The 115343-nt window shown below is 35.6% G+C and carries 127 protein-coding genes and 6 tRNA genes; 64 read left to right on the top strand and 69 right to left on the bottom strand.

Annotated elements, in window-relative coordinates; translation table 11 throughout:
- Positions 1-22 precede the first annotated feature (22 nt).
- Genes C0Q33_RS03900 through C0Q33_RS03885 form a run of 4 tightly spaced genes read left to right on the top strand, consistent with a single transcriptional unit; the run spans position 23 to position 2022 of the window.
- Positions 23-370, top strand: coding sequence for a 50S ribosomal protein L18e (locus tag C0Q33_RS03900; RefSeq protein WP_101477283.1), 348 nt, complete (start codon positions 23-25; stop codon positions 368-370).
- A complete protein-coding gene (locus C0Q33_RS03895) occupies positions 363-842 on the top strand; it encodes a 50S ribosomal protein L13 (protein ID WP_245867309.1) in 480 nt (159 codons plus the stop codon). The genes C0Q33_RS03900 and C0Q33_RS03895 overlap by 8 nt, the downstream gene beginning before the upstream one ends.
- Positions 842-1285 carry a 30S ribosomal protein S9 gene (gene rpsI / locus C0Q33_RS03890; protein WP_101477282.1) on the top strand — a complete coding sequence of 148 codons (444 nt, stop codon included), beginning with the start codon at positions 842-844 and terminating at the stop codon, positions 1283-1285. Before C0Q33_RS03895 ends, rpsI begins: the two co-directional genes overlap by 1 nt.
- A 2-nt stretch (positions 1286-1287) precedes the next feature.
- Positions 1288-2022: a nucleotidyltransferase family protein gene (locus tag C0Q33_RS03885; protein ID WP_101477281.1), complete on the top strand. Its 735-nt coding sequence runs from the start codon at positions 1288-1290 to the stop codon at positions 2020-2022.
- Here C0Q33_RS03885 and leuD read toward each other — a convergent pair.
- The 4 genes from leuD to C0Q33_RS03865 are packed head-to-tail and all read right to left on the bottom strand — an operon-like array spanning position 2019 to position 5804.
- Entirely contained in the window at positions 2019-2591 is a 573-nt protein-coding gene (gene leuD, locus C0Q33_RS03880; RefSeq protein WP_101477280.1) for a 3-isopropylmalate dehydratase small subunit, read from the bottom strand. The two genes, C0Q33_RS03885 and leuD, sit on opposite strands and share 4 nt — an antisense overlap.
- Before the next feature lies 1 nt (position 2592).
- Positions 2593-4005 carry a 3-isopropylmalate dehydratase large subunit gene (gene leuC, locus C0Q33_RS03875; protein ID WP_101477279.1) on the bottom strand — a complete coding sequence of 471 codons (1413 nt, stop codon included), beginning with the start codon at positions 4003-4005 and terminating at the stop codon, positions 2593-2595.
- Between the two features lie 48 nt (positions 4006-4053).
- Complete coding sequence (locus C0Q33_RS03870; RefSeq protein WP_101477278.1) at positions 4054-4536, bottom strand: LeuD/DmdB family oxidoreductase small subunit; 483 nt, start codon at positions 4534-4536, stop codon at positions 4054-4056.
- The gene (locus tag C0Q33_RS03865) at positions 4533-5804 is read right to left on the bottom strand and encodes a 3-isopropylmalate dehydratase large subunit (protein ID WP_101477277.1); all 1272 of its coding nucleotides are present in this window, start codon (positions 5802-5804) and stop codon (positions 4533-4535) included. The genes C0Q33_RS03870 and C0Q33_RS03865 overlap by 4 nt, the downstream gene beginning before the upstream one ends.
- A 73-nt stretch (positions 5805-5877) precedes the next feature.
- Here C0Q33_RS03865 and C0Q33_RS03860 point away from each other — a divergent pair, with 73 nt between their 5' ends.
- The 3 genes from C0Q33_RS03860 to C0Q33_RS03850 are packed head-to-tail and all read left to right on the top strand — an operon-like array spanning position 5878 to position 7810.
- Positions 5878-6648, top strand: a complete 771-nt coding sequence (locus C0Q33_RS03860; RefSeq protein ID WP_101477276.1) for a coenzyme F420-0:L-glutamate ligase — start codon at positions 5878-5880, stop codon at positions 6646-6648.
- A gap of 41 nt (positions 6649-6689) precedes the next feature.
- The gene (locus C0Q33_RS03855; protein ID WP_101477275.1) at positions 6690-7241 is read left to right on the top strand and encodes a hypothetical protein; all 552 of its coding nucleotides are present in this window, start codon (positions 6690-6692) and stop codon (positions 7239-7241) included.
- Positions 7242-7276: 35 nt separating this feature from the next.
- Positions 7277-7810, top strand: coding sequence for a hypothetical protein (locus tag C0Q33_RS03850; protein WP_245867308.1), 534 nt, complete (start codon positions 7277-7279; stop codon positions 7808-7810).
- On the opposite strand, the gene C0Q33_RS03845 is transcribed toward C0Q33_RS03850, so the two are convergent.
- From C0Q33_RS03845 to C0Q33_RS03835, 3 genes are all read right to left on the bottom strand, one after another.
- A complete protein-coding gene (locus C0Q33_RS03845; RefSeq protein ID WP_101477274.1) occupies positions 7803-8237 on the bottom strand; it encodes a hypothetical protein in 435 nt (144 codons plus the stop codon). The genes C0Q33_RS03850 and C0Q33_RS03845 overlap by 8 nt on opposite strands.
- A gap of 91 nt (positions 8238-8328) precedes the next feature.
- Complete coding sequence (locus C0Q33_RS03840) at positions 8329-9294, bottom strand: 2-oxoacid:ferredoxin oxidoreductase subunit beta (RefSeq protein WP_101477273.1); 966 nt, start codon at positions 9292-9294, stop codon at positions 8329-8331.
- Complete coding sequence (locus tag C0Q33_RS03835) at positions 9284-11197, bottom strand: 2-oxoacid:ferredoxin oxidoreductase subunit alpha (RefSeq protein ID WP_101477272.1); 1914 nt, start codon at positions 11195-11197, stop codon at positions 9284-9286. Before C0Q33_RS03835 ends, C0Q33_RS03840 begins: the two co-directional genes overlap by 11 nt.
- Before the next feature lie 335 nt (positions 11198-11532).
- Here C0Q33_RS03835 and C0Q33_RS03830 point away from each other — a divergent pair, with 335 nt between their 5' ends.
- Positions 11533-12495, top strand: coding sequence for a 2-hydroxyacid dehydrogenase (locus C0Q33_RS03830; RefSeq protein ID WP_101477271.1), 963 nt, complete (start codon positions 11533-11535; stop codon positions 12493-12495).
- A gap of 20 nt (positions 12496-12515) precedes the next feature.
- Here C0Q33_RS03830 and C0Q33_RS03825 read toward each other — a convergent pair whose 3' ends face one another.
- From C0Q33_RS03825 to C0Q33_RS03795, 7 genes are all read right to left on the bottom strand, one after another.
- Positions 12516-12728: a hypothetical protein gene (locus tag C0Q33_RS03825; protein WP_245867307.1), complete on the bottom strand. Its 213-nt coding sequence runs from the start codon at positions 12726-12728 to the stop codon at positions 12516-12518.
- A 95-nt stretch (positions 12729-12823) separates the two neighbouring features.
- The gene (locus tag C0Q33_RS03820; protein ID WP_101477269.1) at positions 12824-14113 is read right to left on the bottom strand and encodes an NAD(P)/FAD-dependent oxidoreductase; all 1290 of its coding nucleotides are present in this window, start codon (positions 14111-14113) and stop codon (positions 12824-12826) included.
- Positions 14114-14156: 43 nt separating this feature from the next.
- A tRNA-Ser gene (locus C0Q33_RS03815) sits at positions 14157-14255 on the bottom strand.
- A gap of 59 nt (positions 14256-14314) precedes the next feature.
- Complete coding sequence (locus tag C0Q33_RS03810) at positions 14315-14998, bottom strand: MIP/aquaporin family protein (RefSeq protein ID WP_245867306.1); 684 nt, start codon at positions 14996-14998, stop codon at positions 14315-14317.
- Positions 14980-15402: an arsenate reductase ArsC gene (locus tag C0Q33_RS03805; protein ID WP_101477268.1), complete on the bottom strand. Its 423-nt coding sequence runs from the start codon at positions 15400-15402 to the stop codon at positions 14980-14982. Before C0Q33_RS03805 ends, C0Q33_RS03810 begins: the two co-directional genes overlap by 19 nt.
- 6 nt (positions 15403-15408) lie before the next feature.
- A complete protein-coding gene (gene arsM / locus C0Q33_RS03800) occupies positions 15409-16167 on the bottom strand; it encodes an arsenite methyltransferase (protein WP_101477267.1) in 759 nt (252 codons plus the stop codon).
- Positions 16164-16583: an arsenate reductase ArsC gene (locus C0Q33_RS03795; RefSeq protein WP_101477266.1), complete on the bottom strand. Its 420-nt coding sequence runs from the start codon at positions 16581-16583 to the stop codon at positions 16164-16166. Before C0Q33_RS03795 ends, arsM begins: the two co-directional genes overlap by 4 nt.
- Positions 16584-16655: 72 nt before the next feature.
- On the opposite strand from C0Q33_RS03795, the gene C0Q33_RS03790 reads away from it, so the two are divergent.
- Positions 16656-17036: a winged helix-turn-helix transcriptional regulator gene (locus C0Q33_RS03790; protein WP_101477265.1), complete on the top strand. Its 381-nt coding sequence runs from the start codon at positions 16656-16658 to the stop codon at positions 17034-17036.
- 38 nt (positions 17037-17074) lie between these two features.
- On the opposite strand, the gene C0Q33_RS03785 is transcribed toward C0Q33_RS03790, so the two are convergent.
- The 14 genes from C0Q33_RS03785 to C0Q33_RS03720 all read right to left on the bottom strand — a co-directional run bounded on the left by C0Q33_RS03785 (position 17075) and on the right by C0Q33_RS03720 (position 27198).
- A complete protein-coding gene (locus tag C0Q33_RS03785) occupies positions 17075-17524 on the bottom strand; it encodes a hypothetical protein (RefSeq protein ID WP_101477264.1) in 450 nt (149 codons plus the stop codon).
- A 25-nt stretch (positions 17525-17549) separates the two neighbouring features.
- The gene (locus C0Q33_RS03780; protein WP_101477263.1) at positions 17550-18548 is read right to left on the bottom strand and encodes an RNA-guided pseudouridylation complex pseudouridine synthase subunit Cbf5; all 999 of its coding nucleotides are present in this window, start codon (positions 18546-18548) and stop codon (positions 17550-17552) included.
- Positions 18520-19104 (bottom strand): cytidylate kinase-like family protein, encoded by a 585-nt coding sequence (locus C0Q33_RS03775; RefSeq protein ID WP_101477262.1) that lies wholly within the window; start codon positions 19102-19104, stop codon positions 18520-18522. Before C0Q33_RS03775 ends, C0Q33_RS03780 begins: the two co-directional genes overlap by 29 nt.
- 1 nt (position 19105) lies before the next feature.
- Positions 19106-19738, bottom strand: coding sequence for an EMC3/TMCO1 family protein (locus C0Q33_RS03770; RefSeq protein WP_101477261.1), 633 nt, complete (start codon positions 19736-19738; stop codon positions 19106-19108).
- Positions 19728-20327 (bottom strand): adenylate kinase, encoded by a 600-nt coding sequence (locus tag C0Q33_RS03765; RefSeq protein ID WP_320416816.1) that lies wholly within the window; start codon positions 20325-20327, stop codon positions 19728-19730. Before C0Q33_RS03765 ends, C0Q33_RS03770 begins: the two co-directional genes overlap by 11 nt.
- The gene (gene secY / locus C0Q33_RS03760) at positions 20305-21744 is read right to left on the bottom strand and encodes a preprotein translocase subunit SecY (RefSeq protein ID WP_101477259.1); all 1440 of its coding nucleotides are present in this window, start codon (positions 21742-21744) and stop codon (positions 20305-20307) included. Before secY ends, C0Q33_RS03765 begins: the two co-directional genes overlap by 23 nt.
- The gene (locus C0Q33_RS03755) at positions 21741-22163 is read right to left on the bottom strand and encodes an uL15 family ribosomal protein (RefSeq protein WP_101477258.1); all 423 of its coding nucleotides are present in this window, start codon (positions 22161-22163) and stop codon (positions 21741-21743) included. The genes secY and C0Q33_RS03755 overlap by 4 nt, the downstream gene beginning before the upstream one ends.
- Before the next feature lies 1 nt (position 22164).
- A complete protein-coding gene (locus C0Q33_RS03750; RefSeq protein WP_101477603.1) occupies positions 22165-22632 on the bottom strand; it encodes a 50S ribosomal protein L30 in 468 nt (155 codons plus the stop codon).
- 8 nt (positions 22633-22640) lie between these two features.
- Complete coding sequence (locus C0Q33_RS03745; protein ID WP_101477257.1) at positions 22641-23276, bottom strand: 30S ribosomal protein S5; 636 nt, start codon at positions 23274-23276, stop codon at positions 22641-22643.
- Positions 23273-23761, bottom strand: a complete 489-nt coding sequence (locus C0Q33_RS03740; protein ID WP_101477256.1) for a 50S ribosomal protein L18 — start codon at positions 23759-23761, stop codon at positions 23273-23275. The genes C0Q33_RS03745 and C0Q33_RS03740 overlap by 4 nt, the downstream gene beginning before the upstream one ends.
- Before the next feature lie 49 nt (positions 23762-23810).
- On the bottom strand, positions 23811-24725 hold the full coding sequence (gene argF / locus C0Q33_RS03735) for an ornithine carbamoyltransferase (RefSeq protein WP_101477602.1): 915 nt from the start codon (positions 24723-24725) through the stop codon (positions 23811-23813).
- A gap of 340 nt (positions 24726-25065) precedes the next feature.
- Positions 25066-26070 carry a signal recognition particle-docking protein FtsY gene (ftsY, locus tag C0Q33_RS03730; RefSeq protein ID WP_245867305.1) on the bottom strand — a complete coding sequence of 335 codons (1005 nt, stop codon included), beginning with the start codon at positions 26068-26070 and terminating at the stop codon, positions 25066-25068.
- 11 nt (positions 26071-26081) lie between these two features.
- Complete coding sequence (pfdA, locus tag C0Q33_RS03725) at positions 26082-26504, bottom strand: prefoldin subunit alpha (protein ID WP_101477255.1); 423 nt, start codon at positions 26502-26504, stop codon at positions 26082-26084.
- Between the two features lie 70 nt (positions 26505-26574).
- On the bottom strand, positions 26575-27198 hold the full coding sequence (locus C0Q33_RS03720) for a superoxide dismutase (RefSeq protein WP_101477254.1): 624 nt from the start codon (positions 27196-27198) through the stop codon (positions 26575-26577).
- 76 nt (positions 27199-27274) lie between these two features.
- Here C0Q33_RS03720 and C0Q33_RS03715 point away from each other — a divergent pair, with 76 nt between their 5' ends.
- Positions 27275-29305 carry a S8 family serine peptidase gene (locus C0Q33_RS03715; RefSeq protein ID WP_101477253.1) on the top strand — a complete coding sequence of 677 codons (2031 nt, stop codon included), beginning with the start codon at positions 27275-27277 and terminating at the stop codon, positions 29303-29305.
- A 2-nt stretch (positions 29306-29307) separates the two neighbouring features.
- Here the strand turns inward: C0Q33_RS03715 and pckA are convergent, their stop codons facing one another.
- A complete protein-coding gene (pckA, locus tag C0Q33_RS03710) occupies positions 29308-30912 on the bottom strand; it encodes a phosphoenolpyruvate carboxykinase (ATP) (RefSeq protein WP_101477252.1) in 1605 nt (534 codons plus the stop codon).
- A 101-nt stretch (positions 30913-31013) separates the two neighbouring features.
- Here pckA and C0Q33_RS03705 point away from each other — a divergent pair, with 101 nt between their 5' ends.
- Both C0Q33_RS03705 and C0Q33_RS03700 read left to right on the top strand, forming a co-directional pair.
- Positions 31014-31415: a 50S ribosomal protein L32e gene (locus tag C0Q33_RS03705; RefSeq protein ID WP_101477601.1), complete on the top strand. Its 402-nt coding sequence runs from the start codon at positions 31014-31016 to the stop codon at positions 31413-31415.
- Positions 31399-31848 carry a 50S ribosomal protein L19e gene (locus C0Q33_RS03700; RefSeq protein WP_101477251.1) on the top strand — a complete coding sequence of 150 codons (450 nt, stop codon included), beginning with the start codon at positions 31399-31401 and terminating at the stop codon, positions 31846-31848. The genes C0Q33_RS03705 and C0Q33_RS03700 overlap by 17 nt, the downstream gene beginning before the upstream one ends.
- Positions 31849-31850: 2 nt before the next feature.
- On the opposite strand, the gene C0Q33_RS03695 is transcribed toward C0Q33_RS03700, so the two are convergent.
- Together C0Q33_RS03695 and C0Q33_RS03690 are read right to left on the bottom strand one after the other, a co-directional pair.
- On the bottom strand, positions 31851-32147 hold the full coding sequence (locus C0Q33_RS03695; RefSeq protein ID WP_101477250.1) for an MGMT family protein: 297 nt from the start codon (positions 32145-32147) through the stop codon (positions 31851-31853).
- Positions 32144-32920 (bottom strand): D-aminoacyl-tRNA deacylase, encoded by a 777-nt coding sequence (locus tag C0Q33_RS03690; protein ID WP_101477249.1) that lies wholly within the window; start codon positions 32918-32920, stop codon positions 32144-32146. The genes C0Q33_RS03695 and C0Q33_RS03690 overlap by 4 nt, the downstream gene beginning before the upstream one ends.
- A 39-nt stretch (positions 32921-32959) precedes the next feature.
- Here C0Q33_RS03690 and C0Q33_RS03685 point away from each other — a divergent pair, with 39 nt between their 5' ends.
- The 3 genes from C0Q33_RS03685 to C0Q33_RS03675 are packed head-to-tail and all read left to right on the top strand — an operon-like array spanning position 32960 to position 34124.
- Positions 32960-33145 (top strand): SecE/sec61-gamma family protein translocase subunit, encoded by a 186-nt coding sequence (locus C0Q33_RS03685; RefSeq protein ID WP_245867304.1) that lies wholly within the window; start codon positions 32960-32962, stop codon positions 33143-33145.
- Position 33146: 1 nt separating this feature from the next.
- Complete coding sequence (locus tag C0Q33_RS03680; protein ID WP_101477248.1) at positions 33147-33602, top strand: transcription elongation factor Spt5; 456 nt, start codon at positions 33147-33149, stop codon at positions 33600-33602.
- Between the two features lie 39 nt (positions 33603-33641).
- Positions 33642-34124: a 50S ribosomal protein L11 gene (locus C0Q33_RS03675; RefSeq protein WP_101477247.1), complete on the top strand. Its 483-nt coding sequence runs from the start codon at positions 33642-33644 to the stop codon at positions 34122-34124.
- Between the two features lies 1 nt (position 34125).
- Here the strand turns inward: C0Q33_RS03675 and C0Q33_RS03670 are convergent, their stop codons facing one another.
- Complete coding sequence (locus C0Q33_RS03670) at positions 34126-34560, bottom strand: Lrp/AsnC family transcriptional regulator (protein WP_177996815.1); 435 nt, start codon at positions 34558-34560, stop codon at positions 34126-34128.
- A 190-nt stretch (positions 34561-34750) separates the two neighbouring features.
- On the opposite strand from C0Q33_RS03670, the gene C0Q33_RS03665 reads away from it, so the two are divergent.
- A complete protein-coding gene (locus C0Q33_RS03665) occupies positions 34751-35410 on the top strand; it encodes a 50S ribosomal protein L1 (RefSeq protein WP_101477245.1) in 660 nt (219 codons plus the stop codon).
- Between the two features lies 1 nt (position 35411).
- Positions 35412-36278 (top strand): 50S ribosomal protein L10, encoded by an 867-nt coding sequence (gene rplJ, locus C0Q33_RS03660; protein ID WP_101477244.1) that lies wholly within the window; start codon positions 35412-35414, stop codon positions 36276-36278.
- A 7-nt stretch (positions 36279-36285) separates the two neighbouring features.
- Here rplJ and C0Q33_RS03655 read toward each other — a convergent pair whose 3' ends face one another.
- From C0Q33_RS03655 to C0Q33_RS03645, 3 genes are all read right to left on the bottom strand, one after another.
- A complete protein-coding gene (locus C0Q33_RS03655) occupies positions 36286-36918 on the bottom strand; it encodes a TRIC cation channel family protein (protein ID WP_101477243.1) in 633 nt (210 codons plus the stop codon).
- 72 nt (positions 36919-36990) lie between these two features.
- Positions 36991-37287 carry a 50S ribosomal protein P1 gene (rpl12p, locus tag C0Q33_RS03650; RefSeq protein WP_101477242.1) on the bottom strand — a complete coding sequence of 99 codons (297 nt, stop codon included), beginning with the start codon at positions 37285-37287 and terminating at the stop codon, positions 36991-36993.
- A gap of 75 nt (positions 37288-37362) precedes the next feature.
- Positions 37363-37869 carry a hypothetical protein gene (locus C0Q33_RS03645; RefSeq protein WP_101477241.1) on the bottom strand — a complete coding sequence of 169 codons (507 nt, stop codon included), beginning with the start codon at positions 37867-37869 and terminating at the stop codon, positions 37363-37365.
- A 77-nt stretch (positions 37870-37946) separates the two neighbouring features.
- Between C0Q33_RS03645 and alaS the strand changes: the two genes are divergently transcribed.
- From alaS to C0Q33_RS03630, 3 genes are read left to right on the top strand one after another with little or no spacing between them, the layout of a single operon-like run.
- Positions 37947-40655, top strand: coding sequence for an alanine--tRNA ligase (gene alaS, locus C0Q33_RS03640; protein WP_101477240.1), 2709 nt, complete (start codon positions 37947-37949; stop codon positions 40653-40655).
- Positions 40656-40659: 4 nt separating this feature from the next.
- Positions 40660-43530, top strand: coding sequence for a leucine--tRNA ligase (gene leuS, locus C0Q33_RS03635; RefSeq protein WP_101477599.1), 2871 nt, complete (start codon positions 40660-40662; stop codon positions 43528-43530).
- A 45-nt stretch (positions 43531-43575) separates the two neighbouring features.
- Complete coding sequence (locus tag C0Q33_RS03630; protein WP_101477239.1) at positions 43576-44583, top strand: NAD(P)/FAD-dependent oxidoreductase; 1008 nt, start codon at positions 43576-43578, stop codon at positions 44581-44583.
- 2 nt (positions 44584-44585) lie between these two features.
- On the opposite strand, the gene C0Q33_RS03625 is transcribed toward C0Q33_RS03630, so the two are convergent.
- Positions 44586-45287 carry a YkgJ family cysteine cluster protein gene (locus C0Q33_RS03625; protein ID WP_101477238.1) on the bottom strand — a complete coding sequence of 234 codons (702 nt, stop codon included), beginning with the start codon at positions 45285-45287 and terminating at the stop codon, positions 44586-44588.
- A gap of 37 nt (positions 45288-45324) precedes the next feature.
- On the opposite strand from C0Q33_RS03625, the gene C0Q33_RS03620 reads away from it, so the two are divergent.
- On the top strand, positions 45325-45645 hold the full coding sequence (locus C0Q33_RS03620) for a hypothetical protein (protein WP_101477237.1): 321 nt from the start codon (positions 45325-45327) through the stop codon (positions 45643-45645).
- Positions 45646-45676: 31 nt separating this feature from the next.
- Positions 45677-45779 (top strand) — tRNA-Gln (locus C0Q33_RS03615).
- A 24-nt stretch (positions 45780-45803) separates the two neighbouring features.
- Here the strand turns inward: C0Q33_RS03615 and C0Q33_RS03610 are convergent.
- From C0Q33_RS03610 to C0Q33_RS03580, 7 genes are all read right to left on the bottom strand, one after another.
- Positions 45804-46403 (bottom strand): 30S ribosomal protein S7, encoded by a 600-nt coding sequence (locus tag C0Q33_RS03610; protein WP_101477236.1) that lies wholly within the window; start codon positions 46401-46403, stop codon positions 45804-45806.
- Between the two features lie 3 nt (positions 46404-46406).
- Positions 46407-46844, bottom strand: a complete 438-nt coding sequence (locus C0Q33_RS03605; RefSeq protein ID WP_101477235.1) for a 30S ribosomal protein S12 — start codon at positions 46842-46844, stop codon at positions 46407-46409.
- Between the two features lie 5 nt (positions 46845-46849).
- Positions 46850-47308: a NusA-like transcription termination signal-binding factor gene (locus C0Q33_RS03600; protein WP_101477598.1), complete on the bottom strand. Its 459-nt coding sequence runs from the start codon at positions 47306-47308 to the stop codon at positions 46850-46852.
- Positions 47309-47382: 74 nt separating this feature from the next.
- A complete protein-coding gene (locus tag C0Q33_RS03595; protein ID WP_101477234.1) occupies positions 47383-47700 on the bottom strand; it encodes a ribosomal L7Ae/L30e/S12e/Gadd45 family protein in 318 nt (105 codons plus the stop codon).
- A complete protein-coding gene (locus C0Q33_RS03590; protein ID WP_101477233.1) occupies positions 47693-51487 on the bottom strand; it encodes a DNA-directed RNA polymerase subunit A' in 3795 nt (1264 codons plus the stop codon). The genes C0Q33_RS03595 and C0Q33_RS03590 overlap by 8 nt, the downstream gene beginning before the upstream one ends.
- Positions 51487-54834: a DNA-directed RNA polymerase subunit B gene (locus C0Q33_RS03585; protein WP_101477232.1), complete on the bottom strand. Its 3348-nt coding sequence runs from the start codon at positions 54832-54834 to the stop codon at positions 51487-51489. The genes C0Q33_RS03590 and C0Q33_RS03585 overlap by 1 nt, the downstream gene beginning before the upstream one ends.
- The gene (locus tag C0Q33_RS03580; protein ID WP_101477231.1) at positions 54834-55085 is read right to left on the bottom strand and encodes a DNA-directed RNA polymerase subunit H; all 252 of its coding nucleotides are present in this window, start codon (positions 55083-55085) and stop codon (positions 54834-54836) included. The genes C0Q33_RS03585 and C0Q33_RS03580 overlap by 1 nt, the downstream gene beginning before the upstream one ends.
- A 171-nt stretch (positions 55086-55256) precedes the next feature.
- On the opposite strand from C0Q33_RS03580, the gene C0Q33_RS03575 reads away from it, so the two are divergent.
- The 6 genes from C0Q33_RS03575 (at position 55257) to C0Q33_RS03550 (ending at position 60525) form a co-directional block, all read left to right on the top strand.
- Complete coding sequence (locus tag C0Q33_RS03575) at positions 55257-56156, top strand: PEFG-CTERM sorting domain-containing protein (RefSeq protein ID WP_245867303.1); 900 nt, start codon at positions 55257-55259, stop codon at positions 56154-56156.
- A 63-nt stretch (positions 56157-56219) separates the two neighbouring features.
- Positions 56220-56783 carry a PEFG-CTERM sorting domain-containing protein gene (locus C0Q33_RS03570; protein WP_101477230.1) on the top strand — a complete coding sequence of 188 codons (564 nt, stop codon included), beginning with the start codon at positions 56220-56222 and terminating at the stop codon, positions 56781-56783.
- Between the two features lie 391 nt (positions 56784-57174).
- Positions 57175-58056 (top strand): PEFG-CTERM sorting domain-containing protein, encoded by an 882-nt coding sequence (locus C0Q33_RS03565; RefSeq protein ID WP_101477229.1) that lies wholly within the window; start codon positions 57175-57177, stop codon positions 58054-58056.
- Positions 58057-58126: 70 nt separating this feature from the next.
- Positions 58127-58960, top strand: a complete 834-nt coding sequence (locus C0Q33_RS03560) for a PEFG-CTERM sorting domain-containing protein (RefSeq protein WP_101477228.1) — start codon at positions 58127-58129, stop codon at positions 58958-58960.
- A gap of 48 nt (positions 58961-59008) precedes the next feature.
- A complete protein-coding gene (locus C0Q33_RS03555) occupies positions 59009-60049 on the top strand; it encodes a PEFG-CTERM sorting domain-containing protein (RefSeq protein WP_133121005.1) in 1041 nt (346 codons plus the stop codon).
- 137 nt (positions 60050-60186) lie between these two features.
- Entirely contained in the window at positions 60187-60525 is a 339-nt protein-coding gene (locus C0Q33_RS03550) for a hypothetical protein (RefSeq protein WP_101477226.1), read from the top strand.
- On the opposite strand, the gene C0Q33_RS03545 is transcribed toward C0Q33_RS03550, so the two are convergent.
- Positions 60518-62083, bottom strand: coding sequence for a B12-binding domain-containing radical SAM protein (locus tag C0Q33_RS03545; RefSeq protein WP_101477225.1), 1566 nt, complete (start codon positions 62081-62083; stop codon positions 60518-60520). The two genes, C0Q33_RS03550 and C0Q33_RS03545, sit on opposite strands and share 8 nt — an antisense overlap.
- A 103-nt stretch (positions 62084-62186) precedes the next feature.
- On the opposite strand from C0Q33_RS03545, the gene C0Q33_RS03540 reads away from it, so the two are divergent.
- Positions 62187-62906 (top strand): VIT1/CCC1 transporter family protein, encoded by a 720-nt coding sequence (locus C0Q33_RS03540; RefSeq protein WP_101477224.1) that lies wholly within the window; start codon positions 62187-62189, stop codon positions 62904-62906.
- Here C0Q33_RS03540 and larB read toward each other — a convergent pair.
- Positions 62877-63674: a nickel pincer cofactor biosynthesis protein LarB gene (gene larB, locus C0Q33_RS03535; RefSeq protein ID WP_101477596.1), complete on the bottom strand. Its 798-nt coding sequence runs from the start codon at positions 63672-63674 to the stop codon at positions 62877-62879. The genes C0Q33_RS03540 and larB overlap by 30 nt on opposite strands.
- 36 nt (positions 63675-63710) lie before the next feature.
- Entirely contained in the window at positions 63711-64625 is a 915-nt protein-coding gene (locus C0Q33_RS03530) for a malate dehydrogenase (protein WP_101477223.1), read from the bottom strand.
- Positions 64626-64751: 126 nt separating this feature from the next.
- Between C0Q33_RS03530 and larC the strand changes: the two genes are divergently transcribed.
- From larC to C0Q33_RS03515, 3 genes are read left to right on the top strand one after another with little or no spacing between them, the layout of a single operon-like run.
- Positions 64752-65984, top strand: a complete 1233-nt coding sequence (gene larC, locus C0Q33_RS03525; RefSeq protein WP_101477222.1) for a nickel pincer cofactor biosynthesis protein LarC — start codon at positions 64752-64754, stop codon at positions 65982-65984.
- A complete protein-coding gene (gene larE / locus C0Q33_RS03520; protein WP_101477221.1) occupies positions 65981-66781 on the top strand; it encodes an ATP-dependent sacrificial sulfur transferase LarE in 801 nt (266 codons plus the stop codon). Before larC ends, larE begins: the two co-directional genes overlap by 4 nt.
- Positions 66778-67935 carry a cysteine desulfurase family protein gene (locus C0Q33_RS03515; RefSeq protein WP_101477220.1) on the top strand — a complete coding sequence of 386 codons (1158 nt, stop codon included), beginning with the start codon at positions 66778-66780 and terminating at the stop codon, positions 67933-67935. The genes larE and C0Q33_RS03515 overlap by 4 nt, the downstream gene beginning before the upstream one ends.
- Before the next feature lie 15 nt (positions 67936-67950).
- On the opposite strand, the gene C0Q33_RS03510 is transcribed toward C0Q33_RS03515, so the two are convergent.
- Positions 67951-70980, bottom strand: a complete 3030-nt coding sequence (locus C0Q33_RS03510) for a peptidase (protein WP_133121004.1) — start codon at positions 70978-70980, stop codon at positions 67951-67953.
- A 71-nt stretch (positions 70981-71051) separates the two neighbouring features.
- Here C0Q33_RS03510 and C0Q33_RS03505 point away from each other — a divergent pair, with 71 nt between their 5' ends.
- Entirely contained in the window at positions 71052-71558 is a 507-nt protein-coding gene (locus C0Q33_RS03505; protein WP_101477218.1) for a hypothetical protein, read from the top strand.
- On the opposite strand, the gene C0Q33_RS03500 is transcribed toward C0Q33_RS03505, so the two are convergent.
- The 3 genes from C0Q33_RS03500 to C0Q33_RS03490 are packed head-to-tail and all read right to left on the bottom strand — an operon-like array spanning position 71555 to position 74833.
- The gene (locus tag C0Q33_RS03500) at positions 71555-71866 is read right to left on the bottom strand and encodes a hypothetical protein (protein WP_133121003.1); all 312 of its coding nucleotides are present in this window, start codon (positions 71864-71866) and stop codon (positions 71555-71557) included. The genes C0Q33_RS03505 and C0Q33_RS03500 overlap by 4 nt on opposite strands.
- 2 nt (positions 71867-71868) lie before the next feature.
- Entirely contained in the window at positions 71869-73206 is a 1338-nt protein-coding gene (locus tag C0Q33_RS03495) for a VWA domain-containing protein (RefSeq protein WP_101477216.1), read from the bottom strand.
- Complete coding sequence (locus tag C0Q33_RS03490) at positions 73196-74833, bottom strand: AAA family ATPase (RefSeq protein ID WP_101477215.1); 1638 nt, start codon at positions 74831-74833, stop codon at positions 73196-73198. The genes C0Q33_RS03495 and C0Q33_RS03490 overlap by 11 nt, the downstream gene beginning before the upstream one ends.
- Before the next feature lie 81 nt (positions 74834-74914).
- On the opposite strand from C0Q33_RS03490, the gene C0Q33_RS03485 reads away from it, so the two are divergent.
- The 3 genes from C0Q33_RS03485 to glmS are packed head-to-tail and all read left to right on the top strand — an operon-like array spanning position 74915 to position 77921.
- Positions 74915-75538: a 30S ribosomal protein S13 gene (locus tag C0Q33_RS03485; protein WP_101477214.1), complete on the top strand. Its 624-nt coding sequence runs from the start codon at positions 74915-74917 to the stop codon at positions 75536-75538.
- Between the two features lie 9 nt (positions 75539-75547).
- A complete protein-coding gene (locus C0Q33_RS03480) occupies positions 75548-76114 on the top strand; it encodes a 30S ribosomal protein S4 (protein WP_101477213.1) in 567 nt (188 codons plus the stop codon).
- 46 nt (positions 76115-76160) lie between these two features.
- A complete protein-coding gene (gene glmS / locus C0Q33_RS03475; protein WP_101477212.1) occupies positions 76161-77921 on the top strand; it encodes a glutamine--fructose-6-phosphate transaminase (isomerizing) in 1761 nt (586 codons plus the stop codon).
- Here glmS and cobT read toward each other — a convergent pair.
- The 4 genes from cobT to C0Q33_RS03455 all read right to left on the bottom strand — a co-directional run bounded on the left by cobT (position 77914) and on the right by C0Q33_RS03455 (position 80606).
- Complete coding sequence (gene cobT, locus C0Q33_RS03470) at positions 77914-78969, bottom strand: nicotinate mononucleotide-dependent phosphoribosyltransferase CobT (RefSeq protein ID WP_101477211.1); 1056 nt, start codon at positions 78967-78969, stop codon at positions 77914-77916. The genes glmS and cobT overlap by 8 nt on opposite strands.
- Before the next feature lie 3 nt (positions 78970-78972).
- Positions 78973-79587, bottom strand: a complete 615-nt coding sequence (locus C0Q33_RS03465; protein ID WP_101477210.1) for an MBL fold metallo-hydrolase — start codon at positions 79585-79587, stop codon at positions 78973-78975.
- Positions 79584-80234: an NAD(P)H-hydrate epimerase gene (locus C0Q33_RS03460; RefSeq protein WP_101477595.1), complete on the bottom strand. Its 651-nt coding sequence runs from the start codon at positions 80232-80234 to the stop codon at positions 79584-79586. The genes C0Q33_RS03465 and C0Q33_RS03460 overlap by 4 nt, the downstream gene beginning before the upstream one ends.
- 287 nt (positions 80235-80521) lie before the next feature.
- Positions 80522-80606 (bottom strand) — tRNA-Leu (locus C0Q33_RS03455).
- Positions 80607-80661: 55 nt separating this feature from the next.
- Between C0Q33_RS03455 and C0Q33_RS03450 the strand changes: the two genes are divergently transcribed.
- The 14 genes from C0Q33_RS03450 to C0Q33_RS03385 all read left to right on the top strand — a co-directional run bounded on the left by C0Q33_RS03450 (position 80662) and on the right by C0Q33_RS03385 (position 91591).
- On the top strand, positions 80662-80898 hold the full coding sequence (locus tag C0Q33_RS03450; RefSeq protein WP_101477594.1) for a DNA-directed RNA polymerase subunit N: 237 nt from the start codon (positions 80662-80664) through the stop codon (positions 80896-80898).
- 1 nt (position 80899) lies between these two features.
- Positions 80900-82138, top strand: a complete 1239-nt coding sequence (gene eno, locus C0Q33_RS03445; protein ID WP_101477209.1) for a phosphopyruvate hydratase — start codon at positions 80900-80902, stop codon at positions 82136-82138.
- Positions 82139-82147: 9 nt separating this feature from the next.
- The gene (gene rpsB, locus C0Q33_RS03440; protein ID WP_101477208.1) at positions 82148-82822 is read left to right on the top strand and encodes a 30S ribosomal protein S2; all 675 of its coding nucleotides are present in this window, start codon (positions 82148-82150) and stop codon (positions 82820-82822) included.
- Between the two features lie 4 nt (positions 82823-82826).
- Complete coding sequence (amrB, locus tag C0Q33_RS03435; protein WP_101477207.1) at positions 82827-83663, top strand: AmmeMemoRadiSam system protein B; 837 nt, start codon at positions 82827-82829, stop codon at positions 83661-83663.
- A complete protein-coding gene (mvk, locus tag C0Q33_RS03430) occupies positions 83660-84613 on the top strand; it encodes a mevalonate kinase (protein ID WP_101477206.1) in 954 nt (317 codons plus the stop codon). Before amrB ends, mvk begins: the two co-directional genes overlap by 4 nt.
- 160 nt (positions 84614-84773) lie before the next feature.
- Positions 84774-85514, top strand: coding sequence for an isopentenyl phosphate kinase (locus tag C0Q33_RS03425; RefSeq protein WP_101477593.1), 741 nt, complete (start codon positions 84774-84776; stop codon positions 85512-85514).
- Between the two features lie 3 nt (positions 85515-85517).
- Positions 85518-86156: an isopentenyl-diphosphate Delta-isomerase gene (gene idi / locus C0Q33_RS03420; protein WP_101477205.1), complete on the top strand. Its 639-nt coding sequence runs from the start codon at positions 85518-85520 to the stop codon at positions 86154-86156.
- On the top strand, positions 86153-87136 hold the full coding sequence (locus C0Q33_RS03415; RefSeq protein ID WP_101477592.1) for a polyprenyl synthetase family protein: 984 nt from the start codon (positions 86153-86155) through the stop codon (positions 87134-87136). Before idi ends, C0Q33_RS03415 begins: the two co-directional genes overlap by 4 nt.
- The gene (locus tag C0Q33_RS03410) at positions 87137-88843 is read left to right on the top strand and encodes a glutamate--tRNA ligase (RefSeq protein ID WP_101477204.1); all 1707 of its coding nucleotides are present in this window, start codon (positions 87137-87139) and stop codon (positions 88841-88843) included.
- Positions 88844-88848: 5 nt separating this feature from the next.
- Complete coding sequence (locus tag C0Q33_RS03405; protein WP_101477591.1) at positions 88849-89709, top strand: fumarylacetoacetate hydrolase family protein; 861 nt, start codon at positions 88849-88851, stop codon at positions 89707-89709.
- A 64-nt stretch (positions 89710-89773) separates the two neighbouring features.
- Positions 89774-90082, top strand: coding sequence for a Rieske (2Fe-2S) protein (locus C0Q33_RS03400; RefSeq protein WP_101477203.1), 309 nt, complete (start codon positions 89774-89776; stop codon positions 90080-90082).
- Between the two features lie 47 nt (positions 90083-90129).
- Positions 90130-90402: a UPF0147 family protein gene (locus C0Q33_RS03395; RefSeq protein ID WP_101477590.1), complete on the top strand. Its 273-nt coding sequence runs from the start codon at positions 90130-90132 to the stop codon at positions 90400-90402.
- A gap of 25 nt (positions 90403-90427) precedes the next feature.
- On the top strand, positions 90428-91192 hold the full coding sequence (locus C0Q33_RS03390; RefSeq protein WP_101477202.1) for a methyltransferase domain-containing protein: 765 nt from the start codon (positions 90428-90430) through the stop codon (positions 91190-91192).
- Between the two features lie 51 nt (positions 91193-91243).
- Positions 91244-91591, top strand: coding sequence for a hypothetical protein (locus tag C0Q33_RS03385; RefSeq protein WP_101477589.1), 348 nt, complete (start codon positions 91244-91246; stop codon positions 91589-91591).
- 40 nt (positions 91592-91631) lie between these two features.
- Here C0Q33_RS03385 and C0Q33_RS03380 read toward each other — a convergent pair.
- Positions 91632-91703, bottom strand: a tRNA-His gene (locus tag C0Q33_RS03380).
- Between the two features lie 104 nt (positions 91704-91807).
- Positions 91808-92860, bottom strand: coding sequence for an alcohol dehydrogenase (locus C0Q33_RS03375; protein ID WP_101477201.1), 1053 nt, complete (start codon positions 92858-92860; stop codon positions 91808-91810).
- A gap of 164 nt (positions 92861-93024) precedes the next feature.
- Here C0Q33_RS03375 and C0Q33_RS09565 point away from each other — a divergent pair, with 164 nt between their 5' ends.
- Complete coding sequence (locus C0Q33_RS09565; RefSeq protein WP_281258820.1) at positions 93025-93153, top strand: hypothetical protein; 129 nt, start codon at positions 93025-93027, stop codon at positions 93151-93153.
- Between the two features lie 42 nt (positions 93154-93195).
- On the top strand, positions 93196-94224 hold the full coding sequence (gene twy1 / locus C0Q33_RS03370; protein WP_101477588.1) for a 4-demethylwyosine synthase TYW1: 1029 nt from the start codon (positions 93196-93198) through the stop codon (positions 94222-94224).
- Here twy1 and rdgB read toward each other — a convergent pair.
- Together rdgB and C0Q33_RS03360 are read right to left on the bottom strand one after the other, a co-directional pair.
- The gene (rdgB, locus tag C0Q33_RS03365; RefSeq protein WP_320416815.1) at positions 94184-94747 is read right to left on the bottom strand and encodes an RdgB/HAM1 family non-canonical purine NTP pyrophosphatase; all 564 of its coding nucleotides are present in this window, start codon (positions 94745-94747) and stop codon (positions 94184-94186) included. The genes twy1 and rdgB overlap by 41 nt on opposite strands.
- A complete protein-coding gene (locus tag C0Q33_RS03360) occupies positions 94737-95357 on the bottom strand; it encodes a KEOPS complex kinase/ATPase Bud32 (RefSeq protein ID WP_101477199.1) in 621 nt (206 codons plus the stop codon). The genes rdgB and C0Q33_RS03360 overlap by 11 nt, the downstream gene beginning before the upstream one ends.
- 125 nt (positions 95358-95482) lie before the next feature.
- Between C0Q33_RS03360 and C0Q33_RS03355 the strand changes: the two genes are divergently transcribed.
- Positions 95483-95806, top strand: a complete 324-nt coding sequence (locus tag C0Q33_RS03355; RefSeq protein ID WP_101477198.1) for a hypothetical protein — start codon at positions 95483-95485, stop codon at positions 95804-95806.
- Here the strand turns inward: C0Q33_RS03355 and kae1 are convergent.
- Positions 95803-96786, bottom strand: a complete 984-nt coding sequence (gene kae1, locus C0Q33_RS03350; protein WP_101477197.1) for a KEOPS complex N(6)-L-threonylcarbamoyladenine synthase Kae1 — start codon at positions 96784-96786, stop codon at positions 95803-95805. The two genes, C0Q33_RS03355 and kae1, sit on opposite strands and share 4 nt — an antisense overlap.
- A 1-nt stretch (position 96787) precedes the next feature.
- Positions 96788-97981, bottom strand: coding sequence for a redox-regulated ATPase YchF (locus C0Q33_RS03345; protein WP_101477196.1), 1194 nt, complete (start codon positions 97979-97981; stop codon positions 96788-96790).
- Between the two features lie 72 nt (positions 97982-98053).
- Between C0Q33_RS03345 and C0Q33_RS03340 the strand changes: the two genes are divergently transcribed.
- Complete coding sequence (locus C0Q33_RS03340; protein WP_245867302.1) at positions 98054-98602, top strand: adenylate kinase family protein; 549 nt, start codon at positions 98054-98056, stop codon at positions 98600-98602.
- 34 nt (positions 98603-98636) lie between these two features.
- A complete protein-coding gene (gene tgtA, locus C0Q33_RS03335; protein ID WP_101477194.1) occupies positions 98637-100151 on the top strand; it encodes a tRNA guanosine(15) transglycosylase TgtA in 1515 nt (504 codons plus the stop codon).
- Positions 100152-100173: 22 nt separating this feature from the next.
- Here tgtA and C0Q33_RS03330 read toward each other — a convergent pair whose 3' ends face one another.
- Entirely contained in the window at positions 100174-100476 is a 303-nt protein-coding gene (locus C0Q33_RS03330) for an ATP-binding protein (RefSeq protein ID WP_101009005.1), read from the bottom strand.
- A gap of 121 nt (positions 100477-100597) precedes the next feature.
- On the bottom strand, positions 100598-100819 hold the full coding sequence (locus C0Q33_RS03325) for a hypothetical protein (RefSeq protein ID WP_101477193.1): 222 nt from the start codon (positions 100817-100819) through the stop codon (positions 100598-100600).
- Between the two features lie 117 nt (positions 100820-100936).
- Here C0Q33_RS03325 and C0Q33_RS03320 point away from each other — a divergent pair, with 117 nt between their 5' ends.
- The 4 genes from C0Q33_RS03320 to C0Q33_RS03305 all read left to right on the top strand — a co-directional run bounded on the left by C0Q33_RS03320 (position 100937) and on the right by C0Q33_RS03305 (position 103584).
- Positions 100937-102193: an MBL fold metallo-hydrolase gene (locus C0Q33_RS03320; RefSeq protein ID WP_101477192.1), complete on the top strand. Its 1257-nt coding sequence runs from the start codon at positions 100937-100939 to the stop codon at positions 102191-102193.
- 1 nt (position 102194) lies between these two features.
- Positions 102195-103043, top strand: a complete 849-nt coding sequence (locus C0Q33_RS03315) for a DNA-3-methyladenine glycosylase family protein (RefSeq protein ID WP_101477191.1) — start codon at positions 102195-102197, stop codon at positions 103041-103043.
- A 35-nt stretch (positions 103044-103078) separates the two neighbouring features.
- Positions 103079-103153: transfer RNA gene (locus tag C0Q33_RS03310), tRNA-Arg, on the top strand.
- Positions 103154-103233: 80 nt separating this feature from the next.
- A complete protein-coding gene (locus tag C0Q33_RS03305) occupies positions 103234-103584 on the top strand; it encodes a hypothetical protein (protein ID WP_101477190.1) in 351 nt (116 codons plus the stop codon).
- 27 nt (positions 103585-103611) lie between these two features.
- On the opposite strand, the gene C0Q33_RS03300 is transcribed toward C0Q33_RS03305, so the two are convergent.
- The 6 genes from C0Q33_RS03300 to C0Q33_RS03275 form a co-directional block, all read right to left on the bottom strand.
- The gene (locus C0Q33_RS03300; RefSeq protein ID WP_101477189.1) at positions 103612-104082 is read right to left on the bottom strand and encodes a cupredoxin domain-containing protein; all 471 of its coding nucleotides are present in this window, start codon (positions 104080-104082) and stop codon (positions 103612-103614) included.
- Positions 104083-104199: 117 nt separating this feature from the next.
- Positions 104200-105639 carry a cytochrome b gene (locus C0Q33_RS03295; RefSeq protein ID WP_101477188.1) on the bottom strand — a complete coding sequence of 480 codons (1440 nt, stop codon included), beginning with the start codon at positions 105637-105639 and terminating at the stop codon, positions 104200-104202.
- Positions 105617-106225: a twin-arginine translocation signal domain-containing protein gene (locus C0Q33_RS03290; protein ID WP_101477187.1), complete on the bottom strand. Its 609-nt coding sequence runs from the start codon at positions 106223-106225 to the stop codon at positions 105617-105619. The genes C0Q33_RS03295 and C0Q33_RS03290 overlap by 23 nt, the downstream gene beginning before the upstream one ends.
- A 39-nt stretch (positions 106226-106264) precedes the next feature.
- Positions 106265-110458, bottom strand: coding sequence for a S8 family serine peptidase (locus C0Q33_RS03285; RefSeq protein WP_165776421.1), 4194 nt, complete (start codon positions 110456-110458; stop codon positions 106265-106267).
- 62 nt (positions 110459-110520) lie between these two features.
- Positions 110521-111507 (bottom strand): envelope protein, encoded by a 987-nt coding sequence (locus C0Q33_RS03280; protein WP_101477185.1) that lies wholly within the window; start codon positions 111505-111507, stop codon positions 110521-110523.
- Positions 111508-111604: 97 nt separating this feature from the next.
- Positions 111605-112225, bottom strand: coding sequence for a histidine phosphatase family protein (locus C0Q33_RS03275; RefSeq protein ID WP_101477587.1), 621 nt, complete (start codon positions 112223-112225; stop codon positions 111605-111607).
- Positions 112226-112280: 55 nt separating this feature from the next.
- Here C0Q33_RS03275 and npdG point away from each other — a divergent pair, with 55 nt between their 5' ends.
- From npdG to C0Q33_RS03260, 3 genes are read left to right on the top strand one after another with little or no spacing between them, the layout of a single operon-like run.
- On the top strand, positions 112281-112952 hold the full coding sequence (npdG, locus tag C0Q33_RS03270; RefSeq protein ID WP_101477184.1) for an NADPH-dependent F420 reductase: 672 nt from the start codon (positions 112281-112283) through the stop codon (positions 112950-112952).
- 22 nt (positions 112953-112974) lie between these two features.
- Positions 112975-113199 carry a hypothetical protein gene (locus C0Q33_RS03265; protein ID WP_101477183.1) on the top strand — a complete coding sequence of 75 codons (225 nt, stop codon included), beginning with the start codon at positions 112975-112977 and terminating at the stop codon, positions 113197-113199.
- Entirely contained in the window at positions 113189-113587 is a 399-nt protein-coding gene (locus tag C0Q33_RS03260; protein WP_320416814.1) for a pyridoxamine 5'-phosphate oxidase family protein, read from the top strand. Before C0Q33_RS03265 ends, C0Q33_RS03260 begins: the two co-directional genes overlap by 11 nt.
- Here C0Q33_RS03260 and C0Q33_RS03255 read toward each other — a convergent pair.
- On the bottom strand, positions 113584-114756 hold the full coding sequence (locus C0Q33_RS03255; RefSeq protein WP_101477181.1) for an aminotransferase class I/II-fold pyridoxal phosphate-dependent enzyme: 1173 nt from the start codon (positions 114754-114756) through the stop codon (positions 113584-113586). The two genes, C0Q33_RS03260 and C0Q33_RS03255, sit on opposite strands and share 4 nt — an antisense overlap.
- 43 nt (positions 114757-114799) lie before the next feature.
- On the opposite strand from C0Q33_RS03255, the gene C0Q33_RS03250 reads away from it, so the two are divergent.
- Positions 114800-114874: transfer RNA gene (locus tag C0Q33_RS03250), tRNA-Arg, on the top strand.
- A 40-nt stretch (positions 114875-114914) separates the two neighbouring features.
- The coding region (locus tag C0Q33_RS03245) for a hypothetical protein (protein ID WP_133121002.1) at positions 114915-115343 on the top strand (429 nt) is incomplete at its 3' end.

Genomic DNA, 115343 nt, shown 5'->3' with positions numbered 1-115343 from the left:
GTAAAAGTGGGCATTATTACACATGACTAATCAAGTTGTTATTCAAATGGTAAAGACCTTACGTGGTGCATCAAAGAAGAACAATGCACCCATATGGGAAAAACTGGCAGAACTGGCTTTAAAACCAACCAGAGCCAAGAGAACACTCAACTTGGGTCAGATAGATAAATTTGCGTCAGATAATGACGTAATTATAGTTCCAGGAAAAGTATTAGGAACAGGAAATCTTTCACATAAAATATCATTATGTTCATTTTCCATATCAGCTACTGGCGCAAAGAAGATAATAGAATCAGGTGGAAAGATATTAGACATCTCTCAAATTATCAAGAATCATCCAACAGGAAAAGGAGTGAAAATCATTGGTTAAACAAGTTACTGAAGTAAAATCAGCAGAGAAGAATCCAGCTTCACAAACAATCATAGTAGACGGAACAAATTTGATTGCAGGTAGACTTTGTTCACATGTTGCCAAACTTCTCATAAAAGGAAATAGAGTATCAATTGTAAATTCTGAAAACATTATGATTTCAGGAGATAGAAAAGCAATCATAGAAGAATATAGAAAGTTTTTGGAAGTAGCTAGTATCAATAATCCTAAATTTGGTCCATTCCACCCTCGTAGACCAGACACTATCATAAGCAGAATGGTAAGAGGAATGTTACCAAAGAATAAACCATCAGGTAAGACATCTTTGAAAAGATTAAGAGCTTATCTCGGAGTACCAAATGAATTAAGATCAAAGAAAACAACACAGTTTGATGATGCAAAAATTAGAAGACCTTCTCCATATTATACAACTCTAGGAGAATTAGGTAAAATGGTTGGGTGGCACGAATAATGGTAAAATTAGAAAGCTATTACGCAACTAGAAAGACTGCACGAGCACATGCATTTATCACAAAAGGAGTAGGTCGTGTAAGAATCAACAATGTTCCAGTAGAAATGGTTCAACAAGAAGTAGCACGCGAAATTATGCTAGGACCTTTGGAAGTTGCAGGAGATCTTAGAAACAAAATAGATGTTTCAGTTAAAGTCAAAGGCGGTGGTTTTGTTGGACAATCATATGCAAGTGCAATTGCAATTTCAAGAGCCATGACAGGATGGACAAAGTCCAGAAAAGAACCAAAGGATCATCCACTTACAAGAACCGTGAGAGAGGATCTTAGAAAACGATTAACAGAATTTGATAAACATTTGCTAAGCGGTGACGATAGACGAAAGGAACCAAAGAAATTTGGCGGTCCTGGTGCTAGAAGAAGAAAACAGAAATCGTATAGATAGTCTTGAAAGCTGTAATTCTGGCAGGAGGCCGCGGAACTCGCGGAAGGCCATTTACAGATCATATCCCAAAAGCAATGATTCCGGTTCAGGGTAGACCGCTCATTTATCATGTTGTAAGATATCTTTCCAAGTTTGATATCATTGATAGTATAATCATACTAGGAGATTTTTCGGGAATTGGGAAACAGATAGAAAAATATTTTGAAAATCACATTTCAGTTAAAAAACCAATAAAGTTCATACAAGATTCACAGAGTGGAACGGGAGGGGACCTTATTCACCTAAGCTCAACAATTGGAAAGAATAAAGAATTCATCTTGTGGTTTGTTGATAACCTATGTCCAGTCGACATAAACAAGATGTATCGTTTTCACAAGGATTCCAAGACTATAGCTACAATAGCTGTGAGAAGATATAGAAAAGAAGAAACAGGATTTGCAATAGTAAATAACGGAATTATTGAAGAATTTAAAGAAAAACCCACTATTGAATTGCAGATGGCCGAATGCCTAGGGATATACATCATAAATTCTGAAATAATAAATAAAATAAAAATTAAAAAACAAAAAAAGAAAGACCTGAATCTATCGTATGATATTTTGCAGCCATTATCTAGAAAAAGAAAGATTGCGGCCTATGACATAGGAAAAACCCAGTGGTTAGACATAGATTCTCCAACACGTGTGGATAGAAACAAAGAATTGATTGATTCCATAATAAAGAAATTCGGCACTTAGATTTTGTGAGAACGTTCGTATTTCGTAATTTGGCTCTCATGTTGTAAAGTCATTGCAATATCATCTAGACCTTCAAGTAGAATCTTTTTCCAATGAGGCTCAATGTCAAATGAGACATGTGTATTATCCACCATGATTGTTTGATCTTCCAAATCTATTTCAATTTCAGATTTTGTTGAAAATAATTTCTGCAATATTTCATCTGAGACTCTAATTGGTAAAATTCCATTTTTGAAACAATTATTATAAAATATATCAGCAAAAGATGTAGAGATTATCACCTTAAACCCAAAATCATCAAGTGCCCATACTGCATGCTCTCTACTAGAACCACAACCAAAGTTATCTCTTGCAAGTAAGATTCTAGAATTTTTGTACGTTGGATCGTTTAAGATGAAATCTTTTCTCAGAATACCATCTTTTTCATACCTCCAGTCATAAAACAAGAATTGACCAAACCCAGTTCTCTGGATTAGTTTTAGGAATTGTTTTGGAACTATTTGATCAGTATCAACATTGACCTTGTCAAGTGGTGTAACTATGCTTTTTATCTTCTTGAATGATTCCATTCTATTTCAGATCCAATTCTCTTACATCTACAAAGTGGCCATTAATTGCAGCGGCAGCCGCCATTACAGGGCTTACAAGATGTGTCCTTCCACCAGTACCCTGCCTTCCTTCAAAGTTTCTGTTAGAAGTACTGGCACATCTCTCACCTGCTGCCAAGATATCAGGATTCATACCAAGACACATGCTACAGCCAGATTCCCTCCATTCAAATCCAGCATCTTTGAATATTTTATCAAGACCCATCTCTTCTGCATTTTTCTTTACAAGTTGTGATCCAGGTACCACCATTGCTCGCACTTTAGATGAAACCTTTTTTCCTTTTACGACTTTTGCTGCTTCCATCAAGTCTTCTAATCTTGCATTAGTACATGAACCAATGAATATTCTATCAATTACAATATCCACAATTGGAGTACCAGGTTTAAGATCCATATACTGGAGTGCTTTTGTTACACCCTTCACTTCTTCGGGATTTCCTTTACCATATTCATCTGGGAAAGGAACACTCTCAGTTACATCAGATGTCATGGCAGGATTAGTTCCCCAGCTAACCTGAGGTGCAATGTTTTCTACACTAAGGGTAAAGGATTTATCAAATTTTGCTCCGCTGTCTGTTTTTAGATTTTCACGCCAATCATTAACAAGTTCATCATAATTATCGGAAGTGTATTTTCGTCCACGAAGATACTGGAAAGTTTTTTCATCAGGTGCAATCAATCCAGCACGTGCTCCTGCCTCTATTGACATGTTACATATTGTCATTCTCTGCTCCATTGTCAATTCAGATATTGTGTCACCTCGATACTCAATTATGGTTCCAGTTCCTCCCGCAGTTCCAATTTTCCTAATAATTGACAGGATGATGTCTTTTGCAGTTACAGCATGAGGATTCTTTCTCTTTCCTTGAATTTTAATTTCAAAAGTTTTTGGTTTTTCCATCATAATACATTGTGTTGCCAAGACGTGTTCAACATCACTGGTACCAATTCCAAATGCAAGGGAGCCAAAAGCACCATGTGTTGATGTATGACTATCACCACAGACAATTGTTGTTCCTGGAAGTGTGATTCCCAATTCAGGGCCTATTACGTGTACAATACCTTGATTCGGACTATGAATGTCAAAGAGCGTAATTCCAAATTCTTTACAGTTTTTTTCAAGTGTTTTAATTTGTACAGATGATGTCTGATCTAAAATAGGTAATGATCTATCACTTGTAGGTACGTTATGATCCATTGTTGCAAATGTAAGATCAGGACGTCTTACTTTTCTTGCATTGAGGCGTAAACCATCGAAAGCTTGAGGAGATGTAACTTCATGAATAAGATGTCTATCTACATAAAGTAGTGAACGTCCATTTTCATCTACAACAATATGAGAATCCCATATTTTTTCAAATAATGTCTTTGACATTTAGATCATCTTAATCAGAACCGGAGATATAATGGTATAAGATTTGAGCTAAGGTTTGTAATTGAATAGCCCGCCAGCTTGTATTATTTTACCTATCAATTCTGGAAAAGGCTTCATTTTGTATACCTTGTTTTTGGTCAAGTTTTTAATTTCATTTTTAGAGATATCTATTTCAAGTGAATCGATATCTGAGATATCATGATATGCACTCTCATCTATTTCAATTGGGAGTAAGAAAGCTCCATCTACAGCATTTCTGTAAAATATTCTTGCAAAAGACAAAGCCAAAACTGCTTTTACTCCAGAATAAGATAGAGCTATTGGAGCATGTTCTCTAGAAGAGCCACAACCAAAATTTTTTCCTGCGACAATAAAATCACCAGGTTTAACACGTTTATGAAAATCCTTGTCGAGTCCTTCCATGGCATGTTTTGCCAACTCAGCATAATCATGAATCTTAAGATAAGGACCGGGCAAGATTACATCAGTATCTATGTTATCTCGTTCATATTTTATTACAGAGCCTTTCATTTCAAATCCCTCGGATCAGTAATCTTTCCTGTTATAGCAGATGCTGCTACAACAAGTGGTGACGCAAGATATGTTTGAGATTCAACATGTCCCATCCTTCCTGGAAAGTTTCTGTTTGTCGTACTGATACAAATTTCATCTTTTGCCAATACGCCCATATGAGCACCGCAACAGGCACCACATGTAGGAGGTCCTACAACTACTCCAGCATCCAAGAAAATTTTCAACAATCCTTCTTCCATGGCTTTTTTAAATATAGATATTGCGGCAGGTAATACCTCGGTTCTTATTTTTACAGTTCTTCCTTTGAGAATTTTTGCTGCAGCTTGTAAATCTTCTAGCTTTGCACCAGTGCATGATCCAATGTATGCTTTATCAAGTTCAATTGAAGACAAGTCACGTGCAATGGCAATATTTTCAGGAGAGAATGGTTTTGCGACAGTGGGTTCTATTTCTGAACCTTCATACTCGTAAATTTTTTCATATTGAGCATCTGCGTCACTATGAACTTCATCATATTTTGTAGCCCCTTTTGCTGTAAGATAATCTCGTAATTTTTGATCTGGTTCAACTATACCACTCTTGGCACCTGCTTCAGTTGTCATATTTGTTAGTGTCAATCTACTTTCAACTGACATTTCGGATATGCCTGTACCTCCAAACTGCATTGTCTTGTACGCTGCACCATCATTTCCAATGTCACCAATTATTTTTAGTATCAGATCTTTTGCCATTACATGATCTGGAAGTTTTCCATTTAGCTTAAAGTATAATGTTTCAGGCACCTTGAACCAAATTTTACCATTTAACAAAACATACGCAATATCAGTATGTCCAAGACCCGCAGCAAATGCTCCAAGAGCTCCGGTAGTATTGGTGTGAGAGTCTCCTCCAACATATACTTCTCCTGGAAGCACCATGGCTTCCTCATGAGACAAAGTATGACATATGCCATACTGGCCCATTCCATATTTGAAATGCTTCTTAATTCCAAATTGTTTTGTAAAGTTTGTCAGTGATACAATATTTTGTGCAGATATTTTATCTGCTGCAGGTACAAAGTGGTCTTCTGCAACCCATACTCTATCTGGATCCCATAATTTATCAATTTTCATTCCTATCTTTTTCAATTTTTCAAAAACTGCTATAACTCCAGGTCCAGATACATCATGAATCATCACCTTATCAACATTAACAAAAATCACATCTCCTGGGGAAACCTTTGATTTTCCAGAAGCACGGGCTAGTATCTTTTCAGTAATATTCAACATGAAAAATCAACTTTCAAGAAATTAAAATGTTTGCAGAACCCTAAATAGTAATTATTATTTAAAACCAGACATGCCTCTTACAGTTTTACCTATAAAGTCCACATTAAAAAAAGAACAATTTGATTTGTTTGAAAGCCTTGTAATAGATTTGGAGAATGCTAATATGATTCCTGTAAATGGCGATGTTTTAGTTATTTCAAGCAAGTATGTTGCTAATTCACAGGACAGAATTTTAGAGTACGATAAAGTTGTGCCTTCATTTGATGCAGAAAAAATTGGCAAGAGATTCCACATGAAATCCAAGATAGCAGAAATAATTCTTAGGGAATCAGATACAATATTTGGTGGAATTCCAGGATTTGTTATTACATCATCAGATAATATCATGGCTCCAAATGCAGGAATAGACAAATCCAATACACAAAGTGGAACCGTGGTTTTGTATCCAAACGAGCCATATCTTGTGGCAGAACATCTTAGAAGAAAATTTATGTTAAGGCATAATGCACATGTTGGAATAATCATCACGGATAGTAGACTAATGCCTGGAAGAGTAGGAACTGTTGGAGTTGCAATAGCTTGTTCAGGTATTGAGCCAACTTCTGATCTTCGAGGAGAAAAGGATTTGTATGATAATGTTCTCAAAGTTACTTTTCAAGCTATAGCAGATGATCTTGCATCCATTGCAAATCTAAAGATGGGTGAAGGGTCAGATGCAACTCCCTGTGTGCTAATTAGAGATTCTGATGCAAGACTCACTGATAGAAAGATAAGAGAAAGCGACATGGCCATCTCGTATGAACAATGTGTCTATGTTCGTGGACTAGGAATGAGAATTTAAGACAACTATAGTTTTAATATGACTAAAATAGACGCAGAGTTATGGTAGAGTTTCTTACTAGATATCCCAAAACCATGTATTTTGTAGACGGTAACAAGAGCAAGGTCAAGGTTGACACAAAGGGAGTAGAACAACTCACCATAGTAGTAAAGAAAAGCGTTGAGGAATTATTGAAGATATTTTCTCATGAAGGTTTCACACATGTAAAATTTGAACACAAACAGGAAGCACAGATTGGTAGCGGTTTATCTCTTAAGCTAAAAAAACCATGGGAGATGCATGTAAGACTATTAGAAATGAAAAAAGGCTTTGTTGCAATACAAGCAGAAGTAGAAGTGTCACGTGACTACCTACAGCATCTTTTTTGTCAGAGAACTCCAGTATTTTACGAGATAGAAACGCTATTAAAAAAACATCAGATAGAATACAAAATTTGGAATGAACGAATAAGAAAGTATGTCAATACGGTCATCGATAACTACAAAGTTAAACTTGCCACTCCAAGTTTTCCAGTATTAGCATGGAAGCCCATGGTGTATGTAATTTCAACAATAGGCATATTGTATCTGTTCAAGTACATCATGACGGTTTAGAACCTTTAATTAGAAATTTTTACCATTGTCTGTAAATGAGTACGACCAAACTTCCACTTTCCCTAAGATTTTATGGTATTTCTCCATGGGAGCTTGAGATTTTCTACACCCTATTACATAACATATTTAATGTAAATGAAGATCCCAACGCTAACCAAGATGAAGATTTTACAACGATGATGAACATTACGTTTCCACTAGAATTCAATGAAACATTTTTCAAATGGTTTGGAATTCCACGATGGGACAAAATCAAGGGCATCATAAAAGAAATGAAACGGAGAAGGGGAGGAGGGAATAGTTTACGCGTATACATAAAATTCTCAGGAAAGCCAGATATTATTTTTACAATAGATCTAGATGACAGACGTTCTTTTGATACCGCTGTCGATAAGATTGATTTTGTTCTTGAATTGCTACCATATCATCTTGATTCCAAAAAACTACCCAAAGAAATCACCGAAGTCTCATACCAATTTGATTATATCAGTGGAAAATGGAATGTCAGGGCAGGTCAAGTAGGAGAGCAAACATATCAGTTTTCAGAAAATGAATGGAAGATTACTTAATTTCTTTTTCAAGAGGTTCCAACATAGAATGTAGTTCACGGTATTTTTTTTCAATAAAATCTAGTGATTCTTCCAGTTTCTTTGATTTTCCATACTTGTATCTGATAAGTTCTCTGTGTCTCCAAAAATTTTTCCCCTCTCCTATTGATACAGTACTAAAATAATCAGGGCCTTTGAGTTTATCAGGAATCTTTATGCTATATGGAAAAAGAAATTCCGCCATAAACCATTCATCACCATCAGGATAATCAGAACCCGTATCAATATCAAAGAAGAGATGCAGTAAATTAGTTTGCATTAGTCCGTCATCTCTAATTGTAGGATGTTTTACGTTTGATTTTTTAAAATCAAGTTTTACAAGGTTAGGCTCAAAATATCCATCAATTATAGATTTACGAAATATCTTGTTTACTTCTTCCAGATTCAACGTAGAATTACCCTTTTTACGAAGATGCTAATAACTTATTTCATTATCGGAAGCGACCACCAATTTTTCTAAAGGATTATAGAATTTTTAGTTAGATTTCTAGCTTATCAAGCATTTTAGATATATCAGTTATTGACTTGCCACCAGAAGAAATTACTTGATATGCCGGAGGGTTTTCAAGATAGTTTGGAATTCGTTCTGACATTCTTTCATCATAGGATGCAGATATATCATTTTGGTAAAATATTCCGGTTGGGATCTTTGAATCCCATTCGTTAGACTTGATCAATGCCTGAGTTAGTTTCTCATTTTCTTCTGCTGGGGAGTCTATGTGTACAACTGGATCATATCCCACATCCTCAAGCTTGTAGATTCTTGGTCTTGGCCTATTTGTCATTTCATCAATGTTATCCATTCCTGAGAACCAATCTCTTGTATTGATATCATTGTAAGTTGGACATGGTTGCAATACATCAAGAAACGAAAGACCTCGGTGTTTTACTGCTGCAATTATCAAATCCTTAAGCTGTCGTACATCGTACGCATAACCTCTTGCAACAAATGTAAATCCACTTGCTATAGCTAATGCGATTGGATTTACTGATTGATTGACATTGGGTTCAGGAAGAGATTTGGTTTTCAATCCAAGCTTGAGTGTGGGAGATGCTTGTCCTTTGGTAAGACCATACACTCCATTGTTAAATATGAGATAAGTCATATCTACATTTCTTCTACCAGCTGCAACAAAATGTCCAGCCCCAATTCCCAATCCATCTCCATCTCCACCTACTGCTACAACAGTCATTTCAGGATTTGCAAGTTTTGCACCTTGTGAAAATGGAAGTACTCTACCATGCAAAGTGTGAACGCCATATACATTAAGATAATGAGATGTTTTTCCAGAACATCCTACTCCAGAAAATATTGCAGCTTTATGTCTTGGAATTTCCATTTCTGCAAGAGCCATTTGAATTGCACTAACTATTCCAAAATCCCCACATCCTGGACACCAATCATTGTGTACTTCAGTTTTGTAATCAGCTACATTAGACACCATATGTTAACACCTGTTTTTTCTCAGATTTATTGTCGATAATTTTTTTGATAGAATCAAAGAGTTCATTACAAGTCATTGGTCTTCCTGTGTATTTTAATATGTAATAGTCAACTTTCCTATCTAAATATTCATTAAGTAATGAACCCATTTGTCCAGATTGATTTGCTTCGATATCAATTATTTTTTTAACTCCTGAAAGTAAGGACTGGACATATTTGGTGGGAAATGGATGCAGCATTTTGATTTGGATAAATCCAACCTTATAGCCTGCTTTATTGAGCATTTCAATAGCATCCAAGATGGGTCCTTTTGTTGAACCCCAGCTAAGAATACAAAAATCTGATATTCCATAGTTTATCGCCTGGTCTTCTTTAGGAATTTGATCTAGTGCAAGTTCCATTTTATGCTCACGCTTGTCCATTTTATAAATACGATTTTCTGGATCTTCTGATATGTGACCGGATTCATCACTCTCATCTCCAGTATTCCAAAATATTCCATTTTCAAGTCCAAGTCTTGATCTTGGAGATATGCCATCTGGTGATGGTGTGAATCTTTTATATCCCGGCTCTTCAATTTTTTCAAGAAGTTTTCCACGTTCTATTGTTATCTTGGTTGGATCAAATCTTTTTACAGTGGAAACTGTACTTGCAATAAATTTGTCCATCATGTGTATTACAGGGATTTGATAAATGTCAGCAAAGTTGAAACATTTTGCAGTATCGTAAAATCCCTCTTCCGTATCACCTGACGCATATACAATTCTTGGAAAGTCACCATGTCCAGCATGAATTGCAAATTGTAAATCATCCTGTCCATGTCTTGTGGGGAGACCTGTCGAGGGACCACTTCTTTGATACAAAGTTACTACAATTGGAACTTCGTTTATTCCAGCCCAACCAAGAGCTTCTGCCATAAGAGAGAAACCTGGACCTGATGTACTTGTCGAAGATCTAGCTCCTGTCAAGGATGCACCAATAATCATCCCTATTGCAGATATCTCATCTTCTGTTTGTACAACTAGGGTAGATCCAGGTCTGTTGTTTTCAACCTCAAAAATTTCATTTGATTCTAAAAATACACTTTCATCTGATGCTGGCGTAATTGGATAGTAAGATTGAAACCTACAACCACATGCTATCTTTCCAAGACTAGTAGATTGAAAGCCTTGAGCTAGCATCGTATGTTCTTCTTTTGGAATTGGATATAATTGATATTTGAATTTAGAATACTTTACTGTAGAAAAATTATAAGCATAGTTTGCTGCAGTTTTATTCATCTCTGCAATCTCTGCTTTTCTTGAAAATACTGATCCTACAGATTTCAGCAATGTTTCAGGCGGCAGTCCTAGCAATCCAATAGATATAGAAACAGCAAGAACATTTTGCATACGAAACATTCCACGTAATTTTGGATTTTTGGTCTCATCAGATAAATTACCTAGGATTTCTTTGAATGAGACAGGATAGAGTGTAACTCCCCTCTCCTTTGCTGCATCAAGTGAACCTTGAATGGTCAATGGTTTATTTTTTGATAAAAGGTATTTTTTGAGGCGTTCCTTGAATTGCGCGTCAAGAGTATGAACTTCGTCTATTTTTATATCAGATAAATCAGATTCATACACTATTGCACCATCGTCAAACACCGCATCCGCATGTCGAAATAAGGTCTCAGCGTCAAAACCTACTAACATTGTAATTCCACTTACATTTGATCTGACTATCTTATCAGAAACACGGACTCCAAAGTAACTGTGTTCACCTTTGATATTAGAATAAAATTCTCTTTTACCAAATACTTTCAGACCATAACCTGCACATGCACCAGCAAAAATATTTGCAGCAGTTTCAACACCGCCTCCTTGAGGACCGCCAATAACCCAAGTTAGATCAATAGAAGACATGATGCATCTAAACACTCATCAAATATTAATAATTCTATGATTTTTTTGAAAAGACTGCATGCTAACCGCCAGTTGCTGCATCAAACAAGGCACATTCGCATTTATCACGTTCACCACAAAATGGGCAAACACATACACATTTTTCTAAAGGATTTCTACATTGCACACAAATGGCAAACTCATCTTTGTGTTTCAATTGCATATCATTACTTTGATTAATTATAAATGAGTTGTTGTAAAGGCACGAAATGAATTCTTTATGTCGATTTTTACTCAGGATTAGTTAATTTTTCATCATGATACGCTTAAAATTGTCATTTACACATTGAAAATAGTTGAAAATATTACTCACAAGAAGGCTGCATGATTTTGCTATAAAGGAGCTCAAAAAGAAATACGATGTAGAAATCTATACTGGAAATATTCCGATGCCAAAAAAGTTACTGATGTCAAAAATCAAGGATAAAGATGGGATAATTTGTTACCCGTATGATTCTATAGATGCTGACGTAATTAATGCTGGAACTAAACTTAAGGCAATTTCCGCGTATAGCGTAGGCTATGATCATATAGATATCAAGACTGCTATGAGTAAAGGCATTCCAGTAGGCCATACACCAGAAGTATTGACTCGAGCTACTGCTGATATGACAATGGCTTTGATGCTATCTCTTTTCAGAAGAATACCTGAGTGCGACAAACTAATTCGTAACGATAAATGGAATACAATATTTGGTCCTTATGAATTTCTTGGAACTGATCTATATCAAAAGACTCTGGGCATATTCGGAATGGGAAGAATAGGTAAAGCAGTGGCAAAAAGAGCTACAGGTTTTGAGATGAAGATAATTTATCACAGCAGAACTAGACTATCAATTAAAGAGGAAAAAAAAATAGGAGTGAAATACGTATCACTAGATAATCTTTTTAGAACAAGTGATGTGGTAAGTATCCACTCACCATATACACCACAAACACATGAAATTGTGAATTTAAAATTACTTAAGAAAATGAAGAAGACTTCATTTTTGATCAATACGGCTCGTGGTAAAATAATAAATGAAAAAGATCTTGCCATTGCATTAAAAAGAAAAATAATTGCAGGAGCTGGTCTTGATGTATTTCAAAGAGAACCAATTAATTCAAAACATCCGATTGTAAAAATGAATAATGTTGTACTAACACCTCATAGTGGGAGTGCCACTGTAGAAACAAGAAAGAAAATGGCAGAGATAGCAATCAAGAATTTAATACTTTCACTCTCTGGTAGAAAACCGATTTACCAAGTTAAATTATAAAATAATTATTAGACTATAGGCTAGAGTTCAATTAGATCATTAGGATCTATTCTGATACAATTAGTACCAACTGGTTTTAGGCCAGTAAAATTAATAGTTCCTTGTGGGACCTTACCTTCTTTTTGTAGAGACTCTAACTTTTCAGTAAATGCATTTTTGTGTCCATCACATGCAACACCAACCATGTATTCACCATCTTTAGATTGTATAGAAATTACAAATTCAGGCGGCATTGGACAATCCTTACCCATTTTTCTAATAGAACAATGTTCGGGAAACACAGATTCGTTTTTTGATTTCAGAATATTAATCTTGATTCAAGTTATTTTCAGACAATAGTTTCAAAATCCCAAATAGAATCAGTTTTTCGTGTTTTATACTGTAATAGTCCTTTTTCCTGCATGGATTTTACCACATATGCAGAATAAGCAGGAGCCCCCGTTGCACCAGGAGAGTTGTAGTTTAGAATATGATATGAGTTTAGACCCGAAAGTTCTAACACGTCTGGCAAGAAATTTCCATCAGGAGTTATGAGAGGAGTTCTAATTCCAGCAGTGCCCCGTTCTGAAAAGAACTCGGGTTTAACCTTTGGCATAAATTCCTGTATACGTTCTATCATGACAGTTTTCGATAAGGAGCTTAACCATTCCTTTGCCACCAAATTCATAAAATCTGCATTAAGAAGTAATTTTCTGGTACTTCCTGTAACTACTTCTGTGAGTTTAGAAATGAATGTTTCAATATCTCCCACATAACCAGAATAAGTTTCAGGGCTTGAAACAGGAACTGCATTTGGTCCTACTTCACTTTTTCCATCAGATCTAATAATCCAATGGGGATCAAGAAAAGGAAAATCAGGATATTTTGGAACAGAGTAAACATTGGTCTTGACTAGATTAGAATATTGTTCACTTGCAATCCAGTATTCCCCTCTAAAATGAAGACTGGAATAATCATTTGCCAATCCAAACTTTTTTGCAATATCAAGTGAATAACCACCAGCGCAGTTTACTATAATCTTTGAACTAATTTTTTCTTTATTTTGAAATGCAAGTGTCGTGGAACCATCTAGATCTTCAATTGACTCTAGTTTTTTATTTAACAAAAATTTAGTCCCATTTCTTTGTGATTCTTCTTTTAGTTTTCGTGTAAACTCTCCATAATCAACCACCGCGTCAGTTTTACAGTGAATTGCAGAGTGACATCTGATGTTTGGCTCTCTTTGGGTGACTTCATTACTATTTAGTAGATCAGCATCTTTCTCTGACATGCCATTTTTTGGACCCCAATCCATATACTTTTCAAGAATTTTGTGTTGGTTCTCATCAAGTGCAATTTCCATGGTACCAACCATATTCCATGGTAATCCCTTTGTTTGGGCAAATGTCTTCCACATTTCATGAGAAAGAAATGCGGCTCTTGCAAGCTTTCCTTTTTTATCAGGATTAAGATAAAACGGAGAATGAACTACCCCCGTATTACGACTGCTAGTATGCATTCCAACCTCAGATTCTTTCTCAATTACTGCAACTTTTGCATCATACAAATTTGAAATCCAATATGAGATTGAAGTTCCAAGTAAACCTCCCCCAATTATTGCAATATCATATTTTTCCAATGATGTAAAAATACCATAGTGAGATTAATGGATTTGTAAAAGGCGCCGGGAGAGAGATTTGAACTCTCGAACCCTTGCGAGTACGCGCTTTATGGTTTTCTAATTTCCAGGCGCGCGCCCTACCAGGCTAGGCGACCCCGGCATTCATCTCGCCAATTCAATTTCGTTGTAAAACCGACTATATATTACTGTAAGAGATGATTATTTCACAAACTTTTTTCTGTAAATAACAGCAATTATTGCAGACCCTATGAATGGAGCAGTCCAGTACAACCATAGATTATCAAGATAACCAGATACTATTGCGGGTGCTAATGCTCTTGCGGGATTCATAGAAGCTCCTGAAATAAATGCAAAAAAGAAGATATCAAGACCCACCATTGCACCTATTACAATTCCACCAAATCCTCGTAGTCCTTTTGTATGAACAACTAACATAATCACAGTCATCAACAATGCAGTAGCTAAAATCTCAACTCCAACAATGATAGGAATTTGGAAGTGATAATCTGGAGCGTTTGCTCCAAGATTTGCTTCCGTGCCTATAATATATTTTACAAAGATGCTGCCTAATAGTGCACCAATTATCTCTGCAATGAAATATACAGGAAAGAGATTCTTTGGCATATGTTTTGTAATAAAAAATCCAACCGTTACTGTTGGATTGAAATGTGCCATAGATATTTTTCCAAATGCATAGACCATTATTGTTACTGCAACTGCTGGAGCAAGAGCTACAAACCAGAGACCAAATGTTTCAGAATATTTTACAGCCAGTACAACAGAACCTGTTGCAAATACTACTACAACAAATGTACCAATTAATTCAGCAAAGAACCTCTTTTGATTAGTGGATAACCAATTTGTTATTCTAGAGTTTTGCAAAGTTGTCTTACCTTTAGTTCAATGGTATCTCTTATCTCTCGGACTTTCTCAATGGGTTTTCCTTTGGGATCTTCAATGTTCCAGTCAACAGAATGTTTCATAAAAACCACAGGACACTCGGTTTTATCCATACATCCCATGTTTACGCTCAAAATCGAATCGGAAATAATTTCATTAGTTAGCACTTTGGGCTTTTGTTTGCTTAGATCTATGCCAATTTCTTTCATAGCTTCTACGGCAATAGGATTTATCTCTGGCGTGGGTTTTGTTCCAGCACTTATTACTTCATATCCCGTAGGAGCATATTTTCTAAAGAAACCTTCTGCCATCTGACTTCGTCCTGCATTTTCAACACAAACAAATAGAATCTTTTTTTTGTCTTTTTGTTGCCAGAAAAAATTCATAAAAAATCACTTTATTGCTTTAATTACAAGGCTGGTGATTTTTCTGCCATTTACCTTTTCACCTTCCATGTACACCCTCTGGTCTAGAACACTAATATTATGAAAGCCGGCTTTCGTGATGCTTTCAATATAGTGTTCCTGTGTCAATGCACCATCAATGCAGCTACACCATTGTTCTGCATTGACTTGGTCTTGTTCTAGCTCCCTGTCTGTGACTAGATCAGAGATTACCATTCTTCCGCCCTTTCTTAATATTCTATAAATCTCCTTGAAGGCACTTGTCTTGTCTGAAGTAAGATTGATCACGCAGTTACTGATTACTGCATCAATGGCATCATCATCGACTGGGATATTTTTTTCAATGTCTCCTTTTCTAAATTCTACATTTGTATAATTACCATTACGTGCATTTGTTCTTGCTTTTTCTAACATTTCATCAGTCATATCAATACCAATTACCTTGCCTGATTTTGACACCTTGTTTGCAGACAGGAATGCATCAATTCCTGCACCTGAACCAAGATCTAGAACTGTTTCACCTTCTTTGAGATCAGCAAATTTTATTGGTGCACCACAGCCTACACCTAAAATGGATTCTTGTGGGATTGATTCTAATTCTTTTGGATCATAGCCAATTATTTTTGTAGCATCAATAACAGAATCATTTGTACTGCATTCGCCGGGCATGCAACAGCAGTCAGAGTTGCCAGTTAATGCAATCTTGCCGTATCTCGCCTTTACCTTTTCCTTTATTGTTTCACTCATTTTAATTCCTTGACAAGTTCTTTTACTCTAATCTCTATTTCATCTCTTATCTTTCGGACTTTCTCTATCGGTTTGTCTTTAGGATCCTCAATTCCCCAATCTACATAATTACCAAGAATAAGAGTTGGACATTCCGTAGTATCCATACAGCCCATATTCACCTTCAACTCTGCACCTCGGATTTTATCTTCTGACAGTATCTTTGACTTGTGACTGCTAATGTCAACTCCAATTTCTTTCATCACCTCCATTGCAAGCGGATTGACGTATGATTTTGGACTAGAACCGCCGCTCATTGCAGTCCATCCCTTTGGAGCATATTTTCTAAAGAAACCTTCTGCCATCTGACTTCGTCCAGCATTTTCTATGCATGCAAACAAAACGTATTTTGCTGGTTTTTTCCCAAATAATCCCATGTATATCTTGTATTAGTTTATTCAGTAAACCATTTAAGTTGTAAAGGATAAACAATTACAGTTAGTGTAAAGATGGAAACTAAAAGAAAATCACTTCCAATGGTTAAAGATAATTGCAGCTTTGAAGGATATGATGCTTCCTCATTAATGTCTGAAACGTCAAAGCTGAGAAAAATAATTACCAAAAGAGGTACACTTGAAATTCTAATCCCGTTGTGTTGTACAACAGAACCAGTACGCCATAAAGAATTCAAACAGGCCTTGAAAGGAATTAGTAGTAAAACTCTTGCTATTAGATTAAAAGAACTTGAAAAAAGTGGAGTGCTGGAAAGATTATCTTATAATGAAATTCCTCCTAGGGTGGAATACAAGCTAACTAACAAAGGACAGGAACTTGTTGAATCCATGATTAATCTTTTACAATGGATGAAAAAATGGTCTAGATCAAAATAGATATTGTATGGAATTGAGGTTTTTTATTTTAGAAAGGTCTATTTTAATAGATTTATAGTAACAAATTTTTTCAATGAGACTCCTCCATCTTCAATTGTACTTGATACTATCTTGTATCTTCCCTGATATGCTTTTCCACCATCAGATTTTGTTTGATCCCAGATGAATGTCTTCTCCTCTTTTGGATCTAGTTTAGAAACTACCTGTGTAGATAAGGGTGAATAGACTAGAATTCCATCAAGCCTAGTTATCTTTAATCCAAAAGAAGCATCAGAAAATGTAAGAGGTATTGTTCCAGAATTTATTATTCTAATGCGAACCGGTTCTCCAAGATGATAGTTGATTTTGTCAGGAATGACAGTAAGAGATGGACCGTTTTTATATACAAGAGTTGGAACCTGATTTGCAATTTGAGAAAGATAATATCCCAAAAAGCCAGCTGCTACTAGCCCCACTAAGAAAAACATTGCAGCTCCTTTTGGTATCACTTGAAAAATTTGATTTGATTCCTTTTTAATTGTTAACTACTGGCTTTGTTCTCCAACTTTTCGGGTATGTGTTTGGAGCCATTATAATTCTCTTAATCTTAAAGGCAAAGCCTTTGGTATTTTCAACAATCTCATCTTCATTCAGAGTTGCTTCTGCAAGAGCAACAACCTCTCCTTTTTGTGTATATATTGCAACAAAATCTCCACGCTTCAGCCCAGGAGATATTTCAAGAATACCAGGTATTGCAAGTTGAGCTCCATGACATAGAGCATCTACTGCAGAGTCTCGTATTACAACTGATTTTATCTCGCTTAGAGTAAATTCTATTGGCATCATTATTCTTCTTAGTTTTTTATCATCACCATTTTCTTTCCACAAAGCATAAGCATCAACAAGGTCGTGTATTTTTACTAAATTAGAATCCTCGTTAAAGTGTCCCACTCTACTTCTTCTAAGTTCGATCATTGTTGCACCTTCACCAAGAATCTCCCCCACATCATAGAAAATTTTTCTTACATAGGTTCCCGCTTCACATAAAATTCGTAAAAGTAGTAATCTTTCCTTTTGCTCTATTACTTCAATTTCATATACATGCCTAATTCTGGTTTGTCTTGATACGGCAGATCTCTGCGGTGGTTTTTGAAATATTTTACCAGTAAGTTGTTTGAGTACATCGGCCAGTTTTTCTTTTGGTGGGAGGGTATGTAGCCTTCCAAGAGCATGATATTCTTTTGGGCCAAGTAATAAAACTATGAGCGCCTTTGTTGCTTCTCCTAGTCCTATTGGTAAAAGTCCAGATACTTGTGGGTCAAGTGTTCCACTATGACCTGCTTTTGGAACATGCAATATTTTCTTTACCCATGCTACTGTCTCATGACTTGTAGGACCGTTTGGCTTGTCTAATAAAATAAAACCATAGTTGAGAAGCTGCTCTATTGATCTCTGGTCATAATACGTACCATGGGCATCATTTGTGATGTCCTGGTCTATTACTCTAAGATTTTGTAATTGTTTGAGTGTCATAGTAGTATTTCACTGCATTTTTTGCCTGTTCAAGAACTTGTTCAGGTCCAAGATCATCTGTGTTTATTATTTTATTAAAGACAGAAAGGTCTTCTCCAAAATTAAAACCATAAAGCTTCTTGTATAATGTTTTATTTTCATCATATCTCTTTTTTACTATCCCAAGTGCATCTTGTAATGATATACTATCACGCATTGTCATTCTTTTCGCACTATTTTCATGAGAACCCGCAAGCCAAATTTTTATTCCGTCTTTAACTAACCACGGTAACGTGTAGCTTGTTATGATTACGTCTTCAGTTAGAAATATTTTTTTTAGTTTTTCATCAACTTTTTTATCAAATTCAGGATTTCCTTTTCTGATATTAAGAAAACTCATTCCTTCTTCCGTATCCCAAAAATCATCATTATCTGTTTCAAAGCCTTGATCCTTGGCCATTTCTTTTAGTACATCACCGCCGCTAAGATATTTCAAGCCAAATTCTTCTCCCAATCCTTTTGCTATTGTAGTCTTTCCTATGGCTGGTGGACCAGAAATTATAACTGAACGAAGCAATTTAGCTTGTATCCATTGTAGTTTTTGTAACTCTCATTATGATACCACTAAAGGAGGCAGACGATAAGAAGTACCACGCCCAGAAATACAAGTCGTTTACATGATGACATATGTTGGGATTACCAGGAAGTTGAGACGCTGCCACTTTTGCGGCAGTACAAGTTAATTCAAAAAATCCTCCAGGTATGATGTTTAACGATATTGGTGCAATGGCCACTGTATAGGAAAATAGTGGAGGAAGTACAAAATAGAACACAAGAATCAATGGAAGAAAAGTAATCATCATTGGTCTCATATTCATTTGCATAACTTCCATATTCATCTTGTTCATGTATGCAGATTTCTTGTTAAGCTCATCAGTTTTTTCTTGATCTTTTGATTTGAATGCAGCCATTCTTTCCTTTTGCCAAGCTCTAGTTTCTTTGAGTAATCTTTTCAATTTATCTTGGTCAACCATCTTTCGTTTTATCATAGCATTAAGCAGATTAAGACCAATAGAAATACACATTATTCCTAAAGCAGCTGGGATCATTCCCTTTACTAACGGATTTGCGCTTCCCATAGGACCCCTGTTCAGACCTGGTATCTGTAGTGCTATCGTATTTATGAAATCAAAGAATATGCTATGTTCCATTGTTAAACCCCATTGCACTTAGGATACCTTTTGCCGCTTCATCAACCTTACCTTCTGTATTAAGAACCATCTTAATTGGCGAACCACAAAGTATTGAACAGGTAGACAGCATTGCACTTGTAACATCAAGTTCTTTTTTTATTGTATCAATTGATACTATATCTCTAGTTCTAGTAGTATCTGTCATTCTACGATTATAGATCTCTTCAGGTCTTGCAGTAATCATAATAAAACTATCAGGATTGAGTATCTCTAAAACATTATGTGGAAGTCCAGGATAGAATCCTTCCTGTGTAGAAATGAACGCATGTGTATCTACAATCACTACATCGTCAGCGATTGAAGCTATTGTTCTTGCTGCCATAGATTGTAATTCTCTTTGCTCTTTAACTGAAAGTTTTCTTAGATCATCTCTATTCTGAACTCCTTTCTTTTTAGCTTCATCAAACATCACGGTTCCAAAAATTGAGACGCTCACTTTTACTTTTTTCTCTTTTAATAATTCCACTACACGTGATACAACGGTAGTCTTTCCAACGCCTGGAATTCCTACAATTATTATTCGATTACTTTCTGCCAAGTAATGCACCCAGTGAAGGCATTACTTCTTCGACTCTTTCTCGAACAAGTAAATTGTAATAGTTAATTAGAATATCAACTGTCAACAACATTCCTGTCCCTGATCCAAATGTTCCTAGCACATCAGAAGTACCAGCTAACAATCCAAGTATGATAGAACCGATTATAGTAACAGATGGAATGTATTTTTGAAGTAGATTTTCTACTGGTTGATTTGAACGTCTGAAACCTGGAATTTGTACGTCAGCATCAAGTAGGTTTTTGGCTGCGCTTTTTGCAGAAAGACCTCCAAGCTCAATCCATAATCTACCAAATAAAACTACGATTCCCACCATAAATAAAATATACAAAACAGCTCTCATTGGATCTAATGCAACAATATCCAAACCACGTGGTGCTGTAACATAGTACAATATACCACCTGTTGGAGTGGATGGCGATGTAGGATCAAACATTCCTAAGAAATTCAGGAATGGATTTGCATTTCGTGGATTAAAGTTGGCCCACATGATTTGGCCCATAAACACTGCGTTAGCAGTAAGAGCAGAAGCCAAAATTACTGGAATGTTTGAGACGTACATTAACTTGATTGGATATACAGCTGAGAATCCTCTATATTTTGTGGATACGATTGGTATTTCTATCTTGATTCCCTGAGTATAGACAAGAATCAGCAAGACTCCAGCTGTTATTAATAAACCAAATATGCCAGGCAATTGGTTAGACCGGAAGAATAGATTAGTAAAATCATGATGAATCGCGCCATGTATGATATTTGCAAATACACCTACTGGACCTCCATCTCCTGCAGGAACTGGACTGAATATACTCCAAATTACTTGTTGAGCTACACCTGCAGCAATAAACAAACTAATTCCACTTCCAAGTCCCCATCCTTTTTGTACTAATTCATCCATCAGCATGATTATCACAGATGCGCCGATTAACTGTCCAATCAGAATGAATATAGCTTCATGGTTTGGCATCCTGGGTCCATAAACTGCCATACCATACAGTGATGACTCGGCAATGATTACTATGTAAGTGACAATCTTGGTAGCTGTTTGATATAGTTCTCTATCTTCTGGTTTCTTAAAATCAAGATGGAATATCTCAGAACCTTTTAGAAGTTGCATTAAGAGTCCAGCAGTAACAATAGGTCCAATTCCAAGTTCTATCAAGGTACCTTGTTGTGAAGCAAAAATTACTCTAGCAAATGCAAGAAAATCAAATGATGGTGTTGATGCTCCATAAAGAGGAGTTTGTCCCATAATCATGTAAATAAATAATACTATTCCACACCACATCAAACGTACTTGCAATGGGATTTTCTTTTTTGGCTTTGGTACTTGTGGAATGTAGACTTCAGCTTTTGAAATAATAGTTTTTAAAAAACCGCCAGAGGCTTTACCTTCTTCTGCTGTCACGCTACTGCTTGCACCTCTCCACCAGATTGTTTTATTTTTTCTTCGGCAGAAGCAGAGAATTTTTCCACCTTAACAACATAAGCATTCTTAGTCTGTCCTCCTCCTAACAGCTTATCATAGCCTAGTTCAGTAAGGTCTATCAGTTTCTTGCCGCCTTCCTGTTTTCCAAATTTTGCAAAGATATCATCTAGATCTCTCACACTAGCCCATTTACGAACTAGATTTGGATGTGGTGGATGAGTGGAATCATGACCAAAATGTTTTGGATCAGTTAATAGCATTCTTATGAAATGATGTTTATGCAAACCTGATTGGCCAAGTCCTCCCTTATGGCCACTTGCTCTGTGTTGACCAATCTGTCCCCAACCACAGTGTCTACTTCCTCTGTATTTTCTTGTCTTTCTCAATCTTGTTGGCATTTTACATCATTAACCTCACTTGTGCTAAGAGTTCTTTGTGACTACCAAGGACTCCCCCTTCTCCATACATCTTTTTGGTATTTCGTTTGAATCCATGTTTTGGTGGCGATAAAGCAAACCATGGTTTAAGTGGTTTTAATTTAGATAGTGTAGCAGTTCCCTCGGCAAGTGATTTTGCAAGCTCATCAGTATTTTTGAATCCTAATTTTGTCATGTCTTCTGGAGTAATTTTTTTATAACCACCCTTACGTGCCTTTTTCTCCAATAGCTCTTTGGTGGTTTGTACATCGATTTCCTGCCATGAGACGTAATGTTTAATCTTGTCAAGCATACCTTTTGTGTTATCTTTTTCTGGAATTATCGTGGCACGGAATCTTTTGTCTAAGTTTAGAAGATCCATTGTTGTATCAGCCCAATAAGGAACATTAACCGTTCCTTTCATTCTGACTATTAAGAAAGCTTTACCCATATCTTCATTCAACCCTGACTAAACGTTTGTCTCAAACAGTCCAAAACAGCTCTTGATGTAGATGTCATTGTGTTTGTTGATCCTGTACTTTTTGTCCAAGCATCCTTCAAACCTGCTAATTTCAAAAGATTTCTAATATTTCCACCCGCTACAAGTCCCAGACCTCTTGGTCCTGGAATAACTTCTATTGTGACACTTCCACCTCGGCCCCTAATTTTGAATGGAACTGAATGTGGTTGTTCACATCTACACTCCCAACTTCCGCAACCAAGTTTTACCGGACTGACATTAAGATAAGCTTGATTTGTTGCTTTTTCAATTGCGATTCTCATTTGTTTTGATTTTCCTTGGCCTATTCCTAACCAACCATTTTCATCACCTGCTGCAACAAGTGCCTTAAATCTTGTATATTCACCGTTGGTTGTTTGTTTTTGAACAATTCCAACATCAATCACTTCTGTTTTAATTCCTGGTAATAATTTTTTAATGATTCCAGCTTCTTGAATTCGATAACCATTTTCATAAATTTCTTTCATCGTAGTAATCTTTTCAGTTGCAACTAGTGTTCCCAGTTTGGTCCTTGGAACCCATACCTGTTCTGGTTCTCTTCTTGGTGGTCTTGATCTTTGTTCTGTTCTACTCATTTGGATTTAACCTCATTATCAATTGCAGATCTTACTTTATCAATCTCATTTGCAACTTTAAGATGCTTACCACTAATCCTCTCTTCGGATGGAAAAGTTTCTGCGTCTGCGGGTACATCTAGTCCAGCATCTATTATTCCTTTCAATGCTGCCGCAATTCTTTGGGTATATTTTCTAGTACCAGTATAAAGTACTGCACTCTTGACTCCACTTGCAAGTGCTTTCTTACCTGCCAGATAACCAGTCAGGTATGCTGCTGGAATACTCTTTCTTGATCCCTTCCAGCCCTTATTGATGAGTGATCTGGAATGAGCTGATGAAAGAACCTTATCACCGGCCATTTCTGGCTTGTGAATTTGTACCAGCGTATTTTCGTTTGATATTTGAACTGTGATAAAGTCTCGTCTACCCATCAAGAGATGTCTTCTCTTTTTGTAGTTGGTCTTCTCGTCCCTAGATCTACGTAATATTTGTGAATATGCCATATGTACTAATTCCTATTTACAAAAAATTTTGGTGAAGCTCTTATAAACGTTAGACTTGGAGTAGTAAAGCCATTAGTGCCTTTTGTGCATGAAGTCTATTTTCTGCTTCATCCCAAATTACGGATTGTGGACCATCAAGTACTTCACTTGTAACCTCCTGACCTCTTTTTGCTGGAAGACAATGCAAGAAAATTGCATCATGATTTGCTTTTTTCATTAAATTTGAGTTTACTTGAAAGTATGGCAGAAAATCTTTTGCTCGATCCGTTGCTTGATGATGAATTGAAACAAAGGTATCAGTTACCACAACATCAGCATTCTTTACCGCCAGTTCCGGATTACCAAGTAACTGAATATCAATGAATTTTTTTGATTCTTTGATTATATTCAGATTTGGTTCATAACCTTTAGGAGTTGCAATGTTAATATCAATAGATACTTTTGCACATCCATAAATCATGGAATTACAAACATTATTTCCATCTCCGATCCACGCAATTTTCAATCCGCTAAGTTTTTTCTTTTTTTCTTTAATTGTCATAAGGTCTGCCAAGATTTGACATGGATGAAATGAGTCAGAGAGTCCATTTATCACAGGCACCGTAGCATTTTTGGCCAATATTTCCACTTCATCATGCGAATACACCCTAGCCATTATCAAATCAACATATCGTGAGAGTGTCTTAGCTGTATCTTCTATTGTCTCACCTCTTTTTAGTTGGAGATCATCTGCAGACAAATTAAGAGCATGTCCACCCATTTGGAACATTCCAGTTTCAAAGCTGACTCTTGTACGAGTGGATGGTTTCTGAAAAATCATTGCAAGTGTTTTATTTTTTAACAGTGGTTTGGAAATTCCTTTTTTAAGATCTTTCTTTAGCTTGATGGCATTTTCTATTATTTCCAATAATTCGTGTTTACTCAGCTCATTTATTGTAAGTAGATCTTTTGTTTTTACTTTCATTTCTTCATCCACCCAAATAACGAGTGCTTCTTCTTAGGCTTTTCATTACCTATTTCTTCAATTTCTTCTTTTGTAGTTTTTAACTCAACTTGTTGTTCTTGTTTTTTTGGTCGTCCCTCAGAAATCCATTTTTTAATATTTGACGCAAGTTTTCTCGCTTGTTCATCGTTTTCAGGAGGAGGTACATCAAAGAGGTTGGAATACTTTTCAATATCTTTTGTTGAAATTCCTGTGAACAGATCTTCTTCTAAAATTTGTTTTTCTTGTTCCTTATCAACAATGATTTCTGTTTTTAGTTCAACTTTAGGTTCTGGTTTTAGTTCAACTTTAGGTTCTGGTTTTAGTTCAACTTTGGTTCTGGTTTTAGTTCAACTTTAGGTTCTGGTTTTAGTTCAACTTTAGGTTCTAGAACTTTTTTCTGTACACTTTCAATAATTTCCGCAGGACCAAAGAGAGTTTCTAAAAATACATCTTTATCAAAAGATTTCAGATCTTTATACTCTTGCCCAATACCTAGGTAAAGAATTGGACTAGATGTCACTTTAACGATGGATATGGCAGCTCCACCACGTGCGTCTGCATCACTTTTTGTAAGTATGGCCCCATCAAATTTTGTATAATTATGAAATTCTCTTGCTTGACTTACAGTGTCATTACCAGCCAACGAATCACCTACAAATAATTTAAGATCAGGGTTTACTACTTTGTTAATTTTAGATATTTGATCCATCAAATTTTTACTAGTTTGCATTCTTCCAGCTGTATCAATTAGTATGCAATCTATTTTATGAGATTTAGAATAAAGTACTGCATCTCGCGCCACTGCAGCTGGATCTGACCCATAGTTTTGAGAGATAACTTTGATGTTCAATCTTTTTCCATGTTCACCTATCTGCTCAATTGCACCTGCTCTGTAAGTATCGGCCGCAGCAATCACAACGGAATATTTGTTTTCTCGTAAAAGATTTGCAATCTTTGCTATTGTAGTAGTTTTTCCGGTTCCATTAATACCCATAAATGAAATAATATACGGTTCTCCCTTATCCTTCTTTTTTTGAATGTTAGACAAAATATCAACAGTTCCCGCTACATCGAACATATTTGAAATACTTTTTCGAAGTTCTTGTTTTACAACTTCAGCTATCTTGTCCTTGTTAACCGTGGCACCGATTAACTGTTTTTTCAAGTCATCTTTTAGCGCATCAATAACTTCTGTTGCAACATCAGATTCCAATAATGCAATCTCAAGTTCAAATAAAACTTCATCAATGTCTTTTTCCTTCAGTTCCTTATCTCCAAAACTTTTAACTGCTACAGAAAATGCATTTCGTAGTTTTTCAAACATAATGTACTGCCTTACTGTGGAGAACTACGATTTGATTGTATAAGTTTGTTCATTTCGTGTTGTCCTTGTTCAAGTTTCATGGAAACTTCTTGTCTTTGTGATGCCAATTGTTGTAGTACCATTTCAAGTTCCTTAATTCTGGATTCCATGTAGTTTATTGCAGATTCTTTGTTTTGTTCTACTGAGGCACCTGCGCCTATATTTACAATCATTTTTTGATCAGGATTTATTTTTGCTTTAACATATACTCCCAAACCCACCGGCACAAGAGTCTCATATTCTGAATTACCTGTTAGTACTTTCATCGATTCAACTGCATTTGTTGCCTCTTGTAAAAGTCTCATCACTGTTTCTTCTCGTTGCAACAAATCATTTAGATAAGATTCCAAGGATTGCATCTGTTGCAATAAGGCTTGAGCATGTTCTTCACTCATTTGCAAAAAATTCTCTTAATGACTATAAATTCATTCTGAAAATATAGAATAAAACAAAAAGAAGAAGAGATTATGCTTTTATCTTTGAAAGTCTTGCGTCTACTTCGTCCCAGTTTATTACATTCCACCAAGCATTTACATAATCCGCACGTCGATTTTGGTATTTTAGATAATAGGCGTGCTCCCAAACATCTAATCCCATCAGTGGGATCAAACCTTTGGTACGTGGACTTGTTTGATTTGGCATTGTAGTAAACTCAACTTTCTTTGTCTGTGGATTGTAGGTTAACCAACCCCAACCACTTCCTTGAATAGCAATTGTATCCTTTACGAATTTTTCTTTGAAACTATCAAAGTTTCCAAACACAGAATTGATAGATTCTTCTAAGCTACCTCCTGGTTTTCCACCACCACTTGGTTTCATATTATTCCAGAATAGAGCATGGTTCTCATAACCTCCTCCATGGAAATTCACTGCACCTCTAACATTTTCTGGAACTTGATTCAAGTTTGAAAGTAACTTGGTTAGTTCCATGTCTTGTAATTCAGTGCTCAGATTTACCAATGCATTATTCAGGCCATCAGTATATGCCTGATGATGTTTTGTGTGATGAATCTCCATTGTTCTGGCGTCAATGTGTGGTTCCAAAGAATCGTACGAATATGGTACTTTTGGAAGTTCATATTTTGCCATAAGAGTTCCAAGTTTTTCTTGCCATTTATGGCTTTGGTTGCAAATGCATTTTATCTGGTCTTAATGCAGACACCATGTGATAGAGAAATCATTAATTTTTTCTCTTGTTTTGGTGTTATGCATTTCATATTTTATTTCATATTCTATTGAAGATGGGCAAAGTCCTCTTTCAAAGAGTATACAGCTGGTCGGCGTTCAGATCCCAAGACAACATGGATTAAATGGTCAAGGAGTCAAGGTGGGCATCATAGATACAGGAATTGATTTTAATCATCCCGATTTACATGGTTATGGTTCTTCAGGAAGAGTTGTAGGAGGATACAATTATGTTGACACAAATGAAGAACCATTAGATACTAACGGTCATGGTACAGAAGTTGCTGGCATAATTGGTGCCAATGGAAATTTTTCTGGAATGGCTCCAAAATCTCAGTTATACTCATACAAGGTATCATCTACAGGAGAAGCTGTTTCCTCAGAATATATCATTCAGGCTATTTCTCAGGCCATAGATGACAAGATGAATGTGATAAACATAAGTCTTGGAGTAAACAGAACTAATGATGGATTAGAGAATGCCGTAGATGAGGCAGTAAAAAAAGGAATTGTGGTGGTGACTGCAGCTGGAAATAATGGTCCAGATAATGAAACAATTGGAAGTCCTGGAAGAGATGTCAATGTGATAACAGTTGGCGCATCATATAACAACATAACATCAAGTCTTGTATCAACTTTTGAGATTGAAAGTAAACAATATGACGCAATACCAATGCTTGGCGTCAGTGCTTTACAAAATCCCATTGAAGGCAAGATAATTTATGGCGGATATGGAAGATTAAAGGATCTTGAAAATATCAATGTCAGAGGAGCCATATTACTTGAGCAAAGAGGCAGCGATACAAAAGGTGAGAAAGTATTTTTTTCAGAAAAAGAGAAAAATGCTGCAGACCGTGGTGCAATTGGACTAATAGTATTCAACAATAAAAGTGGAATTTTTTTTGGTGAGATTATAGGACCTAATTCTACTAGAGATTATCAGCCAAGAATTCCAGTCATTTCAATATCAGGTGAAGATGGACTCAAATTAAAATCAACATTAAGTAATAACACAATAGGCCACTTTGACATATTTTATCACCCAGATTTTGTAGCACCATTTAGTTCACGCGGACCAGTTTCAGTTTTTTATGTAAAGCCTGATCTTGTTGCTCCAGGAGTTTTTGTAAATACTACAACGCTAGGGGGGAAATACAATATAACAAGTGGAACAAGTATAGCTGCACCACATGTTACTGGTGCTGTTGCTATATTATTACAAAAATATCCTAATTTAGATCCACTATCTATAGCATCACTCATAACAACAACAACTGATCCCGTTACAGATGCTTATGGTAGTATACTTCCAATCGAAGTTGCTGGCAGTGGAAGATTAAATGTCACCAGAGCAGAATCTGCAAATCTAATAATTATTCCCCATAGCTTAGCTTTCAATCTATCTTATGATCACCCTAATGAAACTAAGACGTTGAAGTTACGTTCAATTAATGATTCATTCATTCCAAAACTAAAAGTTCGATTTTCATCTACCGAATCAAGTCTTGCTTTCAATTATGATGTAATCAATAATACAATAACTGCTCAAATTACAGATAATACAAAAAAGATAGGCAATTACGATGGATTCATAACAGTTGATGATTCAAAAACTTTGTATCGAATTCCGGTTCTTATTCATTTAACAATGGGAACATTAAACGTAAATCAAAATAATGGACAGATAAATTTTTCAATAGATTATCCTGAAAAATGGTCATATGCGAAGATTTCTTTAATCAGATCTGATTCACATGATGTAAAAACAACCGCAATCACTCCGGACAATAATAGAACTTTAACTGTTCACAGTACAGGCGAATATTGGATCCAAGCTGACATCAAGGTAGGAAATAAAACTGATCATGCCTATCAAACATTAATGGTAAATCAGGTTACAGAAAATATTGATTTTGAAGATATTCTACACATTCACATTAAACAAGTAATGATTATTTCCTCAATTCTAATTATTACAGTCATAGTTGGGTTAGCAGTAAGACGTAGATAGAATCAGGTATGCGGTCCAGCATTTTGTATTTCGGAAGAAACATTACCGAATTTTTTGAAGTTATCTACAAACATTTGGGCTAGTTTTTTTGCAGATGTATCATAAGCATCTTTATCAGACCAAGTATTCCTTGGATTCAATACATCAGATGGAACATCTGGACATGTAGTTGGAACATCCAAATTGAAGACCGGATCGTGTCTATAATTTACCTTATCCAACTCCCCTGAGAGCGCAGCAGTAACCATACTTCTAGTATAATGAATGTTCATTCTTTTTCCAATTCCATAGGGTCCACCTGACCAACCAGTATTTATCAAATAAACTACTGTCTTGTGTTTTGTAATTTTTTCACCTAGTAATTTTGCATAAACTGATGCATGTCTGGACATGAAAGGAGCACCAAAACATTCTGAAAAGGTTGCTTTTGGTTCAGTAATTCCTCTTTCAGTACCTGCAAGTTTACTTGTATACCCAGACATAAAATGATACATGGCTCCTTCTTTTGTCAGTCTAGCTATAGGCGGCAATACACCAAATGCATCAGCAGTGAGAAATACTATGACTTGTGGATTTCCTCCAAGACTTGGTATTACTGCACCTGGGATGTAATCAAGAGGATAAGCTGCTCTGGTATTTTCCGTAATACTTCCATCATGGAAATTTGGCATCATAGTGTTTTTGTCAATCACGACATTTTCTAGAACTGCACCAGATCTTATTGCATCCCAGATTTGTGGTTCAGCTTCTTTGTTGAGATTTATACACTTTGCATAGCATCCACCTTCAAAATTAAAAACTCCTCTATCTGACCATCCATGTTCATCATCACCTATTAGATTACGATTTGAATCTGCTGATAGTGTAGTTTTTCCTGTACCTGAAAGACCAAAGAACAAAGCCGTATCACCATTCTTTCCAATGTTAGCAGAGCAATGCATTGGAAAGACATCGCGTGATGGCAAAATGTAATTCATTACTGAAAACATAGCTTTCTTTATTTCTCCAGCATATGATGTAGCTCCAATTAAAACAACTTTTTTTGTATAATTAAGAAGAATGAATGCATCATTTCTGGTACCATCTATTTCAGGCATTGCCTTGAAATCATTTAATGCGATAATTGTATACTCTGGCTTATGTGCTTCAAGCTCTGAAACAGTCGGTCTAATGAAGAGTTGTCGTATAAAAAGACTCTGCCACGGATGATCAGTTATGATTCGAATTGCCAATCTATGTTCTGGGTCTGCTCCTACAAATCCATCAAAGATGAAAATATCTTTGCCATCGATGTATTTTTTTATCTTTTCAAATATTTTATCGAATTTATCTTCTGGAAAGGGGTGATTAATTTTACCCCAATCAATAGTATTGTGGGTTTGTTCATCATCTACTATAAAACGATCATCTGGAGACCTTCCCGTATATTTGCCAGTTTTTACTGCTATAGCCCCATTTGCAGTAAGAATTCCTTCATTCCTTTCTTCAATTAAATCAATCAAGGTCTTGACTGGCAAATTTCGTTGTATCTTTGAAGGCCTAATTCCCATTTGCTCCAATTGAGATACAACATGACGCGTGATCGTAGGTTCCAAATCCTCTATCATCGGGTAAGACGATTCCTTATGAAATTCCTTATTATCTCTTCGGATCATAAATGATGAAACAAGAAACGTATTTATTGTAAAATTTAGTCAGAGTCGTGTACATGCCGATCAATAAAGAAGCTCTTGAACTTAGGAAGAAGGTAGCTGAGCATAGGCCAGCCTTTGTCAGACAAGAGAGCTGGAGATATTCAAAACTTGCAGAGACATGGAGAAAGCCCAAAGGCATGGATAATCATCAGAGAAAACAGAAGAAAGGATGGCCAGCTTTAGTACGAATAGGATATGGCGGACCAAAAATAGCAAGAGGATTACATCCTTCAGGATTTACGGATAATTTAGTTTACAACTTAAAAGACTTGGAGAGACTTGATCCAAAGAAAGATGGAGTTAGATTTGCTCATGGAGTAGGAAAAAAGAAAAGAACGGAAATAATTACAAAAGCAATAGAGAAGAACTTCAAAGTATTCAACGCGAGAGTGTCAGCGAGTGGTAGTAAATCTTAAATCAAAAAGGCGACTCGTCTCCAGAATTCTTGGAGTAGGAGCTGGCAGAGTACGATTTGATCCAGAATATCTAGATGATGTAACAGATGCAATTACTCGTGACAATATTAGAAGTCTGATAACTGCAGGAACAATCCAAATAAAATCAATTGTAGGAACTTCAAAAGGAAGAGCACATTTCAAGAAATCTCAAAGACGCAAACGTGGAACTAAACAAGGTTCCAAGAAGGGAAGAAAAGGATCAAGAGTAGGAAAGAAAGAAGTGTATGTCAAGAGAATAAGAGCAATGAGACACCAACTAAAAGTTTCAAAATCAAGAAAAGAAATAACAAATCCAAGCTATTGGAAACTTTACAAACAAGTCGGTGGAAATCAAGTAAGAAACTTGGCTCACCTTCGTAGCCTAATAGAAGAAGTTCGTACCAAGAAATAGATTCAAAATCTATAGATTTTATCTGAATCTAGAATTTTTCCGTTCTTTATTTTAATTCCTTCCTTAGATAACATATTAGTCTTAATCTTCTCACCCCAAGCATAACCTCCAATCTTACCATTAGACAAAATTACTCGATGACAGGGAACAATAACAGGAAATGGGTTTTTGTTCATCATTCTTCCAACAGATCGTTGTCCATTTTTCAGACCCACTGCTTTTGCAAGCTCAGAATAAGTTGTTACCTTTCCTTTTGGTACTTGTAAGAGTTTTTTATATACCTCATTTTCAAGATTCAAATCCTCACCATCTCCAAATCAGTTGAATTTATCATATCAACAATTTTTTGTTTGTTCTTTCCAAGTCCACTCCAGTCTACCAATGTAAATTTAGCTTCTATATTTCGCTCTACAACATGATCAAAAAGGTTTTTGTCAAGATCATCTAAAGCATGTTTTGGAATAACAGTTCCCAGTGCAAAATCACCCTTGAGTAATTCTTTATTGAATTTACTAGGATAGTGTGTACCTCCAAAACATATGGCTACATCATATTTCTTTTGTGGCTCAGACATTTCTTTTAGGACGATTTTTGCTACACTTTCACACAATTTTTTATCAGTCCATTCTTTTTCAGTTGTACCTATTTCAATGAATAAAGTAGGCTTACTCAAGGCTGTAGGTCCGTGATGAGTTGCCTCTATTGTTATATCAAATTTTGAAAAAGTATCTCTTTCTTCCCATAATCGTTTCATGTATGATTTCTGGAAATGTGGATGTGGTATTGCCACCTGCCTCGGAAATCCACCAAATATTGCATCCCCGAAATTTCCTGTACTATGGCATGTCAACGCAAGTGTGCCACTCTCAGATGCGTGTTTTGATAAAAACACATAACCGTCATAATGATATTTTTCTTCAAGCCAATCAGCAGATATTGCTGGAGTTGGTATTATTACAAGGTCAAAATTATTTCCATGATAAATCTCATCTTCTTTTTTCATTTGTTTTGAAATGAATGATGCCATGTTAGAACCCGCAGGATCAGATTGGTATGCTACGAGTAGTTGCATAAAATAAGAATTATAAGGACACTTTATTAACGTCCTCCAATGGTAAAGATAAACCCAAAACAGATGCTTAAGGACATGGTCAACACCATGAAACTTGCCAAAAAGTCAGATAAAGAAGACTACATGGAACATTTGAGATTAGTAGTTCTTGGTATGGCTACACTTGGTGCCATCGGGTTCATAATTCAATTCACATTTGCCGTTATTAATTTAGGACATAGATAGAATGGAACAAGAAACAAAATCACACTTTTTCGCAGTTAGAACCACCGGTGGTCAAGAGAAAGTTGTCATGGGGTTACTAGAAAACAGAATTAAACTAAAAAAACTCAACATACAGTCAGTTCTTCTTCTAGAGAATCTCAAAGGATATGTTGTTGTGGAGGCCATAGATGCCAATGCAGCATTTGATGCACTACAGGGAATCAGACACATTAGAGGTCAACTAAGAGGAGAATTAACATTCAAAGATATCGAAGGATATTTGGTAAAGAAATCTACAGTTTCAGAATTAGTCGTGGATCAAGTTGTTGAGATTATTGGCGGTCCCTTCAAAGGTATGAAAGCCACAGTTACAAGAGTAGATCAGGATAAAGAAGAGGCTACTGTAATTTTACTTGATGCGCCATATCAATTACCAGTTACTGTTGATGCAAATTATCTTAAACCATCAACTCATTAGCAAGGATTAAATTTACAGTTAAGAGGGAAGAAAAATATCATGGCAGATATGCAAAGTGTTTCTGCACTTGTCACAGGAGGCCAAGCTAGTGCCGGTCCTCCACTAGGTCCAACATTGGGACCATTGGGTGTTAATATTTTACAGATAGTCACGGCAATAAATGAGAAAACTAAAGATTTCGAGGGAATGAAAGTCCCAGTTACAGTCAATGTAGACAAGAAGACAAAAACATGGACAGTAGAAGTAGGAATTCCTTCTGCAGCAGCTTTAATTTTAAAAGAGGCAGGCATTCAAAAAGGTTCAGGAACTTCTGGTGCAACATGGGTTGGAGAAATATCACCTGATTCAGTTATCAAAGTTGCAAAGTTAAAAATAGATTCATCCTATGCATTAAATATCAAATCCGCTGCAAAGGAAATAATCGGAACTTGCTTGGCACTCGGAGTAAAAATAGATGGTAAAAATCCCAAAGAGGCAACAGCCGAATTAGAAGCAGGTAAGTGGGACGATAAATTCAAGTAAATTATTCGATTACAGAATAAATCGGATCTTTATCAGTTCTTTGCAATTCAACAAAAGTTTCAGTATTTAGTATTCCTTCGATCTTACCTATTTTTTCTATAGCCACAGTATGTAATTCTTCGAGGTTCTGTGCTCTCAGAGTTAACAGAATATCAAAACGTCCAGTGACTTCAGATATTGCTACTATTTCAGGAGTTTTTATCAATGCCTTATGGATCTGGTCCTTTAACTTTGGATCCCTGTTAATACCCATAGTAGCTCTTACTCCTATACCAATCAAAGACTCATCAACAACAATAGTAAATTTCTTGATTAATTTTTTCTTAACAAGTCTCTTTATTCTACTATATAGAACCGAAGTATTTACTCCAAGTTTTTTTGAGAGATTAGGAACTGACGCATTACCGTCTCGGCTAAGTTCAGTAATTATTTTCATATCTAATTCATCGAATTTGTGCAACTTTGCGACTTGTTTCTATTAGTATTTAATAAATGTAAGTTCCTTTTGCGAAATGTATTCTTATTTCAAGATAAGTTCAACAATATGAAAATTTTAGAATGTTAGCATTTCTCGAATGGTTTTGTCGCTAAAGGATTTTAAATAGGCAAATCAGGAAGATTTCGTAATGATTACAGAGTCACAGATATCTCAGATGATAACAGAGGCTAAAAAGAGTACAAAGGCAAGAAAATTCAAGCAGTCAGTAGAGCTAATCATGACTTTCAGAGATGTAGATGTGAAGAAAGGATTTGCAATAACTGAGACAGTTCAATTACCAAAAAAGATGAGTCAACCAGCTAAAATTTGCGTAATCGCTTCAGGAGATCTTGGTGTAAAAGCAAAGAGTGCTAATGCAGACATGGTAATAGATAGTGCACAGATAACACAAATGGGTACAAACAAGAGGGAATCACGCAAATTAATTAACGGTTATGACTTTTTCCTTGCAGATACTTCAGTCATGGCAAATGTCGGTAAGACATTAGGTCAATTCATGGGTCCTAGAGGCAAGATGCCTACACCACTTCCGTTCAATGCTCCAATTGATTCCATATTGGAAAGATTCAGAACTTCAATCAAAGTGAAATTGAAAAACTCTCTTTCTTTGGCATGCAAGATAGGGGATGAAACAATGTCTGATGAGGATTTACTTGCAAATGCTAATGCAGTAATTAGTACGATAGAAAAGAAATTACCAAGTGGTGATAAGAACATCAAGAGAATAATGATCAAGACAAGTATGGGAAAAATAATTAAACCAGTACAGCAACCAGGAACGAAGTAAGATGCATCAGAATAGAACAAAATATCCTCAAAAGAAAATGCAGATGTATCAGCAGCTTCAAGAATTACCAAACAAATACAAAGTTGTAGCATTAGTTAGAATGGAAAAAGTAAGATCTTCACAATTATTGCCATTAAGAAAAAAATTCAAAGGACAAGTTGAAATCGTAAGCATCAAAGACAAAGTTGCACAAAAGTCACTTTCTACACTAAAGATTCCAGGACTTGAGAAACTTGCAGAAAAATTAGTTGGACAATGTGTTTTGATGTTTACAAATATGAGTCCAATCAGACTGAATATTCTACTAGGTAAAAACAAAATAATGATGGCTGCAAGAGGTGGAGATAAAGCAAGTATAGATGTGGTAATTAAAGCAGGTAACACAGGAATTACTCCTGGACCAATTCTTACAGATTTCAAAGAGGCTGGAGTTTCAACAAAAATTGATCAAGGAACAGTTTGGATAACCAAGGATTCAGTAGCTGCAAAGAAAGGTGATACCATATCTGCAAAATTGGCTACCTTACTCAGTAAGCTTGATGTCAAGGCGGTAGAGGCAGGCATAGTATTAAACTCCGCCTTGGAGGAGAAGATAGTTTACAATCAAGAAGAATTAACAGTGGACCTAGAAAAATATAGATTGGCTTTTGCTCAGGCCCATCAAGAAGCATTAGCATTATCCATAGAAATAGGATATGTAACCAAGGAGAACGTCAACATCATACTTTCAAGAGCTGCTCAGCAGGCAAGATCACTTGCAATAGAATCAGGTTTCCTTACTGAAGACACTAAGGAATCAACGATTCAGAGAGCTCATGGACAAGCCAAATCACTATCAACAAAGCTAAAGAACTACAGCGCTCAATAACTCAAAATTATTCACGCACTTTGGGTAAATTCCAATTGTATTTCATAGCAACTAGTCTTAGCACAGTAGTAACTACAATTGATCCGATTGTTGCCACTTCAATTTGAAATTTAATAATTAAAAGAATGTAAAAAACAACAACACCTAGAAAACTTGCTGATGCATAAAGCTCTTTGACAAAAACCATAGGTATTTCTTTTACAAACATATCTCGCAGAATTCCTCCTCCCACAGCTGTAAGCATTCCTGCTATGACCATAGCAAGAAAGTTCATTCCAAATAATTGATATGCCAATGTGGCACCAATTGCAGTAAAGACTCCCAATCCAAGTGCGTCAAATTTTAAAAATAAATTCCAGTGTTTTTGCATTTTTGGATAAAGAAAGAATATGATAACACCAGTTGTTGTAGTAACAATTACATAATTTGGATCAGAAATAGAGTGAGGAGGGAAATGACCAAGGATGATATCCCGTATAGTTCCTCCTGCAACACCTGTTATTGTTGCAAGAATAATAATTCCTACAATGTCTGCCTTGTTCTCTATTGCTTTGAATGCACCGGTGACAGCAAAAGCCATAGTTCCAAACAAATCCAATATCAAGACAATAAACTGAATCGGGGATGATAAATCAGTCAAATAACAAATTAACCAAGACTATAGTAAATAATGTTTTTAAGAAATTACAAAAAGGGGATAAAAATTACAGTTTTAACCGAATAGTGCTGAAAGACCTTCCATAGCCTGTTCTTCGGTCTTTGCAGATGGTAATTCAGCTTCCTTCTTTCCTTCTGCCGCTCCACCTGATGGTGCGGCTGGTGCAGCAACTGCTACTGGGGCAGCTTTGATTGCTTCCTCAATGTTCACATCTGCTAGTGCAGCTACAAGTGCTTTTACTTGTGCCTCATTTACTTCAGCACCAGAAGCCTTTACAACATTAGCAATATTTGCTTCGTTGATTTCCTTCTTTTGTTTGTGCAAAAGCAACGCAGCGTATACGTATTCCATTGTAAACAAATTTTGCAAGAGGCATAATATAAAACTATGGAGCTTTTAAGAAAAAATAAATAAAAAATGCCTTTTCTAGTTTAAGATCTTAAGACCTCTACAGATTGAATACATGTATTTCTTCAATTCTTTATCATAAAGTGTATCCATTCTTTGTTTTAGGAGTCGCTTTGCCTGATCTCTTTCTGGACCATTAGGTAAAGAGAGAACATTGTTAATCAATTCAGGAATTGATTCTCTAACCCAACCAGAAATAATATTATGAATATTTTTGTGGATTTTGTAAACGTCATTAGTATCAACATCAAATACTCCAGTAAAATTATTGAATTCAACTCTATAGATCAAGGCAAAGATACACTCCTTAGGTTTAGGATTTTTCAGAATTTCAACGGATTGAGGACCAGCTTTTCCTTGTAACACTTTATTCTTCAAACCTACAGGATTTATTACAATTCCATTAACACCAATGTTATTGTTTTCTACTCCTGTTACAATGCCTACAATGATATCATTATACTCGCCATTGGGCTTGGATGCAAAGGCAAAGTCTCCTTCTTTCCAGCCCTTCTTTTGAAACATGAGAAACTTTTCTAATAAATCATATTTAATGTGTTGCTTCAGAATGCTTAATATCAGTCAGAAGAAAAAATTGTGAAATGGACAAAGATCAGATCCTTTCAAAGTTTTCTACGGATCCAGAAAGATACTATAAAGTTTCATTATTTGAAGATGAGGGATTTAGAAGAAAATCATGCAGCAAATGTCGAAGATATTTTTGGACTTTAGATGATAACATGAATTTGTGCCCGGATCATATAGAAAATAGTTATTCTTTCATTGGTGATCCTCCTACAAACAAGAGATTTGATTATACACAAGCATGGAAAGAAGTAGAATCTTTCTTCGTACAGAATAATCATAAATCAGTTGGAAGGTATCCAGTAGTTTGCAGATGGCGTGATGACCTTTATTTTACGATTGCATCAATTGTGGATTTTCAGAGAGTGATGGGTTCCAAAGTTGTCTTTGAATTTCCGGCCAATCCGTTAATTGTCCCTCAAACTTGTCTCAGATTCAAAGATATTGAGAATGTCGGAGTAACTGGAAGACATTTTTCTAGTTTTTGTATGATAGGACAACATAGTATACCAAATTCCCAAGGATATTGGAAGGATAGATGTGTAGAACTTGATTTTAAACTTCTTACAGATAGATTAGGAATTAACAAAAAGGAAATAGTATTTGTTGAAGATGTGTGGGCAGGAGGAGGATCTTTTGGTTCGTCACTTGAATATTTTGTAAGAGGTTTAGAACTTGGTAATGCAGTATTTACGGAATTCCAAGGAGATTTGAATAACTATTCTGTTTTAGATCAAAAGATTATCGACATGGGCGCAGGCCTTGAAAGATTCGCATGGATAACAATGGGAACTCCAACTGCATATGATTGCTGTTTTGGACCCATAACAAACCACATGATACAAAAAATAGGTATTGATATAGATTCAAGCATAATTTCAAAATATTTTATGGCAGTTGCAAAAGCTCTATCTGAATCAGAAGATATCTCAATAGTCAGAAAAACCGCTGCAAGAATTGCTGGTTTAGACGAAACAAAACAGAATAAGATAATTTCACCACTTGAAGGCATATACATGATAGCGGATCATTTGAGAACCCTCATTTTTGCAATTTCTGATGGCGCATTGCCAAGTAATGTTGGAGGAGGTTATAACTTGAGAATGATTCTAAGGAGAACACTGGCTACGATTGATAGATTTGGCTGGAATTTTGATCTCAATGACTTGATTGATCTTCACATAGATTATCTAAAATCAACTTACCCAGAGCTTGAACAAACTCGTAATGATGTTAAAACAATAATCGAGGTAGAAAAGAGTCGTTACAACGAATCTAGAGTCAGAATGAAAAACATGGCAATCACTCTCAAGACACAGAATAAGAAATTAACAGTAGATGATCTCATTCGCTTGTACGAGTCAGATGGTATAACACCAGATTTCCTCAAAGAATCTCAGATAATACCAGAAATTCCTTCAACGTTCTATGAAAGATTAACAGATTTGCACCAATCTGAGAAAACTGAAAAAAAACAAGAACTGAATTTGGAGGGAATACCCGATACAGAATTGCTATATTACAAAGATGATCCTCATGAATTTGAAGCCAAAGTTCTTCGAGTGATCAATAATAAATTTGTCATACTAGATAAAACGTCATTTTATGCAAGAGGAGGCGGTCAAGAGCCAGATCATGGAATAATTTCTGAATTTGATGTGATAGACGTCACAAAACATGGTAATGTCGTATTACATGAGATTAAAGATTCTACACCAAAAGAAGGCATAATTGTAAAATGTAAAATTGATTCTACAAGAAGATTTGGAATAACACGTAATCATACAAGTACTCACGTACTAAACGCGTCTTCAAGAAACATATTAGGCTCATGGATCTGGCAGCATTCTGCATTCAAGGATGTAGATTATGCAAGATTGGACATTACTCACCATTCAAATCTCACAGAAGAAGAAATAATGAAGATAGAGGATCTTGCAAACATCACTATAAGAAAAAATATTCCGATATTAATCAATCAGTTTGAAAGAGGTAAAGCTGAACAAGAGTATGGCTTTAGAATTTATCAGGGAGGAGTAGTTCCAGTAAAACTAGTACGAATTGTCAACATAGAAGGATTCGATGTGGAAGCTTGTGGTGGAACTCACGTTCAAAAGACGGGTGAATTAGGATTAATAAAAATTACAAAAGCTGAGAGAATCCAAGACGGGGTTGTAAGACTAGAATTTGTTTCTGGTGAGGCCGCAGTAAAGTATACTCAAAATCAAGATAGAAAGATTTCACATATAGTAAAATCACTTGGTTCAAGCAAAGAAAAGATGTTAGAATCGTTTGAACATGTGATGAATGATTCTAATGATGCAAAAAGAAAATTAAAGCAATTAATGAAAAGAACTTCAGAGTCATCTGCAAAAGAGGCAATTACTCAGGCAAAGAATATCGGACAGGTGAAACTTTACAGTACAGTTGAGGAAGAACTTGATGAAGAATTTCACATATCCACAGGAGAGATGGCAACCAAGATTGAAAAATCGTTGATCTACTGCGCATTAATAATAAAAAATGAAACAATCAAGATAATTGCGTTTTGTGGTTCTGAAGCCATTTCGACCAAGAAAGCAGGAGATCTAGTAAAGGATGTATCCAAAGTACTTGGCGGTTCTGGCGGTGGAAGAGACACATTTGGTCAGGGCGGAGGAAAAGATCTATCAAAAATAAAAGATGCCCTCCTGACCATAGAGAAATCAGTTATTGGAGAGAGATAGTAAAATGGACTGGGCTTCACTTGAAGAAAAATGGAGACACATATGGGAAACTGAGAAATATTTTGAGACTGATCCTAATAATGAAAAAAAATTCTTTGTGACTGTAGCTTATCCATATCCCAATTCTCCGCAACATGTTGGACATGGAAGAACATACACGTTGGCAGATGTTCATGCAAGATTTATGCGCATGATGGGTTACAATGTATTATTTCCAATGGGGTTTCACTATACAGGAACTCCCATCCTTGGCATGGCCAGAAGAGTTCAAGACAATGACATAAAATTATTAGAAACATTTCGCAATATATACAAGGTTCCAGATGAGAAGATAAGAGAATTTTCAGAGCCGATAAAAATTGCAGATTATTTCCACCAAGAAATAAAGGCAGGAATGAAAGAGATGGGTTATTCAATAGATTGGAGAAGAGAATTTACTACAGTAGATCCTGTGTATAGCAAATTTATTGAGTGGCAGTTTAGAAAATTAAAAGAGAAGAATCTGATAATTCAGGGCACCCACCCTGTAGGATGGTGTCCAAAGGATCAGAATCCTGTCTCTCAACATGATACTCAGGGAGATGTAGAGCCAAGTTTTACAGAATACACAATTATCAAATTCAAGTATGAGAAGTATATCATTCCCACTGCAACATTACGACCTGAGACTATTTTTGGGGTAACAAACATTTGGATAAATCCAGAATTTGTTTATGAAATCATACAAGTAAATGATGAAGAATGGATAGTAACAAGCGAGTGTGCAAGAAAGTTAGAATTTCACAATAAAACAATAACAAGATTAGATAAAATATCAGGCAAAGAACTAATAGGTAAAAAAGTTCAGGTTCCTGAAAGAAATGATCAAGTTCTAATTCTACCTGCAAGTTTTGTCAAAAGCGAGAATGGTACAGGCATAGTAATGTCAGTTCCAGCACATGCTCCTTTTGATTATCAAGCTTTAGAAGATTTGAAAAAAGAATTTACAAAATATCCTAATCTTTCTGAGATTCAGAATATTAAAGCCATATCAATAATTGCAACAGAAGGCTATGGAGAAATTCCTGCTCAAGATGTAATAATCAGACTTCAAATTGAAAATCAGAACAATCCCAAGTTAGAAGAAGCGACCAAGGAAATATACTCAAAGGAATTTTACAGTGGCAGATTAAAACAAAATACTGGAAAATTTGTAAACAAGACAGTATCAGAGGCAAAAGATGAAGTAAAAAAATGGATGCTACAAACTGGAAATGCTGATATTCTGTACGAACTAAATGAGACACCTATAAGATGTAGGTGTGGTGCAGAATGCGTAGTAAAAATACTCAACAATCAATGGTTTCTTAACTATTCAGATCCAGAATGGAAAACAAAAGTTCATTCATGGATAAATGAGATGAAAATTCTTCCAGAAGAAATTAGAAATGAATTCAATAATGTGGTAGATTGGCTCCGAGAGAGAGCATGTGCAAGACAACACGGATTAGGAACAAAATTACCATGGGATAAGAACTGGATAATAGAGAGTCTATCAGATTCAGTAATTTACATGGCATATTATACAATAGCAAAATATGTTAACAGTAAAGAAATTACATCAGAAAATACATCTGATATTTTTTTTGATTATGTATTTTTGAACAAAGGAAGTTCGGAAACGGTCTCGTCTCAATGTAAAATAACATCAAATCTACTGGAGAAGATAAAAAATGAATTCCAGTATTTTTATCCAGTTAATGCAAGACATTCAGGCAGAGATCTAGTACCCAATCATCTAACATTTTTTATTTTCAACCACATAGCAATATTTCCCAAGAAATACTGGCCTGAAGAAATTGTGGTCAATGGTTCAGTTTTAATGGATGGAAAAAAGATGTCAAAGTCTGAAGGAAATATAATTCCCCTTAGAGATGCCATAAGAATTCATGGGGCTGATTCTATAAGACTCGCAATTTTAATTTCAGCGGAGCTATTACAAGATGCAGATTTCAACCAAGAGGCAGTCAAGGGAATAAAGAACAAGTTAGAAAGCATGTTAGACGAATGCTCAAAATACAAATCTGCTCACAATATCAAACTTGAACAGGAGGATAGATGGATAAAAAGTAAGATTGAACAATTGACTTTCATGACAACTTCGTCAATACAAAAAATGAGATTAAGAGAAGCACTACATTTCATACTCTACGAATTTGAGTCAGATCTTCAGTGGTATATGAAACGAGTTATCGCAAAGAAACGTGAAGATTTCTCAGGAATATTGCATGAAATATTTTCTACGAGAGTAACAATGATGTCACCTTTTGCGCCATATGTATCAGAAGAGATGTGGTACAGATTAGGAAATCCAGGTATTGTATCAAAGTCTTCTTGGCCTACATATCATGCTGGCAATATTGATTTTGGTTCAATTCAATCTGAAAATCTATTAAAAAATACGATGGATGATATCAAAAATATAATCAAGGTCACAAAGATCATTCCTAAAAAAATAACAATTTACACACCAGCACCATGGAAAGTAAAAGCTTATCAGAAAATTTTAGCTAAAGTTGTTGAAGGTGAGGTAAACATAGGCACTTTAATAAAATCACTCATTGCAGACAAGGAAACAGAGGAAATAAAGAAGGATCCTGATTTTGTTAAAAAAACAGTTAATGATATTTTATCAGAATCACAGGAAGAGAGAGAGACAAAAAATAGAAGTGGTTTAATCGATGAGAAGAAAATTCTTTTTGAGTTAGATTCACTTGTACAAGCAGAATTTGGAATTATGTCTCAAGTATTTGCAGAATCAGATCAAGATAAATATGATCCGAAAAATAAATCAAGAACAGCTAGACCATACAAACCAGCCATCTTAATAGAATAATAATTGCCGCATGTTTTTATTAGGTAATTTATGGTATAAGATCGCTTGAAGATTGCCGTAGTTGGAGTAGGAGTTGCAGGAGCATATCTCCTTGCAAGATTGAAGAATCAACATGAAGTAGTAGGTTTTGAAAGATCTACACAAGAAAATCATGATTCCATATGTGCGTGGGGCACATCAAAAGCACCAATGCAAGAATTTTCTAAAAAAGTTGGACTTGATTTTAATGATTATCTAATTCATGATGGAAAACAGATGTATGTTGACATGGGTTTAGAAAGATTCCAAATTAAGCTCAAAGGACTTTGTACGTACAACAAGATTGGATTGATAAAAGACATGGCAAAAGGATGTAAGATACATTACGGAGCTGCCCCAAAATTACAGGATTTAGAACCTGAATTTGATATGATTGTTGATTCCACAGGTTTTCATCGATCATACTTACCAAGACTTGAAAAAGATTTCCATCTGCCAACTTTTCAATACAAAGTACAATACGAAGACAAGGTACCATTTGATGATTTTTATCTCAAACCATTTTCTTCCATCAGCGGATATTTTTGGTATTTCCCACTAGGTGATAAACTTGCACATATTGGCGCTGGAGATAAAAATAGAAATCACATTGTAGAAACTAATGCATTCTTAAAAAAATATGGAGGTAAAGTTCTAAAGACAGTTGGAAGACCGATACGTCTTGCTACCCCTAATCTTTGTGAACCATTCTATCATGGAAAGGTGGTTGGAGTTGGAGAATCAATAGGAACGGTTTACCCACTACTTGGTGAGGGAATAATTCCAAGTATGACTTGTGGCGATATTTTTGTTGAAACATTAGGAAATAATGAAAGATATAGGCAGATGGTACTTGAAAAATTTGCAATTTATTCAAAGGTATTAGCTTTTGTAAGAAACAAAATGGAAAGCAAGTTTGGAATAATGAAGAATTTTGTTGATATGTTATCCATCTATAGATATATGAAGAAAAACGAGAGCAGATTTGGAATGGAGATCAAGATGACAGATATGATGAAAGTGGCAAGGGCATAGAATCACATACTTACATAACCAAAATTTTCTCTTGTTGTTCTATTTGAATTCATAGTATAATCATAGATCGTTTTCGAATATTCAAGTAAAACTTCTTTCATTTCATCATGAGATTTTGCAAAATAAAATCCTGGACAATCCCCAGTAAATTGAAATGTAGCATGTACTCTGGCTCTTCCTTTTTCATTTTCAAGCCATGATGAGAACGGGTAAAGATAACACACTCCTGGTCTAGACGGATGGAGTCCACAGTAGCCTTTTTCATCAAGAAATCTACATCGGATATAAGTTCCATCTTCTGACTCTTTTTCATCTTCCTTACGTTTTAGATTTATCATAGTCATTACCACTGAATTTCCTTCAGGTCCCTTTTCTTCCCAAGTAGTGATATTGGTCTCTTTTTTTATAAAATCAGAGACTTTGTTGTATTTTAGATTCTTGCTTATTGTTATTAGATCATTACTTGTTAGTGGAAGTCTTCCTTGTCTGTTACAGCAATTATGACAGTCGGGCCAGAAGCATTTCCACAATACATAGCCATTTTCATCCCTAAGATATGGAATATGAAAAACTACATCATTTACTTTAACCTGAAAGTCAGCAACATCTGTTTTTCTACCCAGAATAAAATCTAGAATGATAGGCTCAATTTTCCAGTTTTTTGATAATAGATCTAACGCTTCTTCTATTTTTGATACCATCAACTAATAAATGGAGATCAGAACTTTTTGAACGTTATCAATGTTAGAAGAGAAGGGAAAGTATGCATCTGCTACTCAAAATCGAAGATTTGTCTGGGAAAAAGTCATGTGGCCATTAATTTTGGAAGTAAATACGATTAGCTTTACCACTCTGCAATACAAGAAAAAACGTGATCAAATATGTAAGGAATTGAACATTCCATCATCTCGAATTGCGGGAGGTTTTGTCTCACTTTTGTTAAAAGGAATTTTATACAAAGAAAACAAGATCTACTCCATTCATTATAGATTAATTCCTTACATGAGACTTGGAGCAAATTGTGATTATGCTACTGCAGTTCGTGAGGCAAGTACAAAATAATATATTCTCAAGAAATACCAGTCGTCTCGGTAGCCCGATAGTCTAGCGGCCAAACAATTTTGGGTTAGGGATCTCAGGCTCTGGATCTTACGAGAGGACACCTGGGGACGGCAGTTCGAATCTGCCTCGGGCTATCTATTATTTTTAAAAAATGACTTCTATCTAGAAGCCATTGCAATTCTTTCTAATTCATTCTTCTTCTTAACAGAAGGAGCATTCATGTCATTTGCAGCAGCAAGTATCAGATGTTCTGCAAGATTTTCCTCTACTGCTTTTGGATTAGAAAATGATGCATCTCTAACACCTTCTGCTATGAATCTTAATGCCAGATCAACTCTTCTTAGTGGAGCAACGTCTACTGAAACGTGATAAACAGTTCCACCATAAACTATTCTAGTTGTATCTTCATTAGGAGCAGAATGTTCTACTGCTCTAATCAAAACTTCAACTGGATTTTTTCCAGTTTTAAGATGTATAATTTCAAATGCTGCTTTTACTGTATTGATTGCACGAACTTTCTTTCCACCCATCCTACCAGTGTTTTTTGCATATTTCTTTCCAAAGTGAGATAGTTTGTTGATTAGTCGTTCAGTAATATTGACTTCAGATTTATTGAATCGTTTAAGTGCTGATCTACCAAAAGACAGAGGCATTATTCCTTGTTTAAGAGATATTACATTTTTTAGACCTGGATCTTTAATATCAATATTAGAGATATCCCATTTTCTAAAAAGTAAAAGATTCTGTGTTTCTGTCATTTTCTATCTCCTAGGTTTCTCTTTCTTTCCGTAAACAAGTTCTTTAAGTGAAGTTCCATTTACCTTGAAGACTTTCCATCTTACACCTGGAATATCACCAAGTGCTCCTCCCATGGATGCACCCATACCTTCCACGTGTACCTCGTCATGTTCATCAACAAAATTAAGTGCACCGTCTCTTGGAAGGAAGGCAGTAACTGTTTTACCATTTTTTATGAGTTGAACTCTAACACATTTTCTTACTGCAGAGTTGGGCTGCTTTGCTTCTATTCCAACTTTTTCTAAAACTATACCACGAGCTTGTGGTGCACCTCCAAGTGGACTAGCCTTTTTGTCAAGACCTAGTTCTCTTCTCTTGTAAGTACCTATAGACCATTTTTGGCGCTTTCTTTTATCCTTTAGAACTCTTCCTGCAAATAGACCTAGTGGTGATTTTGCCATACCATTTACTCCATTATTTTCTCCGGACTTTGAATAAGAACACTAGAAATTTGAAAGTATCTCTTGGCTAATAGTCTTGCTTTTTCTGCATTGCGACCTTCTCTACCAACTACAATTCCTTTCTTCTTTGCATCAACTAGAACAATTGCTTGAAGCGAACCGTCTAATCTCTTGTTTATTTTTACTTCAGAAACTAACTTTGGGTTTAGCATGTTCTTAAGAAATTCAGATGGTTCTTCAGAGTATTCTACAAGTTCAACATTTCTTTTTACTACATTTTGTAAATTCTTTATTGTAGAACCACCTTTACCAATAGCTAATCCCATCTTACCTGGATTTACTACAAATATGACGCGGTCCTGTTTTTCATCTTCGATACAATCTCTTGCCGTAGCTCCAGTCACATTCTGAAAAAGTGACATTAATTTTATTTGATCTGTTGTTAGTTTGATTGTTTCCGTCATGCCTTTTTTAAACTCGATCTCTTTGTGGGACATTTAAATCTTGATAGAAAACATGTGAGGAAAATGACATTGGATTATTTCGTCTCTATTTCAAGTTCTTTTGTGATTGCTTTTAGATTAGTATCGCTCAGAGTCTTAAGCGATAGTGCAGAAATTCTGAATTGTGTTCCACACAGTCTACCAAGTTCAACTGAGGAACCATTATAATTCAAAGTTGGAACCTTTGAACTTTTAGCTGCTTCTCGTATTTTTTCAAGTGTTTCTTCTGAAACTGAATGCGATAAGACAATTAGCTTTGAATTTTTAATTGTGCTAATTGCTTCTTTAGTACCAAAGGAGCATTTGCCATCCTCAATTGCATCTTTGATTAATTTTTCTAATAGTTTAACCATCTTCTACTACCTTCATGTATAGATCAACTGTTCCTGTACCTATTGGAATATTTGCGCCCACTATAACATTTTCTGTTACTCCTTTAAGCTCTTCAACTTCTCCCGCTAGTGCAGCTTCTGCAATTGTTGGAACGGTAATTTCAAATGCGGCTCTTGCAAGTACACTTGTCTTTGTTCCAGCGATTCCATGTCTTCCAATTTGTTGCAGATATCCTCTAGAACACATCAAATCGGAAACTAACATGAGATATCTCACGTCAACTTCTAAACCTTGATCAGATAGTGTGGAATTTAATTCATTTATCAATGAATTTCGTGCAGCCTCTATGCCCAAGCTACCTGCTATTTCAAAGATATTGTTAGTTCTGATATTTTTCTTATCTATGCCGTCTATTTCCCATACCTTTGCAATGTTTGAGCCAGAAGTTTGTATAACCCATTCTTCTCCTTGTTGTACGATTGTTACTCGTTCTACATCAGTAACACCTTTAACAGTAGTTGAGAGTATTTTGTTTCTCATTGCAAGAACAGTTTGAGTATCAGATTCTTCTGGTAATGTCAAGGTAATAGAATTTCCACTTGGTTCAATTTCGAATTTTTTCTTGGAAGATTGTAATGCATCCACTACATTCTCAATTGTACATGCTCTATCTCTTAGCTTATCTTGATTAAGATTGAGTTTAATTTTTGTAGAATAATCGGTTTCAGTACTGGATATCAACGCACTAATTTTTGTGTGTAATATTTCTCTGGCTACTTTAATTGCTTTTTCTTTTGATTTTTTGTAATTTTCTTCCAAATAGATATCCATCGTTGGTGTTACTGGTTTCTTTCTTGCATCTACAAGTTCAATTAATCTTGGAAGTCCCAGAGTTACGTTTCTTTCTCTGATACCTGCAAAGTGGAATGTTCTAAGCGTCATCTGAGTACCTGGTTCGCCTATTGATTGGGCTGTAACTACACCTACTGCTTGACCAGGTTCAACCTTTGCATTATCATAAAGTTCTAATGCTTTTTTACAGACTTTATCAACACCATCTCTGCTAAGTTTTGATTCTAGTAAAGCTTCAAGCACAGTTTTTGATAAACGTGGATTGAATGTCTTTACATATTTTTTCACAAGTTCTGAAATTTCTTCCTTAGTGGCTTTCTTTCCTGAATCAATGATACTTTCAGATTCTACCAGTCTAGCAATTCTAAATGCCTCACCATGATCACTTTTTGCTACATCTATTCCATCTTCACCATAAAGGAATTGTATTATATGACCATGAGGATCTCGAACTGTTCCATCATATTCTAGTTTGAGATGTTCAAGTGCATTGATGAGTCTTCTTTGCATGTAACCACTTTGCTGTGTTCTAACTGCAGTATCGACAAGACCTTCTCTACCTCCCATAGCATGGAAGAAAAATTCCAGAGTGGACAATCCTTCTCTATAATTAGATTTTACAAATCCTTTACCGTCAGGATTTGCATCATGTTCTTTGAAGTGTGGTAATGCTCTGTTACTATAACCTTTGAGAATTCTTCTACCTCTAATAGATTGTTGACCTAATGCACCTGCCATCTGACCAATGTTTAATGAAGAACCTCTAGCACCTGTTGTTGCCATTATTCTTCCTGCATTAGTCTCATCAAAAGATTTGTCTGCAGAGTTTCCAGCTTTATCTCTTGCTTTTGAAAGTTCGTTTACGATTTGAGCCTCTAATGCTTCTTCAGCGGAAAGACCCCTACTGAGTTGTAGAGTACCTTTCTTTGCTTGAGATATGAAATCATATACTTTATCATATGACTCTTGAATATTTTCAAGAATTCCATCTTTTGTCTTTGTTGCAAGTTCAAGATCAGCATAACCATAACTGAATCCATATCCAGTGATGAATTGTTTTAACATTATCAAGATAGAGTTGAGGAAGTTCTTTGCCTCTTCATATCCATAATCTTTTGTAATTCTATGTAGAACACTATCAGGTTCTTCTGCACCAATTGATGCTTTGTCAATTACACCGCTTACCAGTTGACCATTTTTAATTACAACATCTTTTACAGGACCCTTTGTTCCTTTAGACCATTTTGAAGTTATAACATAATTGAAGTCTTTGGGTAAGAAAAGCGAGAAGAGTTGTTTACCGCTATAAAGTGAACCGCCTTTTGCTTTAACTGCTGGATCTGGGAATGTTCCAGTGTAACCACCCAACATTGCAAGATTTGCAAATTCTTGTGGTGTTAAAGTAGTATCATCTTTTGTAAGCAGATATGCACCAGTAATGAAGTCACGTAATGCACCGATTATAGGACCACCGTATCTTGGAGAAATTAATTGGTCTTGTACACGCATTAAGAGTATAGCTTCTGCTCTTGCTTCTTCACTCTGAGGCACATGAAGATTCATCTCATCTCCATCAAAGTCAGCATTGTAAGGAGGACAGACTGATGGATGTAGTCTAAAGGTCTTACCAGGCAATACTCTAACATAATGACCCATAATTGACATTTGGTGCAATGATGGTTGCCTGTTAAACATTACAATATCACCATCAGATAGGTGTCTTTCTACAAGATATCCGATTTCAATATTATTTGCAATTGTTTCTCTATCTTCAACAAAATCAAGTCTGATTTTTACTCCATCAGGTCTTACAATATAGTTAGCTCCTGGAAACTTGCTTGGTCCGTTTATGACAAGTTTTTTCAGTCTTTCAATGTTCCATTCAGTAACAACTTCTGGAATTGTTAGTTTAGTTGCAACTGCTTCTGGAACTCCCACTTCAGAGATTTCCAAGTTTGGATCAGGTGAGATAACAGTTCTACTTGAAAAGTCAACTCTTTTTCCGGATAACGAACCTCTGAATCTTCCCTCTTTTCCTTTTAATCTTTGAGTGAGAGTTTTAAGAGGTCTTCCTGATCTATGATGAGCTTGTGGAATTCCGGATACTTCATTATCAAAGTAAGTTGTAACATGATATTGTAAAAGATCAACCAAGTCTTGTACGATAAGTGGAGGTGTTCCAGCTTCTTTACTCTCTTTGAGTCTCTGATTAACTCTAATGATATCTACAAGTTTGTGAGTTAGATCATCTTCAGATCTAATTCCTGTTTCCAGAATAATTGATGGTCTTACTGTAACTGGAGGAACTGGAAGAACTTGTAAAATAAACCACTCTGGTCTTGCAGTAGTGGGATCATATCCCAACAATTTGAGATCCTCATCAATCATGTGAGAGAATCTTTCTCTGATTGTAATTGGAAGTAATCTGTTCTCGCCAAGCTCAGTTCGTTCTATGAAGATAGTTGGTTTTGTAAATATCATTTCATACTGTGATTTACCACAATGAGGACATGTCTTTTCTTTCTTGGCTCTTTCAATTATTTCAGTCGGAATATGTTTAATTGAGATTACAGTATAAGCTGCTTCTTTTTTCATAATTTGATGATATTCTTCTAATTCTTCTTGTGGAAGTTTTAATCTAGCACATGATCTACATGTTGTAATTAAAAGCTTGTAGATGTTGTCTATAAATGCAATGTGTAAAACAGGTTCTGCAAGTTCAATGTGACCAAAGTGACCTGGACATCTTGCAGCTGTATTACCACAAGTAAGACATTTCTGTCCTGGCTCAAGTGTACCTAGTCTTCCATCCATTAATCCTCCCTGAACTGACATTCCATCTTCATCATAAGTCTCAGGTGCAGTAATTTCTGCAACAGAGTATTTTCGAATTTCTGTTGGAGACCATACTGAGAATTTTATTCCGTCAATTACTTTGATTGTCTCAAGTGCCATTATACTCTCTCCTTTATCAAAAGTCGTGGTGCTACATCAAGACTCATCATTTCTTGTAAAAGTAGTTTAAACGCATATGCTACAGAGATAGATGTAACTTTTCCTTTATCTCCACAGACTCTACATACGAATCTTCTTTGTTTAATATCATAATAGGATACCAATCCACATCTTTCACAAATATAGATATCCGCTTTATCAGATTCATCAAGTAATCTATCTTTTAGCATCATAGATGCACCATATGCAATAAGACAGTCTCGCTCCATTTCACCAAATCTCAAACCACCACCTCTTGCACGTCCTTCTGTTGGTTGTTTTGTTAACATTTGCACTTGACCTCTTGCTCTTGCATGAATCTTGTCTGCAACCATGTGGTGTAGTTTTTGATAATATACAACTCCAATGAAAACATCTACCGCAAATGGCTTTCCTGTCCTTCCATCATACATTACTTCTTTTCCAGAATACTTGAATCCATTTTGTTCTAAAACTCCTTTTACATCTTCAAGTTTTTCTCCAACAAAAGCAGAACCATCCATCTTACTACCACGTAATGCTGCAGCTTTTCCCGTTACAGATTCTAGGAACATTCCAACTGTCATTCTAGATGGGAAAGCATGTGGATTAATCATAACATCTGGAACAACTCCGTCTGCAGTGTATGGAAGATCTTCGTGATTGACAAGTAATCCAACAACTCCCTTTTGACCATGTCTTGAAGCAAATTTGTCACCGATTTCTGGAATTCGGAGATCTCTTACTCTAATCTTATACATTCTTCCCCCATCATGTGATTGAGTCATGACAACAGTGTCAACTACTCCATTTTCAGATGGTCTTACTCCAATTGATGTATCTCTTCTATATGGTCCCTTAACCTCAAATTCTCTATATTCTTCCATGAATCTTGGAGGACTTGTTTTGCCAATTAGTATATCTCCACCTTGAACTGTTGATTCGGTTGCAATTACACCATCTTCTTCTAATAATCTATATGCCTTGTCTCCTCTAAATCCACGAATATTTCCTTCTGCAGTTGGAATCTCGAAATTATCCCTCATGCCACCAGGATATTGTTTTGCTTCAGCTTCATAGATTCTGTAGAAGAATGTTCTACCAAGTCCTCTATCAATTGAAGATTTACTCAAGACAATAGCATCTTCAATGTTATAACCATCAAATGGTAGTACTGCAACAACACAATTTTGACCAGCAGGTCTATCCTCAAGTCCTAGAAGACCCATGGCTTTTGTGTTAACGATTGGAGTTTGTGGATAAAGCATAAGGTGTTGTCGAACATAGGTACTTGCATTCATTAGAGGAGTTGAGAAACCAAGACTTTGTTTTGCCATTGCGGATTCGTATGTATTTCTTGGAGATTGATTATGTTCAGGATATGGAATTATTGATGCACCTGCACCCAAAATTGCTGATGGGAATACTTCCATGTGAGTGTGCTTCTTGATGTCAGTTTCATCAATTGCAATGTAAGAGTTTTCTTCTTCATTAGCATCTACTAATTCAATTATTCCCATATGCAGTAAATCTGTCCATGAAAGGAATTTCTTACTAACTTTATCGATTAATTCTTGTGTTAAGAGAACTTTATTATCTTTAATTACAATTAGAGGACGAAGCACTCTTCCAGCATTACAGTTAACATAGAGTCTTTTAGTTGATCCTTCAAAACTAGATTGATACAAGAAAATTCCAACGTGTGGATGAATCTTGAAATTTCTCCTGAGATCTCGTAATGAATCAACAAGTTTCTGTCCATCTTTAAAGTATCCAATTAATCTCCCATCAACAAAAACTCTAGTTCCTTCTTTTTTCAATTCATCTTTTGCATCAGAGACATATGTTACACCTAAGTCGTAGAGTTTCTCAATTATATCCTCAGATGGAACATTAACAGAAATTATTGCAGATAAAGCCAAGTTCTTTACTAGTCCACAGTTTGAACCCTCAGGAGTTTCACTTGGACATATTCTACCAAAGTGTGTAGCATGAAGATCTCTTGCTTCAAAGTTAGGCTGACTTCTACTCAAAGGTGATTGAATTCTTCTAAGATGACTAATAGTTGATAGATAGTTAGTTCTATCAAGAAGTTGAGTTACACCAACTCTACCTCTTCCCCAATTTCCAGTTGCAATTGCATTATTCATTTTATCAGTAACAATTCCAGGTCTAACAGCAGCTGCTACTGCATTGATACCTCTTTTCTGACCGGACCTTTCTAGTTGATATTTCATATCACGGACTAAGTTTCTAAATGCTGTTCTGAAAAGATCAGCAAGCATTTGACCAGCAAATTTTATCACTTTATTCCCATAATGATCTTTATCATCAGGAGAAATCCATCCCAACTTCAATTCAATTAATTTGCAAGTAGCTTCACCAAGAAAGAGTGCTTTTTCTTTTCTATTATCAGGATGTTTACCAAGATGTGGAAGAAGACCCCAATCAAGTAATGTCTCAGCTCTCTTGATCTGGAACTCTTCGAGCATACCAGGTGCAATTCTCTTACTAATGTAGACAATAGCATCTTTTGCAGTTGGCACATCGCCTGATTTTTCAAACGAGCCCTCAAGCTCATCTTGAATGTCATCTACTAGAGATACAGAAGCAGCAATTTCCCTATCAGATTCAAGACCTAATGCTCGCATTAAAGTAACTACAGGAATATCAACAGGGGAACCTGGAATCTTTGCAACAATAAGACCATCATTTTTCATTATCAATTCCAATTTTGCGCGATAGCCAACTATAGAAGAATAGACCTTAGCTTTGAAAACAGTATTACCACCAACAGTTTCCTTGTCTACAATAATTTTATTGTAAGAAAGATCTTCGAGTCCTACTATAACTCTCTCTGAACCATTTATGATAAAGTAACCACCAGGATCATTTGGATCTTCACCATGTTCTACAAGTTTTTGTTCAGAAAGACTATGCAATATACACGCATTAGATCTTACCATCACGGGCATGTCTCCGATGTGAATATATCTCGATTCAAGAATTTTTCCATCTTCTACAACACTTGCTTCAAGCATTATAGGCGAAGCATATGTAACATTTCTTAATCGTGCTTCCATTGGTGCAATATGAGTTATCGATCCATCCAATTCCATCATACGTGGTTGTTGAAGTTTTACTTTGCCAAGCTGAATTTTATACGGATATTCGGCACTTTCAATTTCAATATGTCCGACTTCATCTATAATACTTTGAAGTCCCCTTTCAAGAAATTCATCATATGAGTTAAGATGTTGTCTTGCAATTCCTTCTCTCTTTAGAATATCTTGAACAATAGGCCAGCGTTTATTTGAAATATTTACCATTATTCTTCCACCACGTACCTATAGTAGAGACTCTCACCAGCAGTAGGACTCTTTCTTGTAATTTTTATCATATCACCTGGCTTTACTCCTAAACCTCGGATAGCTGGATCACTTACAAAGATTAGCGGCATTTCAGTGGGCTTGGTATGATATTTTTCAAGAACTTTCATTGCTTCATCTTTATTGATTATCTCATGTTTTGGGACATAGATATGATCTGGAATGAGTATTTTCTCTTTTTTACTTATCATGTCTAAAATCTCCTTTCAACATTAGCTGTAAACGCATAACTAATCCACAAACTAAGGTGAATCCACCGAGAGGTTAATATATATCTAATCTGAAACGTGTCAAATTTAGTACCATTTGTCAATAATTTTTTCCGCAACTTTAAATAGCAAAAAAAATCATGCCTAACTAGGATGAGCACTCGCTTTAAAGGATTTGCGCTATTTGCGATTTTGCTTTGCGCTATAGGAGTAATGCCCGTTTTTGCTTCTCCATATGCAGTTCAGAATCCATTAGGTACAAATTCTACAAATGCAACATTATCTGGAAATCTGGTAAGTCCTACACCAACAGGTGCAATCAGTGTAACAACAGACAAGGCTTCATACAATGATGGTGATACAATTACAATATCAGGAAGTACAATGAATTACATTTCTGGTCAACCAGTCACTATGGAGATCTTTAACCCAATAGGAAACATTGTAAAATTGGCTCAAATAGATTTGGGTTCTGATAGAACTTATTCAACATCGTTTAAAGCTACAGGCCCTCTCTGGTCAGCAGCAGGTGCATACAAGGTGACAGTACAGTTCGGCAGTAATGTCAACACAGCCCAAACAACCTTCCAATTTGCAGGTTCTACTGGAACTCCGACACAGGCGGGAAACACTATGCCAGTTGATGGAACGTCACTTTCCGTACAATACAGCATAACCAATGGTAAAGTCACGGACATAAAGGCTGACGTACAATCAAAGTCGCTTATTGTATCAATACAAACCACTGGAGATGGAGTATTAACTATAACACTCCCAAGAGGACTCATTGATTCACAAACAAGTGGTGGTCAAGATGACAAATGGGTTGTATTAAACGACGGCCAAGAAGCTGATTTCCAAGAGACGAGCACGACAACAACCGCTAGAACTCTATCAATTCCATTTGTAAATGGAACTCAAGAAATAGAGATAATCGGTACACAGATAATTCCAGAGTTTGGACCAATCGCAGCTCTAGTATTTGCAATTGCAATCATATCAATAATTGCAGTTTCAGCAAAGACTGGACTAAGATTTATGCCAAAATACTAGAACTCTCTACTTTTTCATTTTTTAAATATACATAAATATCCATTCTGCTTAATCGCAAATAAGATGAGTACTCATAAAGAATATGCGTTGATCGCAATTCTTGCTACAGCAGCTATAGTAGGTGTAGTACCTGCCTTTGCAGCAAACAACCCATACTTAGCGTGTCCGGACTGTAATGACACCAACAACATTCAACAGATACCGCAAGTTGCAATAACAGTGACAACTGACAAACCAGGTTACGATCACAATTCACAAATTATGATCACTGGACATGTTGTAAATCCATACCCAGGACAAGATGTCGCTTTGGAGATAACCAGTCCATCTGATAATGTAGTGACAGCAGCTCAAGTGACCCTTGATAGTAACGGAGACTTTACTAAAACAGTAAGTACCGCTGGCAATCTATGGCTTGAGAATGGACAATACACAATAAAAGCACAGCAAGGAGACGAACAAGCAAGAGTGAATTCAGCTATATTCCAAATCGCAGGTGAAGTAACACCATCACCTCCAGCAATTCCAGAGTTTGGACCAATCGCAGCTCTAGTATTTGCAATTGCAATCATATCAATAATTGCAGTTTCAGCAAAGACTGGACTAAGATTTATGCCAAAATACTAGAACTCTCTACTTTTTCATTTTTTAAGAAAATTTTCCCTAATGGGAACATTAACAAAATTTAACAAATCAAATTGTAAAAAGTAGCGAATGAAGTCAATCATTAAACAAATTCTAAAATATATTAGTAAATATGTAATCATATCAATTACAACCAAATAAGATTAGTACTCAAACATATAACATAAACAAATTACAAAAACCACATAATTAAAAAATTATTTTCTATAAATCCAAAATCTCAGATAAAAAGAAGACATTTGAAGATGATTTTACACAGGTTAAATTATCAAATATACTTTAGATCCAATCTATAAGATAAATAAATCTCGACTAGATAACAGAATTTTTTTTAAATATACATAAATAGTCTCGCTTCTTAATCGCAAATAAGATGAGTACTCATAAAGAATATGCGTTGATCGCAATTCTTGCTACAGTAGCTGTAATAGGCATTCTACCTGCATTTGCGCAGTCAGTAGATAAAATGCAAAGCAGCCCTGGTACTGGGTCTCAACAAATCCTGCCAATCACAGTGTCAACCGACAAAGATGTTTATGACAGACAGTCAATAGTAATTGTTACAGGACATGTCCAAAATGCAATAGGGGGACAGGCTGTTACAATGAAAGTTTCTGATCCAACAGGAAACGTTGTAGAAGTAAATCAGATAACAGTGAGCAGTAGTGGTGATTTTCAAGCTAAAATCAACACTTCAAGTCCATTATGGACTGTAGGTGGAACATACACCATTTATGTTCAAGAAGGAGCTCAACAAGGACTACTTTCAACAACAACACAATTCACACTTCCTGGCGGTGGACAGACAACTAATAATTGCACACCACAACAGCTTTCAACTTCAGTAGGTACTCAGTTTTACTGTATAGATTACAGTATTAACGGAGGAACTGTTTCTGGAGCAACATTGGACACCGCATCTAAGACTCTGGCTGTTGCAATACAAGCAGATAATGATGGTCAGATCACTCTTAACATTCCAAGATCAGTGCTCGATGCAAAAAGTGGTACAACCGACAGCGTCTTTGCAGTCCTAATTGATGGTGAACAGATAACAGAGTTTACAGAGTCACCTACTACAGACACAAGGAATATAGTAATTCCATTCCAAGCAGGATCTGAGAAGATTGAGATAATTGGTACACAGATAGTTCCAGAGTTTGGACCAATCGCAGCTCTAGTATTTGCAATTGCAATCATATCAATAATTGCAGTTTCAGCAAAGACTGGACTAAGATTTATGCCAAAATACTAGAACGCTCTACTTTTTCATTTTTTATTAGAAATATAGTAAAGGAAATATACAACCGAAAGACAAGTCCGATATGCGTTATTTACCAATTTTAATTATATTGTTTTTCCTAAGTTCGGCACTATCAGTTCCCATTTTGGCACAATCAACTCCTCCCACGGCACCACTAATCACAATGAATACTGACAAATCATCATACACATTAGGTGATACAATTGTGATCTCAGGTGCTGTACAATCAGTAGTTTTTGGAACTCCGTTAACCGTTCAGATATTGGATCCAACTAACAGTCTTGTTCAAGTGGCACAGATTGACGTATCGCAAGATGGCAAGTATACAGATACAATCAAGGCAGTGGGAACACTATGGAAATTAAATGGGGCATACATAGTAAAAGTTCAATATGGACCTCCGAATGTAACCGCACAGGCTACTTTTACTTTCCAAAGTTCAATTACCCCTACAAGCAATGTATTTCCGCTCAAAGATCCTAATAGTCAACAGACTTTCAACGTAAATTATACCATAAGTGGAGGTACTGTTAAAACTATGACAATAGACGCACAGAGCTTGTCCGTAATCGTGTCAGTAAATTCCACAAGTGATGGAACCATTACAGTACAACTACCAAGGACTTTGATTGATGCAAAGACAAATTCAGGTCAAGATGATGCGTTCATAATACTCATAGATGGCGCCGAAGTAAAACCACAAAGTGAATCTTCAGATAATAATTTTAGAAATCTAACCATTCAGTTTCTACAAGGAGATCAAGATATAGAAATAATCGGTACACAGATAATTCCAGAGTTTGGACCAATCGCAGCTCTAGTATTTGCAATTGCAATCATATCAATAATTGCAGTTTCAGCAAAGACTGGACTAAGATTTATGCCAAAATACTAGAACTAGAAGTCAAATTTTCTTTTATCAATACATAAATACTCAAGATCCTTGAGTATTTTAGCAGGCATGAGAAGACAAAATATCTTTATTGCGTCATTACTAATTATCACAGTATTCTTGGCACCAATTGGTTTGCCAGTTTTTGGACAGAATGCTACAGCACCACCACCATCCAACGCTGGACCGCAGAATCCAAATTTGCAAGACAATATGACAGCTTACCAATACTTACAACAAGAAGCTAATAAGAGTGGAACGGGAGTAATTAAAACAACATTAGCACCTATTACTGTCCAGACGGATTTACCGACATATAATCAAGGAGACAAAATTGTCATGTCAGGCCAAGTGAGAGACATACAGAACGGAACCGATGTAACGGTCAGAGTTACGAATCCATTAAATAATATGGTAAGAGTAGATCAGTTAACACCTTCAGCAGATGGTACTTATACCAAATCATTTCTAGCAACTGGACCACTTTGGATAAATGCAGGTAATTATACCATAGTAGTTCAATATGGCCCATACACAAATGCAACCCACACATTCCATTTCAATGGAGGAACTGGTTCATCCACAGTAACACAATCAATCACTGGAACATATCCATTACAATCAGGAAGTCAAACTTACAACATACCATATGAAATCAAAGGAGCTACTGTTACTAGTATGAGTATTTTATCATCCACATACACGCTTCAGATCAATCTAAGTCCTGCCACAGCACCTGGTTCCATAACAGTCACCATACCACGTGTGTTGATAGATGCAAAGACACTACCTCCACCAAATGCTGATGCCAATTTAACAAAAGGAATAGCAGCAGTAAGTACAGCTACATTACCAGACACCAATTTCATAGTAACAGTGGGTAGCAAAGCAGTTCAGTTCACTGAAACCAAGGGTCAAACTAGTAGAATACTTAGCATTCCATTCAGCACAGGTGATAGTACAATTGGTATTGTTGGAACAGTAATAGTTCCAGAGTTTGGACCAATCGCAGCTCTAGTATTTGCAATTGCAATCATATCAATAATTGCAGTTTCAGCAAAGACTGGACTAAGATTTATGCCAAAATACTAGAACTAGAATCAATTAATTTTTTAAAATATTTTATAAACATACAATATTAAAACGGAGTCAGTCATAATATCACTTATTTTAATAAATTCCATATCAGATATCATAGATTATTATACAAGAATAAACAAGCATATACATTGGATTTCGAATTTGAAGAGTTTGACTCTCCTGAAGACATATTTATTGCAATGTCTACCATGGCACCACCAATGAAAAATGTTTTGCCAATAAACTCTTACAAAGGATATATTTTTTCCATAATACCCTTAACTCCAGCTTCAGGAAACTCCTATTTGATGATATATTCAAAAGGAAAACTCGATGGAAAATTGTTAGAGTTTGACATGAATTTAAAAAAATTCAAAAGTGTAGAAGCTGCAGAAAGATCAGACAAGATCTATTTTGTTGTTTTAACGCCGAAATCAAACACTATTGCAGATGCTGCAATTAGTACATTAGAGAAAAAATCTATCTAGTATAAGAAGGAGCATTTACAGATCTGCTTCGGGCATATTTTTCCATAATATCTTCTGGAAGTTTACCATTGAATAGATCTTTAGATAAACCTCTGAGATATCTCATAATTGCCCAGGTTCCAGCTTTTATCATACCATACATAACAAGTTTCATAGGTGGACCAAATGTCTTATTTCTAATTATTATAGGAATGATATCATTAATGACTCTAAGATTATGTTCCCATGATTTCCAAAATAGTGTAAACTGGGCTTCATTAAGATTACCAAAGTGCATGGAATTCTTTTCACTAAAGTCTTGATACAATAATGGTGCAACTAGGCCACGCATTCTTGTTTTCCTAAAGTCTTCAATCAAATCTATAGTATATTGAGTCTCATCTGGTGTCTCATCAGGCCAACCAATTATGATAGTAGCTGCTGGGAACCAATGGTTCTCATTTAGTATCCTTGCACCTTCTCTAACAACCCAGCCCCATTCATCTGTTGAAAATGGCTTTGTCTTGACCCCAAGATGTTTCTTAACCATTCTAGGTGCAACTGTTTCAATTCCAAGATTTGTGGCAAGCCATTTTTCATCGCTCATGTCATTTACTTCAGACATGTCATGCAGTAGTTTTGGATCAGCACATACAGCAGAGAATGTCATATGAGTAGTTCCAACAAATCTTGCACCCAAAGACTTCAAACCTTTCCACAATTCCATTATGGCATCATAGTTTGGTTGAAAGTCTCGGTTATCACAACCATAAAGAAGCATTTCATCAGAATGTAACCATATAGAATCAAAACCATAATCAAGATTCATTTTTGCCTCTTGTTGTAATCTTTCTAGCGGTAAATCTTTTTTTGATCTTTTATTGACATCACAAAAGTCACAGCCTCGTCCACATCCTCGCATTGCCTCAATTAATGAGTTAACAGTTGGTCCCTGAATCATAGGAATATTTTGAATATTCTTAACAAAGCAATGCATCAACTCTGGCGCATCACCTTTTTCAAGATCATGGAAAAGATCTAAAGCCAATTCATCTGCTTCACCTACTACAACTGTATCAATACCATGGATTTTCATTCTATCAGTTTTTGCAAGTTCCCATGCACCGTTACCACCAACTACAACATGAAAATTATACTTCTTCTTTAGTTGGATTATCTTAGCACACATTCTCTTAAATTTCATTGCAATGTAGGAGAGTTTTTCAGGGGACATTGTCGTGGTGACTGGAGCCATGCCAAGAGGATCCATTACATTAATTCCTACTACTTTGGTATCAGGCCCAACACATTTTTCTAAATAATCAGGATTTGCTATAAACACCTCATCTCGTTTGTAACCTTGCAATAGTGCAGATTCTACTCTTCTCAAACCAACTTGAGCTACCTTTGCTTCACCAGTCACTTGATCAGTTTCAACTGGAGGACAAAACACTTTATCAAAAACCCATTCTGGAACTACTTCATAAGGACCACATGCAATAAAGCCATACAGAAAATTGCCTCGATAATTAGTCATAAGGCTACGATCTGCAGTTAGAACTATTCTCCTTCCTGCCATTCTTCTTTCTTCGAGTTCTTTCTATGATATAAATCGTTTACCTTGGCATAGTATGAAACATTTTACTTTTGACATATAAACAGGCATTACCCATCTACAGACAATGGTCGGAGTAGAACCAAGACATGTTGAAGCACATCAAAAAGAGAGTAGTTCGATAAGAGATTTCGTATTTGGTTTTGGCGACGGAATAAACACTTCACTAGGCCTTGTAGCTGGAGTTGGAGGGGCAGCAATGTCTTCCAACATAATCATACTTGCAGCCATTGTTGCCATGTTTACAGGTGCTAAAGCAATGGCTGTCCAGAATTATCTTGCTGTAAAATCACAAAGACAGATTCTCAATTCTGAGATTGAACGAGAGAAATGGGAGATGGACAATGTACCAGAAGCAGAAAGAAGAGAGATAGAAGATGTATACAAGACAAAAGGATTCACAGGTCAGGATTTAGAGAAAATTGTAAACAAGATTACATCAGACAAGAAAGTTTGGTTAGATACAATGCTTACAGAAGAACTCAAACTGAATTTAGAAATAGTTGGAAGTCCTCTAAAGAGTGCTTTCCGCATGTTTGGTGCTTTTCTTGTTGGAGGAATCCTACCGATTATTCCTTATTTCTTTTTAAGCGGATATATTCCACTCTTTGTGGCAATTGGAGTAAGTCTTTCTGCATCTTTTGTCATTGGTGCGATTAAATCAAAGATTGCCAACATTAGTATGCTACGAGGAGGATTAGAGATGGCAGGACTGGGTACTGGTATTGCTCTCATAGGATATGGAATAGGTTCTGAATTAGGAAGTCTTGGAATTATTAAGACTTGATTTTTTTCTTACACTTCTATTTGCTACATTAGCTGCAAATGCTCCTGCACCTATGCCATTGTCAATATTAACAACAGAAAGTCCCAAAGTACAACTCTGTAACATAGATGCCAATGCTGCAACTCCTTTTTCTCCATAACCATATCCAACTGAGGATGGCACTCCAATTACAGGTATATCCACTAGTGATGAGATTATTGATGCAAGTGCCCCTTCCATTCCAGCAACTACTATAATTGCATCTACATCATCGCGTATCATTTTTTTAACTATAGGAAAAAGCCTATGAATTCCAGCTATGCCAACATCATAACTGCAGATACATTGACATCCCATAGATTCACACATTAGTCTTGCTTCTTCTGCCACGCCAACATCAGAAGTTCCCGCTGTTAGTATCCCTACTTTTCCTCCTGTGGAAGACAATTTTTTAAAGAAAAGTATAGTTGTGGTATTTTTACCTGTCTGTATTTTCAATTTGTTCCTTTTAGAAAAAGTCAATATTTTTTTATAGTGACCTTTGTTGATTCTTGAGACAAGGATAGAATCTGCTTTAGATGTTGTTGCAAGAATTATCTTCTTAAGGTCCAAAAATTCTTTTTTTTCAGCGAAAATAACCTCTGGTATTCCACGTCGTAACTTTCTACTCATATCCATCTTAGCAAAATCTTCAATTTTTTCTACAGAGTAGAGTGAAAGTAGCTTCTTAGCCTTTGAGACGCTTATCTTTCCAAGATCAAGTGATTCTAGTATTTCTGTAAGATCCAACATAAAGTGATAGTTATGGTGTAGTTAAAAATTTAATCAGAGTCCAAGATTTGAGATGGCATTCTTGACGCTTTCTACTCCTTTTTTGAACCACTCTTTTTCACTTGAATCCAGGTCCAATTCTATTATTTTCTCAACACCGTTTCTACCTATAACTGCTGGAACACCAATAGTGACATCAGAGTAACCATATTCTCCATCAAGATATGTTGCTACAGGAATAACTTGTCTTGTGTTGTTTAATACCGCCTCTATGATTGTAGATATTGCATTTCCCGGGGCATGAACTGTTGCACCCTTTAGTTCTATTACCTTTGCTGCAACTTGTCTTGTTCCCTGTACAATTTCTTCAATTTTCTCCTTTGGTAAAATTGAAGAAAGTGGCATTCCAGATACAGTAGAGAATCTTGGAAGTGGGAGCATGTTCTCGCCATGTTCACCTACTACAAGTGCACGTATTGAATTTCTCGAGTAACCTGTAGCTTCGTGTATAAATTGTGTAAATCGTGACAAATCAAGCATGCCACCCATTCCAAATACTCTGTTTCTTTGAAATCCCGAGACTTTGTAAGCAAGATACGCCATTGGATCTAACGGATTAGTTACTGGAAGTATCATTGCATCCTTAGCATATTTTTGAATATTTTCTACAACACCTTTTACTATTGACGCATTTATTTTTAAAAGATCCATTCTTGTCATTCCAGGTTTTCTGCCAGAACCAGCAACAACAACTACAATATCAGAGCCTTTCATTTCAGAATAATCATTTGAACCTCTAACGTTTACATCAATTCCTTTTTCTGCCAACATGTGATTTATGTCCATAGCCTCTCCTTGTGGAAGACCTTGAACTACATCTAATAGCAGTATTTCATCTGTAACTTTTCTAAGAGCTGTAAATAATGCAGCTGCTCCACCTACTTTTCCAGAGCCAATAATTGTAATCATAAAATGCCCTCAATGTAATCTCTAATTAAACTTGACTGTCTTTTATCAGAATTATGATATATTATTTCTCCAAACAAGTTACGGACAAATTACAATTTATATGCATTCTAGTATATTTAGAAAATCATGGTACTTGTAATCGATGCACAGATAGCTGGAATCTCTGGAGATATGTTACTTTCTTCATTAGTTAGCATAGGAGCAAACAAGTCCAAAGTCATAGATGGTGTACATTCAGTTGAAGATTATCTCAGAGGTTCTAAAATTACAAAATTAGATTTTGACAAAGTTGTAAAACATGGAATAGAGGCAACACGTCTTGTTTTAGAGACAAGTGAGAATCACCACGAACGAAAAGGAATGGAGATTCAAGAGTGTATATTGTCAACATCAGACAAGATAGGATTATCTGAGAAGGCCAAAGTTTTTACAAAGGAAAGCATCAGATCATTGCTTCATGCAGAGTCGAAGATACATGGAGAACCATTAGAATCAGTACATTTTCATGAAGCATCAAGTATTGATACTGCCATAGATATTATTGGTTCAGCTATTGCATTAGATGATCTAAAATTATTTTCAGACCAGATTATTTCAACACCAGTGGCAGTTGGTGGAGGCACTCTAACTTTCTCTCATGGAACTACATCCAATCCTGCAAGTGCCATACTTGAAATATTTCGTAATTCAGATACAATAATTTGCGGAGGACAGGTTAAAGAGGAACTAACCACACCAACTGGTGCAAGTCTCCTTGTAAATCTGGCAAATAGATGTTCAGAATTTTATCCAACAATGAAAATAAAATCAATAGGATATGGTGCTGGAAGTAAAGACTTTGAGGGATTTTCCAATGTTTTGAAAATTGTCAGAGGAGAATCAACAAGCGAATTTCAGTTAGATACAGTACAAATTCTTGAAACAAACCTAGATGATGTCTCTGGTGAGACAATTGGACATATGATTGATAAGTTAATTGCAAATGGTGCAAAAGATGTTACTGTAACAGGAGCTATAACAAAGAAAGGAAGACCGACCAATCTTGTTTCCGTCATATGTGAGCCATCTGTTACAAATAGCCTGATGAATACACTTGTTTCAGAGACTGGCACTTTAGGCGTACGAGTAAGATCTTCTAATCGATATATTGTTCCAAGAATAATTGTCACAGTACCCATTCTATTACAAGGAAAAAATTTCACTGTTAGATGTAAGATTGTAAAACATGAGGAGACTGTAAAGCATTTCAAAGTAGAAGCAGATGATGTCAAATTAATTGCAGAGTCATTAGATTTATCATTTAAAGTGACAGCTGATTTGATATCAGATGAAGTCAAACGGAGACTAAACATAAAATGAAACAGTTCGAAGAATTAGTAAATTGGTTTTATGGAAAAGAAAAAGTTCTGGTAGCTCTTTCTGGTGGTGTTGATAGTGCTCTTGTGGCATATGCTGCTCAAAAAGCTCTAGGTAAACAGGCTATTGCAGTAACAGCAGATTACAAGACACTCTCTCAGGAAGAGTTGGAATCTGCAAAGATAGTTTGTCAAGAGATAGGAATTAGGCACATAATTATTGAATACAATGAACTAGATAATCCAGACTTTGTAAAGAATGATCAAAACAGATGTTTTCATTGTAGAACAGAATTATCAGAGCACCTTCTTAGACTATCAAAAATAGAAAAAATTGGCCTCATCGTTGATGGAACTAACCTAGATGATCTTACAGAGTACAGACCTGGAATAGTAGCCCTAAAAGAAATTGGTGTTCAAAGTCCACTAGTGGAAAGTAGATTCAAAAAATTAGATGTTAGAAGAGTAGCAAGAGAGATGGGTCTTTCAATCCATGACAAACCATCCAATTCCTGTTTAGCATCACGCATTCCATGGGGAAATACCGTTACCGCTGAAAAGCTTGCAAGAATTGAGAAGAGTGAGACTATGATAAAACAACTTTTTGGTGTAAGACAGGTAAGAGTTCGCGACTTTGGAAATAGCGCCAATATAGAAGTAGATAAAAATGAAATTGTTTTTCTCAGTGACGAGAAAAAGATGTCAGTGTTAAAGGAATACATGAATCAGTTTGGATTTAATACAGTCTTAGTTGATCCTAGTGGATATCGATCAGGCAAACTCAATGTGATAACAGATTGATTTACTTAGATAATGCCGCATCTACACCAGTTCATGAAAAGGTCATCGAAGAGATGTTACCTTATTTCAGAGAACAATACGGAAATCCTTCTTCCATACATAGACATGGTAGGCTTGCAAATACCGCAATTCAAAATGCAAGGAAAAGAATTGCCGCACTAGTCAATGCGGATATCAATGAAATACTCATAACTTCAGGAGGAACAGAATCAAACAATACTGCAATCTATGGAATATCATCACAAAGTAAAGGCAAACACATCATAACATCATCTATTGAACATGACGCAATACTTGAACCATGTAAACATCTTGAAAAAGAAGGATATCGAATATCTTTTCTTCCCGTAGATCAATATGGCTTTGTAAATCCAGAAGATCTCAAAAAAGAGATTTCGGATGACACTTGTCTGATTACAATAATGTATGCTAATAATGAAGTTGGCACAATACAGCCCATAAAGGAAATAGCTAAAATTGCAAGAGAGAAGAACATTATCTTTCATACAGATGCAGTCCAAGCAGTAGGAAAAACCCCCATAGACGTCAAGGAATTTGGAATTGATTTGCTTTCAATATCATCTCACAAAATAAATGGTCCAAAAGGTGTAGGTGCATTGTATATCAAAAATGGTGTAAAAATATCACCTCTAATGTTAGGAGGAGGTCAAGAAAGAGGATTACGATCTGGCACAGAAAACGTAGCAAGCATTGTAGGATTTGGAATGGCATGTAAATTAATAAAGGATGACGTGAATGAGAAGATGGCTCATTTCAAAAAATTATCTACAAGGTTGATCTCACGCGTTTTATCTGAAATACCATCCACTACACTTAATGGACATCCAGATATGAGAATTCCTAATAATACTCATTTTACTTTTCTGGGTGTAAGTGGAGAGGATCTAATAATAAAATTAGACGAAAATAAAATATCTGCATCTACGGGTTCTGCTTGTTCTGTAAAGATCCAAAAAGCATCGCATGTGTTAAAAGCCATGGGGTTTTCGCATGAGCAAGTTACAGGGTCTTTACGTCTTACAGTAGGAATAACAAATACGGAACAAGAAATTGATGAAACTGTAGACGTATTAAAAAAAGTGGTTAAGGAATTACGCGCAGTGTCACCATACAAAAGCAAATACAATTTTTAAAATTCAAAATTTCTATTATGGAAGAACTTGAATTTTGTATTGATTATCATCTATGAGTGGTACTAGAGTATCCATTCCATCCCAGACATATACTTCAGCAGTATAAACTCCTGGGGATGTTGGCATCCATTGAATTGCTTCATTGGTAGTTGATAGATTTACAAGATTATCTTCAGACCATTTTAGGAAAACTACTTTATTGTCACTATCTTTTATCTGAACAATGTAAGAAATTTTCTGATAGTTTGAGTATAATTTGTTTGAAATCATACTTTGGAAATTAATTGTTTGCCCAACATGTGGATTTTGAAGTAATGGTCTTCCTGATTTATCACTAATTTGAGTTGACTTTGAAATTGTATTGTATTGCATCGAGGTTGTTGTAGGTTGTGGTACGGGTTGTGGTGTGGCAGGTGCGGCACCAACGGTAGATTCGATTATGACTGATCTACCAAATTCATCTTGAAAATCGTGATACCTTGCCTGAACAGTACCTCCAACAGAGGAAATTAAAGTAGTTCCGTCCTCACTGCATATCTGTGCGGGCATTCCAAAACTACCCTTGAATATTCCAGTACCTGGTCCTGTTTCAATCAGTGAAAAACCGGTAGCACCAAGTCCTCCATATGTGACTCCATTTATGGTACAATGTTGAAATCTATATCCCTTGATCCAAACTTCTAGGAGTATGTTTCCACTACTATCTCCAACAGTATCATCTGCTGCTGAGTTAGGATCATTTACAGCTGGATAAGTTACAATAGTATTAGCATCAGTAACTAGATCAGGATCAATGACAGTAACTGTAACAACTGAACCGATTCTATAAGTTGGCGAGTCCAGTGTTACTATACCAGTATGCGTAGGAAGACTATTCTGAGATGTTGTAGGTGCAGACGTTCCTCCTCCTTGAGTACTAATAATTGAAAAGTGTATTGCATTAGCATCAGTAAGGTCATTATTTACAAGAAATTTAATATTACTTCCAAAAGTACTAAGTCCCTTAATCAGATTAGGATCAAATTGATTTAATTGATTTGCTACCGCATATTCCATTGTTCCAGAAAATACACCAGAATTAGCAGATGTTTCTTGTAGTTCTGCTCTGTAGATACCATTATTTTCTTGTTGACCATTTTTGGTTCCAAAGGAAAAAAGATCAAAAACTATGGGTTGAGTATCACTTGGATTTGAAAAGCCGCCTGAAGTATTGAAATTAATTTCCAAATATACTGGCAGGCCTGATGACATTGATTCAATAGATGCCACTGTAGCATCACTTATCTGAACTAAGCCGTTACCAGAAACAATTGTTCCCGGTGCTAAAATTTGAACTGGTGAACTCCCAACAGAGCCAAAGTATAATGTCATACTAGCACCAGAAAATGATGTTATGCCAAGTTGTTGTTGAAAAGATCTTAGGTCATAGTTAATCCAGTTAGTCCCGCCCGAATTTGATTGACTTGTATCTATGAACAAGTTCTTGAGAGACTGGGCTGTAATGCCAAGATTAATTGTGATTTTCTGGAAATTAGACATAGATTGACCTCTAGTATCCACAATCAATCTCAAGGAATTACTATCAAATATAACAGATGGAACTACAAGAGTGCTTGAAGAATTATAGAATGTAACACCTGATGAGCTACTCAATGTAATTGGACTTCCAATCTCCAAGGTTGGGATTTTTGCAGAACTTCTAAAAACATCTAGTTGATCAATCTGATTTGAGTTAAGATTTTGAGTATTATCTACTAGAGTAATTGTTTCTCTTTGACCTGGATTAAATTGACTCTGACCAGTACCAAGAGTAAGGGTCGCAGTAGAAGTACCAGAAACAATAGAAGCGCTTTGAAGATCATAAGTAATTGATCCAGAGTGACCCCTAGGAGCATCCGGTAATGTTCCAATAGTAGAAACACTCGCAAAGGAACTTGAAAAAATTCCAGTATGTGGTCCTGTTTCTACAAAAGTTACCAATTTGTTGTATATACTATTAAGTGATGAGCTTGTTTGAACAGAATTAGTTTTCAGATTAACAACATCAGATGTATCCATAGTTAGCTGTCCATTATCCTTGAAGCCCATACTGCTCAGATAGGGTAGTAGATTTACTAATCCAGATCCACTTGTACTCCTACCAGATTCAGAAAAGGCTTGGTAAAATGTGGCCTGAGGTGAACCAACATTGAATGTCCATGAGTTTATGGATGTTGGATCTATGCTTAATTCAATATCATTTATTGTTGCAAAAACATCTGAACCAGTTGGATATGCATCTTTGTCAAGTTTTAATGAAATATTTGGAATGTCTGAATAAGTAAGGTCTACACTTTGAGTACCTGTTGAACCGTCATATTCTATGTGAACATTATTACTTAAAGTAAAAAGTTGGATAAAAGGCCAAATATTTGGATTAATTCCTATCTGGCCCACTGGAACTTTGGGATTTGTATTCAGAGACGGAGGATTTCGTATAACATTATTTTGACTTGATGGAGTTGTTGCATTACCAGTGCATGAATTAAAGCCCGCAGTTCCTTGTGTAGTACCAGACAAGCCTGCAGAATCAGGAATTGCCACTCCATCAGTCTGTGAAATATCTACTCCTAGAACTGATGGAGCTGTAGACCTAGAACAAAAGACGCCAAAGTCAGTACTTTGACCTGGAGATCCTGAAAGAGCTGCCTGATCAGCTTGTTGTGCAGATTCAGTATTTGCAAAAAAGCCATACCAATTACCATCAGTGCTTTGAACCATTCGAAGACGACTTCCACCTACAGAAACATTTGGTTCACCCAATACTTGATCTAATTGGCTATTAGATTCTGTCACCATAACTTCAACTACCATTGGTCCAGAAAAATAATTATTAAAAAGACTATTTTCTGCAGAAACAAAAAGATTAGGATGATCAGAATAGGCTTTTGCATCAGGTAGAGTCATGGGAGGTATTATCATTGAAAGAACTAGAAAGATTATCAGAATTTTATACAACTTTCTAATATGAGAAGATGTACAAGATAATGTTATCGAATAATTCATACCATTTATGATAGATATATCATGACATATTCATACCAAGTTTTAACTAAGGGTCAGATTTCAGACGCACTGTGATAAAACCTAAAACAATCATAATAACAAGTGGAATACTTGTATTGATTGGAATTGCCATAACAGCATATCAATCTCAAATAACTTCTGAAAATCTCGAAAACCAACAAGAGACTTTGAGTGCTGGAACACAAATGACCATTACAAAAGGAATGGACCTAAACAACAATCAAAAAGCAGTATATGTGATTCAGGTAACTGATCTAAGAAACGATGACAATATCAAAGCAATTGTAATTGATCCTAATGGCAATGCAATAATAACAAAATCTATAACAAAAAGTCCAATTCAGGAAATTTTCAAGATTTCTACCTCTGGAAATTACACCTTACAAATAGAGAATCAAGGACAGAGAGAAATTCAGATTCTCGGTATTATAGGATATTATCCTCAAGGTATAGAATTAGCAGATATTTCTGGATTCATCGTACTTATGGCAGGTCTTGCAGGACTTGCAGTTGGTATGATGTATCTTATAAAAAATCGCGTTAAGCCTAAATCTTAGTTCAGAAATTGATCTAGTTCAGTTAGTCCATCGACCACATTTTTAAAATTATCTTCACTTTCCATAATTTTATTAAGTTTGTTCAAATCGACTTTAAAAATTTCATTTCCATTGTTTTGATCTATTATAACAAAATGATGTTCTATTACATAGGAGAGACGATCTTTTATCTCATTTGATGATAATTGTATCTTATCTGTCAAATATGCCGTGTCCTTTTCCCCACTTTCAAGCTCTGCAAGAATAGATGACACTTCTGGATCTACCAAAGTTTCCATCATTTTTTGTCTATCAAAACTTTCACTCAAATTTACCAACTATTCCTAGAATTTAGTATTTTTTTCTTGTTAGATATAAAATCACTTATTAAAACTCTATCGATTTTTTCTGGATTGATGTAATATGCTCTTCCTCTCAGATGTTTTTCAAGGCTTTCGACATAACTCAATAGTTCTGCCTCTTCACTTACCATGATGGTGTCAATTTCAATGCCCTCTTTTCTACATTTTTTTGCTTCGTGTAATGTTTTTGATTCTACAGCAGGATCAACTTGCCTGTATCTATAACATAGATAGACCATCTCATCACCCATATCCAGTTTAACATCTCGTTCATTTTTTATTTTAGAAAGAGTTGACTCGTCTGGTCTGTAAAAGTGGGAATACGGTTTGTCTGATAGTATGGCATTTCTTTGTGATTCATCATCTACAAAACAGGCACTTGGTTGGCCATCAGTTATCATGACAATTCGTTTATTTTGTGAGCCGTCTTTCTTTAGAATCTTTAATGATAACCTAAGTGCTGCCTGATAATTTGTATAATGAAGAAAATTATCACTGGCATCATATGTTTTTAGATACGGTATATCATGGGGGTTGATTTGTGATGCAAGTGAGCCAAAGCCAACAATGTAAATAGAATCACTAGGAAAGAATTTTTTATTTAACACATATAGTGCCCACAGAGCCTTTTTTGCTGCCTCTATTCTAGTTCCCTCTCCAGAACTCAGAGAATATTTCATCGTAGAACTAAGATCTATGCAGTAAACTACTGCGACTTTTACCTCTTCCTTTGTCTCAAATTTTTCAAAATCATCAAATTCTATTTCAAGTGGGAATTTTATGGGTTCACCTTTACTTTTTTTTCGTTGGATTACATTCATTATTGTCTTTGGCACATTCAGATGTTTAATATCATCTCCTACTTCGAGTTTTTTTGTCGTATCAAGTATTGTATCACCTAATCCAATATTCTTAGTTTCGTGAAAACCAGATCCACTCTCATTAATTGCTTTTATTATATCTTCAAGCATTTTTTGTCCAATTTCAAAAAAAGCTTTTTTTGTTAACCATTTTTTATCATCTTTAAGATATCCAAGTTTTTGCAAGTATTTTGTCATAGGTTCACTATTACCATGTACATCTGTTTCTTGCTTATCTTCATTTTTTTCTTGATTTGTGATTGTTTCTTGTAGTGCACTTTTTAGCATATTTTCCAGATCTTTCATTGATGGTGTCTTTTCTTTCAAGATTTGTCGTGCAATTGTTTTAAGTGCTTGCTTGACTGATTCATTAGATATTTCTGATGAGGAATTTTCAGATTTATCATCTTCGCTTTGAAAATAAACAAAGTTAGTATTAGCTCGCAACGTATGTGTCCTCTTTCTTATCTAGAATTTTGGGTTCAAGCCAGCAAAGACCATCAAGTACTAATTCCACAACACCAGCTTTAAGCTCATTTTGTGCATTTTCCGAAATAATCAGAGTATCATTAGATATTTCATACTTTTTAGTTTCTTTTACAAAGTCTTCCTGATCAAAAGTAACTTTTCTGTATACACCATTAATCAAAGTTAGAAGGGAATTGAAATTCTTCAATTGATTATCATATGACATTTGAGAACTATTTGTTTCAAGTATTGCTTGTGATACTTGGAATGATTTACCTAGAAATTCTTTTTTTATCGAATCAAGAATGCTTGAATCTATACCTGTTAGATATTCCAATGATGTTTCTTTCATAGCATTTGAGATTAGAGTTTTTAGAACTTTCGTGCGATTTTCGGTTACATCGTCAAGTTCAGCAAGTTCAAACTTTACGGATTGAGCAATTGAAAATATATCACATGGTCTTGGTACTGCCATGATATTATGAGTTAGAGATCTAGTCCTTTCTGCTTCGCCTACAAGTAATTCTAGACTATGTACTCCCATTCTGACACTTACGCCCTTGTCTTGATTAATTTCATTACTAGAGCGAGCTGCTTGAACAATTCTTGTTAAAATTTTCAACAGGAATACAGGAATAAGTGATCTTGGTATTTTTGCTTCCTGGATTATTATCAGCATTTCATCATGGAGTGATCTTGGATAATGAGTTTGAATGTGACTTTTTAATCTATCATAAAGTGGTTCGATTATTTTTCCAGAATGAGTATAATCAATAGGATTTGCAGTTGCAAAAAATACAGTTTTTGGCTCAAAGATAACAGGATATGAACCAGTGGTGAACCTCCCTTCTTGTAATACAGATAAGAGTGCTACTTGTTTTCTTGTATCAAGAACAGGTAACTCATCAATACAAAATAATCCATGTTTTGCCTGCATTAGTTGGCCTGGAGAGTAGGATTCAATTTCATACATTTCTGTACCTTTCTTTGTTATCTTGATTGCATCTATCTGACCAACTAAATCTTTTACAGAGATATCCGGAGTTGCTAATACATACTTGAATCTGTGTCTGCCATCAACCCATTCAATCGGAGTATCAAGTTTATTATTACGAATTTTTTCTATACTGTCACCATCAACATAAAATTTTGGAATTGACATGTAATTTTCTTTATCCTTCAATAAAGATATCAGATCATTCTGTGGAAGATCCATGGGGCAATCATTTGTTATGCTACCTCGAATTAGCGGCATTGGAGAAAGTAGAGTTTCTGCAACGGTTTGTGCTATCCTAGTCTTTGCCTGTCCTATCTGACCTACCAAAATCATATCATGGCATGAGAGTATAGCTCTATCCAAGGCAGGAATAACATCATCATCAAAACCAATTATTCCAGGATATGTGACACTCTTTGATTTTATCTTTGAGATTAAATTTCTACGAAGTTGTTCCTTTGAACCAACGATTTTATAATTAATTTCTAAAAGATCTCTTAATGTTTTAATTTGTTTATAGTCTTCAGGAACACCAGCCATGATTTCCGTATACTTTGGTTCTGAACCATAACTTCTATTAACAAGATTTTCAAGTTCCTGAGTCAACATGGTAAATACTCTCCAAATCTGATTTAAACTGTTATTATTTTAGTATGGTTTTTATCGGGGATGAAGGGGATTTTTTAATACTTGTCTTCACAGGAATTCAGACACATAGTTAGAATTGCGGGTAAGGATGTTCCCGGTGCCAAAAAGACCATCATAGGAGTTGGTCAAGTAAAGGGCATAGGTTATAATTTTGCAAGAGCTCTTTTACAAGTTTTAAAAATTAATCCAGATAGTAATGTAGGTTTTCTCACAGAATCACAAGTAGTAGAAATAGAGAATGCTATGAGAAATCCTTCATCTGTCAATATACCATCTTGGTTTCTAAATAGACGAAAAGACATGGATACTGGAAATGATTTTCATCTAATTACTTCTGATGTTGATTTTAACATAAGAAATGATATTGAAAGAGAAAAAGGTATGAACAGTTGGAGAGGATTTCGTCATACATATGGATTAAAAGTTCGTGGACAAAGTACGCGTACCACTGGTAGAAAAGGTGGCGCCGTCGGAGTAAAGAAAGGAGGTAAAGTTTTACCAGCTGGTTCTCCAGGTGCTCCAGCTGCTGAAGGTGCAGCTCCTGCAGCAGCTCCAAAGGCTGGTGCAGCTCCTGCAGCAGCTCCAAAGGCTGGTGCAGCTCCTGCAGCAGCTCCAAAGGCTGGTGCAGCTCCGGCAGCAAAACCAGCTGCGGAAAAGAAGAAGTAGGTGAATTAGATGGGAGATCATCCAAAGAATTCGCGCAAAATGTGGAGAAAACCAAAACGTCCTCTTAACTACGATTTACTAAATGAGGAATTACATGTGTTGGGTACTTTTGGTCTTAAGAATAAAAGAGAATTATGGAAGGCACATACAGAACTTTCAAGAATAAGAAATCAAGCAAGATCACTATTAGCATTAACCCAAGATATCAGAATTACAAAAGAACCAATACTTATGAAATCACTTGCAAGAGTTGGACTCGTAAAAGAAAATGCAACACTAGATGATGTACTTAACCTAAAAGTAGCGGACTTTTTATCTAGACGATTACAAACATTCATTCAGAAAAAAGAATCAATCAAGAGTCCATACTTGGCAAGACAAATAGTTGTTCATGGCCATGTAATGATTGGAGATAGGGTAGTTACTGTTCCTTCCTACACAGTTAAAGTCGAAGAAGAAGATCAGATTCACTTATCACCAGAGTTAGACCTTAACAAGGCAAAACAACCTCTTATCCAAGAAGTAAAAGCTGAACAGTCAGATGAAGAAGTAAAAACTGAACAACCAGCCGAGTAAAATACACGCAATCATTATTTATCAAGAAAATATATTAAAAATTAACATGTGTTCGATTATAGGATACCTCGGTATCAGCCCTGCAGCTCCAATAATAGTCAAGGGACTAAAAAGGATGGAATATCGTGGCTATGATAGTGTAGGTGTTGCAACTTTTTCAGAGCATCACATCAATGTAAGAAAAGGAGTGGGCAAAGTCTTAGAGGTAAATAAAGCAGTAAAGCTTGATGAACTTATTGGAACTATAGGAATAGGACATACACGATGGGCTACCCATGGAATGGTAACTGACACAAATGCACACCCACATCCATCAAGTTCAGGAGAAATTGCAATTGTACATAATGGAATAATTGAAAATCATGAAGAATTAAAAAAAGAACTCCAAACACTAGGTTATACTTTTAAAAGTCAGACAGATAGTGAGGTGATTGCAAATCTTCTTCAATATAATTATGACAAGACAAAAGAAATTAAAAAATCAGTAGTAGATACAGTAGCTGAACTAAAAGGAAATTATGCTTTTGTAGCAGTGTTTCAGGATGGTACATTAGCTGCAGCTAGACTACACGAACCACTCATAATTGGAGTAGGAAGGGAAGGATATTTCATTTCAAGTGATGTATTAGGATTTGTAGAATATACTGACGAAGTAATTTATCCAGATAACAAAGAATTTGTGATCATTGATTCATCAGGATTGAAGATCTTTGATTTTGATGCAAACCCAGTACAGCATCAAATAACTAAAGTATCAAAGGAATTTGCTGATGCATACAAGGGACAGTATGCTCATTACACTTTGAAAGAGATTTCAGAACAGCCTACAACAATATTGAATGCTGGAAACAAAACTAAAATTGAGATCGATTTAGCTTCTGATTTGATAAAACATGCAAGAAACTTGTACATTACTGGAAGCGGAACAAGTTATAACGCGGCATTAATAGCAAAATTTCTCTTTTCAAAATATGCAAAGATAAAGATTGATCCATTAATTTCTAGTGAGGTACAGTTTTCCCCGGACATATTTGAAGAGAAATCAATTCTAATTGCAATATCTCAAAGTGGAGAAAGTGCAGATGTACTAGAAGCTGTAAACATTGCAAAAAAGACAGGATCTAAAATCATATCAATTGTTAACATGATGACATCTTCATTAGTTCATCAATCATCAATTTCAATTGGACTTAATTGTGGCCCAGAAATAGGAGTTGCCGCGACTAAAAGTTTCACGTCACAACTGGTAGTATTGTACAAAATGGTCGATAAAATATGTGATGGGTGTATAGAATTAGATCTTACAAAAGTATCAGAGGCAATCAAAAAGATTCTTTCCAATGATTCTAAAATTAGAGATGTTGCAAATAGACTAAAAGATGTTTCAGACATTTACGTATTAGGAAGAGGTATTCACTATCCAATTGCTTCAGAAGGTTCATTGAAGTTAAAAGAGCTTACATACATTCATGCAGAAGGACTTCCCGGAGGAGAATTAAAACACGGTCCATTAGCATTGATGGATTCAAATTCTTATGTTTTAATCATAAATCCAAATGATTCTACCTACAATGACACGTTAACATCAGCTAGAGAAATTAAAGCTCGAGGAGCCAAGATAATAGGAATTTCGGATAAACCAAGTGATGTGTATGATTATTGGATAGATATTCCCAGCATTACAGAGTCGTTGTATCCGCTTATAGAAATAGTGCCCATACAGCTTCTTGCATATCATGCAGCACTTGAAAAAGATACAGATCCTGATTATCCTAGGAATTTGGCAAAATCAGTAACAGTCAAGTAATTTTTGCATATTCTTTTTCAGTTAAATCCAAAAGACCCTTTGCATCAATTCCAGTTTTTAGCATACATGCAATAGATGCACCACCTGCTCCAGCTCCTTCTTTTACAAATCCTTCTGCGTATGATCGTAATCCAGAAATGCTAGATTCTGCAAGTTTGAGTTTAGCAACTAATATAGGAATATCCAGTATCTGTGAAACGGTTTCAATTAAATTTGCAGATTTATCGTCTGTCACATAAGAGGTTGTGCCAAGAGCTGTATTCTTTCCATCAAATCCCATACTTTTTGCAAAAGCAAGTACAGCTGCCATTTGTGTACCTCCAGCTAATATCACTTTAGATAATTCTGAAGCTGTACTAAGAATACCTGCAACTGTTGGAATCATTGGATCACCTAGTTGTGAAATAATTTCAAATGGATCTTTTGATTGTAATCTTTTTAACGCGTCTTTTACTGTTTGAACCTTAAGTCCTACAGGATTTTCTGGCATGCTACTACTAACAAGTCCTTTAATTCCCAGTCCTTCAAGTACTCCAAGAGCAGTTGTAGTACCACCCGGAATACTTTCACCAATAACAACACAATCAGTTGAAGCCCCTAGAAATCTTCCAATTATTCTACCATATTCTACAGCCTTTCCTACTTCTTCCATACTGAGTGCGGGTTCTTTTGCAATATTTTTTCCATAATCTAAATTCATATCAATAAAAGGAAGTTTTGGTGATACCTTACTGCCTGCGTTTATAACAATACTTGAAATGCTTGCTGCTTCTAATGCTGTTTTTGTTAATAGTGCAGGTGTTGGTTTTCCATCAGGAGTCATAGGAATTACAGAAATGCTCTTGCAATGCCCATAATGGATAAATTCAGCATCAGCAGGTCCAGTGAATTTTATTAGATCAGGATGCTCTCCAGCTATAGTTATTCCAGGTATTTCAGATGTTGCAGTATAAGAAATAACTAGAGCGAAAATGAATTTTTTTTGTTTAGTTTGGTGTATGAATTCTAAACCTTTTTGCTTGTTTCCAAATATTTCAATGTCTTGCAATGATTAATCACTGCCCATAAAATTCACAAATTCTTCCTCAGTTCTAGGTTGTAATACAAAGTTAGTTTTCTTTTCTTTACCTATTGTTGAATTTGGAGAGATTCCGTAATTATGTCCTGGATATAACATAAGAGTATCATCAAGTTTGTAAATAATATCAAACAGACTATGATAAAGTTCTTTTGCACTTCCTCCAGGTAAATCAATTCTTCCACAATTTCCCACAAAAAGTGCATCTCCTGAGAAAATTTTTCCAGCCCCAACTAGACAAATACTATCTTTTGAATGTCCAGGAGTATGTATCACAGTAAGTTCAGAGTTACCAAATTTTATTTTTTCACCATTGGTTAACCGCATATCATTTTTTAGAGTAGAGGATTCATGTTGCAGGATTTTAGATTTAGTGTGCTTTACTATTGCGTCATTTCCTATAGTATGATCAAAATGATGATGCGTGTTTATTACATATTTGACTTTTAGAGCATTTCTTTCTAGAGTTTCAATTACCAAGTCTAAATCCCAAGATGGATCAATGATAACTGCTTCTTTTGTCTCTTCATCTTCAAGTACATAAGTAAAGTTTTGCATATTTCCTACTTCGAGTTGATGCACTTTCATAGCACATCAATCTCCGCTTCTGGCGGTATTCCTATTTTTTCAACAATTATCTTACCACACATATCTAGATTTTTTGGCATTCCAATTTTCATTTTGTGAAAAGTTATAGTAACATCAGCTTTTACACACTTGTCATTTACTAGTCCTGTATCTGGATCAAGACCTGTTGGTATATCGACAGCCAATTTGAAAGCATGAGATTGGTTTATGAGGCTTATTGCTGATGAATAAGGTTCCCTGATACTTCCAGATATACCCGTTCCAAGTATACCATCTACAATTATTTCGGCGTCATTTACAATTTCAGCAGCATCAGATGCAAGTACAAGATTTACCGAATTCATTTTTTCTAAAATTTTCCAGTTGGATTTGGCTTCTTCTGTTTTTATTCTATCAGGATGTCCAAGAAGTATGACGGTAGGTCGGCATCCAAACCCAGCCAAGTGTCGTGCCACAACAAAAGCATCACCACCATTATTTCCCAATCCTGCAAAAACTGTTACCTTTTTTGATGTTAAATCAGAATAGTGCTCAACAATGTGTCTTGCAGTAGCAGCGCCGGCGTTTTCCATCATGAGTTTTCTAAAAAAGCCCATTTGATGCCCATTCTCTTCAATTTGCATCATTTGTTTTACCGTGATTTCCATAACAATATGGAATTTTATGTTAAATATGGGCTTTACCAATGCGGAATTCATGTACGAGATTCGTTATATTTTAAATTTCAAAATTACTGGAAATCATTTAACAAATCAAGTTCTTGAACAATAATGATATCACAATACGATGTTAACAATATAAATTCGACATTTTGTTTGAAAGGTAAAATATCAGAGGTAAAAAGTTATTTTATTGAATGCGATTTATGACATGTCTATCAAAATATGACAATATTTTTTATTCGATTCAATTTGATGATGTTTTGAATTTTTAATGCGGGAGAAGGGATTTGAACCCTCGAAATCCTAAGATACTAGCCCCTCAAGCTAGCGCCTTTGACCAGGCTGGGCGACTCCCGCACATTTGGTTTTACCCATGTATGGTTTTTATAAGCCTTGATTACTTTTTGTGTCTGTGCTGATTCCTGTTAGATGTTTTAGTTGTGGAAATTTGATTGCTGACAAGTTTAAAGAATATCAGAATCGTGTAAAAAGCGGTGAAGATCCAAAAAAGGTTTTGGATTCATTTGGTTTTAAAAGATACTGTTGCAGAGCTATGATATTGACATCAGTCGAGACAATTCACCAAGTCATTCCATTTTACGAAGCAATCAAGAGAAGAGAACAAGAAGTAAAAGCAGAATTAGAATAGAATGCCTCTGATTACTTCAATCAAAGGTAGAGTACTTTACAATAGCAGAGGAAGTAAAACCATTGAAGTAGATGTAATATCAGATAAAAAACACATAGGACGAGTATGTGCTCCCTCAGGTGCAAGTGTTGGCAAATATGAAGCACGTAGTTTTCCTCAAGATAAGCCAGAAAAGAGTTTAGAAATTTTAAAAAAAAACGTAAAGAAGTTTATCGGTCTTGATCCATCAAATTTAAAAATAATTCATGAGACTTTAAGAGAAATAGATCCAACTCCCAATTATTCTAAAGTTGGAGGTTCTCTGGCATTTGCATTAACTATTGCATCAATTGAATCTGCTTCAAAATCATTAGACATTCCAATGTTCAAGCTATTGGCAAAAGGTTCAACTTTTAGATTCCCATTTCCTCTTGGAAATATAATAGGTGGAGGAGCACATGCAGGGCCTGGTACGCCAGATATTCAAGAAATTTTAGTTTGTGCAACAGGTTCTAAAACTATCCGTGATGCAATAGAAGTTAACTTGGCAGTACACAAAGAAGTAGGAAAAATTCTAGCTGAAAAAGATCCAAGTTTTACAAAGGGAAGGGGAGATGAAGGTGGTTGGGCACCCAAATTAAAAAATGATCAAGCATTAGAAATAGCTGCAAAAGCTTGTGAGCAGCTTGGTTTTACATTAGGAAAAGAAGTCTCTTTAGGAGTGGATTTTGCTTCATCCACACAGTGGAACGAAAAGAAAAAGAGATACATATACGATAGAGCGGGTTTTGAAAACACTCCACAAAAACAGATTGAATTTGCTTCGAATATAATAAAAAAATACAAACTTGTTTATGCTGAAGATGCTGTTCATGAAGAAGCTTTTGAAGACATGTCTATCTTGACCAAAAAATTCCCGCGCGTGTTGATAACTGGAGATGATCTCTTAGTAACGAATACAAAGATTCTCAAAAAAGCAGTAAAAATAAGAGCATGTAGTGGTGCCATATTAAAAGTAAATCAAGCTGGAAGCCTCTATGATGCTTTAGAGTTTGCAAAAGAGGCAAACAATAACAATGTAAAACTAATCACATCCCATCGATCTGGAGAATCAGTTGATTCCCATATATCACACATTGGACTTGCGACCAAATCAAAGATGCTCAAGGTTGGCATATTAGGCGGAGAGAGAATAGCCAAACTTAACGAATTAGTACGACTATCAGAGTATGATTTAATACGTGGAATGGCCGAGATTTAGAAACACGCAATGAGTAAACAAGAAGACTTTGAACATATGGAGAAATACGTATTATCTACTGGAATAAGAGTAGGAACTCAAGTAAAAACAAAGTTCATGAACTCATTTGTTACCAAGGCAACAAATGAAGGACTTTACATTATTGACAGCAAGAAAACATTATCAAGAATTCAGACTGCAGCCAAATTTATCAATAGAGCGGATATTACAAAAGTTCTAGTTTGTTCGGGAAGAGAATATGCCAGCACCCCAGTTGAGAAATTCTGTGAGATCACTGGTGCAACTCCCATGCTTGGAAGATTCATGCCAGGGACTCTTACAAATCCATCATTACCATACTACAGAGAGCCAGAATTAGTTTTCATTTCAGATCCTCAAGTAGATGAACAAGCAATTGTAGAGGCTACTAATGCAGGAATTCCAGTAATAGGCATTTCAAATACAGATAATGTTACTTCCAAAATTGACTTGGTAATTCCAGCAAATAACAGAGGAAGAAAATCTCTAGCTGCAACTTATTGGTTATTAGCAAGAGAGATCCTAATGCAGAGAGGTAAACTAAAAAACTCAGAATCTATGAAATATCAAATAGATGACTTTGAAACAAAGATAACAGAAGAAGAATTAGAAGAAGAGGCTGCGGAAAGAATGGCACCTTCAAGAATGAGATCACAGAGGCAATAACACAATGCAGGTGAGGACACCAGCTGTTGCTGGAATGTTCTATCCAAAAACAAGTCAGGAATTAAAATCAAGCATAAAAAATTGTTTTTTACACAAGTACGGTCCGGGAAAATTACCACCTTCTCCAGACGATGAAAAAATTATCGGTGTAATATGCCCTCATGCCGGATATGAGTATTCTGGTCCAATAGCTGCAAATTCATACTATGCAATATCATCACAAAGACCTGAACTTGTAATAATAATTGGGCCAAATCATTGGGGAATAGGACGAAACGTTGCAACGATGAAAGAAGGAGTATGGAGAACTCCACTTGGAGATATCGAAGTAGATGCAGAAAATTCAATTGAAATTAACAAGATTTGTAAGTCTATAGAGCTAGATTCTTTTTCTCATACAAGAGATCATTGTTTAGAAGTACAACTTCCAATGCTTCAAGAAATATTTTCTCACAAATTCAAGATCTTACCTTTAATTTTAATCGACCAAAGTTATAATGCTACAAGGGAAATTGGTAAAGCCATAGCAAAGATTGCAAAAATTAAGAATACTATGATAATTGGTTCTTCAGATTTTACTCATTACGAACCAAATGATTTTGCTCACGCACAGGATAAATCTCTGATAGAGGCAGTAGTTAGTCTAGATGTAGATAAATTTTACAAAATTTTACAAGAAAAACAGGTTAGTGCGTGTGGGTATGGAGCGATTGCATCTACCATGATAGCTTGTAAGGAATTGGGAGCAACAAAAGCTATCTTGAATAAATACGCAACCAGTGGCGATATAACAGGCGATAAAAGTTCAGTAGTCGGATATGCATCTATAGCGTTTGTATGAAATCCATTGCATCTGCTCCTGGAAAAATTATCCTTTTCGGAGAACATTTTGTAGTATATGGCGTCAAGGCAATACTTTGTTCCATAGATAAGAGAATAACTGCAACTTCACAATTCTTGGATGAAAAGATAGTCAGAGTAAGTTCTTCACTAGGAGAATCAGAGATGGAACTAAACTCATTAAATAATTTAGAAAAGGTACCACAAAAATTTATGAAACCATTTTTTTACATAGTAAAGAAAGCATTGGAAGAGAATTCCACCGTGAAAGGCATTGAGATAATTTTAGAGTCAGATATACCTGCAGGAGTAGGATTAGGTTCGTCATCTGCTGCATGTGTTGCAGCTACAGCTTCAGTCAATGGATTATTTAACAAATTATCAAAAAATGAAGTAGTAAAAAGAGCAATACAGGCAGAACGTATTATATTTGAACAGAGTTCTGGCGCAGATTCATCGGTTTCTACATTTGGTGGACTAATGTCATATGATCTAAAGAATGGATTTCAAAATATCCCATCAAGAAATGATTTGAGTTTCATAATATCTAATTCTGCTCAGATTCATGATACACAAGATGTAGTAAGGCAAGTCAGGAATTTTAAAGAAAAAAATGAAGATATTTTTAGAAAATTATGTGAACAAGAAATTGAGATAGTCAACAATGCAACCTCGGCCTTGAAAGAAAATGACTTGAATGAATTAGGGTCACTGATGTTAAAAAATCAAGAGTTGCTAAAACAGATGGGGATTTCAACAGAAAAGATTGATCTTTTAGTAAAAGAGGCAAAGAGAACTTCCCACGGGGCAAAGATAACCGGAGCTGGCGGAGGTGGATGCATTATTTCCCTTGTAGATGATTCAAACAGGAAAAATACTCTAGACAATTTAGGAAAAATTTCAGATTGTTTTTTGGCGAAAATAGATTACAATGGACTAATGTATGCATAAAATACGAGATTTAGTTCCAATTACAAATTTTCAATAATTTACAAGGCAAGTATTGTTTAGAAAAGAAAACTTAGGTAACAAGTGTCAACCAAAGAATTTCGTAATCATCATGAATTCAGTGATATACTTTTTAAAACCGTTCATAGCACTGATAAAAATCATGATCTTGGTGAAACTGGGAGGTTCAATAATTACCAATAAAGAAAAACCGCTGACCCCCAATAGAAAATTAATCAGAAAAATTGCGTCAAGTCTCAAAAATGTAGATGAGCCTATTGTTGTAATACATGGTGGAGGTTCTTTTGGCCATTATTGGTCGGTAAAGTATGACATGCATACAAAACCTCAAAAATATAGTATCAAAGGAGTCGCCACTGTAAAAAATTCAATGGTAGAATTAAACAGTATTGTACTAGAGTCATTTCTTGAATCTGGTCTAAAACCATATTGTTTACCTCCCAGTGATTTCATGATAGGAGATAAGCCACTGACCAAGAAAGTTAAAGAAATTTCCAATATTGCAAAGACAGGATTGATTCCTATTTCGTATGGAGATGCAATGTGGTTTGGGAAAAATAAGTTTTACATATTGTCTGGAGATAGAATCATGGGAGTTCTTTCTAAATTGTTACGTCCTCGTCTTGCAATTTTTGTTACAAATGTAGATGGAGTATATTCAGATATGAAAAGCAAGAATCTTTTGAATGAGATTACTACAGAAATACCGATTACTTCAGAAGTAACAATGGATGTAACAGGAGGAATGTCTCGTAAAATAAAAGAAGCTTTTTACATATCTAAAGGTGGAACGGATGTTTTCTTTGTAAATGGAAAGATTCCAAAGAGAATAACAAATGCAATAAATGGCAAGAGTTTTGAGGGAACAATATTCAGAGGATAAATTATGGAATATCTAATTCTTGTAGACAGTAATGATAATCAAATAGGAATTGAAGAAAAAGTAAAATGTCATTTACCAAAGGGAAAACTTCACAGAGCCTTTACAATATTTTTATTCAACAAGGAAGGAAAGCTATTACTTACACAACGAAGCAAAGATAAGATGTTGTGGCCTGGAGATTGGGATGGGACAGTAGCTAGTCATCCAAGACAATCAGAGAGTTACATTTCATCGGCAGAAAGAAGATTACCTGAAGAATTGGGAGTTACATGCAAATTAGATTATTTACATAAATTTGAGTATCACGTACCCTACAAAGATATTGGATCAGAAAATGAAGTTTGTGGCACTTTAATTGGAATATTAGATGACTCGTCAAAAATAAAGCTTGTAGAAGGTGAAATTTCAGATTTCAAGTGGGTTACACTTGAAGAATTATTATCAGAGATAAAGAATTCACCGCATATTTTTTGCCCATGGTTACTAGTTGCACTGAATTTCATACCAGAGTCAAGTCAAAATATCAATGATAAACACAAAGAAATTCTCAAGATGTGGAATAGAGATGATCTCAAGAGTAAACTTGAAGAATCATTAAAGTATCATTTTCCAGATCACAGATGGGAGCTAAAAAAAGAATGAAATTAGAAACACTAGCAAGAACAGCATCCACGATAGACTCATTTCTCTCATCAAGACTGACTGGAGAACCTAGAGATCTATACCAAGCAGCAAGTTATTTGATTGATCATGGAGGAAAAAGATTGAGGCCATATATGGTCATAAAAAGCTGCCAACTCTTAGGGGGGACTGTAAAGCAGGCCATACCTGCAGCTGCTGCAATAGAAATGATACATAATTTCACATTGGTACATGATGATATCATGGACAATGATGAAGTAAGACATGGTGTACCTACAGTTCATGTGAAATTTGGAATTCCAATTGGAATTCTTGCAGGTGATTTATTATTTTCAAGGGCATTTGAAACTATTTCAAAACCTTATCTGCACAAGTCAAAAGAAGTTGGTTTGAATCTTGTTACTACATTAGCAAAAGCATGTACAGATGTATGTGAGGGTCAAGCACTTGACATTAGCATGGCAAAATCAAATAAAATTCCAAATGAAAGTCAATATATCAATATGATTGAGAAAAAAACATCATCGTTATTTATAGCATCATGTGCAATGGGAGCAATAACTGCAAACAAAAATTTGTCTGACGTGACAAGACTAGCCACATTTGGAAGAAATCTAGGAATCGCTTTTCAGATAATTGATGATTTAATTGGAATAGTAGGTGATCCCAAAATTACAAGAAAACCCGTAGGAAACGATATCAGAGAAGGAAAGAAATCACTTCCAATTTTAATGGCAATTAAAAAAGCAAACAATCAAGAAAAAAAGACAATCCTTAATGCATTCGGGAATTCGTCTGTTTCAAAAAGTGAAGTAGAAAGAGCCATTTCTACAATTTCTGCTCTAGGCATAGAAAAAATAATAAAACAAAAGGCAATATATCATTCCAATACAGCCAAGAAATCCATATCAGTATACGATGGACATGCAAAAAAAGAACTGCTCTCTTTGCTTGATTTTGTTGTAGAGAGGAGTCTTTAGTTGGATGATGAATTAAAAAGAGTAATTCGTGGAATTGCTCTTTTTAATGCATCTGAACATGAGGGAAAGACTAGAAACGATTCAATTATTTCCAAAGTAATTGGCACTAAACCAGAACTTCGTTCTAGAATCAAAGATATCATTCCACTTATTTCACAAGAAGTAATTGATGTTAACAAATTATCAGTAGAGTCTCAAAAAGAGGAACTTGCAAATAAATATCCAGAATTACTTGTAGTAAAACCAAAACATGAGAGAGTTGGTCTTCCACTTCTTGAAGGAGCAGAGCAAGGCAATGTAATTACACGTTTTCCTCCTGAACCCAATGGTTATCCTCACATTGGACACGCAAAGGCGTCGATAATTGATGAAGAGTATGCAAAAATGTACGGAGGTAAACTCATTTTAAGATTTGATGATACAAATCCAGAGAAGGAACGTTTAGAGTATTATGCAGCGATCAAAGTTGGTCTAGATTGGCTTGGTGTAAAATATGATCTTGTAAAAAATACATCTGACGACATGGAAATAATTTATAAAAAAGCTAGAGAGATCCTAGATTCTGGTCATGCATATGTGTGTACATGTAATAAAGAAACAATTAGCAAGAACAGAAGAGAAATGTTATCCTGTAAGTGTAGAGCTGGAGATCTCAATCAAAATATCACTCGTTGGAATAAAATGTTTGATAAATTCAAACCTGGAGAGGCCATTGTCAGATTTCGTGGAGATATGAATTCAGATAATACAGTTATGCGAGATCCAACCTTATTGAGAATAATAGATGAATTGCATCCAATCCACAAGGACAAGTATAGAGTTTGGCCAAACTATGATTTTGCAGTTTCCATTGAAGATAGTATTGATGGAATTACTCATGCGTTTAGAACTAAAGAGTATGAATTACGAACTGAACTGTATTACAAACTTTTAGACGTACTTGATATGCGTAAACCAAAGATGATGGAATTTTCAAGGTTAGAGTTTGAAGGAATGCCTGTTTCCAAAAGAGTTCTAAAACCTCTAGTAGAAGAGGGAAAAGTATCTGGATTTGATGATCCCAGACTTCCTACTCTTGAAGGATTACGTAGAAGAGGCATAGTTCCTGAAGCCATTAGAAAATTTGTCATTTCTCTTGGCTTTACTAAATCAGATACTTTACCACCATTTGAGACACTTGAATCATTTAATCGAAAAATAATAGACCCTACAAGTGTAAGATTATTCATCGTTTTCGAACCAGTAAAATTAACAGTGATCAACAACAATCTTACCGAGATTGAGATATCAAATCATCCACAAAATGACATGGGTAAAAGGAAAATCAAGATAGATGGAAATTTTTTCATATCAGGTAATGACGCCAATACATTGAAGATCGGCGATGAGGCAAGATTGTTAGAATTATACAACATAAAAATTACAAAGATAGGTTCAGAAATACAAGGAGAGATAACCAGTAGTAATTACAAATCAGATATTCCTAAAATTCAATGGATTCCAAGAAACAATCCAGTAAACATTGAAGTCTTGATACCAAATATACTCTTCATAAATGACCAATTTAATGAAAATAGTCTAGAAGCTAGACAAGGTATTACCGAACAATACTACTTAGAGTTAAATGTGGGAGCAGAAATTCAGTTCATGAGATTCGGATATTGTAGAAAAGATTCTGCAAATCAAGCGATATACACTCACAAGTGAAGAAAATGAAGATTGCAAGATTACTTAGACAAAATATTGAAACATATGCTATTGTTAATGGGGAAAAAGTTTTGACAAGAGAAAGTATGACATCACAGACTGGAATTCCCATACCACAAAGTATCAAAGATTTTTTATTTGATGGATGGTATGATGAAATAAAGACTAATGCAAAAAATCTAACTTATAATGAGAATCTATCTGATTTTAAATTTCTTCCGCCCATTCCAAATCCATCTAAAATAATTTGTTTAGCATTTAATTACAAAGATCATGCAAAAGAACAAAATTTGATTCCGCCAGATGAGCCGGCCATAGTTATCAAACCAAGAACAACGCTCAATGGAGCTACATCTGACATAGTTTGCCCATCATTTGTCTCAAAGCTTGATTATGAAATAGAGCTTGCAGTGATAATTGGCAAGGACTGTAAGAACATATCAGAAAAAGAGGCAAAAGAAGTAGTTTTTGGATACATGGTTCTAAACGACGCATCTGCACGAGACATACAAGCAAAGGACAAACAGTTTACCAGAGCAAAGGGTTTTGATACTTTTGCACCTTGTGGTCCTTGGATAACTACTGCAGATGAAATACCTGATCCACAAAATCTCAAAATGATGACCAAAGTAAATGGAGACATTAGACAAAATTCTTCAACATCAAATATGCATCTAAAGGTCTATTCCATTGTATCATTGTTAAGTAAAGCAATGACATTGGAAAAGGGTGACATCATATCTACCGGTACTCCTGCAGGAGTCATGCTCAATAAGCCAGATGCCGTCTTTTTGAAGAATGGTGACAAGATAGAGATGGAGATAGAAAATCTCGGTAAACTGCAAAACACTGTAAAATTTGTTTAATTCAAGATTCTGAAGTTCTAGAACCGGCATTAAAATTATTAAGAGTTCAAGATTCTCATCAGATATGGGAAAGATAATTGTTGGAAAAGTAAGCGATTTCATTCCAGGCAAAATGCAGAAGATCACAATAGATGGCAAAGATGTACTTGTTGCAAATATCGACGGAACTTATTATGCAATTAATGATACATGCACTCATGCAGGAGCAAGTCTTTCCGAAGGAATCTTGGATGGAACAGTTGTAACATGTGGATGGCATGGAGCAAAATTTGATTGTAAAACAGGTAAACTTTCTTCTTTTCCTGCCAAGATAAAAGACCTGAATTCGTATAAAGTAGTTGTAGAATCAGAAAATATCTTTGTAGAAGTATAATGCAAACTTTATAAAATAAGCTCAATTAGCATAGCTTGGATGTTACAATGGTCGAAAAAAATGATCCAAATATTGACACTTTAAACACGGCCATTACTACTCTAGTTGAAATTGCAGCAAATCCTTCCACTCCAAGAAACATCAAGAAAGATTTGACAGACCTAATTGTAGAATTAAAAAAGCAAAATTCTCCCGTTTCAGTAAGAGCAGCAAATGCCATAAGCGCTCTTGATGATATATCACAAGATCCTAACATGCCATCATACGTCAGAGTTACATTGTGGCAGGCAGTTTCTGCTCTAGAAAGAATAAGAGAATAAATTTAGTGTAGATTATCATTATTTAATGAAAATTGAAGATTACCTATCATCACTTCCAAGTGCTATAATCAGTGGCGAGGATGTAGAATTATCAGATAAAACATTAAAAGAGATATTTCGATTTTCAGAACTGACTGAAAATGATGTATTTTACCATCTAGGGTGCAGCAGTGGTAACAGCATCATAATAGCTTTACAAGAATTCAATGTAAAGAAAGCGATTGGTATTGATAATAATAAAGACAAGATAACACATGCACAAAAACTTCTTGAGGAAAAGCATATTTCAAATGGATCATTTAGATGTCAAGATGTCACAGTTTCTAATATTAGTGATGCCACTGTAATACTTTTTTGGTTTTCAGATCAGAAGGTAATTGAGAAAATGATCCCAAAATTTGAAAGTTTCAAACCTGGATGCAAAATAATAACCATATGGGGACCGCTTACTGGATTCATGCCAAACAAAGTAGATTTTCCATACATTCTAAATGTCACACCATTCAAGAAAGCAGAATCTCTCCAAGATCAGATGCTTTCGATATTTAATACCGATTGCATTGATTTTGCTGTTGCGTGGGAATTTGCTGATAGATATTCAAGAGCTATCGGTTCAAAGAATTCTGAAAATGACAGGTTTCTGACCATACTCCAGACACTTGTAATATGGATAAACGCAAAAAATCTTGGCATCGCATGTGGAGATGGCATACCAGATCCTGTAAAGAGCTATATCGGAATTCTCAAGACTTTTTTCAATATAGAAGTTGAACACCTAATTGACCACTAGAATGAATTCTCAGTCATGTTTTTATTTGGAAATGTCGTTATAGGACATATGATGCAAGAAAGAATCAACATCAACGTATCAGCTATAGATTATGAAAATACCAGTAAAGCAATCATATCTACATTGAGCAATGCTGAGAAGATGGTTCATGGTGAAAACGACTTTGTAGTGACAGATTCAGAATTTGCTTTTGGATGGCATTTTTATGTGGTTTGTGTCAACAGATCACTAGTAAAACGGTTGTCTGATCAATTGGGACCGGATTTTGAAAAGATAAAGGGAAAAGGTTTGGACCGCAAGTTTTTGACTTGGTTGAATGACAAGGTTAGTCAAAAGAACTTGAAGGTGAAACTTGCCATCAAGGAAGAAATGGAATCAAGTAAATTTGGCATATTTTAAAAAATATCAATTATCAAAGTCTAACAAATAAACAAAAAAAGGCCCTTGAGGGGAATCGAACCCCTGTCCGGGGATCCACAGTCCCCTATACTGGCCACTGTACTACAAGGGCCACATAAAGAAATTCGTTCTCAATCCAGTATTAATCTTAACTCAACTGCATAGATACCAACATTTAGGATATTCGAGTACTTGTTTTGCTGTAATCAGGAGATTTTATGGATTAATGATTCCTCGGCCTATTATTTTTCCTTCTTTTAGCATTGTTAATGCTTCTGTTGCCTGATTAAGTTTAAACTTGTTTGAGATCATTGGCTTGATGATTCCTCTGCGCGCAAGAGAAATTAATTCAATCATATCAGTCATAGAACCAGTGTATGAACCCATCAACTTGTATGCCCTAGTAGGCATTGTTACAAGATTTAATTGCAAAGAACCGCCAAATAGACCTACAAGAACAACACGAGCTCTGCGTCGTAGAATTTGCATATCTGTTTCTACCGATTTGGTGGCATTGACAAAATCAATTACGGCATCAGCACCCAAATTACCTGTTAATTCCATTATAACTTTTACAGGATCTTCCTTGGATGAATTGATAGTAATGTCTGCACCACTTTGTTTTGCTACTTTTAATTTATCATCATTGACATCTAATGAAATTATTCTTGCACCACTAATTGCTTTAGCCAATTGAATACCCATCAATCCAAGTCCTCCAGCACCTACAATCACTACATTATCAGCTGGGTTTAGTTTTGCAGTTTTAATTGCGCCATAAGCAGTAAGAGCAGAACAAGATAAAGGCGCACATATATCGGTGTCCATGTCATTTATTTTTGCCAAATATTTGTAATTTGGAACAAGAACATATTCTGCATAACCACCATCATTGTAAACACCCAAAGATCTTGGCTTGTCACAAAGATTTTCCTCGCCTATCCTACAAGCAGGACATAGACCTTCACCTATCCAAGGAAATACTAGAACCTTCTCATTCTTCACGAATCCCTCTACGTCCTCACCCATGCTCTCTACCACTCCAGCAACTTCGTGGCCTGGAGTTAATGGATATTTTACACCCCTATCAGTTGTTTTCATGAATGAACCTGCAGGTCCTTCATATCCACCATCCCAGAGGTGAATATCACTATGACAAACACCAGCAGATTCTACTTTAATGAGAACTTGGGAACCCCTAGGTTTTGGAGTTTCAAGAGATTGAATTTCAAGAGCTTCCTTTACTCGTACTATTCTAGCAGCATTCATGTTGATATGTACCAAGATGTCATATAAGATAGTTTTGTGAGAAATGGCGCATTAGCATAACTAATCGTCAGTACACATATTTTGAAATTTTATGAAAAGTAAATTTTGTAGATCTATGAAAATCATGCGTAAGTTTATTAGCGACAAAAAAACAATTCGGATTCATGAAGATTAGATGGTGGTATGTCTCAATGGGTATCGCAGCAGCATTAGTCTTTGTTAGCATGTTATACCTAGGTAAGATATTGTGTGTTCCAATGGAAAATGCTCCATGCGTGGGACTCTTGAAATAACATGCCTTAGATTTAATTAAAACCGTCAACTAAAAAATGGGCATGAGTTGTTCTGGAGAAACAGTAGAGGTTTCAAACGAATTTATCCAGATCAAGCCAATGATTCTAGAACAGTTAAAGAAAGCAAAGTACGGAGTTTCGGATCATGGAACTGTTGAGCTATGTCATTGGACAAAAAAGTCATTCAAAGATGATGGTCAGTGTTACAAACACAAGTTCTATGGGATTTCAACTCACAGATGTATGGAATTTTCTCCAGCTGGAATGTTTTGTGAAAATCGATGTGTTTACTGCTGGAGGCCAATGGAGTTTTACAGTTCTTTAGAGATGCCATCTGATAAGGTTGCACCTCCAGAGATAATCATGTCTAATCTAATGGAAGAACGTAAGAAATTGATCATGGGTCATTACGGTGATCCAAAAAGCAACAAGGAAAAGCTAGACGAGTCACTTCTTCCTAGTCATTATGCCATTTCACTATCAGGAGAACCTACCATGTATCCACAATTGCCGGAGCTTATAAAATATCTAAAGAAACTCCCGGCTACAAAATCAATATTTCTTGTAACGAATGGTCAAGAGCCTGAAATGTTGCAAAGACTCAGTGACGAAGATGCATTGCCAACTCAGTTGTATCTTTCAACAAATGCTCCAAACGCAGAAATATTTGATCTAGTAAATAGACCAAAATACAAAGATGCGTGGAAGAGATGGAATACAAGTCTTGAATTACTTGCAGAACTTGATACAAGAACGGTATTACGTTTCACTTTAATTAAAGACTATAACGCTGATGAAAAATTAATTCCAGAATATGCACGATTGATAAATCGTGCTAATGTGCATTTTATAGAATTAAAATCATATATGCACGTTGGTAGATCAAGAAATAGATTAGAATATACAAATTCTCCAGACATATTTGAAATAAGACATTTTTCAGATCAGATTGTAAAGCAGAGTGGAATGTATTCAATCATGGACGAAAGTGAGATGTCAAGAATTGTTGTTCTTCAGAATCAGAATAGATTCATCGACCGCGTGATTTCCTCGTATCTAGATACCAATTAGCAAATTTTTTCAATGCCAAATATCTATGAGATATTTGGTTTTTGTCCATAATCTGAGAATATGATTGGTTTCTCCCTTGAGGAATAAAGATAGGATCAAAACCCCACTTCAAACCTTGTTCTTTTTGCGATATGGTTCCCTTTACATCTGCGCTAAACAGATGTACATCGCCATCTCTTTCACAATATGCTATAATTGATCTAAATGATGCATCCCTTGGTTTTGATACTAATCGTAAGATTCCTTTGTTACCAATCGCATTAAATACAAATGAAGAATACGGTCCAGGAAAACCATTTAATGATTTTATGAAAAGCCCATCATCTTCCACAATTACAGGTTTTGAACAAATAGAAAATGCCTCCATGGCTTTATACCTAGCAATTTCTTTCACATCATCTGCTTGAATTTCTTGAAGAGTGGATTTTAGAAATTTTAATTTTAATCCAAATTTTGCTGTGATGTTTCTTGCCTCTTCAAATTTATTCTTGTTAGAGCTGACAAAAAATACACTAGCTGACATTTGCATATCTGCCTCTTTTTTCTATGACCAAAACTTGATTAATGATTTTTTCTGTTATATTTTTCCCCAATATCTTTTTATATCCTTGTATGAATAAAGTCCAAGCATTATCTACAATTTGAGCATGAGCACTATTAAGAACTTCCTTGAATAAACGAAGATCAATAGCAAAATCATCAATCTTATCAGTTTTTTGTGAAAGTCCGAAATCAAGTATTGCTAAACCTTTTTGAGAGAGAATAAAATTCGAAGTAGTCAGATCTCCATGCATAACTCCATTCTTATGGAGAATTCCCACAATTTTTCCTATTTCCTCACATGTTTTTACGATTTGCTGTTCAGGAATATCTCGAATTAATTTACCTTTTATGAACTGAAGATATATTTCACATTTTTTCTCATCCACAAAATAAACAAGTGGCGTAGTGATTCCAAAAGATTTAGCCTCAGAGAGCATTTTTGCCTCCCTTATTGTTCTTAGTGTTCGTATCCTAGTATCAAGAGAATGAACTCGATAATCTTTCTTTTTTCTAATTTTTAAAACAGAGTTTTGATCATTCCAAGATGTAATATAGATATCAGCTTCTGCACCTTTTTTGAGCAGTTTCAATGAAAACTAGTAGAGTAGAACATAATTTAAGTCACAATCATTTGACTTCATAAAATAGTTTTTTGAAACAAAATTTATGATTTGTCAAATATACAATTATAACATCGGAGACAAAAAGAAATAACATGGAGTCAGATGAGAAGCGAATAATACAAGAGGATTGTTCTGAAGATTCTTTAGGTGCAGGCATTCTTACGCTAACAAATAAGAGAATCGCATTTGATAAGACAGAGGGAAGAATTATTGATTTTTCAAAGAAATTTGGAAAGACAGTTCTTGAGGCTAGCCTCAATCAAATAATAGAAGTTGCAAAAGAAGGTAGATTGATAACAAAAGTAAGAATAAAAATAAAAACAGATGAAAATGAAAAGATCTACAAGTTTGGAGTATATAATACTGGAAAGTGGGAAAAAGAAGTAAAGGAAGCTATTTCCAAATATCTACCCTAGTAAAAAACTTCCACAGTATCTAGTCTCCACGATTGTTTTACAAAAGTATCTTCTAGGTTTGTCCCCATCTTCTTTGATGACTCTAACAATCCAACCCAGGATATTTGAGAACCACAATCTCCAGCATATTCTTTTGGTGCTACAAAAAATTTGCAGTTATGTCTTTTACATATGCTTGAAAGTATGTCAGACAATCTCTTGTTTGCAGCAACTCCTCCAACAACCAAAAGTTCTTTTTTTCCAGTAAATGAGAGAGCTCTTTCTGTTGCTTCCCCTATCATAGAAAATGCAGTTTCTTGTAATGAAAAACACGTGGCTTCCATTCCCTTTGGAATTATTCTTTTTGTTGCAGACAAGAGACCTGAAAATGACACATCATTTCCCTTTACAACATAAGGCAGCGGAAGATACTCTTTTGATTTGGATGCGAGCTCTTCTATTTTTGGACCACATGGTGATGCAAATCCAGCATACCTTCCAATTTGATCTAGCAATTGACCCAGAGTAATATCCAGAGTTTCACCAAAAACTCTCCATTTCTTTGAAAGAAATGCCAAGATCATTGTATGCCCTCCTGAAACAAGTAAAACCAAGGGATCTTTTGCACCAGTCAGCATTTTTCCAAGTTCTATATGACCTAGTGCATGATTTACAGGATATATCGGAATATCGTAATACGAAGACAGTGATCTGGCTACCACTGCACCAATTCTTAAACATGGTCCAAGACCTGGACCTGCTGCATATGATACAATATCAAGATCATTAATTTTTACATGTGCTTTTCTGAGACACTCTGAAAGAACCTCTGGAGAATTTTCTGCATGGTGACGTGATGCCTCACGTGGATGAATCCCTTCTCCTTCTGGAGGTCTGTAGATCTTTCGTATATCAGATAGAATCTTTCCTTGTTTTCCCTTTTTTTCTATTACCGCACATGAAAATGTATGAGCAGTACTTTCTATTCCAAGACTGAGCATTTTATCCCCTACTTAGAGTTGATACGATTTTCAAAACATCTCCATTTTTGAGTTGATGTTCCGCTCCTACCCTTTGTTTTGTTTTTGCATCAATAGCAAAAAGAAAACCATTTGCGAGATCCTGATGTATTGACTTTGCTAGGTCTCGTGCAGTAGATCCTGGTCGTAAGAGTTTTGCATCAGGTAGAACTTCGCCATTTTTATTAGATAATTTTGTTTCATCTTCAACTGGAAATACCGTAATTAATTTTAGAAGATCAAAACATGCAGAATCAAGTACCTGCTGAACCCCAGTTCCGCCCAATTTAGATACAACTTTTTCTGCAAGATCAAGCGCACTTTTCTGTTGAGGGTTTAGATTAATTCCATCTTTAATCTTGAAAGACTTTTCGCCTGGCAGATATTGGATTATTCCACCCTTTGCCGCTTTTCTCAAAAGAAGTTCAGTTTCTGCACTACATGCAATAGTTGGATGTATTTTTTTGAATTCATCCAAGATACTAAGATCGTGGCAAAGATCAGATTTATTTGCAGAAATTATGATTGGTTTTGTTCGGTTTCTAAGCGTTTTAACAAATGAACCAAGTTCGTCTTCGCTCCAGTCATAAGGTTTCTTTGAATGTAAATTCAAGTTGTGTATTACAGTCTCTACGTCATATTCATCGATTCCAAGTCCACTAAATCTTTGTGCAATTGCTTGAATCACCTTACCACTTTTGCTTTCCAATTCTCTAGTAAGCTTATGCCATTCTCTTTGAAGTATTTGTTTCATCCATTGATCAAACTCTTCCTCAACAAATTTAACATCTTCAAGTGGATTATGAGTTCCTACAGGGACAGGTTGACCTTGTATGTCAGTAGAACCTGATGCGTCCACTATATGGATTAACACTTCAGATGTTCTTGCATCGTCCAAGAATTTATTGCCAAGACCTTTTCCTTCATGAGCTCCAGGAACTAGACCTGCAACATCTACTAGCTTGATTGCAATAAATCGAATTCCATCAACACATAATGGATGATTGTGATTTATTGCAAAATGTTTGCATGCACAATTAGTTTTTACATAAGCAATTCCCATATTTGGCTCAATAGTTGTAAATGGATAATTTCCAACTTGTGCAGTTGTCTGAGTAGCAGCTGAAAAGAATGTGGATTTTCCGACATTGGTTTTCCCTAGTAGGCCAATTTGCATGAGAATTAATCAAAGATATGCTCTTATTAGTATTCCAAAAGTGTTTAATTTCATTCCATTACAGGGTATTTATTGAAAATAATAACAGGAAATCCAGGAACGGGTAAACACACCATAGCAAAATTGATTTCAAGGAAGCTAAACCTTGAGATTATCGATATCAACAAGATTGCAATAAGCGAAGGGATATTCAAAAAGAATAATGGGACTCTTGATGTCGATGTTGATAAGCTAAAAAAAATAATAGACAGAATGAATTCGGAGAGAGCTATACTTGTAGGACATCTTGCCCCTTATGTCATATCACCAAAGTATGTAGAAATTGCAGTGGTTTTAAGAAAAAGTCCATATAAACTGAAATCAATATACAAGAAAAGAAAATACACTAGCAAAAAATCACTTGAGAACATAGGCAGTGAGATATTAGGAATTATTTATCATGACACAGTACATGAATTTGGTAGAAAGAAGACTTTTCAAATTGATACAAGTGACAAATCAATTTTGACAATGGTAAAGAAGGTAGAATCAACTTTCAAAGGAAGTAAAGTAGAAGATAATGTAGATTGGCTACAACTAGTTCTCAAGAAAGGAGACATGCAGAAATTCTTTCCATACTAGGTTCAAATTACGTCATATCAGATTAAAATTTAAAATGTTTGAGATAAAAAAATCAGATCTTGCAGGAAGAATAGGAATACTTCATACAAATCATGGTAAAGTTGAGACTCCAGCATATGTTCCGGTAATTCATCCAGTCAAGCAAACAATTCCCGCTAAAAAATTAAGAGAGATGGGATTTGATCTAGTCATAACAAACGCATACATCACATTAAAGAGATATGGTGACGAGGCAATAAAACAAGGCATTCACAAGATAATCGATTATGATGGTGCTATCATGACAGATTCTGGTGGATATCAGGTCTTAGAATATGGAGACATTGATGTAGATTATAAAAAAATTGCAGCTTTTGAAAAAGGAATAGGAACTGATATTGCAATTCCTTTGGATAGACCGACAGGACTTGGACTTTCAAAAAAGAAAGCAGTAGAATATGTACAACACACACTTAGAGTTTCAAAGGAGACTCTTGATACTAGGGATGATAATGGTCAGATATGGGTTGGACCAATACAAGGTAGTGAACATTCAGATTTAGTCAAGAAATCAACAAGAGCACTTGTTGATTCAGGTTTTCAGATGTTGGCTTTGGGAAGTCCTGTTGAATTCATGGAATCTTATGAATACAAATTACTTGCCAAAATGATAATAACTGCAAAAAAAGAGATTCCAGATTCTATTCCGCTTCATCTATTTGGAGCAGGACATCCACTTACCATACCTCTCGCAGTGGCACTTGGCTGTGATACCTTTGATTCTGCATCTTACATGCTATATGCAAAACATGATAGATACATTATGGAAGATGGTACTGCCCATCTCTCTGAAGTTGCATATTTTTCTTGTAACTGTGAAGTGTGTACCAGATTAAAACCAAAAGAGATGCTATCTCTAGATAAAGAGGATAGAACTAACAAGATAGCGCTCCACAATCTATTTGCCATAAAGGCTGAGGTAGACAGAGTAAAACAGGCCATTCATGAAGGACGATTGTGGGAATATACCATAAGAAAGGCAAGATCTCATCCCAAGTTGTTTGAAACAATATCTACTTTTACTAACAATACCTCATTCTTTTTAGAAACTACACCACGATACAAAGAGAACGCAGTGTTTCTTTTTTCCAAAGAAGATCAATACAGACCTGAGATTTTTAGATTCCATTCACTTGTACGTAAATTCAAAACAAAAAAGAAGACACTAGTAATAATACCAGATGGTAGCATAAGACCATTTTATACTTCAACAGAATATAACAACCTAAAAAAGAAATTTGCTTCTAAATTAGATGACATACAATTTTGTCAATACAATCCCTACCTTGGAATAATCCCATTGGAACTATCAGATATTTATCCTGCGGCTCACTATGTCATATCGAATACAGACTTTAATCAAAATGAATTTCCGGAATTCACTAAAACTTGGAGTATGTTTCTTAAAAACAACAAATTCAAGAAAATTTATGCCACAAATGATGAGTTCTTAAAATACCAGTCTAAAGGCCTAAAACCAAAAATCAAATTTATCAATATTAAAAAATAATAAAAAAGAAGAATGAATCCGCTTATAGTGCGGCGTCTTCTGCCCAGCCTTTTACGAATATACCGTTCTTGTGTAGAGGTACTGGTTGTCCTGGAGTGTAAGTCATTGGTCTCATCCAGAAGATTGCTTTTGTTGGGCAAACTCCAATGCATGCTCCGTCTGAGATGCATCTTTCTGGATAAAATACAAATGCTTTACCTCTTTTCCAACCATCTACTGGTTTTACACGAAGAACGTCTGGACCAAGAGAAGTACAGATCTCTACGCATAGCGCACAGCCTATACATCTCTGCTCATCAACGTCTGGAAGAATTGCGATTGGCATTCTGTTTTTGATCTTTCATCGTTTGCTATTTAAATGATCTGCAAAATCCATAACGGAGTTATAGAATTATCTCAAGTTTTCAAAATAAAAGAAAAACAAAAAGAAAGTATAAATGATATTTTTACTTCTTTATTTGGCGCATTGCTTCAATCTGGCCTGATGTTACCCAGTCAAGCAATTCCGCAGATGAAGGATTTAGATCTCCTTTCTGATTCATCATATTGTGAACCCAAATCCAGTTTATTTGATTCAATAGTGGTTTGTTTCCCTCATCGCCTTTTCGAACTTTGTCTCTAAGGTCTTTTGGGATTGTACTCCACCATGCTTCAAAAGTTCTACCCATAGTCGGATCATTTTTTTTGATCTAATTAAGTCTTTTGCAAATCATCCAAGAAATATAATAAGTCAGGTCCGATCTGAGTGCTAAAGATTTAAAAGTCCTTTGAAAAAGTTTTGATTCTTGCAAGTAAGAGTTCTAGGGGCAGCCAAAGAAGTGGGCAGATCTGCGTTTCAAGTAAATTGCGATGGTGCTAGTTTTCTATTAGATTACGGAGTAGAATTAAGAAAAGAATCACTATATCCAATAGCAGTAAATCCACATGAGATAAACGCGGCTATTATAACTCATGCCCATCTTGATCACTCAGGCAACATGCCTGCACTCTTTGTAAATGGTAGTACTGATGTTTATGCCACCCCTCCAACGTTTGACCTTTCAAGATTGCTAATAGAAGATATGCTTAGAATTCAAAAAACTCAGCTACCATACGATTTTGCTAGTGTTTCAAAGATGATGATGTATTCAAAGGAAATAAAATATAGAGAAAAAATTGAACGTGGAAATGCTTCTTTTCAGCTACTCGAATCAGGCCATGTTTTAGGAGGAGCATCAGTCATAGTTGAATCTGAAAATAAGAGATTATTTTACACTGCAGACATTAACCCAAAAGGATCAAGAATGCTAAGAGAGGCGGATCTTGATTTTGGTGAGGTTGATTTAGTGATTACTGAAAGTACGTACTCTCAGACAAACCAGATGCCACGAAATGAGTCAGAAGAAAAGTTCATGGAATTTGCATATGAAGTGTTGGATAGGAAAGGCTCTCTTTTTGTACCTGCTTTTTCAGTGGAAAGATCTCAAGAAATTGCATGTGTCTTAAAGAACGCCGGATTCAAACATAAAGTGGTAATGGATGGCATGGCTGTAAAAGTAAATGAAATAATGTTGAATTATCCAGAGTATTTACGTGATCCAAAAGTATTTGCTGATTCTGTTCACCAAGCAGTTTGGATAAAAGGAGAAAAAGAAAGAAAGAAAGCACTAGATGAACCAGCTGTCATAATTTCACCTGCAGGAATGTTAGTAGGTGGTTCTGCAGTATTTTATTTGCAGAATTTAGCATTAGATAAGAGAAATGGTATTGCGCTAGTTTCATATCAAGGAGAAGGAACACCGGGAAGAAAACTTTTGGATACAGGACGAGTGGGTGTAAGAGGAAAGGAGTTCAAGTGTGAAGCAGAAGTAAGACAGTTTGAATTTTCAGGACATGCAGATAGAGATTCCCTTTTTGAAATGATGAAGAAAATAAAGGGTAATCCCAAAGTTCTTACTGTTCATGGAGACATGGACTCTTGTACAAAGTTTGCAGATGAGATACATGAAAAGTTAGGATTTGATGCACGTGCACCAGATGCAGGCGAAACAATAACCGTATAACATGCGAAAGGCATATGCGATAGACATAGAAACCACAATTAACAGTGGGCAGGTTTTTCTCTGGAATAAAATCAAAGACCAGTGGATAGGAATAGATGGTCAGGATATTCTCATTCTGAATCAGTCACCTTTCAGTGCTAGATCGTCATCTAATAACATGGATAACTTTCTCAGATCAGGTGATAATTTAGAAAAAATACTATTAAACATTAGCAAAGACAAGATGGTAGGAAATGCTGTAAAGCAATCCCCAGGTTTGAGATTGATAAGGCAGGATCCGTTTCAGTGCTATGTATCATTCATCTGTTCATCGAACTCATCCATACAAAACATCAAATCAATGCTAGAAAATTTATGCAAGAAATTTGGCGCCAAGCAAGAATTTGATGGATATGAACTACGTACATTTCCAAAAGCAGAGATTCTCGCAAATGCAACTATGAAAGATCTGGTAGATTGCAAACTAGGATTTAGAGCAAAATATGTCAAAGAAGCAGCCCAAGCAGTTAATTCAGACAAGATCGATTTTGCATGGCTAAAAAAAACAGACTATCATACTGCTGTAGAATCTCTGAAAAAAATTCGTGGAATAGGCAACAAGGTAGCAGACTGTATTGCATTATTTTCTCTTGACAAAATGGAAGCTTTCCCGATTGACAGATGGACACAAAGAATTTTGTTAAAATATTATAAGAAATTTTTTGACAACATATCAGAAAAACCAGTAACCGAAAAAAAATATGAAAAACTTCATGAAGAGATTGTAGAATATTTTGGGCCATATGCAGGTTATGCACAACAATTTCTCTTCAAGATGGAAAGAGATCTTAATGAAAAAAAATGGTTGTAAAAACCCTTAATATGGCTACTAATTGCCCGATATTTGGGCCTGTAGCTCAGCTTGGATAGAGTGCTGGACTTCTAATCCAGTGGTCAAGGGATCGAAGCCCTTCGGGCCCGTTTTCTAGATAATTTGAGAAGAATATCTTTGACGTTAGATTTCTAACAATTTAATATCTTCATTTGAAGATCAATGTCATATGAAAGACATTGAACTAAAATTAGAAAATCTTACTTTCAAGCCTCATGAGATGATTAAAGGAAAAATCCAAGTAAATTATTCTGGAAGATATGATGGAGTTGTAGTTAATGCTCAAATTCTAGGGTCCAATCAGCTCATAGTCTATAGATCGTACAATAACAAGTCCATATCACAGAATCTCTCAAGATTATTTATTAATAAAAACGACATACCACAAAATTTAGTTGAATTTACTGCTTCAATAGAATTTGAGCCCAAAGAAATTCATGAAATAAAATTTAGAGTATCAATAATTCAAGAACACAAAGAGATTGAAAGTGACGTTGTTTTTGGAAAAATAATGCCCTGATTTTCTTATATTTATCGTAATTTGGTCTTAGGATGTCGTAGCCCCATGTACTATGGTTATAGTTCCCGTCATCCATGGATGAGGTTCACAGTGATATGGTATAACAGCTTCCTGTGTAAAGACAAATTGGTATGTAGCACCTGGTTTGATAACTCCAGGAGATCCAAAGGCTCCATTGTAACCATCCTTGAATGGCTTGTCAGGGGTAACAGTATGAGCAGCTTCACTAGTATTCTTCCAGATTACAAGATTGTTTACTCCTAGTTGAGTCGTAATTGTCTTTGGTGTAAAGTTTTGAGTTTGTGATGGATTTTCTGAACCAGGTATAATAATTATTGTAGTCGTATCACTGGGATGAAGAACTTTGTCTGGAATTATGGGCTTTGCGTTAAACTCTGGTATATAGTAAAGTTGGTAATATGAAACTCCAAGTGCAGCTCCGATGATAACTGCGATCAATCCTATTCCATACGCATGACTGGAGGATGGAAGACTCAACTATTTTCTGATCTTGTTTTTAGTCTTATAAAGCTATACAAAAATAATTGGATAATTATCAAATATGATTTATTTTCTAAGCATGAAGAGATTATGGAATAAGAACAATATTCGAGTCTATTGAGGTAGACTTCCAGAGAGTTCTTTACCATCAAGTGCTTTTGGAGATTCTGCTTCTGCCGGTGGTGGAACTTGGATCTTCTTTGCTTCATTTAATCCGTGTCGATAAAGATGGAATAGTCCAGCAAATACCATAAGAATCAATCCTGTTAGAAATAGAGCAAAGTTTTTCATCCCAGCCAGTGCTGCGTTATATGCTGCGATGTTAAGATACACTTGGAATGCAAGTAGCGCTACAATTAACCAGTTAATCCATTTTCCTGAGAGATTAATTGGTGACGATTTATGTGGAGCTTTTGAAGCTGCCAATTTTGCTTTTCTTTCTGATTCTTTTGCAAGTAATATCATCATGTACGAGAATCCAAATCCTATAGGAACCAGTAATAACATTACCAAATAGAAGAAGATCGGATCAATTACAAGTCTAGCAACAAGTGGTTTAGTAATATCAGGTGTAATGTAAAAGCCCCAATATGTTGTCACCATGACTTGGGTAATGCCAGTAATACCAAACGCAGTTACTATAGGCCTATCTTTCCATGAGAATTTTTTGTACCTATCTATGAATGGAGTCATTGCGATTGCTACAATGAATACACCAGGCCACAATACACCTGTTACAAATTTGTCATATTGTGTCCTCAAGAATGCATAGATGCCTGTAAGATACCATTCAGGCACAGTAATTCCTGGCGGCACTGTAGGTTCAAACTTGGAACCAAGATCAACGGGGAAAACTCCACCTGTTATAAATATCGCACCAGAAATTGCCATTACCAATGGAACATCAAAGACCAAAAATCGTGGCATGTGAACTGCCATTAATCCTAGCATTACTACTGGCAAGAGAAATACATGCATTGTATAGAATCTAAGAATAAAATCAGCAAAGCCTGAACCAAACATTGCGTCACGAATTGTAGGTCCAACTACTGGCATTGAATTAGTAAGAGAGGCAGCTATACTGATTGCAAGTTCAGCACGTTCACTAAATATAATATCATATCCAGTAAATGCTTCCAAAATAGTTACAGTACCAAGTACTACACCGGTGACCCAGATAATTTCATTTCTTATTTTGTATCTCCCACTAAAGTATTGGTAATACATGTGAAGTACTGCAAGTAGAACCATTGCATTTGAAGCATGATAGTGAATATTTCGTATCATAAATCCATAAGGAACGGTATCGTTGATTTTTTGAACACTGTCCCACGCTCTGTCTAATATCGGTTCATAATAGAACATCAATAATGCACCAGTGACTCCCAGAATTACAAACATCACAAATGTGAGCATTCCCAGGAATCCAAATGGACTTACAAATCTTGATGGAAAAGAAAATTTAGTTCCGATAAATACGGTTCTTTCCATTCCATCCCATATCCAGTAGAAAAAATCTACTAGACCGTTTCTACGTTTTAAGGAAACGACCATACCCCACTATTCCATTTTCGTTTACAGACCATACTGCTGGTTTAATCCATAAATTTCCATCATTATCAGCTTCAAAATAAAGAGTTGCCAGTACATTTGATGGAGAAGCTTGAAGTGAAGCTGGTCCTGCAAAGGCTTTTCCGTTTAATGGATTATACATGCTTCCATGACATGGACATTCTCCTCTTTTTCTACCTTCTTGTGGCCAGTATTTCCATAAACACCATAAATGTAAACAAACCATACTATATGCACGAAATGCACTAACATCATCTACAGCGCCACCAAGTTCATCAGGTAATCGAATAAACTGCCATTTTTTAAATGCCTCTTGATCAAGAACACTATCTCCGGTTTTTGGATAAGTAATAACCTCAGAGTGATTTTTTGGAAAAGTCTTAACGTTTGCTTGTGTTCCATCTGGCAGTATAACTTGTGCCCTCTCCAAAGATGCATTTGATGGGTTGGGCATGAATTTACCCCATGGAATAAAGGGTGTAAAAGTCAAAGCAACACCTGCAGCAGCTAATAATTTAAGAAAATCACGTCGTGATAGAGGATCCTTGGTAGAATCTTGCTCAGACATTCAAAGCTCCGTTTCGGAAAAATTGCATATAAACCTTGTCTAACTTTTTGAAATTTTTAATTTTTTCAAAGTAAAAACGGTTATTGTTAACGCTATGGCAATTCCTAGTACAATTTCAATCAAGGTTGTAAAATTCTGATCGCTGTTATGTTGACTAGGGGATGATATGCCAAGACTAGAATTGTCTACGGTTAACACAATATTTGCCATTTTTATATTTCCCGCCCGGTCTTTTGCCATAGCTTCAATGGTATAATTTCCATTGGCAAGAGATGTGGTATCAAATTGGATACTTTTAACATCGTGGAAAATCTGTTTAGGGGTTTTTATAGTCAACCAGTCTTTTTGTGCAAGATTCAATTCATTCACATCCAAATCAATATTGACCACTCCAGAAACTACAGAATAATTCTTTGGTGATTGTAAAATAATCTCTGGCGGAGTATTGTCTATTACAAATTTAAACTCTTTGGATATACTATGCCCAACAGTATCTGTTATTACAAATTTAAGATCATGTTCTCCTTCTGAAAGATTTCGTATGTCTTCTGTTAGTTTTTCTTGATCAATTATCTGTGCTGTCTCGTTGTCAAGATAATATTCTTTATTCTCAATACTATCACCTATTATTTTTGGATTAATTGTATAATTACTATTTATGAAAAGTGGGATATCTAGAATCAACTGAGGCGGTGATTCTATTGGCAAGAGTGTAGAGAATTTAGTAGTAATCGTTACAGGTTCTGCAATTGATCTTCCACCAAATAATGGCGCATGTATCAATAATGAATAAACTCCAGTTTGGTTTAGAGAAGCAAATAATACAGTAGATGTCGCATCCGTATTTTTTATTGGATAAAATCCACCACCCTCACTAAAGACCGGGCTTGGTCCTAGCCAATCACCAGTTGGCCATCCTTGAAATTGTCCAAGTACACCAGGTGGAGAGTTTGTTTGAATAATTCTTCCTTGTGGATCTATTAAAAATACGGATAGATTTGTATCAGGATCTTTCCAAGAAAGATTCATTGCTACTGAATTAATTGTCTTATCAGTGACATCAAAATAATATTGACGCCAATCTCCTGCGTTGTATCTATTTGCCATATCAAATCCCCCTCCAATGTACCCATTTCCATATAGTGCATCACCATTTTGCCCTTGTATTACAGTAGGCAGATCTTTTGGTTGAAGTTTTTTCATTACAGCATATGATACGGGAACATTAACTGTATGCAAATCATCTTTAAAGTTGATAAAATCTTGATACAGTCCAGGAGTCTCATCTGAAGGAACAATTAGAGTAGCTATAACCTTAGCGGTTCCATGAGGTTTGATCTGAATATTTTTTGAATTTAACCATATATCATTCCATGATATTTTTTTATAATAACTTGCAGTCAAAGTAAAATCAGATGATGTTGAATTTTTCTTTGTATCTCCAGTCCAATAGGAGTATCTAGTAGGAACTGGATAAATTCCAACTAATGGGGTGTGTTTTATCTGTGCTGCAGGTTCTGAGACTCGGAGTTCTTGCACAGTTCCCCATGCACCGCCTCTATTAATCAAAGAGAGATCTTGAGAGGCAGGTATGGAACTATCATTTTTTGTATTCCAATCATACAGATACAATGATGAAATCTTCATGTCATCAGCATATGTTTTTGCAGATGAGTTCATAAATTGTGAAAATGGAGATGTCAAATCAAGAACCAATAGGGAAACATTATCTGGAATAGGTTTTGTTTTTTCAAAAAAAGATGCAAGACTTGCATGATTTTGTATTTCTTGTAACGGAATGTAATTCGGTCTATACACTCCTGATTTTTTTATGAGTGGATCCTGTAATCGTACTTGAGTTGTTCCGTTATAAGTATCAAGTTTTATCAATCCAAGTTTTTGTGGTTGAATATCTACTTCTAGAGTATGATTTGTTGGATTTACTATTGTGAAAGTAGCAGATGTTCTATCTCCCGGAAACAATCTACCTCCAAACCAAGATGTTTCTGGCAATGAGGAATTTGTAAGTTGGATTTTCTTCAAACCCACAGAAGATGAGTTCATTGTACGCAAAGCAGGATCCAAGATTTTCTTTGTGTTATAGTATGATGCATCATTATAAACTTCAAAGACATCATTGTTTCCTAGCACAAAATCAATGGCTCTTGTTATGTTTACCAATCCAGAGCCTTGTGTGAAAGGATCATTACCCAAATCAGTCGCAGTTGACATGAGAATATTTTTTATTGTAAAAGAATTGTAAGGGATGTTGTTATCTTTTAGACTCTCCATAAGAATAGCTGCGGAACCTGCCACTAGAGGTGCTGCCAAGCTGGTTCCTCCAAACAATCCATATTCACCAGTACTATTTTTACTAATTTGTGACACCGATGTAGGAGTATAGCTATATTCTCCTATCGCCATCAGATCTGGTTTAGGATCTCCTATTAGGGATGGCCCTCTACTGGAAAATCCAGATACCTCACCATAATGAGAAGTATTGTTACCAAATCTTGGTTGGTTCTTGAATGGCCCATATCCAACAAAAACATTGTCAGTCACCGCACCAACAGTTATACCAAATGGTGCAGCATCAGGCGTTCCCAGAGTTCCATAACCTGGCCCTGCATTTCCAGCACTGTTAACTACCAATATTCCAGGATAATTTACATCAAGAGAATGAGGAACGGCAAGTGCACCAAGTAAAAGTGATTGTACGTCAAGTCCCGGAACTGATTGAAGTGCAGGAAAAGTCGATATCCCCCAACTATTTGACAGAACATCCACTCTAGGATTACCCGAATACTTCCATTGATTTTTTTCTTGATCAAATCCTGCTGCCCATAGCCAACCGTAAATTGCATCACCTAACCAAAGTGCCTTGATTGGAACTATTTTTGCACCAGAAGCTACTCCTCTTATGTGATATTTTGTTGACGTGGAATACACATCATAACTTTCTTTGCCAACAGATACAATAGAACCAGCTGTTCCTGTTCCATGACCTCCATAATCGTACATTATTCCAAAGAAATTTCCATGAGGATCAAGTGGAGGAAGAAGTGTACCATTGATTGCCCCTAAATTTTTGTTAACTAGAGACGGTTTTGCAATTACTCCATACACATCCAACACATGTGCCCCCACTGTTCCTGCACTATAGTCTGATTTGCCATCATGGTTTGAATCATATACAAGATACTCGTTTCCGTCCCCTAAGGTGGTGGGTTTTTCATCGGTAAAATCAAAATCATATTTTGGCAAAATAGGATTATCGAATTTTTCAAAGTCTTTCCAAGAATCTGACATGTCTGCAATTATTGTATCATACAAACCTGGAATGTTTGAATCAACGACAAGAACGGGTACCGTTTGCAGTCTAAATAATTGGCCAAAAGATATACTCTCATATATCATACCAAAATGGTACACGCCACTTTTGGAAACAATAAAGTGTTTTGGATCTTTTCCTATCTTATAGTCGTCTGAGACAGTTCCATTCAAGACAGGATTACCTCCTTTTGGGTATAGAGAGTTATAGACTTGAACATATGTTCCCTTACCTTTTTTATTCAAATCAAGAAATACTCCTTTTGAAGTTACATAAACAGAAGATGTTACATTTTTTGGAATAGATTTTGTATAATTTTGTATTATTCCTTTACTATTGATATTTGCAACAAATGTTGCATTTGTTAGTACAATTCCTTGACCATCGGCATCAATCATTACAGGAATGTTATTCTTATCACGAGCTATAGAATCCCTCATATCAGGATTTGAAAAATCAGTTCCAGTATCTACTATTCCTATATTGATGCCATTTCCAGTATATCCATAATTGTCAAAAACTTTGTCAGAGCCTAGAATTTGATCGACTCTTGAAACCTCAGTTATAGGGAGATCAGATTTTAGAGAGTCAAATTCTAAGGGTAAATCCTCCATTACGTTATATCCATTTAATTTTAAATTTGATACTTCATCCTGATTAAAAAAACCCATAGCAAAAGATCCATGATCCAAATCTACCCCATAAGTAACGTGATTGGCCCGTGATACTATATCAGTAACAGAACCGGAGCCAAAAACAATGTATCTTTTAATTTGATTTTGATTCTCAGATGGTTGAAAGTTTATCAGATCTGAGACTTGATTTATGTTGACATCTGTTGTAATTTTTGGAAGATCTATATCGTATGAACCAATTGCCGATTTTGGAAAGAGAGAAAACATCAAAATGCAAATCAAAAAAAATCCCGTTTTTGAAATGATATTTTTATTCTTTACCATGGAGTCTAACGTCGCCTAGCAAGAATTGTTATTTGTAGTGCGATAATTATTGCAATAAGAGCAACAACAGGAAGGAATAATGAATTAAATTGGCCAGATGCTTCCTCTATATTTTTAACAGAATCAGACATTGATGATACACTTTTGTTTATGTTCTGATTTGCCTCAGATATAGATTGTTGACTAGTATCTAAAACATTACCAAATCCTTGGATCTCAGTTTTTAATTTATCAAGTTCTTGCGAAGTAGAATCAAGAACAGAATTTAATTTCAATATCTGATTGGAAATTCCCTCTATGTTTTGTTTAAGAACTTGTGTGGCAGATGAACCATGAGAAATAGTTCCCTGATCAAAGTACACTATATGAAAAACATATGTTCCTTCTTGTGTAGGGGTATAATCTGCATAATAGAGACCCTGGTGAAGAGTCTTTAAAGAATTTGCAAGACTTTCCACATCACCAGATGGAAGATGAACGTGTGAGGTACCCAGTATTTTCAACGGGTCACCTGCTACCAACAATCCATCACTTGTGACTTGAACAAAAACTCGAAATGTTTGGTTAATTGCTGCAGTCTGAGGGGTAAATACTACAACATTTACAATTCTTTGAATGGGAATTTTTTCTAATGTTGTCGATGGAGCAAATTTAACATCAATTTTTTGAGATTGCCCTTGCTCCTTTGAAGCAATTGCCTCAACAGTATAAGTTCCATATGTGTATGTTGTAGTAGCATTTGGCCATCTGATTAGAATATGTTCAAAGTTTCCGCCAGCATCAGCCGTAATCTGATCAAATTGTGCTATAGTACCGTCAGGTGCAAAAAGTCTTATAATTATCGGCTCATTTGGCAGACCGGTTCCATAGACTAGTAGTGGTTGACCCTCCGAGTAAACTTCTCTATCAGTAGACATTTGTAAAGCATATGCGTATGATAAGAAATTTCCAAGAACTGTAAAAACTATTAAGAGAATTATTATTAGTTTCAATCTATTGATAATTTCGTTAACCCATAGATATTGGTTCTGCTATTGTAAGGAAGACTCGTTTAAAACAGAATTAAGGAAATATGTAATGACGTGAATTTTATTCCTGCTGATATCTTTCTGAATTCATAGAATTTATTGCAACCATTGAAAAGACTGATTGGTCGTTTTTTAGTATTGTTAGAGATGCATTTCTTATTATCATTTCATATAATGATTCAGGTCTAGGTTGAAGAATGGTAGATATTATTGACTTGATAGGATCCATATGTGTAACAAGTAAAATGGTTTCTTCATTGTGTTTTCTTGAACAATGATCAACCATGTCTAAAATTCGTTTTTTTACACTTGAAAATGTCTCTATACCATTATTTTCAATAACAGGATGACCTTGATAGAACTTTAAGAAAACATTTCCGTGTTTTTCAAACATTTCATCATAATGCATTCCTGTAAATGTTCCCATATCTATTTCCGTTAATCTTTCATCTATATCACATCTCAAATCCATCTTATTTGCAACTATTCTGGCAGTATGTTCTGCTCTCTCTATAGGACTACAATATATCTTGGAGATATTGAGAGGTTTAAGGAAATCTCCTATTTTTTCAGCCTGCTGAATACCTAATTCTGTAAGTGGGAATCCTTTTGTACGTCCAGCGAGAATCCTCTCAACATTATTTTTGGCTTGACCATGTCGTAGAAAAAGAAATAATGTCAATAATGATTGCATTTATTGAATAAAGATAATAATAACATTGCCTGTTCAACATTTCATGAAGATTGGGATAATTGGTGGAACTGGTGGAATGGGTAAAGGATTTGCTTTAAGATGGTGTGAAAATCATGATATTACAATAGGTTCTAGAGAAACTGCCAAGGCAGAAGAAGCAGCTAAAGAATATTCAGAGCTTGCGCAAAAAGAATATGGCTCTTTCAAAGGCAATATTTCTGGAAAAGACAATACTGCAGTTGCAAGAGAAAGTGATGTTCTAGTTCTATCAATTCCATATGAAAATATCGATATGATTTGTTCTCAACTTTTACCTAATGTGAGAGATGATTGCACAGTGATATCACCGATAGTTCCCTTGACAAAGACTGATGCTGGTTTTGAATTTATTTCTTTTAAAGACAAGAAACCATCAGCGTTTGAATTGGTACAAAAACATATGAAAAATAAATCAAAGTTAGTATCTGCATTTCACACCATATCCGAGAAAAAACTAATTGATCCTAAACTCGTACTGGATTCAGACATTTTTGTTTGCGGAGACTCTGATGATTCAATCAATATAGTACGTCAGTTAATAACAGAGATAAAAAATCTTAGACCAATATTATTAGGACCTGGTTCTTTGTCATATCTAGCTGAAGTGGCAACTCCCATTCTCCTTAATGCAATGATAAAGAACAAGATGAAGAATCCAGGCATAAAGATAATCTAGTTACTATTTTACAAATATTATCATGGGTAAAGTTAGAAGAAAAAATTGGTTTACAGCAATGGGTGTATTGTTCCTTGTTGTAGCTGTAATTCCCATAGTGAGAGATTTGTTTATTTGGGGACCAGATTTTACTGCGGACTTTTTTACATCATCCGACATAACAAGTGAAAAGATATCAATAGGAATATTTGGAATTGCAGGATTTCTCATTGTTTTAGGTTTAAGGGGAGAAAATTATGAGGAGTAAAGAATTTCTCAAATCACAAAAGATTCTACGTCTTGCTACAATAGGTCCCTCTGGAAATCCTCACATTGTTCCTGTCTGGTACATGTATGATAACGACAAATTCTATGTAGGAACCAACACAAAGACAAGAAAAGCAAAAAACATCAAAAAGAATTCAAAGGTCTCATTTTGTATTGACATTGGGATAAAATCTCCTGATATAGTTGGAATGACGGGAATTGGAAGAGCTAAACTAATTTTGAAAGCAGACATAGTTAAACAATTAACAGAAAAAATCCTACTTCGGTATTTTAAGAATATGAGAAATCAATCTGCCCAGCAACTTTTACACCAAACTGATTGTATCATAGAAATAACTCCCAAAAAGATTACAAATTGGAAATACTAGGCAACAAATTTTTCGATTTTATTCAAAGCTTCTTCTAGTAGCGGTATTTCAGGCAAGAAAACCATTCTAAAGTGGCCAGTGCCATATTGAGTTCCAAATCCAGATCCATGAACTGTCAGAATACCAGTTGTTTTCAATAATTGTATTACAAATTCCTTGTCAGAACTATACTTGTTATCTTCAATCTTTGGAAATGCATAAAATGCTCCTTTTGGGTTAGAACAGCTGATTCCATTCATATCATTTAATCTCTTGATGGTGTAATCTCGTCTTTTTTTGAGTTCAGAAACAAATTTTGTTATATAATCTTGCGGTCCTTTGAGCGATTCTAGTGCAGCATATTGTACTGGCAAGTTGGTAGCAATTCTTACCCTAGATAACTTGGGTACATTCTCTCGTAATAGTTCTAGTTTTTTTGATTGGTTAAATGCAATATACCCTATTCGCCAACCAGACATTAGGTGAACTTTGGAAAATCCATTCAACAAAATTATAGGAGAATCACCGCTAACTTTTCCTATACCTGTGAATTTTTCGTCAAAGACTATTTGATCATATATCTCATCACAGATAATGTAGAGATCATGCTCATTAGCCAAATCAACTAAATCTTTTAGAGATTTCTCACTAAATACCACACCAGTGGGATTATTGGGGCTGATAAGACATATTGCAACAGTTTTAGAGGTAATTTTTGATCTAATATCATCTAGATCAGGAGTGGATTTGTGTAGATCTACCAAAAATTCAATTGGTTTTCCTCCAAATAATCTTACATATGACGCATAAGGAGGATAGTACGGACCTGGAATTAGCACTTCATCGCCTTGTTCCACAATCGATGCCATAACCATCTCAAGGCCTTCAGAGACTCCATTTGTTACCAATACATCATCTTCAAAAACCCTAAGACCCTTTACTGCCTCTTTTTTTGATATTGCTTCACGTAATTCTGGCAGACCTTCGGAAGATGCATAATAATTTTGGCCTTCCTTAACAGCTTTGACAAGTGCTTCTTTAACTCTATCAGGAGGCTGAAATCCATACTGGAGAGGGTCACCTATGTTAAGATAGGTAATTTTCTTGCCTTCCTTTTGTAGTTTCCTAGCTTCTAGTGCAATATCCCGTATTGCATATTCTACTCCTGCTACTCTTTGTGATATTTTCAATTACCTAGACAGATATTTAGCCCCGTTAAATTCTTACTTGATCGGACCCGTTGCATAGCCCGGATAGTGCGGATGGCTTCGGACCATCAGGTCGTGGGTTCGAATCCCACCGGGCCCTCGATATTATAAATAGATAGACTTTGTTACACATTATAATTATGAGACTTCCGATTTCTTTATTTCACATAGGAATAATATTGATCATATCAGGATCAATTTGGGCTGGAGTTATCTTATCAGAAGCTAACAAAAGTATAGACAGTTTTCAATTGGGAAATTCTGAGGTTGGTACCACGTCATTAAAAGTTGAAGGAAATGGAATTGGGTTTTATTTAATATCTTCAGAGAGTTATCAAAATAATATTCTTGCCAAGGTAATTGATTCACATGGAAATTTTCTAGATATAAGAAAGATAACTAATAAAGTAACTGTCGACTACTTTCATTTTGAACACAATGATCAAGTCACATTGGAATTAACTAATCTTTCTGAGAAACCTGTACAATTGTCTATCACCATAGGAGATACACGAGTTTCAGAAATCACTTTACCTGCAATATTAATATTTGTAGGAGCTATGATTTTG

The organism is Candidatus Nitrosotalea bavarica (genome assembly GCF_900167955.1).
Classification (GTDB): domain Archaea; phylum Thermoproteota; class Nitrososphaeria; order Nitrososphaerales; family Nitrosopumilaceae; genus Nitrosotalea; species Nitrosotalea bavarica.
This window is presented reverse-complemented; position numbering and strand designations above follow the sequence as displayed.

Coding starts and splice junctions, on each gene's coding strand:
- C0Q33_RS03900 (WP_101477283.1), top strand. CDS start 23: ATGACTAATCAAGTTGTTATTCAAATGGTAAAGACCTTACGTGGTGCA.
- rpsI (WP_101477282.1), top strand. CDS start 842: ATGGTAAAATTAGAAAGCTATTACGCAACTAGAAAGACTGCACGAGCA.
- leuD (WP_101477280.1), bottom strand. CDS start 2,591: ATGGAATCATTCAAGAAGATAAAAAGCATAGTTACACCACTTGACAAG.
- leuC (WP_101477279.1), bottom strand. CDS start 4,005: ATGTCAAAGACATTATTTGAAAAAATATGGGATTCTCATATTGTTGTA.
- C0Q33_RS03870 (WP_101477278.1), bottom strand. CDS start 4,536: ATGAAAGGCTCTGTAATAAAATATGAACGAGATAACATAGATACTGAT.
- C0Q33_RS03860 (WP_101477276.1), top strand. CDS start 5,878: ATGCCTCTTACAGTTTTACCTATAAAGTCCACATTAAAAAAAGAACAA.
- C0Q33_RS03855 (WP_101477275.1), top strand. CDS start 6,690: ATGGTAGAGTTTCTTACTAGATATCCCAAAACCATGTATTTTGTAGAC.
- C0Q33_RS03850 (WP_245867308.1), top strand. CDS start 7,277: ATGAGTACGACCAAACTTCCACTTTCCCTAAGATTTTATGGTATTTCT.
- C0Q33_RS03840 (WP_101477273.1), bottom strand. CDS start 9,294: ATGGTGTCTAATGTAGCTGATTACAAAACTGAAGTACACAATGATTGG.
- C0Q33_RS03835 (WP_101477272.1), bottom strand. CDS start 11,197: ATGTCTTCTATTGATCTAACTTGGGTTATTGGCGGTCCTCAAGGAGGC.
- C0Q33_RS03825 (WP_245867307.1), bottom strand. CDS start 12,728: ATGCCGCCTGAATTTGTAATTTCTATACAATCTAAAGATGGTGAATAC.
- C0Q33_RS03805 (WP_101477268.1), bottom strand. CDS start 15,402: ATGAATTTTTTCTGGCAACAAAAAGACAAAAAAAAGATTCTATTTGTT.
- arsM (WP_101477267.1), bottom strand. CDS start 16,167: ATGAGTGAAACAATAAAGGAAAAGGTAAAGGCGAGATACGGCAAGATT.
- C0Q33_RS03795 (WP_101477266.1), bottom strand. CDS start 16,583: ATGGGATTATTTGGGAAAAAACCAGCAAAATACGTTTTGTTTGCATGC.
- C0Q33_RS03790 (WP_101477265.1), top strand. CDS start 16,656: ATGGAAACTAAAAGAAAATCACTTCCAATGGTTAAAGATAATTGCAGC.
- C0Q33_RS03780 (WP_101477263.1), bottom strand. CDS start 18,548: ATGACACTCAAACAATTACAAAATCTTAGAGTAATAGACCAGGACATC.
- C0Q33_RS03770 (WP_101477261.1), bottom strand. CDS start 19,738: ATGGAACATAGCATATTCTTTGATTTCATAAATACGATAGCACTACAG.
- C0Q33_RS03755 (WP_101477258.1), bottom strand. CDS start 22,163: ATGCCAACAAGATTGAGAAAGACAAGAAAATACAGAGGAAGTAGACAC.
- C0Q33_RS03750 (WP_101477603.1), bottom strand. CDS start 22,632: ATGGGTAAAGCTTTCTTAATAGTCAGAATGAAAGGAACGGTTAATGTT.
- C0Q33_RS03745 (WP_101477257.1), bottom strand. CDS start 23,276: ATGAGTAGAACAGAACAAAGATCAAGACCACCAAGAAGAGAACCAGAA.
- C0Q33_RS03740 (WP_101477256.1), bottom strand. CDS start 23,761: ATGGCATATTCACAAATATTACGTAGATCTAGGGACGAGAAGACCAAC.
- argF (WP_101477602.1), bottom strand. CDS start 24,725: ATGAAAGTAAAAACAAAAGATCTACTTACAATAAATGAGCTGAGTAAA.
- ftsY (WP_245867305.1), bottom strand. CDS start 26,070: ATGTTTGAAAAACTACGAAATGCATTTTCTGTAGCAGTTAAAAGTTTT.
- pfdA (WP_101477255.1), bottom strand. CDS start 26,504: ATGAGTGAAGAACATGCTCAAGCCTTATTGCAACAGATGCAATCCTTG.
- C0Q33_RS03720 (WP_101477254.1), bottom strand. CDS start 27,198: ATGGCAAAATATGAACTTCCAAAAGTACCATATTCGTACGATTCTTTG.
- pckA (WP_101477252.1), bottom strand. CDS start 30,912: ATGATAGAGGATTTGGAACCTACGATCACGCGTCATGTTGTATCTCAA.
- C0Q33_RS03705 (WP_101477601.1), top strand. CDS start 31,014: ATGCCGATCAATAAAGAAGCTCTTGAACTTAGGAAGAAGGTAGCTGAG.
- C0Q33_RS03690 (WP_101477249.1), bottom strand. CDS start 32,920: ATGCAACTACTCGTAGCATACCAATCTGATCCTGCGGGTTCTAACATG.
- C0Q33_RS03685 (WP_245867304.1), top strand. CDS start 32,960: ATGGTAAAGATAAACCCAAAACAGATGCTTAAGGACATGGTCAACACC.
- C0Q33_RS03680 (WP_101477248.1), top strand. CDS start 33,147: ATGGAACAAGAAACAAAATCACACTTTTTCGCAGTTAGAACCACCGGT.
- C0Q33_RS03675 (WP_101477247.1), top strand. CDS start 33,642: ATGGCAGATATGCAAAGTGTTTCTGCACTTGTCACAGGAGGCCAAGCT.
- C0Q33_RS03670 (WP_177996815.1), bottom strand. CDS start 34,560: ATGAAAATAATTACTGAACTTAGCCGAGACGGTAATGCGTCAGTTCCT.
- C0Q33_RS03665 (WP_101477245.1), top strand. CDS start 34,751: ATGATTACAGAGTCACAGATATCTCAGATGATAACAGAGGCTAAAAAG.
- rplJ (WP_101477244.1), top strand. CDS start 35,412: ATGCATCAGAATAGAACAAAATATCCTCAAAAGAAAATGCAGATGTAT.
- rpl12p (WP_101477242.1), bottom strand. CDS start 37,287: ATGGAATACGTATACGCTGCGTTGCTTTTGCACAAACAAAAGAAGGAA.
- C0Q33_RS03645 (WP_101477241.1), bottom strand. CDS start 37,869: ATGTTTCAAAAGAAGGGCTGGAAAGAAGGAGACTTTGCCTTTGCATCC.
- alaS (WP_101477240.1), top strand. CDS start 37,947: ATGGACAAAGATCAGATCCTTTCAAAGTTTTCTACGGATCCAGAAAGA.
- leuS (WP_101477599.1), top strand. CDS start 40,660: ATGGACTGGGCTTCACTTGAAGAAAAATGGAGACACATATGGGAAACT.
- C0Q33_RS03620 (WP_101477237.1), top strand. CDS start 45,325: ATGTTAGAAGAGAAGGGAAAGTATGCATCTGCTACTCAAAATCGAAGA.
- C0Q33_RS03610 (WP_101477236.1), bottom strand. CDS start 46,403: ATGACAGAAACACAGAATCTTTTACTTTTTAGAAAATGGGATATCTCT.
- C0Q33_RS03605 (WP_101477235.1), bottom strand. CDS start 46,844: ATGGCAAAATCACCACTAGGTCTATTTGCAGGAAGAGTTCTAAAGGAT.
- C0Q33_RS03600 (WP_101477598.1), bottom strand. CDS start 47,308: ATGACGGAAACAATCAAACTAACAACAGATCAAATAAAATTAATGTCA.
- C0Q33_RS03595 (WP_101477234.1), bottom strand. CDS start 47,700: ATGGTTAAACTATTAGAAAAATTAATCAAAGATGCAATTGAGGATGGC.
- C0Q33_RS03590 (WP_101477233.1), bottom strand. CDS start 51,487: ATGGCACTTGAGACAATCAAAGTAATTGACGGAATAAAATTCTCAGTA.
- C0Q33_RS03585 (WP_101477232.1), bottom strand. CDS start 54,834: ATGGTAAATATTTCAAATAAACGCTGGCCTATTGTTCAAGATATTCTA.
- C0Q33_RS03580 (WP_101477231.1), bottom strand. CDS start 55,085: ATGATAAGTAAAAAAGAGAAAATACTCATTCCAGATCATATCTATGTC.
- C0Q33_RS03575 (WP_245867303.1), top strand. CDS start 55,257: ATGAGCACTCGCTTTAAAGGATTTGCGCTATTTGCGATTTTGCTTTGC.
- C0Q33_RS03570 (WP_101477230.1), top strand. CDS start 56,220: ATGAGTACTCATAAAGAATATGCGTTGATCGCAATTCTTGCTACAGCA.
- C0Q33_RS03565 (WP_101477229.1), top strand. CDS start 57,175: ATGAGTACTCATAAAGAATATGCGTTGATCGCAATTCTTGCTACAGTA.
- C0Q33_RS03560 (WP_101477228.1), top strand. CDS start 58,127: ATGCGTTATTTACCAATTTTAATTATATTGTTTTTCCTAAGTTCGGCA.
- C0Q33_RS03545 (WP_101477225.1), bottom strand. CDS start 62,083: ATGGCAGGAAGGAGAATAGTTCTAACTGCAGATCGTAGCCTTATGACT.
- C0Q33_RS03540 (WP_101477224.1), top strand. CDS start 62,187: ATGGTCGGAGTAGAACCAAGACATGTTGAAGCACATCAAAAAGAGAGT.
- C0Q33_RS03530 (WP_101477223.1), bottom strand. CDS start 64,625: ATGATTACAATTATTGGCTCTGGAAAAGTAGGTGGAGCAGCTGCATTA.
- larC (WP_101477222.1), top strand. CDS start 64,752: ATGGTACTTGTAATCGATGCACAGATAGCTGGAATCTCTGGAGATATG.
- larE (WP_101477221.1), top strand. CDS start 65,981: ATGAAACAGTTCGAAGAATTAGTAAATTGGTTTTATGGAAAAGAAAAA.
- C0Q33_RS03510 (WP_133121004.1), bottom strand. CDS start 70,980: ATGAATTATTCGATAACATTATCTTGTACATCTTCTCATATTAGAAAG.
- C0Q33_RS03490 (WP_101477215.1), bottom strand. CDS start 74,833: ATGTTGACTCAGGAACTTGAAAATCTTGTTAATAGAAGTTATGGTTCA.
- C0Q33_RS03480 (WP_101477213.1), top strand. CDS start 75,548: ATGGGAGATCATCCAAAGAATTCGCGCAAAATGTGGAGAAAACCAAAA.
- glmS (WP_101477212.1), top strand. CDS start 76,161: ATGTGTTCGATTATAGGATACCTCGGTATCAGCCCTGCAGCTCCAATA.
- C0Q33_RS03465 (WP_101477210.1), bottom strand. CDS start 79,587: ATGAAAGTGCATCAACTCGAAGTAGGAAATATGCAAAACTTTACTTAT.
- C0Q33_RS03460 (WP_101477595.1), bottom strand. CDS start 80,234: ATGGAAATCACGGTAAAACAAATGATGCAAATTGAAGAGAATGGGCAT.
- eno (WP_101477209.1), top strand. CDS start 80,900: ATGCCTCTGATTACTTCAATCAAAGGTAGAGTACTTTACAATAGCAGA.
- rpsB (WP_101477208.1), top strand. CDS start 82,148: ATGAGTAAACAAGAAGACTTTGAACATATGGAGAAATACGTATTATCT.
- amrB (WP_101477207.1), top strand. CDS start 82,827: ATGCAGGTGAGGACACCAGCTGTTGCTGGAATGTTCTATCCAAAAACA.
- mvk (WP_101477206.1), top strand. CDS start 83,660: ATGAAATCCATTGCATCTGCTCCTGGAAAAATTATCCTTTTCGGAGAA.
- C0Q33_RS03425 (WP_101477593.1), top strand. CDS start 84,774: ATGATCTTGGTGAAACTGGGAGGTTCAATAATTACCAATAAAGAAAAA.
- idi (WP_101477205.1), top strand. CDS start 85,518: ATGGAATATCTAATTCTTGTAGACAGTAATGATAATCAAATAGGAATT.
- C0Q33_RS03415 (WP_101477592.1), top strand. CDS start 86,153: ATGAAATTAGAAACACTAGCAAGAACAGCATCCACGATAGACTCATTT.
- C0Q33_RS03405 (WP_101477591.1), top strand. CDS start 88,849: ATGAAGATTGCAAGATTACTTAGACAAAATATTGAAACATATGCTATT.
- C0Q33_RS03400 (WP_101477203.1), top strand. CDS start 89,774: ATGGGAAAGATAATTGTTGGAAAAGTAAGCGATTTCATTCCAGGCAAA.
- C0Q33_RS03395 (WP_101477590.1), top strand. CDS start 90,130: ATGGTCGAAAAAAATGATCCAAATATTGACACTTTAAACACGGCCATT.
- C0Q33_RS03390 (WP_101477202.1), top strand. CDS start 90,428: ATGAAAATTGAAGATTACCTATCATCACTTCCAAGTGCTATAATCAGT.
- C0Q33_RS03385 (WP_101477589.1), top strand. CDS start 91,244: ATGCAAGAAAGAATCAACATCAACGTATCAGCTATAGATTATGAAAAT.
- C0Q33_RS03375 (WP_101477201.1), bottom strand. CDS start 92,860: ATGAATGCTGCTAGAATAGTACGAGTAAAGGAAGCTCTTGAAATTCAA.
- C0Q33_RS09565 (WP_281258820.1), top strand. CDS start 93,025: ATGAAGATTAGATGGTGGTATGTCTCAATGGGTATCGCAGCAGCATTA.
- twy1 (WP_101477588.1), top strand. CDS start 93,196: ATGAGTTGTTCTGGAGAAACAGTAGAGGTTTCAAACGAATTTATCCAG.
- rdgB (WP_320416815.1), bottom strand. CDS start 94,747: ATGTCAGCTAGTGTATTTTTTGTCAGCTCTAACAAGAATAAATTTGAA.
- C0Q33_RS03355 (WP_101477198.1), top strand. CDS start 95,483: ATGGAGTCAGATGAGAAGCGAATAATACAAGAGGATTGTTCTGAAGAT.
- kae1 (WP_101477197.1), bottom strand. CDS start 96,786: ATGCTCAGTCTTGGAATAGAAAGTACTGCTCATACATTTTCATGTGCG.
- C0Q33_RS03345 (WP_101477196.1), bottom strand. CDS start 97,981: ATGCAAATTGGCCTACTAGGGAAAACCAATGTCGGAAAATCCACATTC.
- tgtA (WP_101477194.1), top strand. CDS start 98,637: ATGTTTGAGATAAAAAAATCAGATCTTGCAGGAAGAATAGGAATACTT.
- C0Q33_RS03330 (WP_101009005.1), bottom strand. CDS start 100,476: ATGCCAATCGCAATTCTTCCAGACGTTGATGAGCAGAGATGTATAGGC.
- C0Q33_RS03325 (WP_101477193.1), bottom strand. CDS start 100,819: ATGGGTAGAACTTTTGAAGCATGGTGGAGTACAATCCCAAAAGACCTT.
- C0Q33_RS03315 (WP_101477191.1), top strand. CDS start 102,195: ATGCGAAAGGCATATGCGATAGACATAGAAACCACAATTAACAGTGGG.
- C0Q33_RS03305 (WP_101477190.1), top strand. CDS start 103,234: ATGAAAGACATTGAACTAAAATTAGAAAATCTTACTTTCAAGCCTCAT.
- C0Q33_RS03295 (WP_101477188.1), bottom strand. CDS start 105,639: ATGGTCGTTTCCTTAAAACGTAGAAACGGTCTAGTAGATTTTTTCTAC.
- C0Q33_RS03290 (WP_101477187.1), bottom strand. CDS start 106,225: ATGTCTGAGCAAGATTCTACCAAGGATCCTCTATCACGACGTGATTTT.
- C0Q33_RS03285 (WP_165776421.1), bottom strand. CDS start 110,458: ATGTTTTCTCTCTTTCCAAAATCGGCAATTGGTTCATACGATATAGAT.
- npdG (WP_101477184.1), top strand. CDS start 112,281: ATGAAGATTGGGATAATTGGTGGAACTGGTGGAATGGGTAAAGGATTT.
- C0Q33_RS03265 (WP_101477183.1), top strand. CDS start 112,975: ATGGGTAAAGTTAGAAGAAAAAATTGGTTTACAGCAATGGGTGTATTG.
- C0Q33_RS03260 (WP_320416814.1), top strand. CDS start 113,189: ATGAGGAGTAAAGAATTTCTCAAATCACAAAAGATTCTACGTCTTGCT.